At 71.9% G+C, this 87,376-nt stretch carries 96 protein-coding genes (1 of these 96 running past the window's edge); 34 read left to right on the plus strand and 62 right to left on the minus strand.

What is annotated here, in order from left to right; all coding sequences use genetic code 11:
- Positions 1–547, minus strand: partial view of a helix-turn-helix domain-containing protein gene (locus tag ACSIH6_RS09230; RefSeq protein ID WP_435107813.1) — the beginning only. 782 nt of this gene lie to the left of the window's left edge; 547 of the gene's 1,329 nt are visible here — the first part of the coding sequence; its start codon is at positions 545–547; the stop codon falls past the left edge of the window.
- Positions 548–638: 91 nt separating this feature from the next.
- Positions 639–1,115, minus strand: coding sequence for a hypothetical protein (locus ACSIH6_RS09235; RefSeq protein WP_435107814.1), 477 nt, complete (start codon positions 1,113–1,115; stop codon positions 639–641).
- Positions 1,116–1,213: 98 nt separating this feature from the next.
- Between ACSIH6_RS09235 and ACSIH6_RS09240 the strand changes: the two genes are divergently transcribed.
- Positions 1,214–1,453 (plus strand): hypothetical protein, encoded by a 240-nt coding sequence (locus ACSIH6_RS09240; protein ID WP_435107815.1) that lies wholly within the window; start codon positions 1,214–1,216, stop codon positions 1,451–1,453.
- A gap of 61 nt (positions 1,454–1,514) precedes the next feature.
- On the opposite strand, the gene ACSIH6_RS09245 is transcribed toward ACSIH6_RS09240, so the two are convergent.
- The 12 genes from ACSIH6_RS09245 to ACSIH6_RS09300 form a co-directional block, all read right to left on the minus strand.
- Positions 1,515–1,865 (minus strand): hypothetical protein, encoded by a 351-nt coding sequence (locus tag ACSIH6_RS09245; RefSeq protein ID WP_435107816.1) that lies wholly within the window; start codon positions 1,863–1,865, stop codon positions 1,515–1,517.
- Positions 1,862–2,158: a hypothetical protein gene (locus ACSIH6_RS09250; RefSeq protein WP_435107817.1), complete on the minus strand. Its 297-nt coding sequence runs from the start codon at positions 2,156–2,158 to the stop codon at positions 1,862–1,864. Before ACSIH6_RS09250 ends, ACSIH6_RS09245 begins: the two co-directional genes overlap by 4 nt.
- Positions 2,155–2,571, minus strand: coding sequence for a hypothetical protein (locus ACSIH6_RS09255; RefSeq protein ID WP_435107818.1), 417 nt, complete (start codon positions 2,569–2,571; stop codon positions 2,155–2,157). The genes ACSIH6_RS09250 and ACSIH6_RS09255 overlap by 4 nt, the downstream gene beginning before the upstream one ends.
- Positions 2,568–2,918, minus strand: a complete 351-nt coding sequence (locus ACSIH6_RS09260; RefSeq protein ID WP_435107819.1) for a hypothetical protein — start codon at positions 2,916–2,918, stop codon at positions 2,568–2,570. Before ACSIH6_RS09260 ends, ACSIH6_RS09255 begins: the two co-directional genes overlap by 4 nt.
- A 2-nt stretch (positions 2,919–2,920) precedes the next feature.
- Positions 2,921–3,268, minus strand: coding sequence for a hypothetical protein (locus ACSIH6_RS09265; protein WP_435107820.1), 348 nt, complete (start codon positions 3,266–3,268; stop codon positions 2,921–2,923).
- Positions 3,268–3,468, minus strand: a complete 201-nt coding sequence (locus ACSIH6_RS09270; RefSeq protein ID WP_435107821.1) for a hypothetical protein — start codon at positions 3,466–3,468, stop codon at positions 3,268–3,270. Before ACSIH6_RS09270 ends, ACSIH6_RS09265 begins: the two co-directional genes overlap by 1 nt.
- Positions 3,465–4,226 (minus strand): phage antirepressor KilAC domain-containing protein, encoded by a 762-nt coding sequence (locus tag ACSIH6_RS09275; RefSeq protein ID WP_435107822.1) that lies wholly within the window; start codon positions 4,224–4,226, stop codon positions 3,465–3,467. The genes ACSIH6_RS09270 and ACSIH6_RS09275 overlap by 4 nt, the downstream gene beginning before the upstream one ends.
- A gap of 59 nt (positions 4,227–4,285) precedes the next feature.
- Positions 4,286–4,657 (minus strand): hypothetical protein, encoded by a 372-nt coding sequence (locus ACSIH6_RS09280; RefSeq protein ID WP_435107823.1) that lies wholly within the window; start codon positions 4,655–4,657, stop codon positions 4,286–4,288.
- Positions 4,650–5,060, minus strand: coding sequence for a hypothetical protein (locus tag ACSIH6_RS09285; protein ID WP_435107824.1), 411 nt, complete (start codon positions 5,058–5,060; stop codon positions 4,650–4,652). Before ACSIH6_RS09285 ends, ACSIH6_RS09280 begins: the two co-directional genes overlap by 8 nt.
- Positions 5,057–5,365: a hypothetical protein gene (locus tag ACSIH6_RS09290; RefSeq protein WP_435107825.1), complete on the minus strand. Its 309-nt coding sequence runs from the start codon at positions 5,363–5,365 to the stop codon at positions 5,057–5,059. Before ACSIH6_RS09290 ends, ACSIH6_RS09285 begins: the two co-directional genes overlap by 4 nt.
- Before the next feature lie 77 nt (positions 5,366–5,442).
- Entirely contained in the window at positions 5,443–5,706 is a 264-nt protein-coding gene (locus ACSIH6_RS09295) for a hypothetical protein (protein WP_435107826.1), read from the minus strand.
- Complete coding sequence (locus ACSIH6_RS09300) at positions 5,706–5,945, minus strand: hypothetical protein (RefSeq protein ID WP_435107827.1); 240 nt, start codon at positions 5,943–5,945, stop codon at positions 5,706–5,708. Before ACSIH6_RS09300 ends, ACSIH6_RS09295 begins: the two co-directional genes overlap by 1 nt.
- 172 nt (positions 5,946–6,117) lie before the next feature.
- Between ACSIH6_RS09300 and ACSIH6_RS09305 the strand changes: the two genes are divergently transcribed.
- A complete protein-coding gene (locus ACSIH6_RS09305) occupies positions 6,118–6,615 on the plus strand; it encodes a helix-turn-helix domain-containing protein (protein WP_435107828.1) in 498 nt (165 codons plus the stop codon).
- A 177-nt stretch (positions 6,616–6,792) separates the two neighbouring features.
- Positions 6,793–7,194 carry a hypothetical protein gene (locus tag ACSIH6_RS09310; RefSeq protein ID WP_435107829.1) on the plus strand — a complete coding sequence of 134 codons (402 nt, stop codon included), beginning with the start codon at positions 6,793–6,795 and terminating at the stop codon, positions 7,192–7,194.
- Between the two features lie 67 nt (positions 7,195–7,261).
- Here ACSIH6_RS09310 and ACSIH6_RS09315 read toward each other — a convergent pair whose 3' ends face one another.
- Positions 7,262–8,248 (minus strand): tyrosine-type recombinase/integrase, encoded by a 987-nt coding sequence (locus ACSIH6_RS09315; RefSeq protein WP_435107830.1) that lies wholly within the window; start codon positions 8,246–8,248, stop codon positions 7,262–7,264.
- A 191-nt stretch (positions 8,249–8,439) separates the two neighbouring features.
- Positions 8,440–8,670 carry a deoxyribodipyrimidine photo-lyase gene (locus ACSIH6_RS09320; RefSeq protein ID WP_435107831.1) on the minus strand — a complete coding sequence of 77 codons (231 nt, stop codon included), beginning with the start codon at positions 8,668–8,670 and terminating at the stop codon, positions 8,440–8,442.
- A 93-nt stretch (positions 8,671–8,763) separates the two neighbouring features.
- On the opposite strand from ACSIH6_RS09320, the gene ACSIH6_RS09325 reads away from it, so the two are divergent.
- From ACSIH6_RS09325 to ACSIH6_RS09345, 5 genes are all read left to right on the plus strand, one after another.
- Positions 8,764–9,747 (plus strand): YbgA family protein, encoded by a 984-nt coding sequence (locus ACSIH6_RS09325; RefSeq protein WP_435107832.1) that lies wholly within the window; start codon positions 8,764–8,766, stop codon positions 9,745–9,747.
- A 118-nt stretch (positions 9,748–9,865) separates the two neighbouring features.
- Positions 9,866–10,858, plus strand: a complete 993-nt coding sequence (locus ACSIH6_RS09330) for an alpha/beta hydrolase (RefSeq protein ID WP_435107833.1) — start codon at positions 9,866–9,868, stop codon at positions 10,856–10,858.
- Between the two features lie 732 nt (positions 10,859–11,590).
- Positions 11,591–12,889: a D-inositol-3-phosphate glycosyltransferase gene (mshA, locus tag ACSIH6_RS09335; RefSeq protein ID WP_435107834.1), complete on the plus strand. Its 1,299-nt coding sequence runs from the start codon at positions 11,591–11,593 to the stop codon at positions 12,887–12,889.
- Positions 12,890–12,912: 23 nt separating this feature from the next.
- Complete coding sequence (locus ACSIH6_RS09340) at positions 12,913–13,440, plus strand: type III secretion system chaperone family protein (protein ID WP_435107835.1); 528 nt, start codon at positions 12,913–12,915, stop codon at positions 13,438–13,440.
- Between the two features lie 82 nt (positions 13,441–13,522).
- The gene (locus ACSIH6_RS09345) at positions 13,523–14,269 is read left to right on the plus strand and encodes a phosphoglyceromutase (RefSeq protein WP_435107836.1); all 747 of its coding nucleotides are present in this window, start codon (positions 13,523–13,525) and stop codon (positions 14,267–14,269) included.
- Between the two features lie 216 nt (positions 14,270–14,485).
- Here ACSIH6_RS09345 and ACSIH6_RS09350 read toward each other — a convergent pair whose 3' ends face one another.
- Together ACSIH6_RS09350 and ACSIH6_RS09355 are read right to left on the minus strand one after the other, a co-directional pair.
- On the minus strand, positions 14,486–14,848 hold the full coding sequence (locus tag ACSIH6_RS09350; protein ID WP_435107837.1) for a DsrE family protein: 363 nt from the start codon (positions 14,846–14,848) through the stop codon (positions 14,486–14,488).
- A 14-nt stretch (positions 14,849–14,862) separates the two neighbouring features.
- Entirely contained in the window at positions 14,863–15,636 is a 774-nt protein-coding gene (locus tag ACSIH6_RS09355; protein WP_435107838.1) for a GIDE domain-containing protein, read from the minus strand.
- Positions 15,637–15,845: 209 nt separating this feature from the next.
- On the opposite strand from ACSIH6_RS09355, the gene ACSIH6_RS09360 reads away from it, so the two are divergent.
- Entirely contained in the window at positions 15,846–16,382 is a 537-nt protein-coding gene (locus ACSIH6_RS09360; RefSeq protein WP_435107839.1) for a nitrobindin family protein, read from the plus strand.
- A gap of 535 nt (positions 16,383–16,917) precedes the next feature.
- Positions 16,918–17,940, plus strand: a complete 1,023-nt coding sequence (gene ygfZ, locus ACSIH6_RS09365; RefSeq protein ID WP_435107840.1) for a CAF17-like 4Fe-4S cluster assembly/insertion protein YgfZ — start codon at positions 16,918–16,920, stop codon at positions 17,938–17,940.
- Here the strand turns inward: ygfZ and ACSIH6_RS09370 are convergent.
- The gene (locus ACSIH6_RS09370) at positions 17,937–18,671 is read right to left on the minus strand and encodes a DUF4352 domain-containing protein (RefSeq protein WP_435107841.1); all 735 of its coding nucleotides are present in this window, start codon (positions 18,669–18,671) and stop codon (positions 17,937–17,939) included. The two genes, ygfZ and ACSIH6_RS09370, sit on opposite strands and share 4 nt — an antisense overlap.
- Positions 18,672–18,853: 182 nt before the next feature.
- Between ACSIH6_RS09370 and ACSIH6_RS09375 the strand changes: the two genes are divergently transcribed.
- Both ACSIH6_RS09375 and ACSIH6_RS09380 read left to right on the plus strand, forming a co-directional pair.
- Positions 18,854–19,165 carry a type II toxin-antitoxin system RelE/ParE family toxin gene (locus ACSIH6_RS09375; RefSeq protein WP_435107842.1) on the plus strand — a complete coding sequence of 104 codons (312 nt, stop codon included), beginning with the start codon at positions 18,854–18,856 and terminating at the stop codon, positions 19,163–19,165.
- Entirely contained in the window at positions 19,162–19,569 is a 408-nt protein-coding gene (locus ACSIH6_RS09380; RefSeq protein ID WP_435107843.1) for a helix-turn-helix domain-containing protein, read from the plus strand. Before ACSIH6_RS09375 ends, ACSIH6_RS09380 begins: the two co-directional genes overlap by 4 nt.
- Positions 19,570–19,621: 52 nt before the next feature.
- Here ACSIH6_RS09380 and ACSIH6_RS09385 read toward each other — a convergent pair whose 3' ends face one another.
- The 4 genes from ACSIH6_RS09385 to ACSIH6_RS09400 form a co-directional block, all read right to left on the minus strand.
- Positions 19,622–20,542 (minus strand): NADP-dependent oxidoreductase, encoded by a 921-nt coding sequence (locus ACSIH6_RS09385; protein ID WP_435107844.1) that lies wholly within the window; start codon positions 20,540–20,542, stop codon positions 19,622–19,624.
- A 95-nt stretch (positions 20,543–20,637) separates the two neighbouring features.
- A complete protein-coding gene (locus ACSIH6_RS09390) occupies positions 20,638–21,348 on the minus strand; it encodes a type 1 glutamine amidotransferase (protein ID WP_435107845.1) in 711 nt (236 codons plus the stop codon).
- 11 nt (positions 21,349–21,359) lie between these two features.
- The gene (locus tag ACSIH6_RS09395) at positions 21,360–22,616 is read right to left on the minus strand and encodes a MurT ligase domain-containing protein (RefSeq protein WP_435107846.1); all 1,257 of its coding nucleotides are present in this window, start codon (positions 22,614–22,616) and stop codon (positions 21,360–21,362) included.
- A 91-nt stretch (positions 22,617–22,707) separates the two neighbouring features.
- Positions 22,708–24,855 (minus strand): hypothetical protein, encoded by a 2,148-nt coding sequence (locus ACSIH6_RS09400; RefSeq protein ID WP_435107847.1) that lies wholly within the window; start codon positions 24,853–24,855, stop codon positions 22,708–22,710.
- Between the two features lie 592 nt (positions 24,856–25,447).
- Between ACSIH6_RS09400 and ACSIH6_RS09405 the strand changes: the two genes are divergently transcribed.
- Positions 25,448–25,798, plus strand: coding sequence for a hypothetical protein (locus ACSIH6_RS09405; protein WP_435107848.1), 351 nt, complete (start codon positions 25,448–25,450; stop codon positions 25,796–25,798).
- A gap of 170 nt (positions 25,799–25,968) precedes the next feature.
- On the opposite strand, the gene ACSIH6_RS09410 is transcribed toward ACSIH6_RS09405, so the two are convergent.
- The 6 genes from ACSIH6_RS09410 to ACSIH6_RS09435 form a co-directional block, all read right to left on the minus strand.
- On the minus strand, positions 25,969–26,274 hold the full coding sequence (locus ACSIH6_RS09410; RefSeq protein WP_130395465.1) for a DUF1416 domain-containing protein: 306 nt from the start codon (positions 26,272–26,274) through the stop codon (positions 25,969–25,971).
- A complete protein-coding gene (locus ACSIH6_RS09415; protein ID WP_435107849.1) occupies positions 26,271–27,116 on the minus strand; it encodes a sulfurtransferase in 846 nt (281 codons plus the stop codon). The genes ACSIH6_RS09410 and ACSIH6_RS09415 overlap by 4 nt, the downstream gene beginning before the upstream one ends.
- Before the next feature lie 434 nt (positions 27,117–27,550).
- Positions 27,551–27,637, minus strand: coding sequence for a putative leader peptide (locus ACSIH6_RS09420; protein WP_352983320.1), 87 nt, complete (start codon positions 27,635–27,637; stop codon positions 27,551–27,553).
- Between the two features lie 98 nt (positions 27,638–27,735).
- On the minus strand, positions 27,736–28,074 hold the full coding sequence (locus tag ACSIH6_RS09425; RefSeq protein WP_435107850.1) for a TlpA family protein disulfide reductase: 339 nt from the start codon (positions 28,072–28,074) through the stop codon (positions 27,736–27,738).
- 208 nt (positions 28,075–28,282) lie between these two features.
- Entirely contained in the window at positions 28,283–28,981 is a 699-nt protein-coding gene (locus ACSIH6_RS09430) for an LmeA family phospholipid-binding protein (protein ID WP_435107851.1), read from the minus strand.
- A gap of 250 nt (positions 28,982–29,231) precedes the next feature.
- Complete coding sequence (locus ACSIH6_RS09435; RefSeq protein ID WP_435107852.1) at positions 29,232–30,383, minus strand: putative quinol monooxygenase; 1,152 nt, start codon at positions 30,381–30,383, stop codon at positions 29,232–29,234.
- Between the two features lie 247 nt (positions 30,384–30,630).
- Here ACSIH6_RS09435 and ACSIH6_RS09440 point away from each other — a divergent pair, with 247 nt between their 5' ends.
- Positions 30,631–31,419, plus strand: coding sequence for an HAD family hydrolase (locus ACSIH6_RS09440; RefSeq protein ID WP_150254023.1), 789 nt, complete (start codon positions 30,631–30,633; stop codon positions 31,417–31,419).
- A 348-nt stretch (positions 31,420–31,767) separates the two neighbouring features.
- On the opposite strand, the gene ACSIH6_RS09445 is transcribed toward ACSIH6_RS09440, so the two are convergent.
- From ACSIH6_RS09445 to ACSIH6_RS09475, 7 genes are all read right to left on the minus strand, one after another.
- The gene (locus ACSIH6_RS09445; RefSeq protein WP_435107853.1) at positions 31,768–32,706 is read right to left on the minus strand and encodes an NAD-dependent epimerase/dehydratase family protein; all 939 of its coding nucleotides are present in this window, start codon (positions 32,704–32,706) and stop codon (positions 31,768–31,770) included.
- A 224-nt stretch (positions 32,707–32,930) separates the two neighbouring features.
- Positions 32,931–33,029: a 30S ribosomal protein bS22 gene (locus tag ACSIH6_RS09450; protein ID WP_013155353.1), complete on the minus strand. Its 99-nt coding sequence runs from the start codon at positions 33,027–33,029 to the stop codon at positions 32,931–32,933.
- A gap of 223 nt (positions 33,030–33,252) precedes the next feature.
- Positions 33,253–33,888: a histidine phosphatase family protein gene (locus ACSIH6_RS09455; protein ID WP_435107854.1), complete on the minus strand. Its 636-nt coding sequence runs from the start codon at positions 33,886–33,888 to the stop codon at positions 33,253–33,255.
- A 55-nt stretch (positions 33,889–33,943) separates the two neighbouring features.
- Positions 33,944–35,239 (minus strand): glutamate-1-semialdehyde 2,1-aminomutase, encoded by a 1,296-nt coding sequence (gene hemL / locus ACSIH6_RS09460; protein WP_435107855.1) that lies wholly within the window; start codon positions 35,237–35,239, stop codon positions 33,944–33,946.
- Positions 35,240–35,355: 116 nt separating this feature from the next.
- Positions 35,356–35,682 (minus strand): hypothetical protein, encoded by a 327-nt coding sequence (locus ACSIH6_RS09465; protein WP_435107856.1) that lies wholly within the window; start codon positions 35,680–35,682, stop codon positions 35,356–35,358.
- On the minus strand, positions 35,679–37,076 hold the full coding sequence (locus ACSIH6_RS09470) for an AAA family ATPase (protein WP_435107857.1): 1,398 nt from the start codon (positions 37,074–37,076) through the stop codon (positions 35,679–35,681). The genes ACSIH6_RS09465 and ACSIH6_RS09470 overlap by 4 nt, the downstream gene beginning before the upstream one ends.
- 204 nt (positions 37,077–37,280) lie before the next feature.
- On the minus strand, positions 37,281–37,976 hold the full coding sequence (locus ACSIH6_RS09475; protein ID WP_435107858.1) for a phosphatase PAP2 family protein: 696 nt from the start codon (positions 37,974–37,976) through the stop codon (positions 37,281–37,283).
- A gap of 288 nt (positions 37,977–38,264) precedes the next feature.
- Here ACSIH6_RS09475 and rraA point away from each other — a divergent pair, with 288 nt between their 5' ends.
- The gene (gene rraA, locus ACSIH6_RS09480) at positions 38,265–38,753 is read left to right on the plus strand and encodes a ribonuclease E activity regulator RraA (RefSeq protein ID WP_435107859.1); all 489 of its coding nucleotides are present in this window, start codon (positions 38,265–38,267) and stop codon (positions 38,751–38,753) included.
- A gap of 82 nt (positions 38,754–38,835) precedes the next feature.
- On the opposite strand, the gene ACSIH6_RS09485 is transcribed toward rraA, so the two are convergent.
- Complete coding sequence (locus ACSIH6_RS09485) at positions 38,836–39,444, minus strand: hypothetical protein (protein ID WP_435107860.1); 609 nt, start codon at positions 39,442–39,444, stop codon at positions 38,836–38,838.
- Positions 39,445–39,681: 237 nt separating this feature from the next.
- Here ACSIH6_RS09485 and map point away from each other — a divergent pair, with 237 nt between their 5' ends.
- Positions 39,682–40,452 carry a type I methionyl aminopeptidase gene (gene map / locus ACSIH6_RS09490; protein ID WP_435107861.1) on the plus strand — a complete coding sequence of 257 codons (771 nt, stop codon included), beginning with the start codon at positions 39,682–39,684 and terminating at the stop codon, positions 40,450–40,452.
- Positions 40,453–40,533: 81 nt separating this feature from the next.
- Here the strand turns inward: map and ACSIH6_RS09495 are convergent, their stop codons facing one another.
- From ACSIH6_RS09495 to ACSIH6_RS09530, 8 genes are all read right to left on the minus strand, one after another.
- Positions 40,534–41,187 (minus strand): bifunctional DNA primase/polymerase, encoded by a 654-nt coding sequence (locus ACSIH6_RS09495; protein WP_435107862.1) that lies wholly within the window; start codon positions 41,185–41,187, stop codon positions 40,534–40,536.
- A gap of 99 nt (positions 41,188–41,286) precedes the next feature.
- Entirely contained in the window at positions 41,287–42,285 is a 999-nt protein-coding gene (hemB, locus tag ACSIH6_RS09500) for a porphobilinogen synthase (RefSeq protein WP_435107863.1), read from the minus strand.
- 47 nt (positions 42,286–42,332) lie between these two features.
- Positions 42,333–44,021: a bifunctional uroporphyrinogen-III C-methyltransferase/uroporphyrinogen-III synthase gene (locus tag ACSIH6_RS09505; RefSeq protein ID WP_435107864.1), complete on the minus strand. Its 1,689-nt coding sequence runs from the start codon at positions 44,019–44,021 to the stop codon at positions 42,333–42,335.
- A gap of 99 nt (positions 44,022–44,120) precedes the next feature.
- Complete coding sequence (gene hemC, locus ACSIH6_RS09510) at positions 44,121–45,128, minus strand: hydroxymethylbilane synthase (RefSeq protein ID WP_435107865.1); 1,008 nt, start codon at positions 45,126–45,128, stop codon at positions 44,121–44,123.
- Complete coding sequence (locus ACSIH6_RS09515; RefSeq protein WP_435107866.1) at positions 45,125–46,630, minus strand: glutamyl-tRNA reductase; 1,506 nt, start codon at positions 46,628–46,630, stop codon at positions 45,125–45,127. Before ACSIH6_RS09515 ends, hemC begins: the two co-directional genes overlap by 4 nt.
- Positions 46,631–46,768: 138 nt before the next feature.
- Positions 46,769–47,464, minus strand: coding sequence for a redox-sensing transcriptional repressor Rex (locus tag ACSIH6_RS09520; RefSeq protein WP_435107867.1), 696 nt, complete (start codon positions 47,462–47,464; stop codon positions 46,769–46,771).
- 540 nt (positions 47,465–48,004) lie between these two features.
- Positions 48,005–48,271 (minus strand): glutaredoxin family protein, encoded by a 267-nt coding sequence (locus tag ACSIH6_RS09525; protein WP_013155370.1) that lies wholly within the window; start codon positions 48,269–48,271, stop codon positions 48,005–48,007.
- 33 nt (positions 48,272–48,304) lie between these two features.
- Positions 48,305–48,562 (minus strand): MoaD/ThiS family protein, encoded by a 258-nt coding sequence (locus ACSIH6_RS09530; RefSeq protein WP_013155371.1) that lies wholly within the window; start codon positions 48,560–48,562, stop codon positions 48,305–48,307.
- A gap of 107 nt (positions 48,563–48,669) precedes the next feature.
- Here ACSIH6_RS09530 and ACSIH6_RS09535 point away from each other — a divergent pair, with 107 nt between their 5' ends.
- From ACSIH6_RS09535 to ACSIH6_RS09575, 9 genes are all read left to right on the plus strand, one after another.
- Entirely contained in the window at positions 48,670–49,437 is a 768-nt protein-coding gene (locus ACSIH6_RS09535) for a winged helix-turn-helix transcriptional regulator (protein WP_435107868.1), read from the plus strand.
- 439 nt (positions 49,438–49,876) lie between these two features.
- Positions 49,877–50,947 carry a hypothetical protein gene (locus tag ACSIH6_RS09540; protein WP_435107869.1) on the plus strand — a complete coding sequence of 357 codons (1,071 nt, stop codon included), beginning with the start codon at positions 49,877–49,879 and terminating at the stop codon, positions 50,945–50,947.
- A gap of 144 nt (positions 50,948–51,091) precedes the next feature.
- Positions 51,092–52,084 (plus strand): mycothiol synthase, encoded by a 993-nt coding sequence (gene mshD, locus ACSIH6_RS09545; protein ID WP_435107870.1) that lies wholly within the window; start codon positions 51,092–51,094, stop codon positions 52,082–52,084.
- Between the two features lie 327 nt (positions 52,085–52,411).
- Positions 52,412–53,374, plus strand: coding sequence for a phosphate ABC transporter permease subunit PstC (pstC, locus tag ACSIH6_RS09550; RefSeq protein ID WP_435107871.1), 963 nt, complete (start codon positions 52,412–52,414; stop codon positions 53,372–53,374).
- Positions 53,374–54,453, plus strand: a complete 1,080-nt coding sequence (gene pstA / locus ACSIH6_RS09555) for a phosphate ABC transporter permease PstA (RefSeq protein ID WP_435107872.1) — start codon at positions 53,374–53,376, stop codon at positions 54,451–54,453. Before pstC ends, pstA begins: the two co-directional genes overlap by 1 nt.
- Before the next feature lie 56 nt (positions 54,454–54,509).
- Entirely contained in the window at positions 54,510–55,289 is a 780-nt protein-coding gene (pstB, locus tag ACSIH6_RS09560; protein WP_435107873.1) for a phosphate ABC transporter ATP-binding protein PstB, read from the plus strand.
- A 171-nt stretch (positions 55,290–55,460) separates the two neighbouring features.
- Positions 55,461–56,426, plus strand: a complete 966-nt coding sequence (locus tag ACSIH6_RS09565; RefSeq protein ID WP_435107874.1) for a nucleoside hydrolase — start codon at positions 55,461–55,463, stop codon at positions 56,424–56,426.
- A 119-nt stretch (positions 56,427–56,545) separates the two neighbouring features.
- Entirely contained in the window at positions 56,546–56,896 is a 351-nt protein-coding gene (locus tag ACSIH6_RS09570; RefSeq protein WP_435107875.1) for a type II toxin-antitoxin system RelE/ParE family toxin, read from the plus strand.
- Entirely contained in the window at positions 56,896–57,222 is a 327-nt protein-coding gene (locus tag ACSIH6_RS09575) for a helix-turn-helix domain-containing protein (protein WP_435107876.1), read from the plus strand. Before ACSIH6_RS09570 ends, ACSIH6_RS09575 begins: the two co-directional genes overlap by 1 nt.
- Before the next feature lie 229 nt (positions 57,223–57,451).
- On the opposite strand, the gene ACSIH6_RS09580 is transcribed toward ACSIH6_RS09575, so the two are convergent.
- On the minus strand, positions 57,452–58,069 hold the full coding sequence (locus ACSIH6_RS09580; RefSeq protein ID WP_013155381.1) for a DUF47 domain-containing protein: 618 nt from the start codon (positions 58,067–58,069) through the stop codon (positions 57,452–57,454).
- A gap of 425 nt (positions 58,070–58,494) precedes the next feature.
- Between ACSIH6_RS09580 and ACSIH6_RS09585 the strand changes: the two genes are divergently transcribed.
- The 3 genes from ACSIH6_RS09585 to purM all read left to right on the plus strand — a co-directional run bounded on the left by ACSIH6_RS09585 (position 58,495) and on the right by purM (position 61,645).
- Complete coding sequence (locus tag ACSIH6_RS09585; protein WP_435107877.1) at positions 58,495–58,971, plus strand: sterol carrier family protein; 477 nt, start codon at positions 58,495–58,497, stop codon at positions 58,969–58,971.
- A 9-nt stretch (positions 58,972–58,980) separates the two neighbouring features.
- The gene (gene purF / locus ACSIH6_RS09590) at positions 58,981–60,477 is read left to right on the plus strand and encodes an amidophosphoribosyltransferase (RefSeq protein ID WP_017563785.1); all 1,497 of its coding nucleotides are present in this window, start codon (positions 58,981–58,983) and stop codon (positions 60,475–60,477) included.
- Positions 60,478–60,580: 103 nt separating this feature from the next.
- Positions 60,581–61,645, plus strand: coding sequence for a phosphoribosylformylglycinamidine cyclo-ligase (gene purM / locus ACSIH6_RS09595; RefSeq protein WP_435107878.1), 1,065 nt, complete (start codon positions 60,581–60,583; stop codon positions 61,643–61,645).
- Positions 61,646–61,880: 235 nt separating this feature from the next.
- On the opposite strand, the gene ACSIH6_RS09600 is transcribed toward purM, so the two are convergent.
- A complete protein-coding gene (locus tag ACSIH6_RS09600) occupies positions 61,881–62,108 on the minus strand; it encodes a DUF3073 domain-containing protein (RefSeq protein ID WP_013155385.1) in 228 nt (75 codons plus the stop codon).
- Between the two features lie 233 nt (positions 62,109–62,341).
- Here ACSIH6_RS09600 and ACSIH6_RS09605 point away from each other — a divergent pair, with 233 nt between their 5' ends.
- Together ACSIH6_RS09605 and bldC are read left to right on the plus strand one after the other, a co-directional pair.
- Positions 62,342–63,193 carry a DUF8083 family protein gene (locus tag ACSIH6_RS09605; protein ID WP_435107899.1) on the plus strand — a complete coding sequence of 284 codons (852 nt, stop codon included), beginning with the start codon at positions 62,342–62,344 and terminating at the stop codon, positions 63,191–63,193.
- A 704-nt stretch (positions 63,194–63,897) separates the two neighbouring features.
- Positions 63,898–64,101, plus strand: coding sequence for a developmental transcriptional regulator BldC (bldC, locus tag ACSIH6_RS09610; RefSeq protein WP_013155387.1), 204 nt, complete (start codon positions 63,898–63,900; stop codon positions 64,099–64,101).
- Positions 64,102–64,340: 239 nt separating this feature from the next.
- On the opposite strand, the gene ACSIH6_RS09615 is transcribed toward bldC, so the two are convergent.
- Both ACSIH6_RS09615 and ACSIH6_RS09620 read right to left on the minus strand, forming a co-directional pair.
- Positions 64,341–65,711, minus strand: coding sequence for a hypothetical protein (locus ACSIH6_RS09615; protein WP_435107879.1), 1,371 nt, complete (start codon positions 65,709–65,711; stop codon positions 64,341–64,343).
- Positions 65,712–66,227: 516 nt separating this feature from the next.
- Positions 66,228–67,484, minus strand: a complete 1,257-nt coding sequence (locus tag ACSIH6_RS09620) for an LPXTG cell wall anchor domain-containing protein (protein ID WP_435107880.1) — start codon at positions 67,482–67,484, stop codon at positions 66,228–66,230.
- Positions 67,485–68,041: 557 nt separating this feature from the next.
- Between ACSIH6_RS09620 and ACSIH6_RS09625 the strand changes: the two genes are divergently transcribed.
- The 4 genes from ACSIH6_RS09625 (at position 68,042) to ACSIH6_RS09640 (ending at position 71,266) form a co-directional block, all read left to right on the plus strand.
- Positions 68,042–68,941 carry an N-acetylmuramoyl-L-alanine amidase gene (locus ACSIH6_RS09625; RefSeq protein ID WP_435107881.1) on the plus strand — a complete coding sequence of 300 codons (900 nt, stop codon included), beginning with the start codon at positions 68,042–68,044 and terminating at the stop codon, positions 68,939–68,941.
- Positions 68,942–69,046: 105 nt separating this feature from the next.
- Positions 69,047–69,373, plus strand: coding sequence for a hypothetical protein (locus ACSIH6_RS09630; protein ID WP_435107882.1), 327 nt, complete (start codon positions 69,047–69,049; stop codon positions 69,371–69,373).
- Positions 69,374–69,402: 29 nt separating this feature from the next.
- The gene (locus ACSIH6_RS09635; protein ID WP_435107883.1) at positions 69,403–70,119 is read left to right on the plus strand and encodes a DivIVA domain-containing protein; all 717 of its coding nucleotides are present in this window, start codon (positions 69,403–69,405) and stop codon (positions 70,117–70,119) included.
- Positions 70,120–70,348: 229 nt separating this feature from the next.
- The gene (locus ACSIH6_RS09640) at positions 70,349–71,266 is read left to right on the plus strand and encodes a M48 family metallopeptidase (protein ID WP_435107884.1); all 918 of its coding nucleotides are present in this window, start codon (positions 70,349–70,351) and stop codon (positions 71,264–71,266) included.
- Positions 71,267–71,315: 49 nt separating this feature from the next.
- On the opposite strand, the gene ACSIH6_RS09645 is transcribed toward ACSIH6_RS09640, so the two are convergent.
- From ACSIH6_RS09645 to ACSIH6_RS09705, 13 genes are all read right to left on the minus strand, one after another.
- Complete coding sequence (locus ACSIH6_RS09645; protein ID WP_435107885.1) at positions 71,316–71,576, minus strand: DUF6504 family protein; 261 nt, start codon at positions 71,574–71,576, stop codon at positions 71,316–71,318.
- A gap of 80 nt (positions 71,577–71,656) precedes the next feature.
- Positions 71,657–71,986, minus strand: a complete 330-nt coding sequence (locus ACSIH6_RS09650) for a DUF6221 family protein (protein ID WP_435107886.1) — start codon at positions 71,984–71,986, stop codon at positions 71,657–71,659.
- Between the two features lie 196 nt (positions 71,987–72,182).
- Positions 72,183–73,028: a glutamate ABC transporter substrate-binding protein gene (locus tag ACSIH6_RS09655; RefSeq protein ID WP_435107887.1), complete on the minus strand. Its 846-nt coding sequence runs from the start codon at positions 73,026–73,028 to the stop codon at positions 72,183–72,185.
- 55 nt (positions 73,029–73,083) lie between these two features.
- On the minus strand, positions 73,084–74,697 hold the full coding sequence (locus ACSIH6_RS09660; RefSeq protein ID WP_435107888.1) for a GlnX family signal transduction membrane protein: 1,614 nt from the start codon (positions 74,695–74,697) through the stop codon (positions 73,084–73,086).
- Positions 74,698–74,703: 6 nt separating this feature from the next.
- Positions 74,704–75,330, minus strand: coding sequence for an FHA domain-containing protein (locus ACSIH6_RS09665; RefSeq protein ID WP_435107889.1), 627 nt, complete (start codon positions 75,328–75,330; stop codon positions 74,704–74,706).
- Positions 75,331–75,339: 9 nt separating this feature from the next.
- Positions 75,340–76,692, minus strand: a complete 1,353-nt coding sequence (locus ACSIH6_RS09670) for a vWA domain-containing protein (protein WP_435107890.1) — start codon at positions 76,690–76,692, stop codon at positions 75,340–75,342.
- The gene (locus ACSIH6_RS09675; RefSeq protein ID WP_435107891.1) at positions 76,676–78,088 is read right to left on the minus strand and encodes a PP2C family protein-serine/threonine phosphatase; all 1,413 of its coding nucleotides are present in this window, start codon (positions 78,086–78,088) and stop codon (positions 76,676–76,678) included. Before ACSIH6_RS09675 ends, ACSIH6_RS09670 begins: the two co-directional genes overlap by 17 nt.
- A gap of 17 nt (positions 78,089–78,105) precedes the next feature.
- Entirely contained in the window at positions 78,106–80,457 is a 2,352-nt protein-coding gene (locus ACSIH6_RS09680) for a serine/threonine-protein kinase (protein ID WP_435107892.1), read from the minus strand.
- Positions 80,454–81,722 (minus strand): hypothetical protein, encoded by a 1,269-nt coding sequence (locus tag ACSIH6_RS09685; RefSeq protein ID WP_435107900.1) that lies wholly within the window; start codon positions 81,720–81,722, stop codon positions 80,454–80,456. The genes ACSIH6_RS09680 and ACSIH6_RS09685 overlap by 4 nt, the downstream gene beginning before the upstream one ends.
- A 251-nt stretch (positions 81,723–81,973) precedes the next feature.
- Complete coding sequence (locus ACSIH6_RS09690) at positions 81,974–82,528, minus strand: AAA family ATPase (protein ID WP_435107893.1); 555 nt, start codon at positions 82,526–82,528, stop codon at positions 81,974–81,976.
- A 201-nt stretch (positions 82,529–82,729) separates the two neighbouring features.
- Complete coding sequence (locus ACSIH6_RS09695; RefSeq protein ID WP_435107894.1) at positions 82,730–83,899, minus strand: macrolide family glycosyltransferase; 1,170 nt, start codon at positions 83,897–83,899, stop codon at positions 82,730–82,732.
- 279 nt (positions 83,900–84,178) lie between these two features.
- Entirely contained in the window at positions 84,179–85,045 is an 867-nt protein-coding gene (locus ACSIH6_RS09700) for an HdeD family acid-resistance protein (RefSeq protein WP_435107895.1), read from the minus strand.
- A gap of 227 nt (positions 85,046–85,272) precedes the next feature.
- Positions 85,273–86,562 (minus strand): citrate synthase, encoded by a 1,290-nt coding sequence (locus ACSIH6_RS09705; protein ID WP_435107896.1) that lies wholly within the window; start codon positions 86,560–86,562, stop codon positions 85,273–85,275.
- Positions 86,563–87,376: the final 814 nt, after the last annotated feature.

Genomic DNA, 87,376 nt, shown 5'->3' on the forward strand with positions numbered 1-87,376 from the left:
TATCCACAGGGGGCTCGCTCGCGCGCGGCTGCGCGCCCTCCTCCCCCTTCCCCTTCTTCTTAGTACTGGTGTTCTTGGTGTTGGTGTTCTTAGGTGTGCGATCAGCCTCCGTAGGCTCACCCACCGTTGGATCAGCCAAGTTAGGGAAATCGCATTTAGGCTCTGACCTCAGCATTTGCAGCGGAACGAGGTCGTTGCCGTCGAGGTCCTGGGCGAGGTCGGCAACCCGGGCGTCGAGGCTCGTCGGGTCGTCGGTGATGACCCAGTGGGCTCCGCCCAGGTGCCCCAACTCGTTGCGGACGCGGTACCGGCGGAGGTACCCGGCCTTCTCCAGCTCCTTCAGGCCGGACCGGACAGCGGAGATGCCGTCCGGGCTCTTCTCGGCCAGCTGCGTCTCGGTGACGCCCCACCCTTCGCGGTGCGAGGCGATGAGGGCCAGGAGGCCGCGCGCCTTGTACGACAGGCGCTCGTCTCGGATCGCGGCGTTGGCCACGATGGTGAAGCGGTCGCCGCCGAAGCTGCCCCGGTTGATGCTGGCGTAGCTCACGGCGTCCTCCTCCACTGCATGCGGTGCTCATCTCTGGTCGTGCTGGGGGTGGCCGCCCCATGCCCCTCGCGATGGGGCGGCCGGGGGTGGGTCAGGAGTAGTCGTCGAAGTCGGGTTCGGTTGGCTCCGGCATGTCGACGTCGTTGGGCGGGTCGCAGGCCAGGCACGCCATCCCGGTGCGGGCGCACTCGACGCAGTGGCCCTGCTCGGCGGCGATCCGGACCACGGCCTTCTCCCACGCGGCCAGGTACTTCTCGGTGCCGAGCACGATGTAGATGTCGCTGCCGTCGTCCATCGCGCCCAGGCCAACTTCGAGGTGCTGGGCGGCCCAGGCCCGGATACCCGCGAAGCAGTCGGCCTCCAGACGGTGGCGGGTGCCGTGGGTGATGCAGTGCCGGTAGGGGGTCGTGGCGAAGGAGGTAGAGGGGCGGAAAGAAGTCGTCCGGTCCTCAGCGATGTCGAGGTGGGCGGCCAGGCGGCCGAGGGCGAATCCGGCGTTGTCGATCCGGTCCGGCCCGACGCCGAGGCGTCCGCGAACGTAGGCGATCAGGCGCTGCTCGGGGGTCATGAAGTGCTCTCCGATCCTTGGAATGCATCCCTTGAATGCATCATGAGATTACGCCTACGTCTGGCCGGAATGCAACCTGATGATGCATACTCGGATGCATGCCTATGCCTCCCTTGACCCCAGAGCAGGCCGCGGCCCTGGACGCCCTGGACGCGGCCACCGCCCGGTTCCGTGAGACCGAGGCGGCGCACGAGAAGTCCCGGCAGGACGTGCACCAGCACCTGATCGCGGCCCTCTCCACCGGCGTCGGACCCTCCCAGGCGGCGCGGCACTCGCCGTACCAGCGCAACCACGTCGAGAAGATCCGGGACTCGGCGGGTATCGCGAAGCGGCGCTGAGTGGTGCCCGCCGCGACCGGGGCAACCCCAGCAGCCGCGGCGGGACGTGAGCAGCGACCCATCAGAACGGCGCATCCCCGGGCCGGTCGGTGCCAGCGCGGGCGGACGGGTCGAACAGCGTGCCCGCCGTCTCCCGCTGCTCGCGCAACATGTCGAGGATCGTCTGCAACGCCTCCTGGTCCTCCGTGCGCGCGGCGATCTCCAGCGACGACAGACGCACCTCCACCGACCGGGCGATGAAGTCCATGTCGTCGTTCGTGACGACTTCCTCGGTGCGCTTGGCATGGGACACCTCCACCACGGCCAGCCAGGTGCCGGTAGGGCGGGCGAACATGTCGGCGGCGTGCGGCTCCAGGGCCTCGCGGATGCGCCGGTTGGGCTTGCCGCCCTTGACCTTGACCTCGGCACTCATCGGGACGCTCCTGCCTGCTTCGGGGTGGGGATCCACTGGACGTACACGACGTGCTCGCCGTCGCCGTTGGTGAAGAACTTCGGGTGGTAGTAGCCGCCGGTCCGGGCCTCCCAGGCCGGGGAGCCGCCCCGGCGGATCCGAGATGCGGCATCGCGGGCAGCCTCCCGGTGCGCGTACTCGCCCACCAGACGCCAGCGGCGTGGACGCGCACGGGCGGCAGCGGCGACGTCGGCGTGGCGATGCAGCTTTCCGTGGTCGGCGGGCAGCTTGTCCAGCCAGGCCGGGGCGCTCACTGCCCCACCACCAGCGGCGCGCCGAGCCCGGCCGACCGGAGCAGTACGACGGCGGTGGACAGGTGCATCCGCACCGGCGCCTCCTGCACCACATCGGGCACGTCCATCCCGGCCGCTACCACCCGGGCCAGCGCCTGCACGTCCAGGTGCGCCCACCAGGACGCGACCCGGGCGGGACCGTAGTCCTCGCGGGGAGTGACCAGCACGCCCAGGGCGGCCCCGGCGAGGTCGGCAGCGTCCTGGACCTCGTCCAGCCAGTCGCCGATCAGCCCGTCGCCGGAGCGCTCGGCGGTAGCGGAACCGGGGCAGCGCCACAACACGCGGCCGGTCCCGCGAATGCCGACCATGGTGGCCTCGGCGTCCGGCCAGCCGTGAGTGATCAGGTACTGGGTGACGGCGTCTTCGGGGATCATCGGCGGGCCCTTCCGGTCAAGGCCCTGCGCGCGGCGGCCAGCTCCTCCAGGGCGGTGTCGATCTGGTGAAGGGCGGCCAAGTGGTGCACCTCGGCCTCGGACCCGCGGTCCGGGTCGTAGCGGACGTCCGCCCAGGCGTTGACGGCGCGCAGAGCACCGAGGCCGTGGTGGACTCCGGTCCAGGCGTGGCGGCGGGCAGCGGCCTCGCCCGGCAGGCGCCGGGGCAGGATCTGCACGCCCTCCTCGATGAGGGGTGTGGGGCCGGCATGGGCGAACTGGGCGGGGGTCGCGTCGTCGGCAGCGCGGCGGGGCGGCAGGCCGAGCGCGGTCATGAGGGTGCGGAACATGGTCAGGCCTCCATGCGGGCGAGGGCTTCGTCCAGGGCGCGACCGCGCAGACCCTGGGAACGGAGGTAGTCGACAGCGGCATCGCGGCGGCGGCGGTCGGCAGCAGCGCGGGAGGCCACCACCTCGCGGGACGTCGGCGCGGACGCGGGGACGAGGGTCGGCTGTTCCTCCGCGAGCGGAGGCAGGGGCGGGGGCCCGTCGGCGAGACCGAGGATCTCCAGGACTTCCCGGGCGGCGCGCGGGTCGGCCAGGTGCCGGGCCACCAGGGCGCGGGCGCGGGTCTCCTCGCTGAGGGAGATCGGCGGCACCGGCCGGTAGTCGGTGCGGGGTGAGTGGTCGCGGCTGGCCATCAGCGCTCGCCTGCCTCGGGCCGGTAGTGGGCGCCCCGCGGGGTGACCAGGTCGCGCAGCAGGACCTCGGTCGGGTCGGCAGCGCGGGCCAGAGCCAGGTGGCCCTCGGCGGTCCGGCGGCGGCGGCGCTCGGCGAGCAGGACGGGCAGCATCGCGGCGGCGCCCGTGATGAGGCCGACGAGGGTGAAGACGAGGATCACGGGGTGCCTCCGTCGAGGGTGAGCTGGGCGTCCGCGGCGAGCAGGGACCGAAGCTTCGCCACGCCCTTCGGGGTGACCCGCACCTGGGCCGAGAGCATCGGCTCCTCGGTGTGCGGGTGGGTGTACGTGGTGGTGCGGCGCACGAGGCGCCCGGCGTCCACCTGGGACTGGTAGGGCTGGCCGGTCCGGTCGATCCAGTTGAGCCCGCGCAGGTGGGCGAACAGGCGGCGCTGGCCGACGGTGATCCCGGGGGTCCGGCTGAGAATCTGAGCGGCCTGCCGAACCGAGTAGTCACCCGAGGCGTCCGCCAGGTCTCCCCATGCCTCGGCGGCCGGGGCGAGCGCAGCCGCGCGCTGCTCGGCGACGTCGGCGCGGTCGGCCTCGGCGATGACCATCTCGGCCAGGGCTCGGCGGTCCAGCTCGCGGGGCGCCACCTCGTACCGGCCGGTGCGGTGAATGGTGGGCAGTACCTCGCGGGTGACCCACCGCTTGAAGGCGCGCGCCTGAGGGATCTTGCTACCGAGGATCGCGGAGTACAGGCCGGACTCGGTGATGACGGTCATGGGCTGGTCCCCGCCGAGGGTACGCACTGAACGCGTACCCCTTTCGTCGTCGTCCAGGCGGCGGGTCAGGTCCGAGGCCATCCGGTATCCGAGGACGGCGGCCACGTCGGCGGCGACGAACCAGGGGCCATCGTCAGCTTGGAGCGAGCGAACGGTCTGGCCGGTGTCGGGGAAGGTGAAGGGCTGTAGGGACATGGGATCTCCCCTCTGGGGTGGGCCGCCCCCGGCGGGGCAGGGGCGGCCGGGGTGGTGGATCAGGTGTCGGTGGCCTCGGTGAACCGGCCGGGGCGCTCGCGGGCGGCGGGCTCCAGGTCCCGGGAGTGCTTCTCCAACAGGTCGGCCTGGTCGCGGGTCAACTCCTCCAGAGCGGCCAGGCGACCACCCAGGGAGTGAGTCCGGCACGGCTCCGACTCGACCGGCAGACCACAGATCCCGCCCGGCCCGGTGCTGCTGGCAGCGGCGCACACATCGATACCGGTGTCGGGGTCATACACGGCCGGGCCGAGGTCGTACTCGGCGCGGGTGAGGCGGGCGCGGGCGTCCTCCAGCTCGCGCTCCAGTCGGGCGACACGGTCGGCCGAGGCGGGTGCGTCGTCGGCCCAGGTGTACGGCAGTTCGTCAGGCACGGGGGTCCTCCAGGGGGCGGTCGCCGTACACATCGGCGAGCAGGTCAGCAGTGGGTTTCGCGAGGTACGCGGACACGGCGCGTTCGGCGAGCAGGTCGGCCTCGGCCGTGTCGAGCCGGGTAGTCAGGGCCTCCACCGAGCGGCACAGGCGGCGGACCGTGCGGCGGCGGTGCTCGCGTCCGGCGATGACGCCCAGGCCGAACGCGGCCAGCAGCCCGATCACGGTCGCGATGGCGGTGACCACCTCGAAGTCGCTCGCGGCCGGGGCGGCTTCGGGGCCGATGTGCAGGACGGGGGTGTAGAAGAACCCGGCCCAGATGAGGGCGGCAGCCGCGGCGCCGACCCAGAGGCCCAGGCGTATCCCGCCCCACGCGCCGACCGTGTCGAACACGTCGCGGATCATCTGCTGCCTCCGGCGGTGAGGGCGTCGGCGAGCTGGCGGCGCAGGAGTGCGTTCTGGGCACGCTCGGCGTTGACGGTCGCGGTCAGGGTCCCGACCCGGTTAGCGGCGTCGGTGGTGACCTCGGTGAGGGCGTCCAGCTCGCGGATGAGCCGGTCCATCTCGGCGGTCAGGGCGGGCAGGGCGGCGCGGAGAGCGCGGGTCGCCTCGCGGGTGTGCGGGTCGCACGGGGTGGCGGTGCCGCACAGGACCTCGGCAGCCGCGCGGACAGCGGGGGCGGGGAGGGCAGAAGGGGTAGGCTTGGGCACGAGAGGTTGACCTTTCTTCAGGCCCCCACGGCTGTCTTGGCGGATGACGTGGGGGCTTCGTCGTGTCTGGGGTGGGGTCAGGCGGCGTCGCGCTTACCCCAGCGGGCGGCGTGCCCGGCACGGGAAGCCCGCTGGTAGTGCGCTTTGCGTGCGGACTCGGCGGCCAGGCGGCGCTGGTCGGGGTCCATGAGCCCGTCCGGGTCGACCTGGCGGAGCCACTTCTCCTCCAGGGCGGCGCGCGCCTTCGCGGTCCTCTTGGACCGGTCCGGGGTCTTCGCCCAGGACTCGTGCGCGGCCAGGCGGGCGTTCGCGGAGCGGCGTTGCGGGTCGGGGTGAGCCATCAGGCCGCGGCCTCCTCAACGTCGAACAACTCCTCGAACCGGGCGCCGAGGAACAGCAAGCTGCGGGCCACGAACACGCTCGACGGTTGGACCTCTCCGGCGCACAGGCGACCGATGGTGGAGGCGTGCACCCCCAGTTCCTCGGCCTGGGCGGTGGCGGTGGTGCATCCGCGGGCGCTCATCATGCGGCGCCAGGCGGTGACGCGAAGGGTGATCCGAGGATCGTTCTTGCCTTGCATGCACGCAAGATTAGGTGTCCGATTGCTCCCGCGCAAGCCGGAAAAGGCGCTGCCAGGCCGGTGGTAGCTACATGTTGCGCGCGTGCAACCGCACACCTGTACGCAAGAACCCCGGTCTAGTAAGGGTTTTGTTGCCTAGATGAAAGACTTAGGGGGTGCTAATTTTGCATGCATGCAAGCCAAGACTTCCCCAGCCCAGTGGCACCCGAAGCGCTTCCGCGACGCCCTGAAGCAACTCCGCGAGCACCTGAAGGTCAAGCAAGTGACGTTCGCCAGGTGGGCCGACGTCGGCGAACCCCAGGTAAGCCGGTGGAGCGCCGGAAAATCGCGGCCCGGCTACGACTCCCTACGGCGCATGCTGATGGAGGCGATCGCCCAGCGCCCCGACGACGAAGTCGTGCACCGCCTGGCGGCCGCCGTCAGCGACGCAGCGGGCTACCCGCAGATGCCACTCGCGCCGGAGTACGAGACCGAAGAGTCGGCCAGCCCGTACAGCGATCAGGCGTGGAAGATCGTGACCTCACTGGAGGCCAAGGCCAAGAAGGCCGGGCTGCCTCCAGAGCTGGAGCGCGCCCTCATCGAGCAGGCCATGGAGAACGCGGAACGTCAGGCCGAAATGATGTTCGACGCGGGGCTACGGCGCTACGAGCAGGGCGAGGCCGGGGAGTAGGCGCACCATCATGACCGAATGCGGCCATTTTTTATGTAAACCAATTACTCTACGTATCTTTACCTTTCGGAAAACTGAAGTGCTGCATAACCTCTAGCAAAGCCAGAACCGGACATTTAGCATGATCATCCCCGCTTCCACCACGGGACCCAAGCAGCACAGGGAGGGGATACACCCATGCCGCTGCACCCCCACATCCAGGCACAACGCAGTGCCACCATCTACGACCTTCGCCCCCGGTTCAGTGTCACCCTCGACACCCTGCCCCCCGACAAGGCCCTCATCTGCCGAGAGATCGCCCCCGGGCACTGGCTGGCCGTCGTCCGAGACGGAGCCGAGTACGGCGAGATCGCCATGGCCTACGCCTTCGCCGAAGAGATCCCGCCGTGGATCAGCCCGCGGATCTACGGCATCCTCGGCATCGTCAACCCCGCCGTGGACCTGGCCGCCTACCACCGGACCCGCTGGTGGGGCCTGGACTGGCCCATCAGCCCCACGGCCGTGCACCTGCTGGAGGAGGCCGGGGCCGGGCTGGTCACCCGCTGGAACCACTCCTGGCTGGCGACGGCGGCAGCCTGACACGTCAGCACACAACAGCGCCCCCGCACCGAGGGAAACGGTACGGGGGCGCCGTGCTGTGCGGGGGTCAGAACCGGTCGCCGGGGGAGAACTCCGCGTGGGCGGCCTGGGCGCGCTGGTCGGCCGCGTACCCGGCGTACAGCTGGACCATCTGCATGGAGGACCACCCGGCGATACGCATCAGGTCCGACTCGGTACCACCCGAGGACATCCACAGGTGCGCGAACGTCCTGCGGAACCGGTGCGGATGGACACCGGTCTCCAACCCGGCCTGCTCCGCCCGGCGGTCCAGAGCCCGCTGGACGCCCTTCACGCCCAGGGCGCCGCGGATACCCAGCAGCAGCGCGCCGTCGCCAGCCTGGGGGCGTTGTGCGCGCGCACGCAGGTACCGGTCCATGTCCCGGGCGGCCGCCTTGCCGATGGGCACCATGATGACCTTGCCGCCCTTGAGGCGGATGCGCAGCAACTTCCTCGCCAGGAACACGTCGTTGTGGCCTGGGTTGTCGACCTCGGCGTGCTCCGGTGCTGGGTCGTAGCGCAGCCCGCACAGGCCGGACACGCGCATGCCGGTGTCGAGCAGCAGCCGGATGATGAGCCGGTCGCGCCGCTCCATGAAGTCACGCGACCGTTCCGGGCAGGTCGCCAGCAGGGCACGAATGTGCTCGTCCTCCAGCTGCGGACGCGGGACCGCGGCAACTTTCGGCCGGGGCACCTTCGCCATGGGGTTGCCCTTGCCGCTCAGCTCGCCTTCCTCCTCCAGCCAGGTGAAGAGCGGCCCCAAGTTGCGCCAGTGGAACGCGGCGTTGCCGGGGCTGGTGGTCTCCCGCGCGTGCGCGAGGAACATCTCCAGGTGCTTACGGAGGATCTTCTTCGGGGCGGTGGGGAGGTCGTTCTCCTCCAGGAAGCACCCGAGCCTGCCCATGGTGAAGAAGTAGTTCCGCTTGGTGCCGCTCGCTCGTCCGGCGGCGTCCAGGGAGTACTCCCAGGAGGGGCGCAGGCGCCACAGGACGCAGTCCGGGGAGGGGGAGGGGTAGCGGTGGCCGGGGCCTGCCATGGGGGTCTCCGAGGGGTGTGTGAGGGTGTGTTTCCTGGGGGCATGATCGCACCCCCAGATGCCGCTGTGCGACGCTCCTGTTTCGGGCAGCGCCGGAGAATCCCCAGGTCAGGATCACATTTCGGCCACGAAGTTGGCGGGGGGCTGGTCGTACTACCCGTTGTCGTACCCCCAGGTTAAATCCTCATCACCTACGGGACAAGGGATAACGGCCCCGGGGCGAGGTGGGCGTGGAAGTGGTCGGCGCCCTCGCACCAGTGCACGCGCGGGGCCCGGGTGAGGAACGCCGCGGTGATCATGCGCGCACGGTTGTGCACGAACACCGGCAGGGTCGGGCCGGGGCGCTCGACCGCGGCGGCCAGGGCGGGATGGTCGTGGACGCGGAGGTCCTGTGTGAACAGGACGATGGCGGCGGGCGCCAAGCGGCACTCCTTCGCTGGACGTATTCGTGTGGACACTCCAGAACCTTCGGGGAAAAGCCGGTGCTCAGGCCGCTGACCGGGTAGGAAGGGCGCATGAGCACACGGCTTCCTCCTGCGCCCGACGCGCGGGTCCGCCCCAGGGTCGGGGTGTCCAGCTGTCTGCTCGGCGCTCCGGTCCGCTACAACGGCGGGCACTCACGTTCGCGCTTCCTCACCGACGAGCTCGACCGCCACGTGGACTGGCTGCCGGTCTGCCCGGAGGCGGAGATCGGCCTGGGCGTCCCGCGCCCCACCCTGCGCCTGCAACGCCGGGAGGGGCTGGACCGGGTGGTCTCCAGCGCGGACGGCGCCGACCGCACCGAGGAACTGGCCGAGGTCGCCGACCACCACCTGGCCCAGCTGCGCCGTCTGGACGGGTACGTGCTCAAGAACAAGTCGCCCAGCTGCGGCCTGTTCGCCCTGCCCGTGTTCGACCGGGGCGGCGGCCGGGTGGACGGCAGGGGCCGGGGCGCCTTCGCCCAGCGGCTCACCGATCTGCTCCCCTCCCTTCCCGTGGAGGAGCAGGGCCGCCTGATGGACCCCGTGCTGCGCGAGCTGTTCGCCCAGCGCGTCTTCGCGCACGCGCGGCTGCGTCACCTGTGGGAGTCCGACTGGCGTCCGCGCGACCTGGTGGCCTTCCACACCCGCCAGAAGCTCCAGCTGATGTCGCACTCCCCGGAGGGCTACCGGGAGACGGGCAGGATCGTGGCGCGTGCCGGCACCGACGCCCCCGAGGAGATCCGGGCGGTCTACACCGAGGCCTTCCACCGGGCGATGGCCGTGCGGCCGAGCCGGGGCAAGCACGTCAACGCCCTCCAGCACGCCTTCGGGATGCTGAGCCCGCTGCTGGACGACGCCCGCAGGCACGACCTGCTGGGGGCGATCGAGGACTACCGGCACGAACAGGTGCCGCTGAGCGTCCCGGTGGCGCTGCTGCGCCACCACTGCGCGGCGGAGGAGGTCGGGTGGGCCCGCGACCAGACCTACCTGCGCCCCTACCCGGACGACCTGCGACTGCGGCACGCGGTCACGGTCTGACCACGAAGAGGGGAGATCTCCCCCTGTTCCGAGACCCAACACACATGGCCCATTACACTCAGTAACGTTCCTTCGGTCCCCCGACAGGGTGCCGCTGACCCGACCCTGAGGTTTCGGTGTGTTCGCGTCCTTCTCCAGGCGGGCCTTCGTGCTCGCCTCCTCCTGCGTGGTCGCCACGGCAGCCGCGACGCTGGCCACGGTCCCGCCCGAGGAGCTGACGGAGCGACTCGAATCCGGCCTGGGCCCCGAGCCCCGGCTGGCCGACAGCCAGACGCGCTTCTCCCCGCTCCAGGAGTCCTCCGCCTCCGCGCTCCTGCCCCGCCCCGGACAGGTCGCGGCCTGCGCCGCGCCCGGCAGGGACGAGGTCGTCACCCTGCCCGACACCGGCGCGCCCGAGGGCGGCCGCCCCCTGTGGATCCGGCGCCCCTCGGGCCCCGACAGCGCGGACCTGCCCGTGCTCTACCTGCTGCACGGATCGGCCTCCACCCACGAGACGCTCATGGACGAGGACATCGGTGCGCTCCTGGACCGGCAGATGTGCCGTTCGGGGGTCGAGTTCGTCATCGCCGCCCCCTACGGCCAGGAGAGCGGTAACTCCACCACCGAGTGGGGCGACGCCGCCGACGGGGGGTTCGCGCTGGAGAGCTTCGTCACCGGCGCGGCCGTGGAGGCCGTCGAGGGCGAGCACACGCGCCCCCGCGAGCTGCGCGCCGTCGGCGGGTTCTCCATGGGCGGGTACGGGGCGACGGCGCTGGCGCTGCGCAACCCCGACCTCTACACCCAGGTGGTGTCCTGGGCCGGGTACTTCCGGGTGGACGACCCGCACGGTGTCTTCGGCGGCGACACCGAGCCGCACTCCCCCGACCGGCTGCTCGGCTCCGAGGAGGTGCGCGACCTCAGGTTCATGCTGGTGGAGGGCACCGAGGACCACACCCCGCTCCAGGAGGGCAGCATCCACGGTGAGGCCGAACGCTTCTCCGGCCTGCTCACCGAACGCGGTATGACGGTCGCCACGCTCCACCCGCACGGAGGCCACGACTTCACGACCTGGAAGCGCTCCTTCGCCGACGCCGTCGACTTCCTGGTCTCGGGCTGGACCTCCGCACCTTGACATCCTCTCCCGCCTGAAGACCGGGAGAATCCAGCTAACGGAACCCGTCCGCCGCTGGTGGTCTACGCCTCAAAGCCCGCCTGACGGCGAGGGCTCCACGTCCTGGCACCCACCATGTCCTGGGGCCCTTGCTGCCTCACCGCGTGCTCGACGTTGCGCGCGGCGTTGGTGTCGGCGTGCGCGACACGCCCGCACCCGGGTGCCTTGCACACGAACCGGTCCGTACGACGCAACCGGTTCGAGGTCGCCTGTCCGGGTGTGCGGTGACGCCTCTGCCGGGCGGCTTTCTTCTCCAGAGAGCCACGGCCCGTGTTCGCGGAACGTGCCGTCGGACAGGGCGAGCGGCTGGGCGATGCCCCGGTCGATCCCCACCCCGGGGCCGGTGTGCAGGGTCGATTCCTTGACCTGGGTACGCACACGCAGCACCACGTGCCAGCCGTTGGCCTCCCGCACCAACCGCGCCCCGGTGACCCTGTTCGCCGCGTCGGCGTGCTTACCCACGGGCAGGTCCCTGGTCCATCGGAACCGGACCACACCGACCTTGGGGATCCTCACACTCCCCCAGGTGCGGGTGATGCACCCACCGATTGAAGCCGGTGGCGCTCTCACACAAGAGAGGTAGGTCACGCGGTGTGCACACCCTGCCCCCCTCGCACTGACCAGTGGGGAACAGTGTGTACCTTCGTCGCTGTTGACGACAGCGGCTGCGCACACGACCTGAAGGGACCTCCGGTGTCTGGAATCGTTCCCGTGGGAGAGCAGACGGCGGTCCCGTCCCGGGTCGCGACCGTCAGTCTGCACACCTCCCCGCTCGACCAGCCCGGCACCGGAGACGCCGGAGGCCTGAACGTGTACGTGGTCGAGGTGGCCCGGCGCATGGCCGAACGCGGCGTGGCCGTGGACGTGTTCACCCGCGCGACCCGTGCCGACCTTCCCCCGGTGGTGGAGCTCGCCCCGGGTGTGAACGTGCGGCACGTGCCCGCCGGGCCCTACGGCCGCCTGGACAAGAACGCCCTCGCCGAGCACCTGTGTCCGTTCATCTTCGGGATGCTGCGGGCCGAGGCGCAGAACGAACCCGACCACTACGACCTCGTGCACGGGCACTACTGGCTGTCCGGCCAGGCAGGTGTGGTGGCCGCCCGCCGCTGGGGCGTGCCCCTGGTGCAGTCCATGCACACCATGGCCCGGGTGAAGAACGCCTCCCTGGCCGACGGTGACGCCCCCGAGCCCGAGGCGCGGTTGCGCGGGGAGGACCAGCTGGTCCGCCAGGCCGACCGGCTCATCGCCAACACCGACGACGAGGCCCGCCAGCTCCGGGAGCACTACGGCGCCCGCGACGGCCAGATCAGCGTCATCCCCCCGGGCGTGGACCTGGAGGTGTTCAGCCCCGGTTCGCGCCGGGACGCGCTGGCGCGGATCGGGCTGCCCGCGGGCACCGAACTCCTGCTGTTCGTGGGGCGCGTGCAGCGGTTGAAGGCCCCCGACGTGCTCATCCGGGCCGCCGCCGCGCTGCTGGAGCGCGACCCCTCACTGCGTTCGCGCCTGGTGGTGGGCGTGGTCGGCGGCCTGTCGGGCGGTGGGATGCGCGAGCCCGGGCTGCTCACCGACCTGGCCCGCTCCCTGGGCGTGGCGGACGTGGTGCGGATCGAGCCGCCGCAGAGCCGCGAGCGGCTGGCCGACTACTACCGCGCGGCCGCGGTGACCGTGGTGCCGTCCTACTCGGAGTCCTTCGGCCTGGTGGCGGTGGAGTCGCAGGCGTGCGGCACCCCGGTCCTGGCAGCGCGCGTGGGTGGCCTGACCACGGCCGTGGCGGACGGGACCTCCGGGATCCTGGTGCGGGGGCACAACCCGGACGACTACGCGGCCGAGCTGCACCGGATGATCGCCGAACCGGCGTGGCGTGCCAAGCTGGCGATCGCGGCACCCGCGCACGCCGCCACCCTGGGCTGGTCGCGGACCGTCGACGAACTGCTGGACGTGTACCGGGCGATCACCGCCCCCCGCGAGCTGCCCCTGGCGGCGTGCCGGTGACAGAGGAGGAGGGGACGTACGAGGTGGACAGGAACGCTGTGGACAGGGACGCCGCCCGCGACGCCGCGGCCAAGGCGATCTCCTCGGCCGTGGCGGAGGCCGAGCTGGAGGTGGAGCGCCCCCGCGAGGGGTCGTTCCTGGTCACTCTGCCGGGGAAGGCCAAGCTCAAGACCCTGGTGTGGCTGGAGGTGGGTCCGCACAGTCTCACCCTGACGTCGTTCTTCTGCCGTCAGCCCGACGAGAACCACGCCGACTTCTACCTGTGGCTGATGCGCCGCAGCGCCGACATGTACGGGATGGCCTTCGTCGCGGACGAGGTCGGCGACGTCTACGTCCGCGGCCGCCTGCCGCTGGAGGGCGTCACCCCGGAGGAGGTCGACCGGCTGCTGGGGTGCGTGCTCACCTACTCGGACGAGAACTTCAACGGCGCACTGGAGCGCGGGTTCGCCTCGGCCATCCGCAAGGAGTGGCGCTGGCGCGCCGAACGCGGCCACGACATGCGCAACCTTCGGGCCTTCGCGCACCTGGTCGAGCCCCGGAACGAGGGGTAGGCCGCCTCGGTCCCGTCCGCGCCCTCCGCAAGCGGGCGGGCGGACGCCCGAGCGCGGCGCCCGGGTGGCTAGGCTTGCCCCCATGGGAACTCTGGTACTGCTGCGACACGGTGAGAGCGTCTGGAACGCGAAGGGCCTGTTCACCGGATGGGTGGACGTGGACCTCTCCGCGACGGGTGAGGAGGAGGCCCGCAGGGGCGGCGAGCTGCTCAAGGAGGCCGGCGTACGGCCGGACGTGGTCTACACCTCCCTGCTCAAGCGCGCGATCCGCACCGCGAACCTCGCCCTGGACGCCGCCGACCTGCACTGGCTGCCGGTCGAGCGCACCTGGCGCCTCAACGAGCGCCACTACGGCGCCCTGCAGGGCAAGGACAAGGCGCAGACGCGCGAGGAGTACGGCGAAGAGCAGTTCATGATCTGGCGCCGCTCCTACGACACCCCGCCGCCGCCCATCGCGGACGGCGACACCTACTCGCAGGCCGGTGACGCCCGCTACGGCGAACTGCCGCCGGAGCTGCTGCCGCGCACCGAGTGCCTCAAGGACGTGCTGGAGCGGGCCCTGCCGTACTGGTACGACTCGATCGTGCCGGACCTGGCCGCGGGCAAGACGGTGCTGGTCGCCGCGCACGGCAACTCGCTGCGCGCGCTGGTCAAGCACCTGGACGGCGTCAGCGACGCCGACATCGCCGGGCTGAACATCCCGACGGGCATCCCGCTGCGCTACGACCTGGACGACCAGTTCAAGCCGACCAACCCCGGCGGCACCTACCTCGACCCGGAGGCGGCCAAGTCCGCCATCGAGGCCGTCGCCAACCAGGGCAAGAAGTAGGACTCTGAGGGTCCCCTCCGCTCCCGTGCCCGCGCCACCGCCGGTGGTGCGGGCACACCGCTGTCCGGGGTCGGGCGGGAATGCCGGGGTCCGGGGCCTGGCAGCGCGGGGGCATGCCGAAACGGGCGGAGGCCGGGCCTCCCCCTTTACCAAGCTAGGGCCGTGCGCGGGGTCCGCGCCAGAGCCGGTCGCGGCCTGTGGACGACGCCGGACGCCTCAGTAGACGAGGGCCTGCGCGCCGTCCTGGACGGCCTCCTCGACGAAGGACGGCGCCCCGGCGATGCGCACGCCCTCGATCAGGTCGTCCCCGGTCAGGTCGCGTCGGGCGGCGCACTGGGTGCACACCGTCACCCGGCCCGCGGCGAGCACCGCGTCGAGCAGGTCCTTGAGGGGGGCGGCGTGCGGGAGGGAGAACCGCTCGGCACGGCCGGGGACCGCGAACCACGCCGACTCACCGGTCAGCCAGAGGGAGACCCCGACGCCGCTGGCCAGGGCGGCCGCGGCCACCGTGAACGCCTGGTTGCACCGCTCGGGATCGTCCTCCCCGGCGGTGACCTTGATCACCAAGGAACGAGACATGCCCGCCAGCCTACTCAGAGCGCGGCGGCGGTCAGCACGGCGCCCGCGATCGAGCAGACCGCGAGGGCGACGGTGAGTACCAGGGCCTCGGTGCGGCGCGGGGAGATCCGCACCGGCTGGTCGTCCACACCGTGCTCGATGCTGAGCGCCCCGTCCTCGGGGGCGGCCAGGACCACGCGCCCCTCACGCACCTGGACCCGGCCCGTGACGCGGATGCGGGCGCCCGGCCGGATCACCCACTCGCGGTACTCGAACTCGATGGTCTCGCCCCGGAAGACGCCCGAGATGCGGCCGCGCACGCGGGGCAGCAGGTCGTCCGCGGGTGAGGCCACACCCGGCTGCGGGCGGCCCACCACGCGCTTGAGGCACAGCTCGGCGCCCCGCGGCTCGGCGTCGCCCGGGTCGACGAAGATCCGGTTGCCGTCGCCGGGGCGGCCCTCGGCGACGATGCCGAACAGGTCCTCGGAGCCGTAGTCGGCGATGGAGTCGCAGGCCCGTTCGCGGACCGCGCCCCCGGCCGGGTCGCGGTTGAGCGGCCAGTAGTGGCGCAGCACCTCGTGGCCGTGCCAGACGCACTCGGCACCGGCCAGACCGGAGGAGATGGGACCGTCGGGACCGGGAGCGGCGACACCGGTGAGCGTGACGCGCTGCCCCTCATTGGCCGCCAGCACACCCGGGCGCAGCTGGGCCAGTCCCCGCTGGCGCAGCCAGCGCCGCAGGGCGATCACGGTCAGGGGAAGGAGGACCACCGCGGCCACGAGCAGCGCCGAACCGATCACCAGTAACACAGGCCGCCCCTTTGGAAAACGCGTCGGAGGTCTAGGCGCGGTCGGCAGAACACGCCCCGTGGCCGCACCGCGCTGCTGACAATCTTTACCAGTTCTCCGGGAAAGCGGGGCCAATTGGGCATGTCCAGACCGGGGCTGGGGGGTGGCGGTCGCCACGGTGCGCCGTAGGCGGTCACCGCCACCTCCAGCCGCCGCTACGCTCTGGGGATATGGACGCTGAGGTACACCCCGATCTGGCGAAACTGTCCTTCCTGCTCGGCCGTTGGGAGGGCGTGGGCGTCGCCGGCTACGCCGACGTGGAGGAGTTCCAGTTCGGCCAGGAGATCGAGTTCGCGCACAACGCGGGCCTGCCCTACCTGACCTTCACGAGCAGGGCCTGGCGGATGACTCCGGAGGGCACCCGCGGTGAGCTGGTCACCGAGGAGTCGGGGTACTGGCGTGTGCGGCCCGAGACGGGCGCGGAGCCCAAGGAGGGTGAGCCCGTCGTGCACCTGGAGGTGCTGATCGCGCACCCCGAGGGCTTCAACGAGGTGTACCTGGGCAACGTGTTCGCGAACCGGGTGGAGATGTCCACCGACGCGGTGGTGCACACCGAGACCGGGATCGACGCGACCGCCTCGCACCGGCTGTACGGCCTGTTCGGCGACAACCGGGAGACGCTGGGATACGCCTGGGACCTGGCCGCGCGCGGCCACAGTCTGCGCTCGTACATGTCGGCGCAGCTCAAGAGGGTCGACACGAAGTAGTCGAGCCGGGGTCGGGCATGGGCAGACCCCGGGCTGTTCCCGCCGCTGGGGCGGGGCCGGTCGGACGAGTTCCGGCGGCCCGGGGTCCGGGTGTCCGTCTGGGATTCGCTGCGAACGACGTCGCGCGAACGCGAGCGTCGTCCTAGCGGACGGCCACCTCGCCAGTCCTAAGATCAACCATCTCTTGGACCACCTCCTTTCTTGCGTGCCTCCGACACTACGTCCCGTGCCGGAGGTGGGGCAAATGTTTTTTCTGTGCGCGAAACCGCAGGTGGGGACGGCGTTTCCGACCCCTTGGCGGGGCGACCAGGACGTGCTCCGTGGGCGCTGCCCGTCGCGAGCAGCGCATCCAGTGGTGCTATCGCAAGGCCGAGGAGGGAGTTCCCCTACTGTGCCTGCCTCGCAAGCTCGGCAGTGTCGCACAGCGGGGGCCCGCCCGGGGTTGGCTGTCGACTGACGAGAACGCAGCGAGAGTGCTGCTGGGGCGATGCGCAGCAGGGTATGTGCCCGCGGAACATGTCCTAGGCTCGGCGGTATGACTTCGCCGCTGCTGAGCACACCGGGCGCCGTGAGCGCCGAGTCCCCCGACTCCGGAGTCGCCGCGCACTACGGCGACCCCGCGCACGAGGGACGCGCCATCGAACGTTCGAGCGCGTGGGTCGACCGGAGCAACCGGGGTGTGGTGCGGGTGACCGGCCCCGACCGCCTGGGCTGGCTCAACGACCTCACCAGCCAGTTGACCCGGGGCCTGACCCCGGGGACCGCCACCGAGACACTGGTCCTGGACACCAAGGGGCACCTGCGGCACCACCTGTCGCTGGTGGACGACGGCGAGGCCACGTGGGTCCACACCGAGCCGGAGGGCGGCGCGGAGCTGGCGGGGTTCCTCGGCTCGATGCGGTTCATGCTGCGTGTCGAGGTGGAGGACCTGAGCGGTTCCCACGCGGTGCTGAGCGTGCTCGGCCCAGGCCGTGCCGAGGCCGTGGAGGCAGCGTCGCTCGGTGACGTGCCCGTGCGCGCGGCCGAGGGCGAGACCGACCTGTTCCTACCCGCCGAACGGCTCGTCGGGGCCGCCGAGGCGCTCACGGCGGCCGGGGCACGCCCGGCGGGCATGTGGGCCTACGAGGCGAACCGGATCGCGGAGCACCGGGTGCGCGCGGGTCTGGACACCGACGAGCGCACCATCCCGCACGAGGTGGACTGGGTGGGCCGCGCGGTGCACCTGGAGAAGGGCTGCTACCCGGGCCAGGAGACGGTGGCGCGGGTGCACAACCTGGGCCGTCCGCCGCGCCGACTGATCATGCTGCACCTGGACGGCACCGCCGAGCGCCTGCCGGAGGTGGGTGCCCCCATCGAACTGGACGGGCGCTCCGTGGGACGGGTGGGCACGTCGGCCCGCCACCACGAGCTGGGGCCGATCGCCCTGGGCGTGGTCAAGCGCGCGGCTCCCACCGACGCCGACCTGGTGGTGGACGGCATCGCCGCCGGGCAGGAGGTCGTGGTGGACCCCGACACGGGCGCCAACGCCAAGATCGAGCTGCGCCGCCGTCCGCGTTAGGCGGGTTCGAGGAGGCCGCGGCCTCCGATGTGGACCTCGGCGAACTCGGTCCCGGTCGGCGCCAGGAACAGGATGTGGGTGGTGACGCTCTCCCCGGGGTTGATCTCGTCCCAGAAGTAGTCCCACGCCACGATGATCTCGGCGTCGACGTCGTTGGCGTACTCCAGGCCCTTGGTGGTCACGCCGATGGTCCCGTAGCTGTCGAAGACCGCGGGCGCGGAGCCCTGGTTGGTGACGTCGAGCCGGTAGACGTGGAACTCGGAGTCCGGGGGCGCGACGGCGGACGCCCCCATCCCGTCGGTGACGGTGGTGTCGGTGTAGGCCGCCTCCACCTCCACCAGGAAGGTGTCGAAGACGGCGGAGGCCCCGTTGTAGGACTCCGGCGGTACCGACTGCGGGTCGGGCTCCGCCTCACCCGCGGACGGTTCCTCCTGCTCGGGTCCGGGGTCCGGAGCTGTGGGGTCAGGTGCGGAAGGGTCCGGTGGGGCCGGGTCCGGCGCCGACGGGTCCGGTGTGGCGGGCTCCTGGTCGCTGCCGGGCCCTGGTTCCGGCTGCTCCACGACCAGCCGGGCCTCGGGGAGCGGGGCGCTCTCCAGCGAGACCACGGTGGCGACGCACCCGGCTCCGGCCAGGAGGACGGCGACGGGTACGGCCAGGGCCCGGACGACGGAACCGGGCCCTCCGTGCGGTGGTGGGTGACGGCCGCTGGTGCTCATGTTGGTGTGACGCACGGCACGCGCGGTTCATTCCGTCCCGGGGTGCCTTCTGCCTGGTGAGCCACCAGATGACCCTGCCCAGCCAGCGCTTTCCTCGTTCAGCCCCACTGGACATAAGAACATCGTTATTTTCTCCTGTATGTGGGAAATTTTGATGCTGGAGCCCGTCGAGGAGTGGTACCTCAAGCTCCGGGCTGATGATCCGGTCACCGCGACGCGGTTTGACGCTGCTCTTCAGCCAGTTGGAAAGCCACGGTCCTGATCTGACACGTCCGCTAGCCGACAGGATCAAAGGCAGTCGGATACACAACCTCAAGGAGCTTCGGCCTGGGTCCTCAGGAAGGAGCGAGATCCGCGTACTTTTCGTGTTCGATCCCGAGCGGCAAGCAGTGCTCCTGGTGGCCGGTGACAAGTCCGGGCAGTGGAACAAGTGGTACCAGAAGAACATCCCGGTGGCAGAGCAGCGCTATCTGGAACACCTGGGGCAGCGAGAGGATGAGCAGGCATGAAGGCGCGTAGTTGGCGAGAGATCCAAGCGGAGTCCGAAAAGCTCGATCCCTGGTTCGCTTCTGAGGAGGCCCAGGCTGTCTTCGATGCGGAAACCGCCCGCATCGAGGCCGAACGTCAGGGTTACGCGCTCTCCTCCCTGCGCAAGGAGAGCGGGAGGACCCAGAAGGAGGTCGCCCAGGTCATGGGGGTGAGCCAGGCCCGGATCTCCCAGATCGAGCACGGGCGGATCGACAGCCTGGAACTCCTGCGGTCCTACATCAGCGCCATCGGCGGCGAACTGCACCTGAGGGTCGACCAGGGACCGCTGAGCGTCACGCTCGACATCCCCGGAAACGACGCCGCTGCCGCGACCGGAACCGCGGAGGAGTCCGACGCCCCCACGGGTGAGCGCGACGCCGCGTGAGAACGACGGGCTCGGCCGTACGGCCGAGCCCGTCGGGTGGGTCGGAGGTGGATCAGACGGTGAGGACGATCTTTCCCCGGGTGCGTCCGGCCTGGCTCAGGCGCCAGGCCTCGGCCGCCTCGGACAGCGGGAACTCACGGTCCACGTGCACGGTGAGCCTGCCGGCGTCGGCCAGGCGGGCCAGCTCGGCGAGACCCTCGGAGTCCGGGCGCACCCACAGCCAGTGCCCGCCCAACTCCTGGACGTTCGGGTCGGCGATGGACACGATCCGCGCGGGGCCGCCCACCAGCGGCAGCGACTCCTGGGCCACTCCCCCGCCGACGAAGTCGAGCACCGCGTCAACGCCCTCCGGGGCCAGGGCGCGGACCCGGTCGACGAGGCCGTCCCCGTAGACCACGGGCTCGGCGCCCAGGGAGCGCAGGAAGTCGTGGTTGCGCTCGCTGGCGGTACCGATGACGCGTGCGCCGCGGGCGACGGCGATCTGGACTCCGAACGCTCCGACACCGCCCGCCGCGGCGTGGACGAGCACCGTGTCACCGGAGCTGACCCCCGCCCGTTCGAGGGACTGGAGGGCGGTGAGGCCCGCCAGCGGGACGCCGGCGGTCTCCTGCCAGCTCAGCGACTCCGGCTTGGGCGCGAGCATGCGCACGCTGGCCGACACCAGCTCGGCGTAGGTGCCGTTCTTGGCCCAGTCCTTGCGGGCGTAGCCGTAGACCTCGTCACCGACCTCGTACTCGTGCGCGTCGGGTCCGACCGCCTCGACGACACCAGCGACGTCCCAGCCGGGGACGAGCGGGAAGTCCGCCTCGATGAGGGCGTCCAGGCCGCCCGCCGCGAGCTTCCAGTCCACGGGGTTGACCCCCGCGGCCCGCACCCGGATGAGGACCTCGCTCGGGGCGACCTTCGGATCGGGAAGGTCCACCAGGGCGAGGTCGTCGGCCGATCCGTACTGCTGTAGTGCGATTGCCTTCATGCACACAACAGCGGTCACGTCCCGGAGTTCATTCCCTACGGGCGGACACGAGGGGCCCGACGGGACGTACCCGTCGGGCCCTTCGGGACGCGGTGTCAGCGCATGGCGGCGGCGAGGCGCTCGTCGTGCAGGCGCTCGCCCCAGGAGGGGGCGAGCGGGGCCACCTGGCCCACGCGCCAGCGCAGCAGGAGGTCGGCCAGCTGCGGGTTGCGCGGCAGGGCCGGGCCGTGCAGGTAGGTGCCCAGCACCTGACCCTGGTAGGCGCCCTCGGTGCGGTCGTCGTTGCCGATACCGCGCACCGTGGTGGACAGCGGCCGGGCCGAGGGGCCGATGGCCGTGCGGCCCTGGTGGTTCTCGAAGCCGGTGATCCGGCCCACGCCCAGGGCCGGGTCCACGTCCGCGACGATCTCGCCGACCGCGCGTGTCTGGCCGCGGCCGCTGCGGATGTCGATGATGCCCACGCCGGGGAGCGGGTTGGCCTCGTCGTCGCCGTAGGTCTCGCCGATGATCTGGTACCCGGCGCACACCGCGAAGACGCAGGCGCCACGGGCGGCGGCGCGGGCCAGGCCGCCGTCGGCGCGCAGGCGTTCGGCGGCCAGGATCTGCGGCCGGTCCTCGCCGCCGCCGAGCAGGTAGATGTCGCCCTGCTCGGGAACGGAGTCGCTGGAGTGGACGTGCACGATCTCGGTGGGGATGCCGCGCAGTTCGGCGCGGCGCTTGAGGATCAGGACGTTGCCCTGGTCCCCGTAGGTGCTCAGCAGGTCGGGGTAGATCCACACGATCCGCAGGGCGCTGGTGTTCGTCATGGGTGGTCTCCCTACTGGACGCGGCCGTACGCCGTGCGGATCTGCTGGAAGGCGGTGTAGTTGGCGATGAGGTCGACCTTGGTGATGTCGGGCTGGTCGGCCTTGATGCGGCCCAGGACCTCGTCGACCCGGTCGGCCACCTCGAACCGCACGCCGTCGGTCTCCAGGCGCAGTGCGAGGTCGGTGCGGCGCTCGCCCATGACGAACACGCGGCGGCCGCGCAGGACGGTGTAGTCCACGTCCCACAGCCAGGAGGTGTCCTTGCCGTCGGGGATCTGCGCGTTGACCGAGAGGATCACCGGGGTGCGGGGCGGGTCCAGGACGGCGAAGGACTCCAGCCATCCGGCGGGGTTCTTGGAGAGCAGCAGCCGCACCTCGACGCCCATGGTCACCACGGAGGTGTAGCGGCCCGCGACGGAGGTGATCTCGCGCAGCCGCTCCACGGTGCGCTCGGGGTGGATGCCGTACCCGGCGGCGGTGGCGGCGGCGATCGCGGCGTTGGAGCGGTTGGCGTCACCGGGCAGGTTCAGCCGCAGCTTGATGCTCTGTCCCTCCGGGGTGACGAGGGAGTCGGAGGCGTTGTCCACCGCCCAGGTGGTCGAGGGTCGGGCCAGTCCGCACTCGGGGCAGGCCCAGTACGGGTCCACGTCGCGCTTGAGGTGGCCGCCGCACTCGGGGCAGCACCAGGAGTCCTCCTTCCAGCGCTGTCCCGCGGACACCCAGGTGGCGTTGGGCGCGCCCAGGCCCGCCCAGGCCACGAGCGGGTCGTCGGCGTTGGCGATGACGTGGGCGTTGCTCTTGCCCAGCGCGAGGCGCCACTTCTTGGCGAGCAGGTTGATCTCGGAGGCGCGGTCCATCTGGTCACGGCTGAGGTTCATCAGCACCACGAACGCGGGCTGCGTGGCGAGCAGCACCTGCGGGAGGTACTTCTCGTCCACCTCCAACACGCCGTTGACGGCGGACTGGTTGTCCGACAGCGCCGTGATGTGCCCGGTGGGCATGTTCGCGCCGTGCTCGTTGGTGGCCACGTCGCCGAACTCGCGCAGGGCGTGTGAGATGAGCCTGGTGGTGGTGGTCTTGCCGTTGGTGGCGCTGACCAGGGTGAGCCTGCGGCCCCGGGCGAGCTTGGCGAGCAGGTCGGGTTCGACCTTGAGCGCCACCCGGCCGCCGATGACGGAGCCGTCTCCGCGTCCGGTGGCACGGGACAGGCTGGCCGCGCTCCTTCCCAGAACCGATGCCAGTTGGGCGCGCAGGGGAAGCTCGCTCATCTACTCTCCAGTAAGTGCTGGACCGCCCGCGCCGTTCGCTCCTGGGAGGCGGCGGGCGGTGTGTCGGGCCAAGCCTAGTGTCCACCCGGGGTCAGACCCGCCAGTCCAACCTCTCGGGCGGCGGTCCCAGGTTGGGCGGCACCCCTTCGTCGACGGCCCCCGGCGGCGCGGGAGACCCGTCCGCGGCGGCGGTGCCGTCGGGTGTGTCGGTCAGGGCGGCGGGATCCGCGCTCGGGACGCGGGGGCGGCCGCCTGCGGTACCGCGCCCCCTCGCGGCTCCGGCCGCGGCGCCACCGTCTCCAACGCCCGGTGTGTTACCGGTGTTCCGGGAGTCGTCCACCGTGGCGAGTGTGGCTGTGGACAGCGTGAGGATACCCGGGTTGGTGTCGGCCAGCACGGGACCGTCGGCGGTCAGGACCACGGCGGCCGTGGCGGGGAGCCGGCGCAGCGACTCGGCGTCCAGACCGCAGGGGCGGCCGGGGGCCGTGCCGTCGTCCTCGGCGGCGGACCCAGCGGTGCCGGTCTCCTGGACGGTGGCCCGCCCCCAGGCGGTGGCGGATCTCACATGGCGGACGAGGTCGAGGGGCGCGATCGCCGCCGCGGCGTTGCGGATCACCGCGCCGGACTCGGTGTGCGGGGAGGGGAAGAACCGGTCGTCGGCCTCCACCTCGGCGTCGGGGTCCTCCGGCTCACCCGTGGCCGCGCCGCCCGCGGCCTCGCCGACCGCCTCGGTGAGGCGGTGCGCCCACAGCCCGCCGGGACCGTGCCCGGTAACACCGGGCACGGCGGCCACGGCGCGCCCGACGGCCTCCGCCGAACCCCCGTCCTGGCGCATCACCACCGGCAGGCAGGCGGGGTCGGAGAGCCGGGCGAGCGCGGCGGGGGCGGCGGTGCGGAACATCAGGACGACCTCAACCCCTCCGTCGGCGGCCGCGGAGAGGACCTGGTCGATCTCCCCCTCGGGGAGGGACTCGGCGCCGCAGACCACGACGGTGCGGGTCCGGTCCGGGCGCACGCGGGGGCGCACGCCGTCCGCGTTCCTGGGTTCGGGCGCCTCCAGCAGCTCGCTGAGCGCGGACACGGCGTAGGTGCCGTAGACGCGCGCGGCGGTCTCACCGGAAGCCCGGTCGGTGGAGATGATCTTGACCTGCGCGTAGTCGTTGTCGTCCGCCCGTGTACCGACGGCCTCGAAGGGGCTGAGGCGGCGCTCCAGTTCCCAGGCCCGCGCCCCGATGTGCGGTCCGCCGGCGCAGCGCTCGCGCACCCGGGTCCGCTGCCCCGGCGTGAGCAGGGCGAGCGCGGGGTCGTCCTCGGCGGCGTCCTCCTCAGGGGTGAGCAGGGCGCGCAGGCCGCCGATGAGTTCGGCGATCCCGGCGTGCGGTCCCAGGACCTCCAGCAGGCGGAGCAGGAGCGTCTCGTCGGCGTCGGCCTCCGCGGTGCCACCGGAGGCGGACGCGACCGCGGAGAGGATGCGCGCGCGCTGGCCCGCGTCCAGGTTGGTGCCCAGGGTCATCCGGGGCAGGTCGGCGGGGAGCACCCACCGGCGCGGGGCGACGGCACAGCGGCGGGCCAGTCGGACGAGTTCGCGGGCCACGGAGTGCCCGGTGAGGTCGACCACGGTGAGGTCGCCGCCCTCGCGCAGCCGGGAGACGCCGACGGTGGCGAGCAGCGCCGACCATCCTGCGTCGTCCCCGCCCACCACGACGACGGCGTTCCTGTCCGCGGGGACGGTCACCCCGTACCAGAGCGGCTGCGCCTCGTAGGCCCGGGAGGCCGCCTGCCACTCGGTGTACCTGCGGGCGTGCTCGTGCTGTTGTTCGCGCAGGACCCGGTCGCGTTCCTCGCGTTCGGCGGCCAGGCGTTCCCTGGCCCTCTCCAGCCGGTCGGCGACGACCTGGCGGCTCTGGACGAGGGCGAAGGCGATGGGCGCGGCGATGGCGGCGCAGGCGAACACGCCGCCGAGGGCGAAGCTGCCGGGAAGGATGCGCAGGGTCCACAGCAGCGGCAGCAGCAGGGTGAGGAGGGCGAGCCCGGCCAGGGCGAAGTAGAGGGGCCGGTTGGTCTGGGCCTCGCTGTCGCGCTGGGCGGCGATCCACTCCTCACTGACGGTCTCGGCGTCGACCGGGGTCGGCCGCCGCGGGGCCGGTCCGGGAGGCGGCAGGAGCACGGCGTGCCGCCAGCCGACGTAGGTACGTCCGGCCTCTCCTCGGGACGCTCCTCCCGAACGGGGGTTGGGCACCGTCCGAACACCTCCTGACCAGCCGTCGCGGGGGCGGCCGGGGACTCGTTCACGCGGGGCTCCGGCCCGGGCCGGAGCGTGGGCGAAATGCCGTCACCCGCCCGCCGCGCTTGTCACGGCCCCGCCGGAACCGGTCGCGGGCACGAAGGGTGCCGGTGAGCGCGGGTGGAGTGGCCGTCGATCTCAGTCAAGCAGCAGCGCGCACCGCTTTCCAGCCCCGCCCCGGACCTGTGGAAAACCCGTCGCGAACCCCACGGAGGTGGAGGGGATCCGCGTTCCGCCCCTGTCCCCAGGGGTGCCGAGCCGCACCGGTCGCACGGGCAGCGCGTGCCCGCACCCGGCGCCGGTGGCGAGGGGCCGCCGTGTCAGCGCCTCCCCAGGGGGCAGGGGAAGGGGAACAGAAGAAGAGAGGACGCCCCCTTCCGAGGAGTGACCCCCCATTCCTGAACCGCTGCTGTCCACACTCCTGCTCGTCGCCGTTCTGGTCCTCCTGGTCTGCGCATGTACCTGTCTGTATCTGGGGACCAGATGGAACCGTCGCCACGGTCGCCCCCGCTGGCCCGGCCTCACCATCGACGATGAGGCCGCGCGGATGCGGTCGCTGCCCCAGGAGATCCGCCGCGCTGCGGACCGTGCCATACGCCGGGGCGAGGCGGTGGACGACCCGGAGCTCGCCGCGGTCGTGTGCCGACGGGCCCGCATCCGCCGCCGGACGGAGGAGAACCCCTGGACGGCGGCGTCCCAGGTCTTCAACATCCTGATGCTGGCCTGTGTCATGTGCGGACAGGTCGTGCTCGGGACGTTCACCTACCGCTTCCTCTGGGTTCCCGCCGCCTTCGTGGCGCTGACCGCCCTCCTCCAGCTCCACCGCTGGCGGAAGCTGCGGCGCACCGCCACCGCCATCGAGCTCAACCTTCCCCTGGCGGAACGGGGTGGGGAGTAGACCCCGGGGCTGGGGTCGGGCATCCTCTCCCGTACCGCACGGGACGGGTCAGCGCCCCTGCGCAGGGGCCGGGACCAGGAGTGCGCGGGGCCCGGGACGGCGCGGGGCGCCGGTGCCGGACGGTCTCCCGTCGGCACCGGCGCCCCGTACGCCTGAGGTCGCTCGGCCGTCTAGGCCTGCACCTGGAGGTCGATGACCTTGCCCACCTCGGCCCGCACCGTGTACTCGCCGGTGAAGCCCTTCGAGGCGAGCACGCGCACCTTCCAGGAGCCGTCGGCAGCGAAGAAGCGGAACGTGCCCTCCTCGCCGGTGGCCACCTCCCCGACGAAGTCGTCGGAGTCGTTCAGCAGGCGGGCGTAGGCCCCGCTCAGCGGCTGTCCGTCACGAGTGACCGTGCCCTGGATGACCGCCTGGTTCCCGGCGTCGACGTCGGCGAGGGCGACCCCGCCGACCGGCGCTCCGCAGCTGTCGCTCACTTGGCCTCGGCCTCCCCCAGCTCGACCGGGACGCCCACGAGGGAGCCGTACTCGGTCCACGAGCCGTCGTAGTTCTTGACGTTCTCCAGGCCCAGGATCTCGTGCAGGGCGAACCAGGTGTGCGAGGAGCGCTCGCCGATCCGGCAGTAGGCGATGATGTCCTTGTCCAGGTCAACGCCCGCGCCGGTGTAGAGCTCGCGCAGCTCGTCGGCGGTCTTGAAGGTGCCGTCCTCGTTGGCCGTCTTGGCCCACGGGATGTTGCGCGCGGTCGGGATGTGGCCCGGGCGCTGCGAGGTCTCCTGCGGCAGGTGCGCGGGAGCGAGCAGCTTGCCGGTGAACTCGTCGGGCGAGCGCACGTCGACCAGGTCCTTGGCGCCGATGGCCTGCACGACCTCGTCGCGGAAGGCGCGGATGGAGGCGTCCTGCTCCTGGGCGGTGTACTGGGTGGCGGCCCGCTCGGGGACCTCCTTGACGAGCTCGCGGGAGTCGAGCTCCCACTTCTTGCGGCCGCCGTCCAGCAGGCGGACGTTGGTGTGGCCGTAGAGCTTGAAGTACCAGTACGCGTAGGCGGCGAACCAGTTGTTGTTGCCGCCGTACAGGATGACCTGGTCGTCGTTGCCGATGCCCTTGGCGGACAGCAGCTTCTCGAAACCGGTGCGGTCCACGAAGTCGCGGCGGACCGGGTCCTGGAGGTCCGTCTTCCAGTCGATCTTGACGGCACCGGGGATGTGGCCCTTGTCGTAGGCGGACGTGTCCTCGTCGACCTCGACCAGGACCACGTCGGCGTCGTCCAGGTGAGCCTCCACCCAGTCGGCGTCCACGAGGACGTCGGAGCGGCTCATGGGGAACCTCCTGTGTTTCTTGTGCGGTGTCGTGTGTGCCGGTCGGTGCTCCCGGGGGCTGCCGTCCCGGGAGCGGGGGATGTCGAAAGTCTGCGGGGCGGTGCGGGGTTCCCGGTTCCGGCGCGGGCCGGGGTCGCCGGACGTGCTCCGAGGGGTCGGGGCACGCCGGATCCCGGGCGTACGGGGACAGCGGACAGCGGGCTGCGGAGCGGGTGTCGGACCGTCCGGACCACCGTGCCGGCGCAGGACGGAGAACGGCGGCCGAGGACGCGCAGGTCAACGGCTGCCGGGGCTCCGGCTGGTACGGAAGTGGTCAGGGCGGGCGCGAGGCGCTGCCCGTGAGGGTCGACCCGCATGTGTGCTGTCCCCAGATGCGTACACGGAAAACGAGAACCAGTCGCACGGAGGGGGCGTGGGCTCCTGGCCCGTCCGCCCTAGGGACACAGACAGAGCGCGGCGGCGACGCGGCAGAAGTCCACTGCCCGTCGCTTCGTCAGATACGCGCTCGTCAAGGAGGTCACACCGAAGACGCTACAGGCCCCGTTACGCGTTTGTCACTGGTGGGCTGGATCACAAAGAAGTTGTCCGCGCCGGTGGGGCGTCCCCGCGGGGAGGCGGTTCAGGAGACCGCCGCGCCGAGCGCGGCGATCACGTCCGCCTTGCGTGGCTGGCCCGCCGCCCGGCGCGCCACGCGGCCGGAGGCGTCCAGGACCAGGACGGTGGGGGTGGCCGTGACGTCCAGGCGCCGGACGAGGTCGAGGCGGGACTCGGCGTCCACCTCCACGTGCGCGACGCCGTCGACCATGGCCGCGACCTCGTCGAGGACGCGCCGGGTGGCCCGGCAGGGCTGACAGAAGGCGGTGGAGAACTGCACGAGGGTGGCCCGTTCCCCCAGCGGGGCGCCGACCTCCTCAGCGGTGAGCACGTCACCCGCCGCGTCCGCGTCCTGTCTCGCCATGGCGCTTCCCCTCCTCTGCGTGGCCTCTTCTCCGGTTCCCCGGCTGTCGCTCCCGGTGCGCCGACCGCCATCGATCGACGCGGTCCGCGCGCCCCGAGGCGCGTCAGCGCGGACCGCGCCCGGTGGCTCGCGGACGTTCCCGGCCCCCGCGGCCGTACCGTCCGGCACAGACCGGGACGGCACCGCCGCGGGACGGCCGGGGTGGGTGTCAGACCGCGTCGGCGCCCATCAGCGGAACGTCCGAGCCGGTACCGGTGACCCGCAGGCCGCTGGAGGTGGTCTCCATCTCGGTGACGGTCAGGCCGAACGGCAGCTGCGGGGCCTGGGCGCTGAAGGTGAGCATGGTCGCGGCCATGCCGCTGAGGTCGACGGGGGCGTCGCCCACCTGGACGTCGACGGGGGTGACGGTCACGGTGTCGCCCTCGACGGTGAACTCCCCGCCCGCGTTGACGGAGGTGCTGATGCCGAACTCGGGGAACGCCAGCTCACCGGTGATGCGGGGCTCGCCGCCCTCGGTCGTGATGGTGATGCCCTCGGGGAGGTAGGTGTTGAAGAAGGAGTAGGGGACGATGAAGGAGCCGTCCAGCTGCCCCGCCACCACGGTCGGCTGGTTGAGCAGGTCGGCGGGGGGCGCGTCGACCTCGGTGGCGGTGACGTCGATCTGCTCGACGGTGATGCTGTCCATGGTGGCCGAGGCCGCGGTGATGTTGACCTCGGAGTAGGTGCCGCCGAGGGCCTGCGGCAGGAAGGCCCAGCCCTCGATGGACACCTCCGGTTCCTCGGCCATCTGGAGCCGCTGGGCCAGCTGGCTCGCGACCATGTTCTGCGCGAAGCCGCGTGCCCCGATGTCGGCCGCAACCACGGCGACCGCCAGGAGGATCAGGAGAACGACGAGAAACTTACGCATCGGAGATCCCAGCACACTTTCTTTCGTTCCGGCGCGCTCTCGGCTGGGTCATCCCGCCGGTCGTGGTCACACGCCATCGGCGCCCGACGGGCGCCGGTCATGGAAACCTGTCGGAAGGTTACTTCACCACAGGTTGGACGCCCGGGGCCTTCCACCGGTTTGTCCCACTTGGACAAATAAACCGGTTCGAGACATCCCGCGGGGCGGAACGGGGCTCGACAGCCCCGTCGGCGGGCCTCACAGGCCCTGCTCAGTGGGGCATCAGCATGGCTGCGAGTCCGTCGCTGGCCGCCGCGCCCGCGAGGGAGAGTTCAATCACGTTGGTGGCGACCACGTGCTGGGGGCTGAGACGGGCGAACTCCAGGACGTGCGGCTGCTGCTCGTGCTCCTCCTGCGCCAGTTCGTCGCGGTACATCGCGTAGACGATGCGCTGGAGCGGCGCGCTGGGCACCGTGTGGCAGGCGAACAGCAGGGTGTCCGGCTCGCTGTGGGAGACCTGGGCGACGAGGGCGTCGGCGATGCGGTCGAAGCCCGGGCCCTGGCGGTCGGCGAGCGTGTAGATGGTGATGACGCCGCGGAGCTTGCTGGGCGGCGCCTGGCGGACCGGCGGGCCGTCGTAGTAGTCGTCGTAGGGGTCGGCTTGGCGACGCTTGCGGCGCACGGGCTCCTCCGGGAGTTCGTCGTCGGGGTCCGCGCCCCCGTCGTCGTCGTAGTCGTCGTAGTAGTAGTCGTCATCGTCGTCGTAGGGGTCGCGGCGCGGGCGCGCGGCCATGGCGACGGCCCCCCACAGCGCGGCGACGGCGCCGAGCATCAGCAGCGGCCCCCCGAAGCCGAGGCCGAAGCGGCCGACCACGACGGAGAGCAGCGCGGCCAGGCTGACCAGCCCCAGCACCGACAGGTCGGTGCGTCGGTGGTCGGAGGCGCGCCTGGCGACCGCGACGAGCGCCGTGACGAGGAGAACCGCGACGAGGACCTGCGCGATGTTGACGAGCGAGCGCGGGATGAGGTCGTAGTGGTCGCCCATGGCGGGGTAGGAGGCGTCGAAACGGGTGCTCACCCGGTCGACGGACAGCACCACCAGGGGGACGATGGTGAACGCGCTGAGGAACAGCCGCGAGGTGAACCGGCCGCGGGGCGAGCGGACGCCGTACTCCAGTGCGCCCCAGGCCATGTAGAGCGGGCCCAGGAGGCTGATGCCGATATGTAGCAGCCGGAAGGTGAGCCCGCCGAAGTCGAACATCGCGCCGATCACGGCCGCGCTGAGGCCGACCGTCGTGCCCAGTGCGGCGACGAGCCATCCGACCGTGGCCACACTGGGACGGCGCTGGGCGTACGCGGCGAGCGCGGCGGTGGCGCTCCAGCCCACCAACGCGCTTATGAATGCCAGTCCTACCGTCACCATCCCGACAATGATGCTGCACGTTAGCGGGTGGATGTGCACTCGGTGCAGATTTGGGGGGCCAGTGTGGGCGACGATCCCGCAGAGTGGAGGCCACAACGGGGATTTACACTGTGACCTTCATCACCAGGTTTGCCGTCGCATCCCAGGGGCCCCACCCTGCCCGCGGGTGGCCGTAGGCTCGCACTACGCGGGGAGCGCCGCCCCGACACCGGAAGGGCCGTTTCCCCACCCAAGCCAGGAGAGAACCGTGTCACACGACGCCGTGTCCCCGAACGCGCGCGGGGCCGCCTTCTTCGACGTGGACAACACCCTGATGCGGGGTGCGTCGATCTACCACTTCGCACGGGGCCTGGCCTCCCGGGACCTGTTCACCACCCGCGACCTGATGCGGTTCGCGTGGGGGCAGACGGTGTTCCGGGTGACCGGCAGCGAGCAGCCCGAGCACATCAACGCCGCGCGTGAGGCCGCGCTGGCGTTCGTGGCCGGGCACGACGTGAACGACCTGGTCGCGCTCTGCGAGGAGATCTACGACGACACCATGGCCGACCGGATCTGGGAGGGCACCCGGGCGCTCGTCCAGGGGCACCTGGACGCGGGGCGGCCGGTGTGGCTGGTGACCGCGACGCCGGTGGAACTGGCCCAGATCATCCGGCGGCGGCTGGGGCTGACCGGCGCGCTGGGCACCGAGGCCGAGTGCGTCGACGGGGTGTACACGGGGCGGTTGAACGGGGACCTGCTGCACGGTCCGGCCAAGGCCGTGGCGGTGCGCGCCCTCGCCCACAGGGAGGGGTGGGACCTGGCGTCCTGCTCCGCCTACAGCGACTCCTCCAACGACCTGCCGCTGCTATCCCTGGTGGGGCGCCCGCACGCGGTCAACCCGGACACCGACCTGCGCAGGTACGCCCGCACGCACGGGTGGCCGGTGCACGACTTCCGGCGGCACCGGAACGCGCTGCGCGTGGCCGTCCCGGCAGCCGTGGGCGCCGTCGCCGGTGCCGTGGCGCTGCACGCGGTCAGACAGAGACGGACCGGCTGAGCCGGGCGGGAAGAGCTGGACGCCGGGCATGAGCGGCCTGGGACGGGCGGGGGACCGGAAGAACCAGGGACCGGGACCGGCCGGGCTGGGCCGGTCGGCCCGAAGCCCGGAGGCGGGCGGCCCCGTACGGGCGGGGACCGGCCACCGGAAGGACCGCCACACGACGGCGGGCGAGGCCGGGGTTGTCCACAGGTCACACGGGGGCGTGGCGCTGACGGGCGGCCGCCTGGTGGAATGGATCAAGGGGGCCCAGGGGCCCGAAACACTTCATGCTGTCCACAACGCCCTCAGACGCGCTTTCCGGGCGTTTCGTGCCGTCGGCCGCACAAGGGGCCGTCCGGAGGACCCTCAGCGCCCCAGCGTGGCCCTGGCGAGGGCGAGCACGTGGATGGGCCGAAGACCGCCTCCGCGCGAGGACGTACCACGGCGGCTGCCCGCGTAGGTCTCGAAGGCCTCCACCGAGCTGTAGGCGGGCGACCAGTCCAGCACCCGCTCCAGGGAGTCGGTGTGCATGCCGGAGGTGTTCAGGCCCGCGCTCACGGCGCGAGCGGTGCTGGAGCTCGCGTAGTCGATCCGACCGTGCCTGGCCAGGCCGCGCAGTACCCGCAGGCCGCGCGCCGGGACGGGGAGCCGCTGGCCGCCGACGCGGCGCAGGCAGTGCGAGAGGCGGACCGAGTCCTCGCCCGCCACGTCGAAGAACCCGGTGCCGTCGCTGAGCGCCATGCGCACCAGCGCCTCGGCGCCGTCGTCCTCGTGCAGGAACTGCACGTCGGGGTCACTGCCGAGCACGGTGGGCACGAACCGCGAGTCCAGGTAACGCGTGAGCGGAGTGCTCACGGAGGGACCGATGAGGTTGGCGAACCGCAGGACGGCCACCGACAGGTCGGGGCGGCGGCGCTGGAGGCCGCGGGTGTGCCGCTCGACCTCGGCCGCGTCGTCGGCGCCCAGGGTGGCGCTGGACCGCACCACCAGGCGCCGGACGGTGGTGGAGCGCTGGGCCGCGCCGAGCACCCGCATGGTGCCCAGGACGTTGTCCTCGCGGTTGGGACGGCCCACGGTGTCCAGGCCCAGGTGCAGGACGAGCTCGGCGCCGGAGTCGGCGACGATCCTGTCCAGGCTTCCGTCGTGCAGGTCGACATGGGCGTACTCGACCCCCGGCGCGTCCGCGGGCGGCGGCGAGGAGTCCGCACCGATCACCCGGTGGACACCGGGCTCCTCGCTCAGGGTCTGCGCGACCCTGGCGGCCAGGGGTGTGGAAACCCCGGTGACGAGTACGACACGAACCATGGCGACACGTTCCTTGGGAGGAGACGGGAGCTGTTCCAGCAGGCCCGCGGACCGTTCACCTCGAGGGTGAACCGGCGACCGCGACCCGTGAGACACAACAGCGCCTCACCCAGAAAATTCCATTGCCGCGGCAAAGGCCGAGCAAGGACGGCGGTGTCTCCGCGTCCGGGCGTGCCTGGAGCGCGCCCGCGCCCGCGGAGAGACGACGTTCGCCGCTACCGGTCCTACTTCTTGTTGCGACGCGCGACACGCGTGCGCTTGAGCAGCTTGCGGTGCTTCTTCTTCGCCATCCGCTTGCGGCGCTTCTTGATGACGGAACCCATGGGATCACCTTCTCGCTGACGGAGATTACGGACATGCCGCACCGCTGGGCGGTGGAAACCGGCAAGGGGTTCGGATGCGGTCACCGGAGCCGTTCGGACACCGGCGTGCCCGGGGCCCGGAGCGGCCGGCGCGACCGGGGTGGTGTCCCCCGGGTCCGGCGCTGAGAGCGCGCACCTACCGCACCCGAAGGCCCAGCTTACCGTTACGGGTACGCGCTCCGGGTCACGCCCCGGGAAGTGCGGGCTCGTCCTTGTACAGGGCGGCGGCGGGCTCCGCGTAGCTGACGCTGGTCAACCGCTGGTCGCTGAAGGTCAGCGACGTCACGCTCGCCAGGTTGCACTCGCGCAGGTCGGGACGGTGCCAGAGGCGTTTACCCTCGGCCGCGCGGCGGGTCATCCAGATCGGCAGCTGGTGGCTGACGCACACGGCCTCGCGGCCCCACGCCGCCCGGCGGGCGATCTTGACGGCCTCCACCATGCGGGTGACGATCTCGGAGTAGGGCTCGCCCCAGGACGGCAGGAACGGGTTGTACACCCGGCTGAACACGCGGGGGTCGCGCACCGACCGCCGCGAAAGGCTCATGCCCTCGAACTTGTTGGCCGCCTCGACGAGCCGGTCGTCCAGGGTGACGGACAGGTCCGTCGCCTTCTGGAGGGGCACGGCGGTCTCCTGGGTGCGGTCCAGCGGCGAGGAGAACAGCGCCGCGATGTCGTGGCCCTCGAACCACTCCGCGGCCATCTCCGCCATCTGCTGGCCCCGGTCGCTGAGGTGGAAGCCGGGAAGCCTTCCGTAGAGCACCTTGCCTGGGTTGTACACCTCTCCGTGTCGCAGCAGGTGCACGACGGTGGTCGTCGTCATCGTGTGTGTCTTTCGTTCGGGGTCGTGGGCGTCGGGGCTGTACCGGCCCTGGGCGTCAGCCCTGGGCCTCGGCCGCGGCGCGGGCCGCCCTGGGCAGCGCCGAGACCACCCGGTCCACGGCGGCGGCGTCGTGCGCGGCGGAGAAGAACCAGGCCTCGAAGGCTGCGGGCGGCAGGTACACGCCCTGGTCGAGCATGGCGTGGAAGAACGCGGAGAAGACCGCGGTGTCGGTGGTGCGCGCGGTGTCGAAGTCGACGGCCTCCTGGTCGGTGAAGAACACCGTGAAGAGGTTGCCGCCGTTCTGGATCCGGTGGACGACCCCGGCCGCGCCGAGCGCGTTGGAGACCTCGGCCGAAACCTGGGCGGAGACCTCGTCGATGCGGGCGTAGACCTCGGGGGTGGCACCCCGCAGGGTGGCCAGTCCGGCGGCGGTGGCCAGCGGGTTCCCGGACAGGGTGCCCGCCTGGTAGACGGGGCCGTCGGGAGCGAGGCGGTCCATGATCTCGGCACGGCCGCCGAACGCGGCGGCGGGCAGGCCGCCGCCCATGACCTTGCCGAAGGTCATGAGGTCGGGGGCGACCCCCTCCAGGCCGAACCAGCCCGAGGCGCTGACGCGGAAGCCGGTGAGGACCTCGTCGAGGATGAGGAGGGCGCCGTTGGCGTGCGCGATCTCCTTGATCCGGGCGTTGAACCCGTCCCGGGGCGCGACGACGCCCATGTTGGCGGGGCAGGCCTCGGCGATCACGCAGGCGATCTCGTCGCCGTGCTCGGCGAAGGCGCGCTCGACCGCCCCGGGGTCGTTGTAGGGCAGCACGAGGGTGTCGGCGGCGCTGGCCCCGGTCACGCCCGGGGAGTCGGGCAGGGCGAAGGTGGCCAGGCCCGAACCGGCGGAGGCCAGGAGGGCGTCGACGTGGCCGTGGTAGTTGCCCGCGAACTTGACGACCTTGCTGCGTCCGGTGAAGCCGCGCGCGAGGCGGATCGCGGACATCGTGGCCTCGGTGCCGGAGTTGACGAGGCGGACCTTCTCCACGGGGGTGCGTCCGACGATCAGCTCGGCCAGCTCGACCTCGCCGGGGGTCGGCGCGCCGTAGGAGGTCCCGGCGTCGACCGCGCCGTGGAGGGCCTCGACGACGGCGGGGGCCGCGTGGCCGAGGACCAGCGGTCCCCACGAGCACACCAGGTCGACGTACTGGCGGCCGTCGGCGTCGGTGAGGTAGGGGCCCTCGCCCTTGACGAAGAAGGGCGGGGTGCCGCCGACGGCGCCGAAGGCACGGACGGGGGAGTTCACGCCGCCGGGCACGACGGCGGAGGCACGCTGGAAAAGCTCTGCTGAAGTCTGTTGAGTACCCACCTCACCAGTGTGTCAGCTGTGTCCGGTACCGGGACCATGACCCGCCTCGCGTCGCCCGAGGTCCCGGCGTCGGCGCCTGGGTCAGTGTCGGGGCCGGGGGCGGATCAGAGCGCGGATCAGCTGGTGAATCCGTGTGCTGGGGTCGCCCGTCGGCGGCAGGCGCTCGGCGCGTTCGCGGCGGCCTCAAGACCATGGGCGAAGTCCTCGAAGCGGGTCGCGCCCTTGCTCCATCGGGGCAGGAGCGCCCTGAGTTCTCTCTCGGCCCTGGCCGCGGTGACGAGTGCGGATCGGTGGTCCCTGAGGTGAAGGATGAGCCAGGTCTCGAAGGTGGGGGTGGAGGGAGCGGTCTCGCAGACAACGAGGTAGACGCGCCTCTCCTCGCGGTGCGGCCTGCGACGGTCGAGGCTCGTCTCCCTCTGTTCCCTCTTGCGCCGCTTGCTCACGAGGTGGCTTCCTCCGACTTCCGTGCCTGCTCGCGCCTGTGCAGGGCGTCCCGGAAAAGTTCGTCGTCCACGTCCGGAACCGCACCGTAGCGGCCCGTGAGGTAGCGCCGGGCGCGGTTGTCGTCTCCCCGGGGCTTGAAGTCGCTGAGCGGGTAGAGCGAGGTCCGTCCCCGGTCGTCCTTGTCCACGAACCAGATGTGGTCGCGCTTGAGGACCTCCTCGCCGCGTACGCGTCCGAGGAGTGCCGCGTCGTGGCTGGTGAAGACCAGTTGGGCGCCCTTGGGGTTGTGTTCTTCGTCCTGAAAGAGGGAGATGACCTTGGCGGAGAGGTAGGGGTGGAGGCTGGCGTCGATCTCGTCGACCACGAGGACGCCCCCTGCTTCCAGGGCACGTTGGGCGTCGAAGCCGATCGTGGTGAACGCTCGGGTGCCCAGTGACTCCTCCTCCCACAGGAGCGGGGTCGCGGACTCGTCTCCTCGGTGGTGGAAGAGGAGCGTGGTGCGTTCGCGGATCAGGCTTTCGAGGAGCGCCACATAGGACGACTTACCACTGCCCGTCGCGAGGTGGACGGTCTGGGACTTTCGATCATCACGCTGCTCCTGCGAGACCCTTTGCGGCGGCCACTGAAGGAACCGATTATGCGCGGGCAGGGATGTTTCGGCGGTCGCTGTCTCCGACTCGGAGCCGGAACGCTGATCATGCGGTTCCACGGACTCGATGCCGGTGTCAGCGGACTTCAGGAGACGCCCGAGGTCAGCCATGTGCTCCTTGGAGGCCGCTCCTCCGCGTAGCCAGGCCGGGTGGTCCGGGCTGCGTTCCGTGGCGGACACCAGACTCTCGGAGAACCAGCGGTAGACCGGTTCCACCTCTGTGTTCGAGGCGCGAGCGGCGACGGTGAGGAAGAGGACGTTCCGGCCGGTGATCTCCTTGACCTGCCGCAGTTTGCCCGAGGCCTGGTCACCGAAGACGAACTCCTCCCCATCTCGCTCGAACACGACGCGTCTGCGCTGTCTGGGGTAGCTGTACAGCCACTCCTCCACGACCTGCTCGTCATTGACCCCGAAGCCGTAGGTGTGCCGGACTCCGTCGATCACGAGGTCGACCACGAACGTGGAGGGTTCCTCCCGGGCGTCCGCACTCAGCTTGAAGGGGTGGCGCTGGACGCCGCCTCCCGGCTCGTTGTGGCTCATCGACCACCGAACGGTGTCCCGCATGAAGGAGAGGGCGTCCAGGAGGTTCGACTTGCCCGAGGCGTTGGCCCCGAAGACCCCCGCGACCGTGGTGGCCTCCCAGTCGGCCTCCTGCGGGCGGGCGTCGTCGTAGACGGGAGTGAGCAGGAGTTGCTGCTCCTCGCGGATGGACTTGTGGTTCTCGACGCGGAAACTCAGCAGCATCGCGGCACTCTCCTCGTAAGTCGAGCGGCTTCACCGATTTTTGCGCGGAAGAACCACACACGACAAGCATGCCATGAGGCCTTGTCCCACACACGTGTGTGCCCCGTCCTTGTGCCCGAACCGGAAGGGGAGAGGGGCGAGGCCCTGCCCCACACGCGTGTGCCCCGTCCCCTGGGGACAGGGACGGGGCACACGGGAGTCCGCTCAGTGTCGGGGGGCGTAGCCGTCCCGGGCGGAGGCACTGGTGTCGGGCAGGGGCGGCGCGATCGTGCCGGGGGCGTCCGGAGCGTCCGGCCGTTCGGCGCGTACCAGCGGGCGCAGGCGGTCGTTGCGGGCGAGCAGCTCCACGAGGGCGGTCATCGGGCGGGACGCGACGAGGGAGACCAGGGCCGCGACGGTGGCGCCGACAAGGAGTCCGACGGTGACGTCGTGGGGGTAGTGGACGCCGACGAAGACCCGGGAGAAGGCCTCCAGGACGGCGATCAGCACGGCGAGGACGGCGATGCGGCGCCAGGCGAGGATGAGCGCCGCGGCGGCGGCGCCCGCGATCGCGGCGTGGTTGCTCGGGAAGGACCAGTCGCCGAGCGGGTCGCAGGTGGCGATCGTGGTCAGGTCGGTCATCGCCTGGCAGGGGCGCATCTGCTCGAAGAACGACTTCACCGTGCGGCTGACCGCGTAGGCGACGACGGTGGCGACGGGAGCGAACAGGGCCAGGCCGACCAGGCGGGAGTCCACGGAGCGGGCTCGCCACCAGGCGGCGAGGAAGAGGACGGCGAACACGCCGAGGAAGAGGTCGGTGCCCACGTAGGCGACGCTCCGCACCCAGGGGTCCAGGTCCGCCGTGAACCCGATCAGGGCCCGGGACCAGGCGGCGCTGACGGCGAGGATCTCAGAGACCATCTCTCTCCATTGGGTCGGTCAGGGGGGAGGGTCGCGCGCAGGGGGGATGGACTGGGCGACGTCCCGTCCAAAGGTGACGGGAATCCCACGCTTCGGTGACAGGAAAGGCTTCATCCTGTCATCAACCGGGACCTCTCGGACCCGCGAAGCGGCCGTACCGACGAAAGAGACGGACGGCACCGACGAAGGAGTCGCCGTGCCGCCCGGAAGGCCCGGCGTACCGATGAGTAGTTTGGGGGTGACCACCCTCCCGGCGGTGCCCATCCGCCTTTCCGAGAAGGAGCCCTGATGACCTCGAACTTCTCCACGGCGGACCTCGTCGACGACCACGGAGACACCCTGCGCAGCTGCTCCACGCAGTTTCGTCGGTTCGGGGGGCGCGCGGTGTTCTCGGGCCGGATCCGCACGGTTCGGTGCCACGAGGACAACGGCCTGGTCAGGCAGGTCCTCAACACCCCGGGCGACGGCGCGGTCCTGGTGGTGGACGGCGGCGGCTCGCTGCGGTCGGCCCTGATGGGAGACATGATCGCCGAGGCCGCCGTGGCCAACGGCTGGGCCGGAACCGTGATCTTCGGCGCGGTCCGCGACACCCGCGCCCTGGGCGGGCTGGACCTGGGCGTGAAGGCGCTGGGCTCCAACCCCCGCAAGTCCCTCAAGGACGCCGCCGGTCGCCTGGACGTGCCCGTGACCTTCGGCGACGTCACGTTCGTGCCGGGCGAGTGGCTCTACAGCGACGAGGACGGCGTGGTGGTGAACGCCGAGGAGATCGCGGTCTGACACGCGGCGGAGCGCACGTGAACAACAGGACACACGTGGACGGCGGTACGCCCCGGGAAGCGGGAGCGTCCGGTGGAGGAGCTCACTCCCGCCCTTCCCCGGTCTCGGTGGCCAGGCGGTGCAGGCGCTCGATCTCCGCCAGGGGGTCCTCACCGCGGATCGACCGGAGCGCCTCGGTCTCGATCCGGACGCGCCCCACGGTGTCGGCCAACTCGGCGTTGGAGCGGTTCGCCTCCTCCTGCGCGAGGTAGGAGCGGATGTGGACGAGGGCCTCGGAGATGACGTCGGCGCGCCGGCGCAGCTGGCCCAGGAGTTCGTGCTCCTCCTCGGCACGGGTCCGGTCGAAGGCCCCCAGCTGCTCGTCGACCTGGGCGGAGTGGCGGTCCAGGTCCGCCAACTGCTGACGCAGTTCACCGATGGGAGCGCCCACGGCGTCCGCGCGTTCCAGGAGGTCCTGGGTGATGCGGACCTGTCGGCGCAGGTCCACTGCGAAGGGACCCGCGGTTCCCTCCACGGCCGCCTGCGGGGGCGCGGGCCGCTCGGGGAGCGACTCGCGCCGCTCCTCCAGGATCCTGCGCGCCCCGCGCCGTGAGGTCTCGACCGCCAGGACGACGACCCCTCCGAGCAGGAGCACTCCGAGCAGGGAGAGCAGGACGAGGATGCCGATGAGTAGCGGAGTGATGGCGGTCACCTCACTTTCAGATGGCCCACGCTAGCGCAACGCTCCCAGAAGCCCGTGACTCCTGGGAGCCCTGTGGCCAAAGGGCTTGATGACGCGCGTGGCTACTCCAGTCCGAAGATCGCCGAAGCCTCCGGAGAGACGCGGCGCGGCTGCCTCAGCCCTCCCGCTTTCCGCGCCTCCGTCCCGCTCACTCAGGACCGGTATAGTATGGCCGGTATAGTTATTGGTTACTGGGAAGGGCTCCGCATGATCGAGATCCTCAAACCCGCCGAGCTGGCCCGAGCCAAGGACACGGGCGCCCTGGTCGCCCACATCCTCCAGACGGTGCGGAGCCGCAGCACGGTCGGCACGAACCTCCTGGACATCGACCGGTGGGCCCGGGAGATGATCACCGAGGCCGGAGCGCAGTCCTGCTACGTCGACTACGCGCCGTCCTTCGGACGCGGGCCGTTCGGCCACTACATCTGCACGGCCGTCAACGACGCCGTGCTCCACGGGCTGCCCCACGACTACGCGCTCGCCGAAGGCGACCTGCTCACGCTCGACCTCGCCGTCTCCAAGGCCGGGGTCGCCGCGGACTCCGCCATCAGCTTCGTCGTGGGCGAGTCGAGGCCCCCGGAGAGCGTCGCGATGATCCGTGCGACCGAACGCGCCCTGAGCGCGGGGATCGCCGCCGCCCGGCCCGGGGCCCGTGTCGGCGACGTCTCCCACGCCATCGGATCGGTCCTCAGCGCGGCGGGGTACCCGATCAACACCGAGTTCGGCGGTCACGGCATCGGGTCGACGATGCACCAGGACCCGCACGTCCCCAACACCGGACAGCCCGGCCGCGGATACAAGCTGCGTCCCGGACTGCTGCTCGCACTGGAGCCGTGGGTCATGGCGGACACCGCCGAGCTCGTCACCGACGCCGACGGGTGGACGCTGCGCAGCGCGACGGGTTGCCGGACGGCGCACAGCGAGCACACGATCGCCATCACCGACGGCAAAGCCGAGATCCTCACCCTGCCGAAGTGACCGTCCCGCCGCCGCTCACGCGACTGGCCCGCGCCGCCGACCAGTACGCCCGGCTGGGCTCCGGGGAAGCTCCCACAGACCTCAGGCGGAGAACTCCTCGCTCGCGTCGGCGAGGATGTCGAGCACCACGATCGGGTCGGGCAGCACCACGGCCCCGTCCGCGGCGCGCGGGGGGCGGATCCAGGTGACGCGGTCGCCGGAGGGCAGCAGCGAGGGGGCGCCGAGCACGAAGCTGTCCCGACAGTGCCAGCGCAACCCCGGCATCTCCTCCACGGCCTCGGGCACGCAGTCCAGGTGGCAGGACCACCACTCGTCCTCGTCCACCGGCGAGCGGGTCGCCACGAAGAACAGGTAGCGCGAGGACTCCACCGCCGCGACCGGGCCCGCGGGGACGCCCGAGCGGCCCATGCGCGCCAGCGCCATCACACCCGCCTCGCGGGGGACGTCGAACACGTCGAAGACCCGGCCGGTGGGCAGGATGATGTTCGCGTCGGGGGTGGCCGTCCACCACCGCCGGATGGTGTCGGTGTCGGTGCTGGCCTCCACGCCCCAGGCCATCGTCACGGGGTGCGCCGCCGGGTCCGGACAGCCCATCCGGTCGCAGCTGCACGCGCGGTCCTGCCCCGGCGAGGTGCCGCGCGCCACCGGCCAGCCCAGCTCGGCGTAGCCCAGAGCGGCGTCCAGCATGCTGTCCGCCGCATGGCGGCGCTTACGTCGGTACAGAACCTCGGCCATGGAGCCTCCCCGGTGTTCGCTCGTCTTCCAGGCGCGGCCTCGCCGTCGTGGGAGGCCCGGCGCCCGGAGACCGCGACCGGGGCGAGGGGCCTGGTCGCGCTACCGCAGCAGGCGGGCGGCCTCGGTCGCCCAGTAGGTGAGGATCTGCTCGGCCCCCGCCCTCCGGTAGGAGGTCAGTGTCTCCGTGATGGCCCGCTCGCGGTCGATCCAGCCCCGCTCCGCGGCCGCCTCGATCATCGCGTACTCGCCGCTGACCTGGTAGGCCGACACCGGTACCGGAGAGGCCTCGGCGACCTTGGCCACGATGTCGAGGTAGGCCAGGCCGGGCTTGACCATCACCATGTCCGCGCCCTCGGCGACGTCCAGGGCCACCTCGCGCAGCGCCTCGCGCGCGTTGGCGGGGTCCTGCTGGTAGCCGGAGCGGTCGCCGAACTGCGGCGCGCCCTCCGCGGCCTCGCGGAAGGGGCCGTAGAACGCCGACGCGTACTTGGCGGCGTAGGCCAGGATCGGCACCTGGCCGTGTCCGGTGCGGTCCAGCCCGGCGCGGATCGCCGCGACCTGGCCGTCCATCATGCCGCTGGGCGCCACCACGGCGGCGCCCGCCTCGGCCTGGGCGGCGGCGACGGACGCGTACCGCTCCAGGGTGAGGTCGTTGTCGACGTGCCCGTCGACCTCCAGCGGGCCGCAGTGGCCGTGGTCGGTGTACTCGCACAGGCACAGGTCGGCCATCACCACGAGGGCGTCGCCGACCTCGGCGGACAGGTCGCGCAGGGCGGCCTGGACGATCCCCTCGGGGTCGTCGGCGGCCGAGCCGTGCGCGTCCTTGTGCGCGGGGATGCCGAACAGCATCACCCCGCCGACCCCGGCGGCGGCCGCCTCATGGGCCGCCTTGCGCAGGCTGTCACGCGTGTGCTGCACCTGGCCGGGCATCGAGGAGATGGCCACCGGCTCGGTGATGCCCTCCTTGACGAACATCGGCAGGACGAGGTTCTCGGGGCGGACCCGGGTCTCGGCGACCAGACGGCGCAGCGCCGGTCCGCGGCGCAGGCGGCGCGGCCGGACCACGGGGAAGGCGGCGTCGTTGCTGGAGGCGTTCATCACGGGGCTCCCGGGGAAGGTTCGTGCGTCGGTGGCGGTGTGGTCTCTCAGAGCTTGCGGCGGCGACCGCGCCTCTTCTGGCTGGGTTTGAGGACGGGTTTGCCCGCCTCGACCGCCTCGCGCCTCTTTTCGGCACCGTACTCCGAAAGGGCCTGCGCGAGGGCGGAAACCGAGGCTTTGGGCGCCACGACGTCGACACGCAGGCCGAACTCGATCGCGGTCCTCTCCGTCTCGGGGCCGATGACGGCGATGGCGGTGGTGTTGTGCGGCTTGCCCGCGATCCCCACCAGGTTGCGCACCGTGGAGGAGGACGTGAACAGCACCGCGTCGAAGCCGCCGCCCTTGATCGCCTCCCGGACGGGCGCGGGCGGGGGTGCGGCGCGCACGGTGCGGTAGGCGGTGACGTCGTCGACCTCCCAGCCGAGCTTGTCCAGCCCGGCGGAGAGGGTCTCGGTGGCGATGTCGGCGCGCGGCAGCAGGACCCGCTCGATCGGGTCGATCTCGGCGTCGTAGGGCGGCCACACCGAGACCAGGCCCGAGCTGGACTGCTCCTCCTCGGGCGGGGCCAGGTCGGGCTGGATGCCGAACTCGCGCACGGCACGTGCGGTGGCATCGCCGACGACGGCGACCTTGACCCCGGCGAACGCGCGCGCGTCCAGGCCGTAGGACTCCAGGCGCTCGCGGATGGCCCGGACCGCGTTGACGGAGGTGAAGGCCACCCACTGGTAGCGGCCGGTGACCAGGCCGCGGACGGCGCGCTCCATCTGCTGCGGGGTGCGCGGCGGCTCCACGGAGATGGTGGGCACCTCCTCGGGCACCGCGCCGTAACCGCGCAGCTGGTCGGACAGGGCGGCGGCCTGTTCCTTGGTGCGGGGCACCAGGACGCGCCAGCCGAACAGTGGACGGCTCTCGTACCAGGACAGCTCGGCCTGGCGGCCCGCGGCGGGGCCGACGACCATCAGCGCGGGCGCGGTGACGTGGTGGCCCTTGGCGTCCTTGGCCTTGAGCTCGGCGACGAGCCGCCCCAGGGTGGAGGAGACCGTGGTCTGGCGGGTGGTGCCGCCCGCGCGCACGACCGCGACGGGGGTCGTGGCGGGTCGTCCTCCGGCGATGAGGGTCTTGCACAGCACGTCGAAGCCGGGTCCCTGGTGCTCGACCGGCTCCCCCGCGGGCGCGTCGCCGCCCATGACGACCAGGGTGGCGCCGCTGGCGGCGGCCTCGTGCCAGTCGACCCCTCCGCCGCCGTGCGCGCGGGCGTTGAGCACGCGCACCTCGGGGCTGTCCGCGTCCAGCAGCGGCACGCCCGCGAAGGTCGGCACGGAGGTGATCGCGGAGACGCCGGGGGCGACCTCGACCTCGACCCCGGCCTCGTGGCAGGCGGAGACCAGTTCGGCGCCGCGGCAGCCGAAGAACGGGTCGCCGGAGTAGAGGCGGACCACCCTCTGCCCGTCGCGGGCGCGGGCCACCGCCAGGGCGTTGACGTCGCCTCCGCACTCGCCCGCCTCGATCACGGAGACGTCCTCGGAGCAGTGCGAGAGGAGTTCGGCGCGAAAGCCCGAGAGCTCCTCGGCTGCGGGCTCGCGCAGGGCGATGACCACGTCGGCGTGGCTCAGCAGCTCGGCGCCGCGCAGGGTGAGCAGGTCGGCGCCGCCCGGACCGGAACCGACCAGGGCGACGTGCCCGGCCCGCGCTGCGGCGCGCGGCTCCTCCGGCTGGGGGTTGGCGTTGGCGTTCACGTACTGGCTCCTCTGTGTGGGTCGCCGCGCCCCGGTGTGCGGCGCCGGGGGCGGCGGTACGGCGGGCCCAGGCCGAGGAGGCCCGCCGGCTGCTCCTGCTTAGGGCGTGTCCCTCTCCGCGAAGGCCTCGGCCACGATGCGGTCGGCTCCCTCGGCGATCATCTGGCGGGCCAGGTCCCGGCCGAGCGCGGTGGCGGCGGCCAGGTCCCCGGGCGAGGCGAGGTCGGCGGCGCGCTCGCGGCGCACGGCCTCGGCCCCGTCGGTGGCGACCACGGCGGCGCGCAGGCGCAGGCGGCCCGCCTCGGCGTCGTACTGGGCGTAGGCGCCGACCGGGGCGGCGCAACCGGCCTCCAGCTCGGCGAGCACGGTGCGCTCGGCGACGACCTCGGCGCGGGTGGCGGGGTGGTCGACCGAGGCCAGGTAGGCGAGGTCGCCGTCGAGGCGCTCGGCGGAGCACTCGACGGCGAGGGCGCCCTGGCCGGGCGCGGGCAGCATCTGCTCGGGCTCGAAGACCTCGGTGACGTCGTCGGTCCGGCCGACGCGGCCGAGTCCGGCGTAGGCCAGGACGACGGCGTCGAGCTCTCCGGAGGCGACCTTGCCCAGACGGGTCTCGGCGTTGCCGCGGATCGGGACGTAGACCAGGTCCGGGCGCAGCGCGGCGAGCTGGGCGACCCGGCGCGGGGAGCCGGTGCCGATCCTGGCCCCCGCGGGCAGGTCGGCGAACTTCAGCCCGTCGCGCGCGCACAGGGCGTCGCGCGGGTCGTCGCGCTCGGGGATGGCGGCCAGCACGAGCCCCTCGGCGGGCGTGGTGGGCAGGTCCTTGAGCGAGTGGACGGCGAAGTCGACGCCGCCCGCGTGGAGCTCGTCGCGCAGCGCGTTGACGAACACGCCGGTGCCGCCGAGCTGGGTCAGGTGCGCCTTGGTGACGTCGCCGAAGCTGGTGATCAGCTCCAGCTCGATCACCCTGCCGGTGCGTTCGGTGATGGCGTCGGCGACCATCCGCGACTGGCTGGTGGCCATGGTGCTGCGGCGGGTGCCGAGCCGGGCCGGGGCGCCGTCGGCGGACGTGCCGTGGTCGGATGCGCCGTGGGAGGGCGTGCCGGTCATGAATTCTCCTGTGCGGTCCGTGCCGCGGCGGCGGTGCCCTCGGGGGCGGTGAGCGCCTCGGGGCTTGCGGGGTCGAGTGCGAAGAGTTCCCTCAGTGCCGCCTCGTAGGACTCCCCGTCCGGTGCGGCGGCCAGCTCCTTGACGCGCACGGTCGGTCTGTGCAGGAGCTTGTCGGCGACGCGGCGCATGGCGCGGCTGATCTCCTCGCGCGTGCGGTCGTCGAGGTCGGCGGGCAGGCGGCCGTGCAGGCGCGACAGCTCGGCGTCCACCACGTCCCTGGCCTGGGCGCGCAGGGCGACGACGGTGGGGGTCACCTGGTGGGCGCGGCGAACCGCGCGGAACTCGCTGACCTCCTCGTCGACGATGCCGCGCACGAGGGTGAGCGCGCTGTCGCGGCCGGTGTCGGCGCCGGGCGCGGTGGCGGCGGCCTGGCGCAGGTCCTCGATGTCGACCAGGCGCACGCCGGGCAGCTCGCGCACGGCCGGGTCGATGTCGCGGGGCAGCGCGAGGTCGAGGAAGACCAGGGGCCGCGTGCGCCCGGCGGTGGCGGCGGCCACGGCGTCGGCGTTCAGGACCAGGCCCTGGGCTCCGGTGCAGGAGATGACGAGGTCGACCTCGGCCAGGACGCCGACGGCGTCGGCGAAGGGGACGGCGCGGGCGTCGACGGTGTCGTAGGCCTCGGTGAGGCACTCGGCCAGGCGCGCGGCCCGGTCGAAGGTGCGGTTGGCCACGACGACCGCCTCCGCGCCCTGGCGGGAGACGGTGTTGGCGGACAGGGCGCTCATGGACCCGGCGCCGAGGACGAGGACGCGCACGCCCGTGAGGGGGCCGTGCGCGGGCCGGGCGAGTCCGGGCGCGTCGGCGGTGTCGCCCGGGGCCGCGGACATGGGGCAGCCCGCGGGGGGCAGTGAGCCCACGGTCTGGGCGGTCTGGACGGCGGTGGTCTGCGGCGCGCCGGTCGGGCCGAGCCCGAGGCCGCCGGAGGCGACGGTGAGGCCGAAGCTGACCATGTCGGCGCCCGCGTGGTCGAGATGGGTCTCGGTGTGGGCGCGCTTGCCCACGCGCAGGGCGCGCTGGCCCAGGTCGTTGAGGACGCGGCCGACGGAGCCCGTCTCCTGGCCCTCCTTGAGGGCGTCGCGCACCTGGCCGAGGATCTGGCCCTCGCCAAGAACCATGGAGTCGAGCCCGCAGGTGACGGAGAACAGGTGCTGGACCGCGCGGTCCTCGTAGTGGACGTAGAGGTGTTCGGAGAGCTCTCCGAGGGGGACCCCCGTGTGCCAGGAGAGCAGCTCGGTGATGGCCGAGACGCCGCCATGGAAGGCGGAGACGTCGGCGTAGACCTCGGTGCGGTTGCAGGTGGAGACCACCATGACCTCGTTGACGGGCTCGGAGCCGACCATCTCCGCGACCGCGTTGCCGCGGGTCTCCCCGTTCAGCGCGACACGTTCGAGGAGCGCCACCGGCGAACTCCGATGGCTCAACCCCACGGCCAGGACACTCATCCGCACTACTCCTATGCAGGCACCACACAGCGTCTTCGTATGCCCCGGCGGCGGCCAGGCCGCCGGAGGCGCGGCGCACGCTCGCTCATCGCCCACCGCTCACGCGGGCCTCACGGCCCGGATCGTCCATTCCTCACGTCACGTCAGCTCCAGTCCCGCGCGTTCCGCGCCGCGGCCGTCGCCATCGGCCCTGCGCTGCGCGTGGAAGGCGAGGATCTGGAGTTCGATGGACAAGTCGACCTTACGCACATCGACCCCGTCCGGCACATTGAGTACGACCGGCGCGAAGTTGAGGATGCTGGCCACCCCCGCCTCGACGAAACGCGTCGCCACGCCCTGCGCGGAGGCCGCCGGTGTCGTGATGACACCGATGGAAACTCTCTCGGAACGGACAACCTCCTCCAGGTTGTCAATATGCCTCACGTCCAGGGACGCGACACTCTGCCCCACCATCGCCGGGTCCGCGTCGAGCAGCGCCGCGATACGGAACCCGCGGGTCCCGAACCCCCCGTAGTTGGCCAGTGCGCGGCCCAGGTTGCCGATCCCGACGATGGCCACGGCCCAGTCCTGGGTGAGACCAAGCTCACGCGAGATCTGGTAGACGAGGTACTCCACCTCGTAACCCACGCCACGCGTCCCGTAGGACCCGAGGTGGGACAGGTCCTTGCGCAGCTTGGCGGAGTTCACACCGGCCGCGGAGGCGAGGTCCTCGGAGGAGACGGTGAGGGTGCCGCGGTCCTGGAGGCTCTGGAGGGCGCGCAGGTAGACGGGGAGCCGGGCCACGGTGGCCTCCGGAATGCCCCTCTCCCGGGGCCTTGGTGGACGACTGGTCACAGGCGGGCGCTCCTGGGCAGCGGTCGGCGGGCGGGCGCGGAGGCGGTCCGGGCGGGAGGCGGGCCGCCAGGACCGGCGCGGGGAGCGGACGGGCTGCTGCCGCCGCACTCCCCCGGCATGTCTTGGGGTACCTAGATTACGTGCTTGTGAAAGCACGCACAAAGTGGGGTCCGCTGTGACGGCGGGCTCATAAGTTCCCACCGGCAAGGGCCCCGGCGCCCCCGCGCAAACCTCCGGTGCGCACGTCGGCAATTCGGGACAACCAAAGAACGTCAAATGTGCATATTTGTGGGCACAGTCGTAGTTTTCGGGCTCACTCAGCTCTCTGGCGGAGCCATCCTCCGAGGGTGACGGAAACGTTTTCGGGCTCACTCTCTCCTGAGGGAGCCCGTCCCCCTGAGAGCCGTCGGAAACGCCTCCGGCCGTCTCCTGACCCTCCGGCGACGCCTCCTGAGGTCCACCGGGACTCCTGCTCCCCGCTCGACTGCTCCCCGCCCGGCCCTCCGGTGCGGCGTCCCCTGAGAGCGACCGCGCGTCCGCTCAGCCGCCCAGGGCGGAGCGCAGGCGGTCCTCGCCCACCCTCCAGAAGTCGTGGCGGCGCCCGTCCACGAACGTCACCGGGATCTTGTCCCAGTACTCCTCGCGTTCGTCCGCGCCGACCTCGTCGAGCTGGCGCACCGCCCGGCTGGCGCCGAGTTCGTCCGTGACCCGCTCGATGACCCCCCAGGCGTCCTCGCACAGATGGCATCCCGGTTTGCCGAGCATCACCACGCGGGCCTGGCCCGCCCACTGGGGCGTTTCCGCCATGTTCCCCTCCTGTTTCCGGAGCCGTACGGCCCCTCAGCCGCCCGCGAAGGGCGGTAGGACCTCGATCACAGTGCCGTCCGCGACCGGCACGTCACCGTGCGCTCTGCGCCCGACCGGGCGCTCGTCGACCAGCAGTGAGGAGGATCCGAGTACGCGCTGGAAGCGGTCGTCCGGATGCAGCCGACACGCCGCCTCCAGGGCCTCCGCGAGCGTGGCGGCCCCGACCGTTTCCTCGGCGGTTCCGGCGGCCTCCTTGGCCGCTGCCCAGTACCTGATAGTGCACTTCGCCATCCGTTGATTATCCTTGGTGTTGCTCGGAGGCGACGAATTGGACATCTTCACCGGGGGCAATGGCGCCTTCGATCGCCCGCGCAGAGCGGGGTGACGAGAAGAGACGCATGAGCCATCTGCTGCTGTTGACGAACTCGAACGAACCGTCCGACCACGTACTTCCCGCCCTCGGTCTCCTTCTGCACTCGGTGCGGGTGGCACCGGCGGAGGCGGGGGCCCTGCTGGCGTCGAACGCGGGCGGCGGCTCCGGCGCTCCGGTCGACGCCATCCTGGTCGACGCGCGGACCGACCTCGCCGCGGCCCGCAACTTCTGCCGCCTGCTCGACACCACGGGCCTGGACTGCCCCCTGATGGTGATCCTGACCGAGGGCGGCGTCGCGGCGCTGACCCCCGACTGGCAGGTGAACGACTTCATCCTGTCCACCGCCGGTCCCGCGGAGGTCGAGGCGCGCCTGCGGCTGGCCGTGGGATCGGCCGAGGCCGGGACGGACGACCCCGACGAGATCCGCAGGGGCGATCTCGTCATCGACGAGGCCACCTACATCGCGCGGCTGCGCGGCCGCATCCTCGACCTCACCTTCAAGGAGTTCGAACTGCTCAAGTTCCTGGCGCAGCACCCCGGCCGGGTGTTCACCCGGGCGCAGCTGCTCCAGGAGGTGTGGGGCTACGACTACTTCGGCGGCACCCGCACCATCGACGTCCACGTGCGGCGCCTGCGCGCCAAGCTGGGCTCGGAGTACGAGTCGCTGATCGGCACCGTGCGCAACGTGGGCTACCGCTTCGTGCCCGACCCGGTCGCCAAGGCGCCCGCGGCCGTGCCGGAGGGGGTCGACGTCCCGCCCACCGCGCGCTCCGCCGAGCCCAGCGCGACGTAGCGGCCGGGCTGACGCAGCCCGCGGGGAGCCGCCTCCTCCCGCCCGCGGACGACTCCGGGGCGCCCGTGCGGGCGCCCCGGAGTCGTTTCCGGCCGCCCCGGGACCCGGCGCTCGCGCGTTCACCGCTCCGTGCCTCACCGACAGCGGAGGCCGACGACCGCCGGGCCGACGGGGCCGCGGGGGCTGTCGCCCCCGGGTCCACCGACCGTCGGCGCTGTGGGGCCTGCCGCCTCCGGGTCCACCGACCGCGCTCCCGGGCTCAGCCGTCCCGCGGACGAACGGCGTGAGAACGGACATCCGAACGCTCGTGTTCGACGGCCCCAGGTCCTAAGATCGTGTGGGCACCCCCACGCCGGGACGTCAGGCGCGGCGAAACTCCCCGCGGCCGGGTGCTCAGAAGCTGCCTTGGCGCGCCATCCGCGAGGAGGAGAACGCCCCGATGCCCACAAACGCCGCGAGACCCCCGCTCACCCCCGGACGCCGCCGCACGGCCGTCGCCCTGGGAGCCGTCTTCGTCGGTTCCAGTCTGGTCGCCGTCATGTCCCCGGCCCACGCGGAGCCGAGCCCCTCAGCGTCCGCCTCCCCGTCGGTCCCGCCCTCGACGCCGCCGTCCGCCTCCCCGGAGCCCGTCGCATCGGCCGTCATCTCCTTCGGGCGGGCCTCCGACGAGGTGGAGCTGGGCACTTCCGTCCCGGCCAACCCCCTCACCGCGACCAACACCGGCGACGCCAGCGTCTGCCTGCTCGCGATGGGCGTGAACACCGACGGGTTCCGCGTCGAGGGGTTCACGCCCCAGGAGGTCGCCCCGGGCGACGCGGCGCCCGCCGGAGAGGTCACCGGCGCGACCCGCGTGTCCGCCGAGGTCGTGGCCACCCTCACCTACGCGCTCGCCCAGGAGGGCGTCGAGTGCGCGGCCCTGGACCCGGCGAACGAGCACACCGTCTCCACCGGCACGTGGACGGTCTCGATCGCCAAGCCGGAGCCCACCACTCCCCCGGAGCAGACCGAGGAGCCCACGGACAAGCCCACCGAGGACCCGGACGAGACCAAGGAACCCCCCGACCCGCCCGACCCGCCCGCGTCGGACGACGACCGCGAGGAGAACTCCGGCGGCGGTTCTGGCGGTTCTGGCGGTTCGGGCAACGGCGGCCGGTCCGGCGGCTCAGGCGACACGCCCCGCTCCTCCGGAGGCGTGGAGGACGTGCCCACCAGCGACGTGCCCACCACCCGCGACAGCTTCCCGGACCTGCCGAGCGACGAGGCCGCCCTGCCCGGGGTCGTGCCCGGCGCGGAGAACCTCGCCGAGCTGCCGACGGTGACCCCCGGCGCGCAGGACGACGACCTCGACGGCACCGAGGTGGCCGCCGATCACAGCGACCTGGGACCGAACATGGCCCCGGCGGTGCTGCTCGCCGCGTTCCTCCTCGCGCTGCTGCTCGCGGCCCCGCTCGCACCGGTGCGGCGCGTCCGTGTCGGCGGCGGCTACCAGGGCAGGCGCCGCAGGAAGTAGGACGTCCCGGAGCCGCTCCCCGGCGGCCGCGCCGCCGGGGAGCGGCTCCGGCGACGCGCGGGGCGGGGCAGCTACCAGGACAAACACCCCGCCAGCCGTGGCTGACGGAAGTCCTACGGTCGCCCCGTCGTAGGCTTTCGGTCCATGGACACCCCGCTAGTCACCGATGACCTGGACCGGACCCTGGCCGAACAGGTGCTGACTCTCGCCGAGACCGCACGCGCGGCCGACGGGGTCGCACCGCTGTCGGAGCACACCCTGCTCCGCGTCAGACACGGCGCTCCCTCGGGGAGCAGCCGCTTCCACCTGGCCCTGGAGGACGGGCGCGCGGTCGGCTTCGCGTTCGTGGAGCGCGTCGCGGGCGAGCCCGACTCCGGAGAGGTCGTCGTCCACCCCGCCCACCGCGGCCGCGGGCACGGCACCGCCCTGCTGCACTCGGTGGACCGGGACGCCGGACCGGACGGGGTCCGCGTGTGGGCGCACGGGCGCACCCCGCAGGCGGTGTCGGTGGCGCGTGAGGACGGGTGGACCGCCGTCCGCGAACTCCACAAGATGCGGATGCCGCTGCGCGACATCGCCGGGGACGAGGCGGGCGGCCCCTGGGAGGCGCCCGAGCTGCCCGAGCCCGAACTGCGGCCCGAGGTGGCCGAGCGGGTCCGGCTGCGCGCCTTCGTCGTCGGCCAGGACGAGCAGGCGTGGCTGGCGGCCAACGCGCGGGCGTTCGCCGACCATCCCGAGCAGGGCCAGCTCACCCTGGACGACCTGCTCCAGCGCGAGGTGGAGGACTGGTTCGACCCGCACGGCTTCTTCCTTGCCACCGCCAAGGACGGCGGGGTGGCCGCGTTCCACTGGACCAAGACCCACGCCGACGGCGCCGGGCTCACCGACGGCGATCCGGTGGGCGAGGTCTACGCGGTGGGTGTGGACCCCGAGTGGCAGGGCAGCGGCCTCGGCCGGGCCCTGACCCTGGCGGGTCTGCGGCACCTGCGCGACGCCGGTCTGCCGTGGGTCCACCTGTACGTGGACGGCGACAACGAGGCCGCGGTGCGGCTGTACGAGTCGCTCGGATTCGCCATGTGGGACACCGACGTGATGTACGCGCCGCCAAGGGACGACGCCCCCCGCCCGAACGTGTGACCTGTCACATTCACCGGGCAATCCCCGGGCCGCCACGGGAGTGCGACGCCTCGTTCATCTTTCGTTCACCTTGTTTGGGACAACTCGTCACCTCTTGCACCTACCTTCACATTCGGTGCGGCACGACCACCCTCCACCACGGACCGTGGCGCGGTGACCGGCGATCGCCCCAGCACGGGACGCGAAGGGCCCCCGGCGGGGAGACATCCCCCGACCGGTGGGAGAACCGCGCGTCGCAGGGAACAGACCAGGCACGCAGAAGGTGCACGGAACGCACCGCACCATCCGGGCGACCCGCCCCGAAACCTTCCGAACCGGAGCCAATCCATGACGACCACGGACGCCCCCGAGGCGGCACCGCCGCCCACGGGCAAGCGCCGGATCGGCGACGTCGCCTTCGCCGGGCTCGCCCGAGGCTCGGGCACCCTGATCCTGCTAATCCTCGCCGGTGTCGCCGCCTTCCTGCTGGTGCAGGCCTGGCCGTCCCTGACCGCGAACACGGCGAACTTCCTCACCAGCACGGAGTGGGAGCCCAACGTCCGCGAGGACCCCGCGTTCGGTGTCGCCGCCCTGGCGTTCGGCACCGTCCTGGCCGCGGCCATCGCGCTGCTGCTGGCCACGCCGGTGGCGATCGGGATCGCGCTGTTCATCGTCTTCTACGCGCCGCGCAGACTCGCCTCGCTACTCGGCTACCTGGTGGACCTGCTGGCCGCCATCCCCAGCGTCGTCTACGGCCTGTGGGGCATCGGCTTCCTCGCGCCGGAACTGGTCCCCGTGTACCAGGCGCTGACGCGCTACCTGGGCTGGATCCCGCTGTTCGAGGGCCCCGCCTCCACCTCGGCCCGCACCACCCTGACCGCGGGCGTGGTGCTGGCCGTCATGATCCTGCCGATCATCACCGCGATGGCGCGCGACGTGTTCCGCCAGACCCCGCAGGGGCACCGCGAGGCCGCCCTGGCCATGGGCGCCACTCGCTGGGAGATGATCCGCCTGGCCGTGCTGCCCTTCGGCAAGTCCGGCGTGGTGGGCGGCGCCATGCTCGGCCTGGGCCGCGCCCTGGGCGAGACCATGGCCGTCGCGATGATCCTGTCCCCCTCCCTCATCGTCTCCTGGAACCTGTTGCAGAGCGGCAACCAGACCATCGCCGCGCACATCGCCCTCCAGTACCCCGAGGCCACCGGGTACGGCGTCTCCGCGCTGATCGCCGCCGGGCTGGTCCTGTTCGCGATCACCCTCATCGTCAACATGGGCGCGCGCTACGTCGTGACCCGGGGGAGCAAGGAGTCTTGATGGACACGACGACCACCCAGCCTCCCGGCCCCGAGGCGGGCTCCACCGCGACCGACCTGCGCCGCGGCTCCCTGCCGCACCGGTTCCCCGCCGCCCTGCTGGCCTCCTCCGCCGCCGTGGTGGCCGGGGTCCTGCTGGCCTTCTCCTCCTTCGGGTTCCTGCTGTGGGGCCTGCTCACCGCCGCCGCGTACGTGGTGATCATCGTGACGGCCTCCGCCCGTGTCGAGGGCGGCCGCAAGGCCAAGGACCGCCTGGTCACCTCACTGGTCTACCTGTGCTTCCTGCTGGCGATGCTGCCGCTGGTGTCGGTGCTGTGGACGGTACTGCGCAACGGCATCGTCCGGTTCGACGGCTACTTCCTCACGGTGTCCATGAACGGCGTCCTGCCGAGCATGGACGCGGGCGGCGTCTACCACGCGATCGTGGGCACCCTGGCGATCACCGGCATGGCCACGCTCATCTCGGTGCCCATCGGCGTGATGACCGCCGTGTACCTCGTGGAGTACGCCGAGGGCCGCATGAAGCGGACCATCGTGTTCTTCGTCGACGTCATGACGGGCATCCCGTCGATCGTCGCCGGGCTGTTCGTGGTGGCGCTGTGGATGATCCTGTTCGGCCCGGGCCGGACCAACGGCGCGTCGGGCGCGATCGCGCTGGCGGTGCTGATGATCCCGGTCGTGGTGCGCTCCAGCGAGGAGATGCTGCGGCTGGTGCCGCAGGACCTGCGTGAGGCCTCCTACGCCCTGGGGGTGCCCAAGTGGCGGACGATCACCAAGGTGGTGCTGCCCACCTCCGCGGCCGGTCTGACCACAGGAATCATGCTCGCCATCGCCCGCGTTATCGGGGAGACGGCTCCGCTGATCCTCACCACGGGGTCGTCCGCGGTGTCGATCAACTGGAACCTGTTCGACGGACAGATGATGAACCTGCCGGTGTTCATCTACTCGCAGGTCCGCATGGGCGGCGCTGTCAACTACGAGAGGGCCTGGGCGGCGGCGCTGACCCTGATCCTGGTGGTGATGCTGCTGTTCTTCCTGGCCCGCATGATCGGCCGCCTGTTCGCGCCGAAGGCCCGTTGACCCCTATACCCACCGCCCACGCCCCGCGCGCGGAGCAGATTCACGAGGAACTTCCAGTGGCGAAACGTATCGACGTCTCCGGTCTCCACGTCTACTACGGCGACTTCAAGGCCGTGGAGGACGTGTCGATGACCATCGAGCCGCGGTCGGTGACGGCGTTCATCGGATCGTCGGGCTGCGGCAAGTCCACCTTCCTGCGGACCCTCAACCGGATGCACGAGGTGACCCAGGGAGCCCGCGTCCAGGGCAAGGTGCTCCTGGACGACCTGGACATCTACGGGCCCGACGTGGACCCGGTCATGGTGCGCGGCGAGGTCGGGATGGTCTTCCAGAAGGCCAACCCGTTCCCGACGATGTCGATCTACGACAACGTCATCGCCGGCGCCCGCCTCAACAACCGTCGGATGAGCAAGTCCGAGGCGGACGAGCTGGTGGAGGGTTCGCTACGCGGCGCCAACCTGTGGGAGGAGGTCAAGGACCGGCTGAGCAAGCCCGGTTCGGGCCTCTCGGGCGGCCAGCAGCAGCGGCTGTGCATCGCCCGCGCCACCGCGGTCAAGCCGTCGGTGCTGCTGATGGACGAGCCGTGCTCGGCGCTGGACCCGATCTCGACCCTGGCGATCGAGGACCTCATCCACCAGCTCAAGGAGAACTACACGATCGTCATCGTGACGCACAACATGCAGCAGGCCGCGCGTGTGTCCGACCGGACGGCGTTCTTCAACCTGTCGGCTCCGGGCAAGCCGGGCAAGCTCATCGAGATGGGCGAGACGAACCAGATGTTCACCCGGCCGGAGAAGAAGGAGACCGAGAACTATATCACCGGTCGGTTCGGCTAAACCGCTCCCTCTTACCCCTCCGACCAGGGACGACCGGTGATCGGGAGGCCGGTTCGGCTCAACCGCTCCCTCTTACCCCTCCGACCAGGGACGACCGGCGATCGGGAGGCCGGTTCGGACCCGCCAGCAACGCTCGGAAACCCGCGCGGACGAGAGAACACGAGGACAGGCGTGACCACACCCCTGGTGATCGACACCGACACCGCGCAGGACGACTGCGTGGCCCTCCTCATCGGGCTGCTGGACCCCGAGGCGGACCTGCGGGCCATCACCATGGTCGCGGGGAACGTCGGCTTCGACCAGCAGGTGCGCAACGCCTTCCTCACCCTCAGCGTGGCCGGTCGCCTGGGCGAGGTACCCGTGCACCTGGGCTGCCGCCGTCCGCTCGTGCGCCCGTGGGTGAGCGCGGAGAACGTGCACGGTGACGGGTCGGGAGGCCTGTCCATGGACGTCTCGGGGCTGGAGACCGAGCGCGAGCACGCGGCGGACGCCCTGATCCGGCTGGCCGCGGAGAACCCCGGCGAACTGTCGGTCGTGGCGATCGGGCCGCTGACCAACATCGCGATGGCGGCCGCCAAGGACCCCGACTTCGCCCGCAACGTCGGCGCCCTCTACGTCATGGGCGGGTCCAACAACGGCCGCGGCAACATCACCGCCGCCGCGGAGTTCAACTTCTACGTGGACCCGGAGTCGGCCAAGGCCGTGTTCGCGGCGGGCTTCGAGATCACCGTGGTCCCCTGGGACCCGCTGACGCTGCGCCAGGCGGTGTTCGGCCAGGAGCGGCTGGACGCCCTCGCCGCCCTCGGCACCCCGCTGGCGGACTTCTTCGGGCGCGTGTGCGCGGCGACGCTGGAGTTCGACCGCAGGGTGGGCATCGACGGCACCACCCACCCCGACTCCCTGACCGCCGCGGTGCTGCTCCACCCGGAGCTGGTGCGCCGCTCCGCGCGGTACCACGTGGACGTGGAGACCGCCGGGGATCTCACCCGCGGCTACTCGGCCATGTCCTGGGGCGTGCACGGACTGGAGGCGAACGCGACGGTGGTCGAGGAGATCGACGCCGACGGGTTCTTCGACCTCCTCGCCGGTGTGCTGTCCCGGCGCACCGTCCCGAACCGGGTCATCACCGGCCTGTAGACACCCCGCTCCCCGGTCCCGGCACCTAAACAGTGGTCCTCTCCGCGTCACGTGCCACGGATCCATAACATCCACAAGAACACGAAACATGGCGATGCCACGCTCATAGCATCGATGCTATGAGCTGGGGTAGCATCGAACTGGAACCGGAAGTCGAACTATGGCTGGAGGCGCTGCCTGACGAGGAATGGGCGCAGGCCGTGTTCCACCTGGACCTCCTTGAGTCCCGCGGAATCGGCCTGGGGTTCCCCTACACGAGCCAACTGGACGGCAAGCTACGGGAACTGCGCTTCTACTGCGGTGGACAGCGGGTACGCGTCACCTACTACATCGCGGGCGGGCGACGCATCATCATGCTGACCGTGTTCCGCAAGACTCGAGCTCGCGAGTCAACCGAGGTCAGACGGGCGACGAGGGCCATGAACGAGTGTGTCCGCGCCGGCCACACCGTCGACGGCGAGGAGGAATGATGAGTACCTCACCGAGAAGGACCCTGTCCGATCTGAAGTCGTCCGAGCGCTTTGACCGGCCCGGAGTCCGGGAGGCCTACGAACTCACCCGTTTGCGTTTCGAACTGGCTGAGACCGTCCGGCTGCGGCGGGAGCAGCTCGGCTGGTCCCAGGCCGAACTCGGGCGCCGGGCGGGGATGCCCCAGTCCAGCATCGCCCGTTTCGAGCACGGTGGCACGGAGCCGACGCTGCCCACGCTGGAGCGCATCGCCGAAGCCCTCGGGCTGATTCTCCGGGTACGCATGGAAATCCCCACAGGGCAGGAACCCGACTCCAGCGCCGCGTAGGCCGTTGACACCAACCAACGGCCGCCCGGCGCACCGTCCCGAACCGGGTCATCACCGGCCTGTAGACCCCCCGCTCCCCGGTCCCGGCCGGAGCACGGGCCGGGTACGAGGGGCACCCGGCTGGGAGGCGGCGGGACTCCCCAGGGGACTCCGGAGTTCCCCGGCGGGCGGGAAGCGCACGCCTCCGCCCGCCGTTGGTCCCCACCGGGCGGGTTCAGGGGCCGGGGCCTCAGCCGTTCTTGACGACGATGGTCTCCACCGTGTTCGCGACGTGCTCGAACGCGTCCGCGGCGGTCTCCAGCTCCTCGATGACGTCCTTGAGCTTGAGGACGGTCAGGGCGTCGTACTCCCCGCTGAACAGGCGGGCGAGGAGCTTGCGGTAGATGCGGTCGGCCTGGTTCTCCAGCTGGTTGATCTCGATCCAGTACCGGGTCAGGTCCTCCAGCGTGCGCAGGCGGGGCATCGCCTCGGCGGTCAGCTCGGCGGCGCGCTCCAGCACCTCGATCTGGTCGATGATCCCCTTGGGGAGGCGCTCCAGACCGTACAGGCCGATGAGGTCGACGGCGGCCTCCATGGAATCCATCACATCGTCCAGGTTCGAGGCCAGACGGTAGATGTCCTCCCGGTGGATGGGTGTCCCCGAGCTCTTGTTGAGGCGTCGCATGATCGCGTGGGTGGCGTCGTCACCCGCGTGTTCACAGGCACGCATCTTCTCGGTGATGGCCTCGCGGTCGGCTCCGTCACTCATCAGCTCCACCAGCAGGCGGGCCGCGATGACCAGGTTGTTCGCCGAGTCGGTGAACATCTCGTAGTAACTGTCATCACGCGGGCGCAAGCGCAGGCGCACGTCGTTCTCCCGATGGTGCGGTGGTGTTCCTTGGTGGATGTTAAGCGCGTCGGCCAGTTGGTCCGGCGCGGCCGGGCTGGGCGGCGCCGGACCGGCGCCGAGGGGTTGGGCTGGCACGGACTTAGTCACCGCTTATTCATCTGACGGTGCCACCGCGTGGAACACCCTGGGGGTGCGGGGTCCATCGCAATCCTCCCAATCTCGACAACACCGGGACGGTTCGGGACGCTACCGTGTCCCGCTCCCGCTGGCCAGCGTCACGCTGAGACAGGAATCACCCAATTGAGCGGAGACCGGTGGACAGTTCCACCGGCATTCTTCGATGTCCACCTTCGGTCTATTTGCCCGCAATAACAAGTACCCCCTCCGTTCACCCATCCGATCACCCGGCCGCGCCGCAGGTCGGGGCCCGTAGGCTCACCTCCATGCCTTCCGCCCTGAGCGCGAGCGCCGTGCGGCGCCTCCGCGCGTCCCTGGACGAACAGCTCTCCGAACTGGGAGAGGCCCCCTTCGAGGGGGACGACGAGGCCGCCGTCGCCGCCTGCGCCGAGGCCGTGCTGCGCGCCGAGGAGCCCGTGCGCGCGGCCCTCAAGGCCGCCGTGCGAGGCACCCTGGCGGTGCTCGCGGACCGTGCTCCCGGTCACAGCCTGGAGGTACGTGTACCGCCGTACGGCGCCGTGCAGGCCGTCGAGGGCCCCCGCCACACCCGCGGCACCCCGCCGGGCGTCGTCGAGACCGACCCTCTCACCTGGCTGCGCGTGGCCACCGGCCGCACCCCCTGGGAACGTGCGGTGTCCGAGCACCTGGTGCGGGCCAGCGGCGTGCGCTCCGACCTGTCCGGGCACCTGCCCCTGTGGCCGGTACCTCCCCCGGGTGGTGCCCGGCCGACAGCCAGGCACTAAGCTGTGGGTGTGTCGTACTCCGACGGCCGGCTCACCATGGATCTCGATCCGCTCGAACGCGGCCCGCAGGACGCCTGCGGTGTCTTCGGGGTCTGGGCGCCCGGCGAAGAAGTCAGCAAGCTCACCTACTTCGGCCTCTACGCTCTGCAACACCGCGGACAGGAGTCCGCGGGCATCGCGTTGAGCGACGGGGAACGGATCGTCGTCTACAAGGACATGGGACTCGTCTCCCAGGTCTTCAACGAGGCGACCCTGGACTCCCTGCGCGGCCACCTCGCGATCGGTCACTGCCGCTACTCCACCACCGGGTCGCCGGTGTGGGAGAACGCACAGCCGACCTTCTACACGGCGCGCGAGGGGGGTCTGGCGCTCGGCCACAACGGCAACCTGATCAACACCCCCGAACTGGCGGCGATGCTGCCCGACACGCGCCGGGGGGCCACCACCGACACCGAGGTCCTCACCAACCTGCTGGCCGAGCGGGCCAGGAGCGGCAGCTCCGTGGAGGATGCCGCCCTCGAACTGCTCCCGCAGGTCAGAGGAGCCTTCTCGCTGGTGTTCATGGACGAGGACACCCTGTACGCGGCGCGCGATCCCCAGGGAATCCGCCCGTTCGTGCTGGGCCGCCTGGGCGAGACCTCCGGCGCGGGCGGCTGGGTGGTCGCCAGCGAGACCGCCGCCCTGGACATCGTGGGCGCCAAGGTCGTGCGCGAGATCGAGCCCGGTGAGCTCCTCACCATCGACGAGCGCGGGGTCCGCTCCCGGCGCTTCGCGCCCGCCCGGCCCAAGGGCTGCCTGTTCGAGTACGTCTACCTGGCCCGCCCCGACACCACCATCGCGGGCCGCAACGTCAACTCCACCCGCGTGGAGGTGGGCCGCCGCCTGGCCCGGGAGCACCCGGTGGACGCCGACCTGGTCATCCCGGTGCCCGAGTCCGGCACGCCCGCCGCGGTCGGCTACGCCGAGGCCAGCGGCATCCCCTTCGCCCAGGGTCTGGTGAAGAACTCCTACGTGGGGCGCACCTTCATCCAGCCCAGCCAGACCCTGCGCCAGCTGGGCATCCGGCTCAAGCTCAACCCGCTGCGCGACGTCATCGAGGGCCGCCGTCTGGTGGTCGTGGACGACTCCATCGTGCGCGGCAACACCCAGCGTGCCCTGGTGCGGATGCTGCGCGACGCGGGCGCCGCCGAGGTGCACGTGCGCATCTCCAGCCCGCCCGTGCTGTGGCCCTGCTACTACGGCATCGACTTCGCCACGCGCGCCGAGCTCATCGCGGCGAACATGTCCGTGGACGAGATCGCCGCCTCGGTCAACGCTGACTCCCTGGCCTACGTGGACCTCGACGAGCTCATCGCAGCGTCGGAGGTGCCCAAGGACAACCTGTGCCGGGCCTGTTTCGACGGCGTGTACCCGATCGAGGTGCGCGACGACGCCCGGGGCAAGTACCTGCTGGAGAAGTCCTGCGGCACGCCCGAGGGATCGACGCTGGCCACCAGCGACAAGTAACCCGCCGCCGGGTCCGCACGGGCCCGTGCGGCGGCTCCGCCGTGCCCTGGGAGGGGAGGCGGGGACCGCACCACCACAGCGACACAGCACGAGGAGAACTGGCGTGGCAGCCGAAAGCACGGGGACGTCGGGCGCGTACGCGGCCGCCGGGGTGGACATCGCCGCCGGCGAGCGCGCCGTCGACCTGATGAAGCGCCACGTGGCGCGCACCCGCAGGCCCGAGCAGGTGACCGACGCCAGCGGCTTCGCGGGCCTGTTCCGGCTCGACACGAACAAGTACAGGGACCCGGTCCTGGCGACCTCCACCGACGGTGTGGGCACCAAGGTGATGCTCGCCCAGCAGATGGACCGGCACGACACGATCGGCATCGACCTGGTGGCGATGGTCGTCGACGACCTCGTGGTCAGCGGGGCCGAGCCCCTGTTCATGACCGACTACGTCGCCTGCGGCGCGGTGGTGCCCGAGCGCATCGCGGAGATCGTCGGCGGCATCGCCGAGGGCTGCCACCAGGCGGGCTGCGCGCTGGTCGGCGGGGAGACCGCCGAGCACCCGGGCGCCATGGAGCCGGACGAGTACGACCTGGCCGGTGCGGGCACCGGCGTGGTGGAGGGTGACGCGATCCTCGGCCAGGACCGGGTTCGCGAGGGCGACGCCGTCATCGCGATGGGCTCCTCGGGTCCGCACTCCAACGGCTACTCGCTCATCCGCAGCGTCGTGGACCGGGCGGACCTGGACCTGTTCGCGCACGTCCCGGAGCTGGACGGGGTGCTGGGCGAGGTACTGCTCACCCCGACCCGGGTGTACGCCAAGGACTGCGTGGCGCTGACCGGGGCCGTGGAGGTGCACGCCTACGCGCACATCACCGGCGGCGGTCTGGCGGCCAACCTGTCGCGCTCCCTGCCCGGCCACCTGAACGCGGAGCTGGACCGCTCCACCTGGGCGCCCGCCCCCGTGTTCGGCTACCTGGCCGACAAGGGAGGCGTGGGCCGGGAGGACATGGAGGCCACGTTCAACATGGGCGTGGGCATGGCGGCGATCGTCGCGGCGGAGGACGCCGAACGCGCCCTGCGGGTACTGTCCGACCGCGGCGTCCCGGCCTGGCGGCTGGGCACGGTGACGGCCGGTTCGGGACAGGCTGTCCTGACCGGGGAGTACCGCGGCGCGTGAGGAACGGACGCGAACATAGCCGGTGCGAACCACCACAGTGGTTCGCACCGGCTATATCCACCTGTCCGCTACGGCTCCCGGGTGCGGGAGCCGCGACCGCCACAGGTCAGCGGTTGTTGTCCGAGCGACCTGAAGGTCTCGGTCTGCCAGGTACCGGTTCTACCGAGTACCAGCTCTGCCGCAGGTACCGGTCCTACTGGGTACCAGTCCTACTAGGTACCAGACCTACTGGGTACTACTTGTCCGAGTCCGAGTACTTGTCGGCAAGATCCGCGTAACGGTCGACCAGGTCGTCGTGAGAATCCGCGTAGGAATCATCCGGACCCGACGGCCCGGAGGGAGACCCCTCGTCCTCAGCGACACCCAGCTCTGACCGCAGCCGCTCAAGGTCGGTCCCGCCGGAGCTGTACTTGAGCTTCCGGGCGACCTTCTGCTGCTTGGCCTTGGCTCGGCCGCGCCCCATTGGCTCGACCCCCTCAACGATTGGGTTCCGACGAACCCCAGATCACTTACAAACCCGCACTATCGGGCTGACGGCCGTCAAACGCGACTGACGACAGGCGCCAGCTTACGTACACATACAACCGTACCTGGTCGGCCCCCGTCGTGCCTACGCCACCCGGGTGTGACGGATGTGGTGAGCGCACGTAACGGCGGCCGCACAGGCTACCCGTGGTGAGTGCCACAGACAACGATATGTGCCACGATGCGTTCGTGCTGCCCTACACCGCCTATCTCCGCGTCTACCAGCCGATCAACGCCTTCTCTCCGTACGATCGCGGTTACTGGGAGGAGTACGCGGCCTCGCCCGACCGGCCCCGGCGGATCAACGCGCTGGCGGCGGAGCACGCCGAGAGCCTGAGCCGCCTGGTGGCCACGCCCCCGGTGGTGGCGCCGACGGAGGAGAGCCGCAACGCCTACCTGCGGCGGGTGAACGAGCGGCTGTACGTCTGCCCCTGGCAGACCCGGCTGCGCTCGTGGCGGGCCTTCACCGAGTTCACCGGCACGATGCCGGTGGGGCTGAGCACGGCGTTCGTGCCCCTGACCGAGGCGGAGCGGGCCGAGGAGGGCTACCGCGAGTGGCGGGACTCGGGCGCGCTGGTGCGGCCGGGCATCCTGTCGAGCAACTGGACCGTGCCGATCCCGTGGTTCGTGCCCTTCGAGGCCCAGGAGCGGTGCCTGGTGCTGTCGGCGAACTCCACCCGGACCCTGCTGTACCTGACACGGACATCACTGGCACTGAGGCGGCTGGAGCAGACGGCGGCGGTGCTGCGGGAGCACATCGGCGAGCACGCGGTGTCGGCCGCCACCGAGCAGCTGACGGACTGGCTGTCGCTGACCGCGCACCCCGACTCGCTGCTGGAACTGGACTACGGCGGGCTGCCGCACCTCCTCAGCGACGACCACCTCGGCGAGGACCACTCGGTGGCGGAGGTGGCGGGGGCGATCGAGGCCCTGGCGACGGGGGACGGCCGACGCGTGGTGGAGCTGCGCGAGAGGCTCACCCGGCGCTGGAGGTCGGTACGCGCACTGGAGCACGCCAACTGAGGGTTACGGTGTCGCCAGGTTTTCGTGGGCACCCGCTGCCTTCTGTCGTTATCCGGGAGGGCGGACACGTGCGCGCCACGCCGGTTACCAACCTGGTACACCAGGTTTCTCTCCCTTCCTTCGCGATCTTTTCGCATGTGACAAGGGTGCGAGCCCGGACGTCGTCCGCGCACGACATCAAGAGTCGTGAAACTGGGCATAACGCCCGATAGGGATCGGCATAGACTGTAGCCAACCGATCACAGAGCGCACTGACAGTAATCAGGAAACCCTTGCCACGCGGGGAATCCGCGCGGCCCGACCGTCAGCCGAAGCACGCGGCGCCCCTCCCCCGCCGGTCCGCCTCCTCCCCCGCACGCGAACCACGCACCGAGGGCCCGGGACTCCACCACGCTCCACGGAGCCGGGTTTCGGTCAGGCAGCCGTAGCACTTCGGGTACTCCGCATCGAGAAAAACGAGGCCGGAGAACGAAGTTTTGACCGAATACGCCACATGCCACTAAACGTGTCGCTAGAATCACTTAGCGTGACGCGGCCACGGGCGGCTTTCTTTGGCCTCCCACGTGCAAAGTTGCTTGGAGTGGTCGTACAATCACCTCGGGTGATGCCAATATAGACCTAGAGGGAATATTGGACATCCGGGCCAAGTGCCAGGATTAAGGCTCAAGGATCGGCACACAGATCCAGGAGGAGAGGCCGTACACATGTCAACTCGCACGCCCGAGGCGGAGCCCCTGTTGACCCCCGCCGAGGTTGCCACCATGTTCCGTGTGGACCCCAAGACCGTGACACGCTGGGCGAAGGCGGGCAAGCTGACCTCGATCCGCACCTTGGGCGGACACCGCCGCTACCGCGAGACCGAAGTCCGCGCCCTGCTGGCCGGAATCCCCAGCCAGCGTACGGAGTGATCTCCCCTGTCTGTGCCGGTTCCGGGGGGAACGGCCGGACGGGCTCCGGCCGCTGACAGCGGCTGACGAGGGTCGAGGGCGGGTCTTCCCACAGGAGGCCCGCCTTCCGCGTGCCCGGGCACCGAGTGGCGCCGAGCCCGGGTGTCCCCGCCGGGCGGGACCTCCGCGCGGGGACCGGGGACCGTGTCCGAGCACCCGGGCACGCGGCGAAGCCGGGCGGCGGGCCCCGGAGGCACCGGCTAGAAGTCCTCGATCCGGTCGTCCATGGCGGTGGTGCGGTTTCGGGCCAGGAAGGTCGCGGCCGCGCCGCCGCCGACCGCCACCACCGCGGCGGTGATCAGCGCGGCGAGCGAGCTGCCCGTGGTCGCCAGGCGGTTGTCATCCCCGGCGGCCTCCTCCGGCCGCGGCGACTCCTCCTCGGGGTCGCCCTTGTCGCCCGGGGAGGGCGGGGTGGTGGCGGCGTAGGTGGATCCGAGCGCCCACGCGTCGGCGAAGTCCACCGCGAAGCCCCTCTCCTGGCCGACCTCGCCCACCTGCACCCACACGGTCATCCAGCTGCGGATCCCCTGTCCGTCCCAGTCCTCGTCCTGGTCCCGGAAGGTGGTCTCGTTGGCCTCGAAGCGGATGCGGACGGGCACCTCCAGGGCCACGTCCCCGTCCTCGTCGAACACCTCCAGGACCTCCTCCACGACGGCCCCGTCCGCGTTCTTGCCCAGCGGCCCGGCGGAGACGCCGAACGCGGTCAGGTCACCGTGCGCGAAGGTCGTCTCGGTCACGCCGTCGTACCCGGATGTGGCCGTGGCGGTCACGTCCGCGAGGGTGAACTCCACGGCGTTGCCGTCGGCGGACACCGTCTCGGCGGAAGCCCCGTCGAGGAGGAGCACGTCCTCGGCCGCGCTCGGGGAGGGGCTGGGAGAGCTGGAGGGGCTGGGGGACGCGCCCTCCTGCGGTTCGCGCCGGGGGGCGTCGGAGGGTTCCTCGCTCGCCTGGGCGGCGTCCTGGTCGCCGGTGTCCGCGGTGGTGTCCCCGCCGCCCGCGGAGCCCTCGTCCGCGGAGTCCCCGCCCGAGGGTGCCCCGTCGTCCGCGCCGGAGCCCGTGCCACCGCCCGTGCCGTCCTTGCCGTCGCCGCCGGTGCCGTCCGGGGAGGGCTGGTCCCGGAAGGGGGTGTCCTCCGAGGACGGTTCGGCCTCCGGGGAGGGGGACGGCGGCGCGGAGGGCTCGGGCAGGTCCACCTCCGGCGGCACGTCGATCAGTCCGTGGGCGGCGAGGTCGGCGACCTCCATCCGGAAGGACGCGGTCCGCACGGTGGAGGCGGCGCGCGCGCTGTCGGCGTCGACCACGGTGTGGCTCTCGCCGTCGATCTCCAGGTAGGCGGCCATCGGCCCGAAGAGGTCCTCAGCCGCGGCGCTCCCCTCGGTCTCGCCGCCGAAGCCGGTGGCGGTGGAGTAACCGGTGACCACGTCGCCGTCGGCCACCCAGGCCTGCGCGTTGCCCCAGACGAGCTGGTCGGCGGAGGCGGGGAGCGCGGGCACGGCGCCGAACACTCCGAGAGCGACGAACAGGACGCCGCCGCGGACGAGGCGGCGCGCGGTCAGCTTGGCGGGAGACACCACAACACTCCTGTTGTATGCGGGGGATGTCCGACTCTGAGGTCGGCCCGTGCCCGCCGCGGACGGCGGACAGGGTTGCCCGGCCGGCCTGAGACGGCCGGTCGCGGTGTGCGGGGCGGATCGTGTCGGGACCTTCCCACCCCGGGAAGGTGACTCTGTGTCGGGCGGTGTGTGCGGGCGCCCTACCGCGAGCCTAACCTCTGGATCACAAAACGGAAACCGTCCACCGTAGGCCGACCGGCCGGTGCGCGGGCGCCGACCACCGGTCAACGGAGGCCGCCGCCGCGAAGTTCCGAGCACGACGGGAGGGCCGGGAGGGCGCGGGAACCGGGCCGGGAGGAGTGAGGACCGGACCGGGAGGGGGCGGAGCGACGCTGGAAGAGAACCGAGCGGTTCCGGGGGCGGAGGACCACCAGGCGGGGGAGCGTGCGCGCGGGGGAGGGTGCCGGACAACAGGACGGCCCCGGGGAACGTGTCCCCGGGGCCGGGTCGGCTCAGCCGACGCCAAGCGCGTACTTAGCCCTCGCTGGTCTCCGCGGCGGAGTCAGCGGTGTTCTTCTTGCGGCGCGCGAAGTACGCGGCCAGGCCGCCACCGGCGGCGATCGCGGCACCGGCCGCGATCAGACCGGCGATCGGGCTACCGGTCTGGGCGAGGGACTCGGCGTTCTCCAGCTTGTCCGGCTGCGGCTTCTTCTCGGTCTCGTCCTCCGGGTGGGTCGGCGCGGGCTTGTCGTCGCCGTCGTCACCGCCGTTGTCGCCACCGCCGTCGCCGACCTCGGCGGCGCCGACGCTGGCGAGGCTCTCGGCCAGGTCAACGTAGTAGAACGGGGCCTCGGCGCCGTCGACGGTGAAGGTCACCGCGAAGCCGGTGTGGGCGTCGTTCCAGGTGACGCCGTTCTCCTCGTCGGCGTACTCCTCGACGTACTCGTACGACTCCAGGTCGATCACGACGGCGACCTGCTCGCCGCTGTCGAGGGTGACGACGTCCGGGTAGGAGATGTCGGCGACGTCGGCGCTGTGGGAGACCTCGCCGTCCCAGCTCTGGGTGGTCGTGGTGGTCACACCGGACAGGGTGGCGTCGAGGACGACCTCGTCCGAGCCGCTGACCAGCTCGGTGCTCTCCTCGTCCAGGACCAGGGTCTCGGGCTCGGAGGCGGTGGCGGGGTCGGTCTCGGGGGACGGGTCGGTCTCCGGCACCTCCGGGGTGTCGGTCTCGCCACCACCGGTACCCTCGTCGCCGCCGGTCTCGCCGCCACCGGTGTTCTCGTCGCCGCCGGTCTCGCCACCGTCGGCACCCTCGCCGCCGGTGTTCTCGTCACCGCCGGTACCGCCGTCCTCGGGCTGGCCTTCCTCGCCTCCGGGCTCGGTCTCCTCGCCCTCGGGGGCCGGGGACTCCTCGGCTTCGGTCTCCTCCGTGACCTCGGGCTCCTCGTCGAGGTTCTCCTCGACGATCTCCTCCACGTCGGAGACGGTGATCTGGAGGCGGGCGGTGTCCACAGTGGCCATGGCGGTGACGCCTTCATCGCCGACCGTGGCGCTACTGGTGCCGGAGAAGGTCAGCCAGTTGCCGACGGAACCGGAGTAGCTGTTGGTGGTCGTGCCGTCGTAACTGACGGCGACGCCCTCCCAGTTGCCGACGGAGGCGTAGGCCCAGCCGTAGTATTCGGTCTCGGCCGCGGCGGGGAGAGCCGTGGCGATGCTGAGCGCGCCGAGAGCAGCGAAAGCCGCTCCGCCCTGGAGAATGCGGCGCGCAGTAACACGAGTGTTCTTCAAGTCAATCCTCTTCGGATCGGCCGCAGTCCGCACTGGTCGGACTGGTCTGGATACGCGCACCACCGGCTGACTGTGGGGAAGTCGCGGGAACACAGGGCGCGAACCAGGATCGGATGGGGGATGGCGGGAGCACACAGAAAGCTCACTGCCAGCGGAAACAGGAGGGCGCGGCCGCGACCACCGGACGGAGGGGGCGCGGGAACCGGGCCGTGGGGTACTTCCGATTTCCTAACCCAGACCTTACATCGCCACAAAGCCGAAATTGCCCCGGAACCCATCACGAAAAGATCACAGAGAAAGACATGCTCACGCTGAGCGACACCCCAATTCCCTCTGGAAGTTTTTCTCGAAACCGGTAAACCGAACGCCGTATGTCGCGTCTTACAAAGGAAGCGCGTCCCCCCGAAATGCCTTTCGCGCGCCCGTGGACGCGCGCCCCGCGTGGGGGGCGGCGCACTCCCGACCAGCCCCGCCCCGTAGGCCGCGGTCCCCCTCCCCGCGCCCCTGCCGGACATCCGGGGTGACGTCCGAGTCCCCGGAGCGGCTAGGTTGTGGGCATGCCCGTCTCCGCACCGTCAGGGCCCCGGAGCCGCGCCACCCGCGCCCTGTCACTCGCCTCCTTCCTCCTCCTCACCGCCGTCGCCTGCTCGGCGACGCCCGGGACGCCCCCCGGCAGCGACCCCACCGCCGCTCTCCCCCTCCCCGGGCCGCAGGACGGCACCGACGCCCCCGACGGCGACGACCGCGAGGCCCCCGAGGAGGGAACGCAGGAGGGCCCGCCCGCGGGCCAGGGCCCCCTCGGCGACAGCGTCGTGGTCATCGACCCCGGTCACAACGGCGGCAACGCCGCCGCCCCCGACGAGATCAACACGATGGTCCCCGCTGGGCCGAACGAGAAGGCCTGCGACACCGTCGGCACCGAGACCGCGAGCGGCTACGCCGAGCACGAGTTCAACTGGGAACTGTCCGTGCTGGTCAAGGAGAGGCTGGAGGCCGACGGCGCCACGGTCGTCCTCACCCGCGAGGACAACGACGGCGTCGGGCCGTGCATCGACGAGCGCGCGGGCATCGGCAACGAGGAGGAGGCCGACGCGGCCGTGTCCCTGCACGCCGACGGCGGCCCCGAGACCGGTCGCGGGTTCCACGTGATCATGCCGGGCGAGGTCGAGGGCTTCACCGACGACATCACCGAGTCCTCCCAGCTGCTCGGTGAGGACATCCACCGCGCGTACCTGGAGGGGAGCGGCGTCCCCACCGCCGACTACCTCGCCGACGACGGCCTGGACGTGCGCACCGACCTGGGCGGGTTGAACATGTCCGACGTGCCCAAGGTGTTCCTGGAGACGGGCAACATGCGCAACCCCGAGGACGCGGCGCTCATGGAGGACCCCGCGTGGCGGGAGCGGGCCGCCGACGCCATCGCGCAGGGGCTGGCCCTCTACCTCATGCGGGGGTGAGGGGAGGACGGCGCGACCGCCTGGCCGTCCCCACCGCCCGGCCATACCCGGCCACAGCGCCCGCCGCTATGGCGGAGGCCACTCCCCCATGGGCATAATGCGTCCATGACATCCCCTGTCCCGCGCCCCTTCCCCTTCCCCGGCTTCGACGTGGTCCTGCGCGGCTTCGACCGCCACCAGGTGGACGACCTCGTCCACCGCGCCTCCTTCACCCTGGCCACCCTCACCGGCGGCCCCGTCCTCACCGACGAGGACGGGCGGTCCGTCGACCCGCCCTCCACACCGGCGCCCGACCCCATCACCTCCGCGGAACTGGCCGACGCCCCGGTGGACCTGGTCCTGCGCGGGTACGACCGCCACCAGGTGAAGGACGTCCTGTCCCGCCTCGTGGAGCTGCTGGCCGAGGCCGAATCACACACGACCCGGGGATAAACAGCCCTGCGAACCTCGTCAACTGCACAATGGGGACCATGCCTCTGACACCGGCGGACATCCGCGAAAAGAAGTTCCACACGGTGCGTCTGCGCCCGGGGTACAACGAGGAGGACGTCGACGCGCTCCTCGACCGGATCGAGGCGACGCTCGTCGCCCTGGAGGGCGGCCCGCGCACGGGTGCGCTCATCACGGCCGAAGAGGTGCGCAACTCGCGGTTCCGCACCACGAGGCTCAGTCCGGGATACCGGGAGGACGAGGTCGACGACTTCCTCGACGTCGTGGTCGCCGACCTGGCCGGGCGCGGCCTCGGCCGCGCCCAGGACCAGTCGCCGCCGCTGCCGCCACGCCCCGGTGCGGCGGGCGCCTCCGCGCGGCCGCGGCACCAGCGGCCCGGCGCGGACGGCCAGCAGCGCCCGTCCGAGCCGGGACCGCGGGAGGGCCGGCCCCGGCCGCCGCGGCGTTCCGGGATGACCCCGAGGGACGTCCGGGAGAAGCAGTTCGCCACCACCCGGCTGACCACGGGCTACAACGAGCAGGAGGTCGACGACTTCCTGGACCGGGCCGAGTTCACGCTGGACGTCCTCCAGCAGGGGCGGCCGGACCGGGCCACGCTCACCGCCGCCGAGGTGGAGCGGATCCAGTTCAGCACCACGCGCGCGCGGCCAGGGTACGACCCGGCGCAGGTGGACCACTTCCTGGACGTGCTCGCCGAGGAGCTGCGCGGGTACGAGCAGCCGCACTGACGGTGACTCCGGGTGAGGGGCGCGGGTGGGACGGGCGGACCGCGTGGGAACCGGGCCGCGGCGACGGCCTCCGACGCGGTCGCGCCTGGTGGGCGGGGCGTAGGGGTCGGCGGTCGCGGACACGCCGTAGCGCACATTCCCCATCTTCAGGACAGCGGAAAGTAATATTTGGACACAGGTAGTAGTCATCCCCCGCTGTCCCGCAGACCGCGCCCCGAGGGGAGGCAGGATGTCCCACGCGATGCCGCCGGAGGGGCGCGCCACCGCATGTCCGGTGCACGGTGCGCCCGACCGCTGCTCCGCCGTCGACGGGGGCACCAGAACCCGCTCCCGGGAGGGGCTGCGGGTGCTCGGCGCCGACGAGGAGGTCGTCCCGGCCTCCGCCCACCCGTGGGAGGTCCCGCTCCTGACCGCGTGCGTGGGCGCGACCCTGCTGACGGCGGTGGGGCTGGTCCACGTGGTGTGGTCGGTGTCGGGGTCGTGGCTGTGGGCGGCCGCCGCCCTGGCGGCGGTGCCCGCCGTGTGCTGGAAGGCGCGGGGGCTGCTGTACGCCCGGCGGCGGGCGGAGTCGGTGAAGATCTCGCCCACGCAGTTCCCCGAGGCCCACCGGATGGTGGTGGCGCTGGCCGCCGAGACGGGTCTGCCGCGGACGCCGGAGGCCTACGTTCGGGTGGGGCCGCGCCGATGGGGGACGGACGCCGCCGGGCACGGGCTGCGCCGGTACCTGGTGCTGTCGGACGACCTGTTCGACCCGTGCGGCCGGATCCGCGATCCCGAGGCGCTGGCCTTCCTGGTCGCGCACCAGATGGGGCACGTGGCCGCCGGACACACCGGTTTCTGGCGGCGGACGGCGACGCTGGGCGGGGAACTGGTCCCGGGCCTGGGGGCGGCGCTGTCGCGGGCCATGGAGTACACGGCCGACAACCACGCCTACGCGCACGTGCCCGAGGGCGCCCACTCGGTGCGCATCCTCGCCGGGGGCGGCAACCTGTACACGAGGGTCAACATGGGTGAGATGGCGGACCGCGCGCGCACCGACCGGGGCTGTTCGCTGCTGCTCTACCACCTGTTGACCCGACGACCGGGCAACACCCGCCGCATGGCCGCCCTGCGCGACCGCACCCGGCGCGGCCGGATCTTCCTCTAGCGAACCGGCCGGAACCGTTGCTGGTGCGACACGAGGTTCGGGCTCCGGATCAGCTCCAGTGGCGGCGCATGGTCCAGCGGTCGGAGGCGAGGTCGCGGGTGATGTCGATGATGCTCGGCTCCCCCGCGTCGGACTCGGCCGAGACGCGGAGCAGGTGGATCTGCGTGGCCGGAACGCCGGGCGTGCCCGGGCGGGCGGGCCAGTCCCCGATGATCCTGCGCACACGGTAGGCACGACCGCGCCAGGTGAACTGGGCGGGGGTCCCGCCCTCGGTGGAACGGACGTCGATCTGCTCGTTCAGAAGACTCACACCGCCAGCTTATCGAACACCAGTTCGAACAAGTCAAGCGTTCCCGGCCCGTGTCGGGGACCGCGCCCGGACCCGGCGGATCAGTCCGCCCAGGACCGGTCGTACTCGGGGTGGGCCCGGTACACCCCGGCGAGGTACTTGACCGCCAGCCGCCAGGCCAGCAGCTCCGACCAGGGATCCCCGACGGCGCCCGACCGGGCCTCGGGAAGGGGGCCCGCGGCGGCGGGGGCCGCGGCCGGTTCGAGGCTGCGCATGCTCACGCGGTGGGCGTCGGCGTACCCGCGGACGATCTTGCGCTTGGCCGCGACCTCCGCCAGCGCCCGGTCACGGCCGCGGGTTCCCGCGGGGACGGCCTCCGACGCGCGCTCGTCCTCGTCAAGACGCGCGTTGAGGAACTCGACGATGGTCAACGGACGACTCCCCTCCTGTCCACCACTGCCCCAGGGCCCGGTGTCGGACCTGTACCCGCTCCGGACCGCTTCCGCGGCGTCCCGGAGCGGAGCGGGGCGCCTTCGTCCGGTTCCGGCCACGGCCCCCCGCCCCGGCCGTTCGCCCCACGCGCCCCCGCACACGCCCGCGGGCTCACACGCACCATGTCCCCGGGCCTCACGCCGGGTCGCAGCCCTCGAACTGGGGCACGCTCTTCACGAGCTGGAGGTCGGTCTCGCCGAACCAGGTCTCCAGCAGCTCCGCGGCGGTGCCGTCCTGGTACATCTGGTTGATGGCCCTGTTGACCTCCTCGCAGGCGCGCACGTCGCCGTGGGGCAGGCCGACGCCGTACTTCTCGTCGGTGAAGGGGTTGTTGAGGAGCCGGAAGGCGTCGGGCTCCTCGGCGAGGAACCCGGCCAGGATCAGGTTGTCGGTGGAGACGGCGTCCACCTCGCCCTCGCGCAGGGCGTCGATGCAGGCGCTGTAGCTGGGCGCCTCCCTCTGCTCGACGTCGATGCCCAGACCCTCGCGGATGCGGGCGGAGGAGTTGGATCCCTCCTCATGGCAGACGCTGCGACCCTCCAGGTGGTCCACCTCCTGGACATGGGTGTCCTCGGCACGCACCAGCACGTCCTGCTTGGCCACGTAGTAGGGGCCGCCGAAGGTGACCTCGGTCTTACGGGCGGGGGTGATGGAGTAGGTGGCCACGACCATGTCCACCTCGCCGCTTCCCAGCTTCCTCTCGCGGTCGGCGGAGGTGATGCCGGTCACCTCCACGTCCTCTTCGGCGAAGCCGAGCCTGCCCGCGATGTAGAGGGCCACCTTCACGTCGAAGCCCCTGATGTCGCCGCTGCCGTCCTCCAGCCCCAGCCCGGGCTGGTCGGTCTTGACTCCGATGGTCAGCGAGTCGGCGTCGAGAATCGACTCTTCCTCGCCCAGCGCCGCGGAGCAGGCGGGCAGCCCGATCACCGCCGCGGCGGCCAGGGCGGCCGCGGCGGCGGTGCGCCGGTGTCGAAACCTCATCGGCCTGTTCCTCGTCTCTCGGGGGGGTGCGTCTGGAATGGGTGCCGGCTCGGGCTCAGCGGTACTCGGCCAATCGGGGGCGGATGCCGAGCACGACCAGGGCCAGCAGGAGGCCCGTCGCGGCGGGCAGCAGCCACGTCCAGGGAGCGAGCGCCGCCTCACCGCGCGCGATGCCCTGGTCGAACGCGTCCTCGTGCAGGTCGGTCAGCTCCGCCAGCGCGTCCTCGTAGGCCTGGAAGGCGCCGTCCCCGGACCGCGCGACACCCATGCGGATGTCGACGGCCCCCGCCAGGTCGCCTTCCCCGACGGCCGAGCGCAGCGCCCGGTCCTCGGCCTGGAGGGCGTTGTAGGACTCCAGCACCTCGGCGAGCTCGTCCTCCCGGTCGGGGAGCAGCGCGTCCTTGGCCCGCTGTCCCAGGTAGCCGAGTGTGCCCGGGTCGTCCTCGGGATCGACCCCCTCCGCTCCCGGCAGATCCGGGTAGGCGGCGACCACACCGTCGATCGCCGTGTAGTACTCCTCCAGGTTGTCAGCCGGGCGGTACAGCACCTGCTGCGCCCGTTCGAAGTAGACCTGTTGGTAGTTGTCGGCTTGGTAGTCGTCGTCCATGTCCTGTTCGAGCAGGTAGCGGCTCTGGTCCGCCTGCATGTCGGTGGAGATGGCCCCGGCCCGGGACAGCGCCATGGCCGCGTCCAGCCCCTCCTCCTTGGCCTCGCGCTGCTGCCCGCCGCTGATGGTCAGGACGAGGACCACCCCGCCGGTGAGCAGGACGGCGACCGCCGTGGCGGCCAGCAGCGGCGCGCTGAACCGGCGCCGGAACCGCACGCGCAGGTACAGCTGGAGGCCGAGCAGCGCGGCGACGGCGACCGCGCCAGCCGCGCTCACCCAGAGCATGCCGAGCACGACGGAGGACTGCCCCTCCCCGTGGTTGACGCGCACGTCCGCCGACGCTTCCAGCCCCAGGTTGAACGCCTTGGGCAGCAGTTCGGTGTGCATCAGCCACGTGGCCTCGCGGTAGGTCTCCAGAGCCGCCCCATCCACCTGACCGGACGGGGCCCGCGCCTCGTCGTTGAGCACCTGCGCCCGGCTGGCGAGCTGCTCGTAGGCGCCCATCCCGTCCTGGACCGCCTTGACGTTGGGCCTTTCCGCGCTGTCTTCGTCTTCGTCTTCGTCTTCCTCAGTCAGCGAGGCGGCCTGGAGCAGGGCCTCGTTGGCCCGCGCCCGGCTGGCCTCGTACCCCTCCAGGGCGTCCTCGCGGTCCGCTCTCAGATCGTGGTCGGTGCCCATGAGCAGCACGTCGGCCACGCGGGCGTCCATGTCCGCGAGCGCCAGGTACAGGTCGGTGGTCGCCAGTGCCTGGGGCCCGGCCTCGACCCCGAGCACATGCAGGTCCTCACGGGTCTGGCCGAGGGTGGCGGCCGCCGAGCCGAAGAGCCCGAGGACGGCCAGCACGCACACCGAGGACAGCAGCCACACCCGGGCCGGGGTGGTGCCCGCCCAGCGGCGGAGCCCGGAGGCCCGTTCACGCGCGCCGGACCCGTCCCGCCCCCGTCGGGGCGTGCGGGAGCCCTTCCGCGCGGGCTGGCCGCCCGGTACCGCCGGGAGCGCGCCGTGCGGGGCGTCCGGCGGCCTGGTTCCGTGCGGGGCCCGGTCGGGGGTGGGGGAGGTCAACGGGGCTCACCCCTTCTGGAGGATGATGACGGTCCATGCGCCGACGTAGATCCGGTCGCTGTCATGCAGGGGAACCTCCACGTTGGGGGCGATGGGGTTGGCGGTCCCGTTGACCATGGTGCCGTTGGTCGAGCCCGGGTCGAGAAGGGCCCAGGTGCCGCTGGGTTTGGCGACGAGGATCGCGTGGACGTGGGAGATCGCCGGGTCGCCGCCGGGGCCGCCCAGGTCGATCTCGGGGGTGAAGCCGCGCGTGGCGCTGCGCCGTCCGATGTGCACCCTGTCCCCGCTGAGCGACACCCGGCGCTGCGCGCTGCCCTTGGGAAAGGAGATCTGGTCGGGGTCGAGCATGCCCTGGTGGACCATGTACTGGTAGTAGGCGGGGTCGGCGACGACGACCGCGCGCCAGCGCGCGCCCGTGTTCACGCGCCGGTGGCCGTCGGAGCGCGAGGCGAAGTCGTATCCGCACTCCTCGCAGAACCGGCCCGCGCGGGAGGTGCCGCACTCGGGGCAGGGGCCTCCCCGGGGCAGGGTCACCGGGCGCGGCGGCGCGGGGGGATGGGCCTGGAGGCGCAGCCCGCAGACGTCGCAGAAGTCGGTCGCGGTGGAGCGGTGCCCGGAAGGGCAACTCGGCATGGGTCCCTCCTACCCGGGTACGGGGGCGCCGCCGGTGTCCGGCCCGCTCTGCCGCGGCCGGGTCCGTACGGTCCGGGTCGAGTTGGTGTCCAGGGTCATCTCGTCGACCTTGCTGACACCGGGCTTGAGCCGGACGGTTCCGATGACGGGGTCGACCACGTCGACGACCCTGCCGAGGAGCCTCGCGGTCTCCTCGTTGCCCGACTCGTGGGCGAGTGCGACGGCGCGGCCGAGCCGCGCGGTGGCGGTGTCGTCGTCGCCGTCGCGACGGGCCGCGAGCCCGTCCTGGATGGCCTGGGCCAGTTCGGCCTGACCCGTGTAGTGGGCCACGCGGGGGTTGATCTCGGTGGCCCGGTCCTCGTCCGTGGTCCACTCGGCGAGGATGTTGCCCGAGGCGAGGACCTGGTCCTCGGCCCCCGCGGCCCCGGGGAGCACCACGCGTACCCACCCGGCGCGCAGCTGACGGCCGGGGGCGCCGGGCGGCACCCGGACGCACACGTGGTAGTCGCGGCTCTCGGTCCCCCAGGACCCCGTGGGGTAGTCGCCTGACTGGGGCACGCGCTCCACGCCGCGGCCGGTGAGGTCGCTGACGGTGGGGGCGACCTGCTTGACGTGGCGCACGACGGCGTTCCGGGGCGTCCACAGCCGCAGCACCACGTCGGCGACGGCCTTGCCCATGGAGGCCTGCGCCATCGCCCGGAAGTCGGCCACCATGTCGGCGGGGTCGGCGATGATGCCGGGGCCGCCGCCGAGCAGGGCGGAGTCGATCCGGCGCAGCTCCTCGACCTTCCAGTCGGTGCCCACGCCCCGGCAGTCGCAGACGAAGGAGCCCGCGACGCGGTCGAGCGCCTGCCCGAAGACTGCGGCGGACTCGTTGTTCTGGCCGTCGGTGAGCAGGATGGCGTGCTTGATGCCGCCGTCGACGGTGGCGAACAGCTCGGCGGTCCGGGTGAGCCAGGAGCCCATGCGGGTGCCGCCGTCGGCGCGCAGCCCGCCGATCGCCTCCGCGGCCTCGGCGCGGGTGACGGCGTCGGCCCGCACCATCCGCCCGCCGCCCTCGGGGTAGAGCACGGAGGCCCCGCTGTGCCCGGCGACCACCGCGAAGAGGACGCCCTCACGCAGGGCGCCCACGGCGGCGCGGGCGGCCTGCTTGGCCGCGTTGATCTTCGCGCCGTACATCGAGCCGGAGGTGTCGACGACGATCACCTCGGCGGCGCGCACCGACGCCCCCACCACCACGGAGCTGGTGGAGGTGACGCTGACGATCGCGTGCACCTCGCGTCCGCCCATCGGCAGGAAGGCGTTCTGGTCGACCTCGATCCGAAAGCCCGGTTCGGCCGCGCGCTCAGTCGTGTTCGGCACGGGGATCCCTAGCGGGCACGGGAACGATCACGACGGTGATGTTGTCCTTGCCGCCCGCCTCCAGGGCGAGGTCGACGTAGGAGCGGGCGGCCTCGTGGGGTCTGGCCCCCGCCCCGGGGACGGCGTCCGTCAGGGCCTGCGCCTCGGGAAAGTAGTTCCACAGGCCGTCGCTGCACAGCACGACGGCACCGGGGCCGGTCGGGGTCACGGTGGAGATGTGGGCGTCGATCTCACCGGAGTCGGCGCCCATCCACGCGACGAGGGCGTGGGCGTTGGACGAGCGCATCGCCTCCTCGCGGGAGAGCGCTCCCATCTGCACCATCGCCTCGCTCCAGGAGTCGTCCCTGGTCAGCAGGGCCGAAGCACTGGAGGCGGGGCCTCCGGAGAGCCAGTAGGCGCGGCTGTCGCCGACCCAGCCGACGGTGACGGTGCCCGCGGCGGGGTCGTACACCGCCGACACGAAGGTGCACGCGGGCGCGGAGCTGGGCGAGTCGGCGATCCCGGCGACCGCCTCGGCGGCCCGGATCATCGCCGCGCCGGTGGCCTCGCGGGGATCGGCGCCCTGGCTGACGCGCTCGGCGAGGACGGCCACGCCGGTCTCCGCGGTGACGCGGGAGGCCTCGTCCGAGCGCGGGGAGCTGGACACCCCGTCGCAGACCACGGCGCAGACCACGCCGGGCGCGCGGGGGGCGTCGGCGTCGATCACGCGGATCGCCATGGCGTCCTCGTTGCGCTTGTGCCGCAGCCCCCGGTCGCTGACGCCGACGGCGGCGCGCGTGCGCACCTCGACGTGGTCGCGCCCGGTGGGCTGGAGGAGGCCGCACCGCTCGCAGTAGCCGTCGATGACCGCTCCGGGACACCACGCGCACAGGCCGGGGTTGGCGGGCCGCACCGGGTTGCTCCCGGTGGCGGGCGGCGCCCAGTCGGGGACGGCCTCCGATTGGTCGGCCCGGGGCGCGGAGGACGCGAACGAGGGCAGGCTGTCGCGCCGTATCGGCTGGGTGACCATGGAGTCGGCCGCGTGCGGGGCGGAGTCGGGCAGCGCCTCCGGAGGGGGCGCGTCCCGCCCGCCCGTGTCGACGGCCCGCAGACTCACCTGCGGAGCCGTCGGGGCACCGTCGTCGGGCACCAGGCCGGGACGCGCGTCGGCGTCAGGTGGCACGGAACCGGACGGGCCGGGGGTCCCCCCGGTCCGCGCGCCGCCACCGGCCCCGTCCCGGGTCCACCCGCCGGGCGGCACGGCACCGGCCAGGCTCGTCTGCGGGGCGGTGGGCATCCGGTCGGGGTGCCCGGCGGTCTCCGCGCCCTCGGGAAGGGGGCGTCCGCACCCCTCGCAGAAGGCGTCCTCCGTGGACACCCTGTCCGAGCAGGCGGGGCAGGTCCGCACCTTGGTCATCGCCGTTCCCTCGTTCCTCACAGCAGCGTCACGGGGCGTAGGGAGTTGGCCCTGTCGACGAGCTCATAGCGTTCTGACGGCGCGACGACGCGCTGAGCCAGCGCGCGGTAGCGGCGCTCCAGGTTGCCCCGCACGCCGTTCTCGGTGAACGGGGCGCCGAGCAGCCCCTCTTCCGCCGGTGCCCCCGCACCCGCGCCGAGCCAGCCCAGGGCCGACTCCAGGACCCGGACCGCCAGGCGGTCGGCGGACTCGCTGTCCAGACCGATCTGTTCCAGGCGCCGTCCTGCCTGCACGAAGTCGGCGGCCGCGGTGCCCTGGTGGTGCGCCGCGAGCACCGCGATCAGCGCGGTCTGGGCGTGGACGTGCAGCCGGGACAGCTCCGGGACCGTGTCCAGGACGGCGGTGGCCGCGGCCCGGTCCCCCTGGGCCAGGCGGATGCGGGCCAGGCCGAACGCGGCGCTGACGAAGGAGTGGTCGGTGTTCCAGACCGTCCTGAACTGGCGGGCGGCGGTCTCGTACTCGCCGGTCCGCTCGCAGGCCAGGGCCAGGGCGAGCTTGGGCGCGAGCTCCCCGGGCAGGTGGTCGTACAGCTCGTCGAAGTGGTCGCGGGCCTCGCGGAACTGGCCGGTGCTCAGCTCGGCGACCGCCGTGTACCACATGGTGCGCCAGTCGCCCGGGGCCGCCTCCTCGAACCGCTGGATGACGTCCTTGGCCTCGCTCTGGCGGCCGACGGTGACGAGCGCGCGGGCCAGCATCAGCAGGGTCTCGGGGGTGGGCTCGGGCATGGCGCGCAGCGCGGGGACGAGTTCCTCGGGCGGCAGGGCCTGGAAGCCGCGCAGGTGCTGGGCGGCCGGGTCGGACTGGTCGATGAGGGGCGCGGGGAGCAGCGCCGCCGCGTCGGTGGGCGGGGGCGCGACGAGCATGCGGTCGGCGTTGTGGGTGCCGGGTTCGGGCCCGGCGGCGGGGTTCTCCGCGCCGAACAGGGTCGAGGGGCCGGGGTGGGGCGTGCCCTCCAGGTCGGAGAGCACCTCGCGCAGGACGCCGGTGAGCTGGTCGGCCATGTCCTCGGCGTCGTGGAAGCGCAGATCGGGATCGCTGTGCGTGGCACGGCGCAGCAGCCGGTCGAAGGACGCGTGGCGCTGGAGCAGCGGCACCGTCTCCCGCGGCGGGATGCTGTGCGGGTGGTCGCGCATGTAACTGAAGCGGAAGCTGAGCACGGCCAGGGCGCGGCCGACCGAGTACAGGTCGGCGCTGACCGTGGGACCGGGGTCGCGCAGCTCGTCCTCGGGCACCCGGTACCCGGGCGTGGTGTAGACGGAGCTGACGGTGTCGTCTACGCGCCGCACGCCGCCCAGGTCGATGAGCTTGATCTGCTCCTCGCTCTGGATGACGTTGTCGGGTTTGAAGTCGCAGTAGAGCAGGCCTTTGGAGTGCAGGTAGCCCAGGGCCCGCAGGACCTCCAGGCCGTAGGCGATGACCTGGTCCGGGGGCAGGACGGCGTCGGGGTCGTTCTGGCGGCGCTCGGTGAGCAGCTCGCGCAGGGACTTGCCGCCCACGTACTCCATGACGATGTGGCCGCCGGGGATGCCGGTGCGCGGGTCGGGGTGCTGGGAGAAGTTGATGATCTTGACGATGTTGGGGTGCTCGACCTCGGAGAGGAACGCGCGCTCGGCGGCGGCCGTCTTGTGCGCCTCGGCGTCACCGGCGTTGAGCAGGCCCTTGAGGGCCACCCAGCGGTCGTTGACGTTGCGGTCGCGGGCCAGGTAGATCCAGCCGAGGCCGCCGTGGGCCAGGCAGCCGAGCACCTCGTACTGGCCGCCGACCATGTCCCCGGGGGAGAGTTTGGGCGTGAAGGAGAACTGGGTCCCGCACCTGCGGCAGAAGCCCTCGGTGCGTCCGGGCTGGTCGCCCTGGGAACGGCCGACCCGCTCGGCGCAGTTCCCGCAGAAGCGGTTCTTCTCCGAGACGACGGGGTTGTCCATGACGGCGTCGGAGGGGTTCCGGTAGGGGACGAGGGGCACCTGGACCATGCCCATGCCGAGCATGCCGCGGGAGGAGCGGCGGCTGCCGCGTCCGGGGCCGCTGATGCTGGTGCCCGAGGTCGCGGGGGCGCTGCGGGGGCCAGAGCGCCCCGAGAGCCTGATGTTGCCGGAGGAGGGGCGGGAGTGGGCGGGGTCGCCGCTGAGGGGGTCCGCGGAGGAGTTCGGGCCGGGGGAACGCCGCGGGCCGGAGGTCGGCGGCACGGGCCGCTGCCGGGTGGCGGGGACGGGGTCCCCCGGGGGCCGTACGTGCGCGGGAGCCAAGCCGCACACACCGCAGAAACCGTCCTCGATCCGGCCGGGGCAGCCGGGGGCCGTGCATTTCGTCATCTGTTCACACCACCATCGCTCTCGCCGTCTGACGCGTCCGGTCCCGGTGTGGTTCTGTTCACAGCGAAATCGGTTCCGCCGAGTTCCTGGAGCGCCCGCTGGTACGCGGAGAGGGCGACCGTGGCCGCGCGCAGATCGCAGGGCGCGGTCCACAGCTCCCAGTGCGCCGTGCTGTGGAGCCGGGCCAGGCGCGCGTCCTCGGCGACGCCGAGCCGGACCGCGCGGGAGCGGTAGGCGTCCAGGCGACCGCGCAGCTCGGCGCGGCGTTCCAGGAGGCCGGTGAGGTTGGCCTCGCGCTCTCGGGCGTCGTCGGCGGCCTCGTGGACGGCGCGCTGCACCTCGCCCAGGCGGGCGCCGAGTTCGCGCCAACGGCTCCGGGCGCGCAGGGCGTCCATGGCGTCGATGTGCGCCCACAGCGCGGGGACGGGGTCGGGCACGCCGACCGCGGCGGGCGAGGAGATCTTGGCGACCACCTGTTCACGCAGCACGCGGGTGCGTTCCACGGCCTTGCCGACGTCGTCGATGGCGAAGCCGAGCCGTTCGACGCTCTCGCCGTAGGAGTCGCGCATGCGCAGGGCGTCGCGGAGTTCGCCGCGTACGCGCTCCAGCCGCAGGCGCAGCCGTTCGAGGGAGGACGTGTCCACGCGGCCGTCCTCGACGAGCGCGAGGGGGTCGCGGCGGACGGTGGCGCCGACCGCGTCCAGGTCCACGCGCAGGGACTCGTACTCGTCCTCGTCGAGTTCCACCATGTCGGAGAGGGTGCCGATCTCGTGCCACATGGCGTCGAGCTCGCCCAGGCGCGGGTGGAGGGCGTCCCAGGCCGTCTCGGCGGCCGAGATGACCTCGGTGGCCTCCTCGTAGTCGGCGGACATGCGGGCGACGGCGGCGGCGAGGGTGATGGACTCCCGCCCGGTGTGGAGCAGCCCGCGCTCGTGCAGCGGGACCTCCCGGGCGGGCAGCGGCACGGAGGCGTCGTTGAGCAGGGAGGTCAGGGTGATCTGGTCCTCGGGGCCGCACGCGCGGGCCCGGATGCGGCCCGCCCTGTCGACAACGCGGCGGAAGGCCTCGTAGACCGTCCACAGGCTGCGGACGTGCCCGCTGGCGTGCTCCCAGCGCCGTCGGGTGCACCCGACGAGGTCGGCTCCCTGGAGCATGCGGTGGCTGACGTGTCCGTCCAGGTCAGCGAGGTTGAGGGAGATCCGGTCGGCCTCACCGCGCACACGGTTGAGCGCGTGGTCGATGCCCTCCCAGCTCATGGGCGGCATGCTCGCCCCGGACTCCCTGGCCACCTGCCGCCTTCCTCCCCGGCGTCCACACACGCTCCCCGCAGCCGTCTGGGGCGTGGACGGTCAATGGTCCTTTACCTAGACAAGAGTCTGGCCCCCGGCTTCGCGAACTACAAGAGAAAGCCCGGTTTACGGCCATGAACGGCCACTGGCGCCCCGTTTGCGGTCCAGAGGGCACATCACGTGACAGAGGTTTTCTCTCGTCACTCCCGTCGCTCCGGGCGCTCCCGTCACGGTTTCGGGGGCCGAGTTCGGCCCAGGACCTCCAGAACGAAGCGGGCCCGCTCGGCGACCGGCACGCGCGGCAGTTCCACCAGCTCGTAACCGCACGCCGGGTAGGCCTCGGTCATCGCCCGGTGGGTGCGCTCGGCCTCCTCCTGGGACTGGTGGCGCTCGGTGTCGCCGGTGAAGATCTCCGGCCACGGCGGGGCCACGAAGACCCGGCGGTGGTAGCGGAACCGGCGGGCCGCCTCGGTGACGTGCCCGGGGACCGGAAGGCCGCGCAGGCGGAGGTAGCCCACCAGGTCGGGGACGCCCCGGTCACAGAAGACGGGGCCGGGCAGGGACGAGGCCTCGCGGTGCGAGCGCATCTCCCACGAGAGCATGAGTTCGGCGAACAGGGCGTCGTCGCGCCAGGCCAGGCCCCGGCCGCCGATCTCGCGCTGGTCGCGGATGACGGCGCGTCCGGCCTCCGGGGTGCGCGCGTACCCGAGCGAGGCCAGGTGGTCGATCAGGGTGGTCTTGCCCGACCCGGGCCCTCCGGTGACGACGACGAGGCGGTCCATGGTGCTCCGTTCGGGGACGGGGCCGGATCGGGCCCGCGGGGAGGCTGCGCCTCCCCGCGTCGGTCCCGTCCGGCCGGGTGGGCTCGGCGCGTCGTCGCGGGCGAGGGGGCACCGGGGCCTTTCTCCGACAGCGCGGTGGGGCGCCCGGCCGGGAACACCAAGGCCGGGTGCCCTCCGGGAGCGGCGTTGGCCGGACCCGGCTCAGGCGGGCAGTTCCGCCTCGACCAGGTCGGCCGCGTAGGAGGTGCCGCTGGCCTGGAGCCGGGCGCTGACCTCGGCGAGGCGGCGGGCGACCTCGGGGTCGGCGGTCAGCTCCAGCAGGGCCGCGCGCAGCCGCTCCGCGCTGGCGTCCTCGGTGTCGATCCGCCGGGCGACGCCGAGTTCCACCAGGCGGTCGGCGTTGTCGAACTGGTCGACGGCCTGCGGGACGGCGATCATCGGCACCCCGGTGTAGAGGCCCTCGCTGGAGCCGCCCATACCGGCGTGGGTGACGAAGGCGTCGGCCTGGCGCAGGACGGCAAGCTGCGGCACCCACGCGTGCACCTCGACGTTGTCCGGCACCTCCCCCAGCTCGGCGGGGTCCACGTGTTTGCCGATCTGGAGCACCACGTGCCAGCCGGGCAGGCCGCCGAAGGCCTCCAGGCAGGCGCGGTAGAACCCCGGCTGATTGGTGAAGGCCGATCCCAGGGACACCAGCAGGACGTTGTCGGCGTCCTCCGGACGGGTCCACTCCCCCTGGTCGGCCCGGTCGCCCAGGCACGGCCCCACGAAGGTCACCGTGTCGGCCACGGTGTCGGCGAAGGGCTGCATCTCGCGCGGGATCAGCGCCAGCGCACGTTCCGGCGACCCGGCGAAGGAGGAGTGGTCGAGTCCGGTGACGCCGTTGTCGGCGAGCCAGGCGTCGAGCTTGGCGTAGTGCTCCTCGGCCCCGGGCTGGGCACGCAGCCACTTCAGGACGGTGTCACCGTAGTCGGCCCAGGCCACGTAGGTGGGCGAGAGCTGCACGGAGGGGATGTCCCAGTTGACGGCGAGGACCCGGGCGGCGAACCCCGAGATGTCGTACAGGAACAGGTCGGGGCGGTCTCCGTCGTAGGCGGCGCGCAGGGCGGGCAGCTGGTTGATCGCCTCGTCCAGGAAGATGTCCATGCCCTTGACCGGGTCGTCCGGCCAGGTGTCGTCGCCGGTGGGCAGGACGGTGGCGTAGGGGACGAGTTCGGCCCCGGCCCCGGTGATGGTGTCGGCCAGCAGGGGGTCGTTGGCGTAGGTGACGCGGTGGCCACGGTCCACCAGCTCGCGGATGACCTCCAGGCTGGGCAGGACGTGGCTCACGGTGGGGGTGCCGATCATGGCGATATGGGCACGGCGGTTCATGGTGCTTCTCCAGACACGGGTGTTCACGGGTAGGGCTGAGGGGCACCGGGCCCCGTGGCGGGGCGGGTGCGTCGCGGCGTCGGTGACGCCTGTCTCTAGCCGTAGATCTGGAGGTGCACGCGCGCCATGCTAGCCACACGGCAGGCCGGTGCGCACCTGCTTTTGGGCGCGGCCCCGTGGGCTCGAAAGCCCCATGCCCCTTGCGGAGGTGCCCGTGCCCGTTTCCGGTACCCGAGCGGACCGCCGCGGCGCGCTCCCCGTCAGCGGGGACCGGCCTTCTCAGCGGGGCTCGTCGGGACGGCCCTCGTCGCCCGGAGCCCGGTGTCTGCCACCCGGCTGGTCGTCCCAGCCGCCGCGGTCCTCCCGGTCGTCCCCCCGGTCCGGGTCGTCCCACCGGCCCCCGTCGCCCCCGGCGCCGCGCTCACCCCACCGGTCCAGGTCGTCGTGATCGGCGCGGTCGGCTCGGTCAGCGCGGTCTTCGAGGAGGTCGCCGGGGCGGGTCCCGCGGTCGTACGGCTCCTCGGGCTCCTCGGGCTCCTCGGGCTCACCGAGACCGGCGAAGGCGGGCGCGTCCTCCGGGGGCAGGAAGGCCTCGGCCGCGCCGCGGAGCCGGAACCCGGCCACGGCCATGACCGCGCCGAAGATGACGGCGTACATCGCGATCACGAACATGATGGCCTGCGCGCCCTCCAGCGGCCAGAACCACAGCAGGAGTCCGAAGACGACCGAGAGCGCCCCGACGAAGACCAGCAGCCACTCGGAGCTGATGTGCGCGCGCAGGCGGACGGCGGTGACGATCTCGGCCACGCCGGTGACCACGGCCCAGACACCGATGACGAACACCAGCGCGACGATCGCCGCGACCGGCCAGACCAGGGCGACCAGTCCCATGACGGCGCTGAGGACCGCCTGGACGACCAGGGGGACCCGGGCGCCGGACGACGAGCGGTAGGCCGCGTACCCGAGGGCGGCCGCGTCGACCAGCGCGTAGACGCCGAAGACGACCGCCAGGACCACCAGGGTCTTGCCCGGCCAGATCAGCGCGACCAGACCGAAGAGGACCGCGGCGACCCCCCGCAGGACCACCAGCCACCAGTTCCGGCTCAGCTCACCGAGCAGGTCGCCGGCCCACGCGTACCTGACCATCGTCTCCCCCTCCTTCGCACGGCCCCGTGCGGTAACCGCACTTTGCCCCTTCCCCCAACGTCGCACACGGACGACAGCGGTCCGCAAAATGCGGGGAAAGGCAGCCCGTACGGGTGATACCCGGGCGCGCGGGGGGCCGAACAGCTCGGACGCGGCTGTGGACAACGCGCGGGAGCGCCCGCCCCGTCTGACGCGGGCGGGCGCTCCTGTGTGCCTCGGGGGTGTGCCTACCCCCGGCCGGGGAGCCGGCGCTCGGAGGAGCCGACGTAGTGCTGGCGCGGGCGCGCGATCCGGAAGGCCGGGTCACGCAGCTGCTCGCGGTAGTGGGCGATCCAACCGGGCAGACGGCCGATGGCGAACAACACGGTGAACATGTTGGTCGGGAAGCCCATGGTGCGGTAGATGACGCCGGTGTAGAAGTCGACGTTCGGGTAGAGCTTGCGCTCGGTGAAGTAGGAGTCGGAGAGCGCGGCGGCCTCAAGCTTGAGGGCGAGCGCGAACAGCTCGTCCGGGTTCTCGTCGCGGTCGAGGATCTGGCTGGCCAGAACCTTGATCTCCTTGCTGCGCGGGTCGAAGTTCTTGTAGACCCGGTGGCCGAAGCCCATGAGGCGCATCTCGCGGGCCTTGACCTTCTCCAGGAAGTCCTCGATGGAGATACCCGAGTCGCGGATCTCCTCCAGCATCTCCAGGACGGCCTGGTTGGCGCCGCCGTGGGACGGACCGGAGAGGGCGTTGATGCCCGAGGCCACGCTGGCGTAGATGTCGGCCTTGGAGGAGCCGACGACGCGCACGGTGGCGGTGGAGCAGTTGAGCTCGTGGTCGGCGTGCAGCACGAGCAGCATGCCGACGGCCTGGTTGAACAGGTCGCCGAGCTCGCTGTCGGCGTGGACGTCGCCGAAGGTCATCCGGATGAAGTTGTCGACGTAGTCGAGCGAGCTGTCCGGGCCGATCGGCTTCTCGCCGATGGAGTTGCGGTAGATGCGGGCCGCGATCGTCGGCAGCTTGGCCAACAGCCGGATCGTGGCGAGCTCCACCTGGTCCTCGTCGCCGGGGTCGACGCTGTCGTCGTAGTAGGCGGCGAGGGTGTTCACGGCACTGGCCATGAGGGACATGGGGTGGCCGTTGCGGGGCATCGCGTCGATGAGCGCGCCCATGTCGGCCGGGATGTCGGCGTTGTCGCGCAGCTTGTCGGCGAACTCCTTGCGCTGGCCCGCGTCGGGCAGCTCTCCGTAGATCACCAGGTAGGCGACCTCCAGGAAGGTCGCGCCCACGGCGAGGTCCTCGATCGGGTACCCGCGGTAGCGCAGGATCCCGGCGGCCCCGTCGATGTAGGTGATCTCCGAGCTACACGAAGCGGTGTTGCCGAACCCCGGGTCCAGGGTCGTCATCCCCGTCGACCCCAGCAGGGTCTTCAGCTCGATGGTGCGCTCACCCTCGGTACCGGTGAACACCGGCAGCTTCAGCACGCCGCCCTCGTAGTGGAGCTCCACCGTGCGCTCTTTGTCGTCTTCGCTCATGCCCGAGGTCAACCTTTCCAGGCGGGGGATACGTGAGGTGCGTCATACGCGGGGCGGTCCGCCGCCACGTCAACTCTGCTTCACTCGTTATTGTTCTGTTTTGTTAAACGACGGTTAAGCAAAATCATATAAGTTTCACCGATTCACGAACAGGTGACATGCAACACATACCCACACGTGCACCGAATTACCGCCAGGTGAAGATTTACAAACTTTGCCAGCCGTCGATTACTTCGTGATCGCCCTGAGACGTCGCAGACGGAACCGGGAGGTCCTCCCGGCGCCCCGCTGCCTCCTGTACCGGTCCCCTGGACGGTCCGACATCCGCCCGAACCCTCCCCCTTCGGCCTGTCCTTCACAGAAGTGGACAGAGCCGAACGAAGCTCGGTGCGGCCGGGTGTCCGAACACGCCCTAGCGGCCTTCTCTCAGGGTACCTTCGCGCTGTTCACGGGGCCTGACGCGGGGTCCCCGCCAGCTGGTGATCTTGGCCTCTGCCTGGGACTCGGGAGCCACAAGGGTCCCACTGGTCACAGCGAACCGGGCCTGTCATGGCAACGGACTGTGCGTGCGCCCCGGGAGTTCACACCCGGTGCACAGCCGCTTCGCCACACCACCGGGGCGCCCGCCGGGAGGCGTCCCACAGGCCGCCCAATTTCCGCGGGACCGGACCCCGACCTCGACAGCGGGTCACCGCCATTCACCCGGGGTAAACGGTGCGGGCGCGCTTTGCCGTAAAGGACGGCGGTCCGGACGGAAGGGAGTGGTCAGGGCCGCGGCGCACCCGGGGGCGTTCCCGCTCGGGGCCTCACTCGC

This window comes from Nocardiopsis synnemataformans, from assembly GCF_965343085.1.
Taxonomy (GTDB): Bacteria; Actinomycetota; Actinomycetes; order Streptosporangiales; family Streptosporangiaceae; genus Nocardiopsis; species Nocardiopsis alborubida.

Excerpts from the sequence above, each read along its gene's own strand:
- ACSIH6_RS09235 (WP_435107814.1), bottom strand. The coding sequence starts at position 1,115 with ATGACCCCCGAGCAGCGCCTGATCGCCTACGTTCGCGGACGCCTCGGC.
- ACSIH6_RS09240 (WP_435107815.1), top strand. The coding sequence starts at position 1,214 with ATGCCTATGCCTCCCTTGACCCCAGAGCAGGCCGCGGCCCTGGACGCC.
- ACSIH6_RS09245 (WP_435107816.1), bottom strand. The coding sequence starts at position 1,865 with ATGAGTGCCGAGGTCAAGGTCAAGGGCGGCAAGCCCAACCGGCGCATC.
- ACSIH6_RS09255 (WP_435107818.1), bottom strand. The coding sequence starts at position 2,571 with ATGATCCCCGAAGACGCCGTCACCCAGTACCTGATCACTCACGGCTGG.
- ACSIH6_RS09260 (WP_435107819.1), bottom strand. The coding sequence starts at position 2,918 with ATGTTCCGCACCCTCATGACCGCGCTCGGCCTGCCGCCCCGCCGCGCT.
- ACSIH6_RS09265 (WP_435107820.1), bottom strand. The coding sequence starts at position 3,268 with ATGGCCAGCCGCGACCACTCACCCCGCACCGACTACCGGCCGGTGCCG.
- ACSIH6_RS09275 (WP_435107822.1), bottom strand. The coding sequence starts at position 4,226 with ATGTCCCTACAGCCCTTCACCTTCCCCGACACCGGCCAGACCGTTCGC.
- ACSIH6_RS09285 (WP_435107824.1), bottom strand. The coding sequence starts at position 5,060 with ATGATCCGCGACGTGTTCGACACGGTCGGCGCGTGGGGCGGGATACGC.
- ACSIH6_RS09295 (WP_435107826.1), bottom strand. The coding sequence starts at position 5,706 with ATGGCTCACCCCGACCCGCAACGCCGCTCCGCGAACGCCCGCCTGGCC.
- ACSIH6_RS09300 (WP_435107827.1), bottom strand. The coding sequence starts at position 5,945 with ATGCAAGGCAAGAACGATCCTCGGATCACCCTTCGCGTCACCGCCTGG.
- ACSIH6_RS09305 (WP_435107828.1), top strand. The coding sequence starts at position 6,118 with ATGCAAGCCAAGACTTCCCCAGCCCAGTGGCACCCGAAGCGCTTCCGC.
- ACSIH6_RS09310 (WP_435107829.1), top strand. The coding sequence starts at position 6,793 with ATGCCGCTGCACCCCCACATCCAGGCACAACGCAGTGCCACCATCTAC.
- ACSIH6_RS09315 (WP_435107830.1), bottom strand. The coding sequence starts at position 8,248 with ATGGCAGGCCCCGGCCACCGCTACCCCTCCCCCTCCCCGGACTGCGTC.
- ACSIH6_RS09325 (WP_435107832.1), top strand. The coding sequence starts at position 8,764 with ATGAGCACACGGCTTCCTCCTGCGCCCGACGCGCGGGTCCGCCCCAGG.
- ACSIH6_RS09345 (WP_435107836.1), top strand. The coding sequence starts at position 13,523 with ATGGGAACTCTGGTACTGCTGCGACACGGTGAGAGCGTCTGGAACGCG.
- ACSIH6_RS09350 (WP_435107837.1), bottom strand. The coding sequence starts at position 14,848 with ATGTCTCGTTCCTTGGTGATCAAGGTCACCGCCGGGGAGGACGATCCC.
- ACSIH6_RS09360 (WP_435107839.1), top strand. The coding sequence starts at position 15,846 with ATGGACGCTGAGGTACACCCCGATCTGGCGAAACTGTCCTTCCTGCTC.
- ygfZ (WP_435107840.1), top strand. The coding sequence starts at position 16,918 with ATGACTTCGCCGCTGCTGAGCACACCGGGCGCCGTGAGCGCCGAGTCC.
- ACSIH6_RS09375 (WP_435107842.1), top strand. The coding sequence starts at position 18,854 with ATGATCCGGTCACCGCGACGCGGTTTGACGCTGCTCTTCAGCCAGTTG.
- ACSIH6_RS09380 (WP_435107843.1), top strand. The coding sequence starts at position 19,162 with ATGAAGGCGCGTAGTTGGCGAGAGATCCAAGCGGAGTCCGAAAAGCTC.
- ACSIH6_RS09385 (WP_435107844.1), bottom strand. The coding sequence starts at position 20,542 with ATGAAGGCAATCGCACTACAGCAGTACGGATCGGCCGACGACCTCGCC.
- ACSIH6_RS09390 (WP_435107845.1), bottom strand. The coding sequence starts at position 21,348 with ATGACGAACACCAGCGCCCTGCGGATCGTGTGGATCTACCCCGACCTG.
- ACSIH6_RS09395 (WP_435107846.1), bottom strand. The coding sequence starts at position 22,616 with ATGAGCGAGCTTCCCCTGCGCGCCCAACTGGCATCGGTTCTGGGAAGG.
- ACSIH6_RS09405 (WP_435107848.1), top strand. The coding sequence starts at position 25,448 with ATGCGGTCGCTGCCCCAGGAGATCCGCCGCGCTGCGGACCGTGCCATA.
- ACSIH6_RS09415 (WP_435107849.1), bottom strand. The coding sequence starts at position 27,116 with ATGAGCCGCTCCGACGTCCTCGTGGACGCCGACTGGGTGGAGGCTCAC.
- ACSIH6_RS09425 (WP_435107850.1), bottom strand. The coding sequence starts at position 28,074 with ATGGCGAGACAGGACGCGGACGCGGCGGGTGACGTGCTCACCGCTGAG.
- ACSIH6_RS09430 (WP_435107851.1), bottom strand. The coding sequence starts at position 28,981 with ATGCGTAAGTTTCTCGTCGTTCTCCTGATCCTCCTGGCGGTCGCCGTG.
- ACSIH6_RS09435 (WP_435107852.1), bottom strand. The coding sequence starts at position 30,383 with ATGGTGACGGTAGGACTGGCATTCATAAGCGCGTTGGTGGGCTGGAGC.
- ACSIH6_RS09445 (WP_435107853.1), bottom strand. The coding sequence starts at position 32,706 with ATGGTTCGTGTCGTACTCGTCACCGGGGTTTCCACACCCCTGGCCGCC.
- ACSIH6_RS09450 (WP_013155353.1), bottom strand. The coding sequence starts at position 33,029 with ATGGGTTCCGTCATCAAGAAGCGCCGCAAGCGGATGGCGAAGAAGAAG.
- ACSIH6_RS09455 (WP_435107854.1), bottom strand. The coding sequence starts at position 33,888 with ATGACGACGACCACCGTCGTGCACCTGCTGCGACACGGAGAGGTGTAC.
- ACSIH6_RS09470 (WP_435107857.1), bottom strand. The coding sequence starts at position 37,076 with ATGCTGCTGAGTTTCCGCGTCGAGAACCACAAGTCCATCCGCGAGGAG.
- ACSIH6_RS09475 (WP_435107858.1), bottom strand. The coding sequence starts at position 37,976 with ATGGTCTCTGAGATCCTCGCCGTCAGCGCCGCCTGGTCCCGGGCCCTG.
- rraA (WP_435107859.1), top strand. The coding sequence starts at position 38,265 with ATGACCTCGAACTTCTCCACGGCGGACCTCGTCGACGACCACGGAGAC.
- map (WP_435107861.1), top strand. The coding sequence starts at position 39,682 with ATGATCGAGATCCTCAAACCCGCCGAGCTGGCCCGAGCCAAGGACACG.
- ACSIH6_RS09495 (WP_435107862.1), bottom strand. The coding sequence starts at position 41,187 with ATGGCCGAGGTTCTGTACCGACGTAAGCGCCGCCATGCGGCGGACAGC.
- hemB (WP_435107863.1), bottom strand. The coding sequence starts at position 42,285 with ATGAACGCCTCCAGCAACGACGCCGCCTTCCCCGTGGTCCGGCCGCGC.
- hemC (WP_435107865.1), bottom strand. The coding sequence starts at position 45,128 with ATGACCGGCACGCCCTCCCACGGCGCATCCGACCACGGCACGTCCGCC.
- ACSIH6_RS09515 (WP_435107866.1), bottom strand. The coding sequence starts at position 46,630 with ATGAGTGTCCTGGCCGTGGGGTTGAGCCATCGGAGTTCGCCGGTGGCG.
- ACSIH6_RS09525 (WP_013155370.1), bottom strand. The coding sequence starts at position 48,271 with ATGGCGGAAACGCCCCAGTGGGCGGGCCAGGCCCGCGTGGTGATGCTC.
- ACSIH6_RS09530 (WP_013155371.1), bottom strand. The coding sequence starts at position 48,562 with ATGGCGAAGTGCACTATCAGGTACTGGGCAGCGGCCAAGGAGGCCGCC.
- ACSIH6_RS09535 (WP_435107868.1), top strand. The coding sequence starts at position 48,670 with ATGAGCCATCTGCTGCTGTTGACGAACTCGAACGAACCGTCCGACCAC.
- ACSIH6_RS09540 (WP_435107869.1), top strand. The coding sequence starts at position 49,877 with ATGCCCACAAACGCCGCGAGACCCCCGCTCACCCCCGGACGCCGCCGC.
- mshD (WP_435107870.1), top strand. The coding sequence starts at position 51,092 with ATGGACACCCCGCTAGTCACCGATGACCTGGACCGGACCCTGGCCGAA.
- pstC (WP_435107871.1), top strand. The coding sequence starts at position 52,412 with ATGACGACCACGGACGCCCCCGAGGCGGCACCGCCGCCCACGGGCAAG.
- pstA (WP_435107872.1), top strand. The coding sequence starts at position 53,374 with ATGGACACGACGACCACCCAGCCTCCCGGCCCCGAGGCGGGCTCCACC.
- ACSIH6_RS09570 (WP_435107875.1), top strand. The coding sequence starts at position 56,546 with ATGAGCTGGGGTAGCATCGAACTGGAACCGGAAGTCGAACTATGGCTG.
- ACSIH6_RS09575 (WP_435107876.1), top strand. The coding sequence starts at position 56,896 with ATGAGTACCTCACCGAGAAGGACCCTGTCCGATCTGAAGTCGTCCGAG.
- ACSIH6_RS09585 (WP_435107877.1), top strand. The coding sequence starts at position 58,495 with ATGCCTTCCGCCCTGAGCGCGAGCGCCGTGCGGCGCCTCCGCGCGTCC.
- ACSIH6_RS09600 (WP_013155385.1), bottom strand. The coding sequence starts at position 62,108 with ATGGGGCGCGGCCGAGCCAAGGCCAAGCAGCAGAAGGTCGCCCGGAAG.
- ACSIH6_RS09605 (WP_435107899.1), top strand. The coding sequence starts at position 62,342 with ATGTGCCACGATGCGTTCGTGCTGCCCTACACCGCCTATCTCCGCGTC.
- bldC (WP_013155387.1), top strand. The coding sequence starts at position 63,898 with ATGTCAACTCGCACGCCCGAGGCGGAGCCCCTGTTGACCCCCGCCGAG.
- ACSIH6_RS09625 (WP_435107881.1), top strand. The coding sequence starts at position 68,042 with ATGCCCGTCTCCGCACCGTCAGGGCCCCGGAGCCGCGCCACCCGCGCC.
- ACSIH6_RS09630 (WP_435107882.1), top strand. The coding sequence starts at position 69,047 with ATGACATCCCCTGTCCCGCGCCCCTTCCCCTTCCCCGGCTTCGACGTG.
- ACSIH6_RS09635 (WP_435107883.1), top strand. The coding sequence starts at position 69,403 with ATGGGGACCATGCCTCTGACACCGGCGGACATCCGCGAAAAGAAGTTC.
- ACSIH6_RS09640 (WP_435107884.1), top strand. The coding sequence starts at position 70,349 with ATGTCCCACGCGATGCCGCCGGAGGGGCGCGCCACCGCATGTCCGGTG.
- ACSIH6_RS09655 (WP_435107887.1), bottom strand. The coding sequence starts at position 73,028 with ATGAGGTTTCGACACCGGCGCACCGCCGCCGCGGCCGCCCTGGCCGCC.
- ACSIH6_RS09665 (WP_435107889.1), bottom strand. The coding sequence starts at position 75,330 with ATGCCGAGTTGCCCTTCCGGGCACCGCTCCACCGCGACCGACTTCTGC.
- ACSIH6_RS09675 (WP_435107891.1), bottom strand. The coding sequence starts at position 78,088 with ATGACCAAGGTGCGGACCTGCCCCGCCTGCTCGGACAGGGTGTCCACG.
- ACSIH6_RS09680 (WP_435107892.1), bottom strand. The coding sequence starts at position 80,457 with ATGACGAAATGCACGGCCCCCGGCTGCCCCGGCCGGATCGAGGACGGT.
- ACSIH6_RS09685 (WP_435107900.1), bottom strand. The coding sequence starts at position 81,722 with ATGCCGCCCATGAGCTGGGAGGGCATCGACCACGCGCTCAACCGTGTG.
- ACSIH6_RS09690 (WP_435107893.1), bottom strand. The coding sequence starts at position 82,528 with ATGGACCGCCTCGTCGTCGTCACCGGAGGGCCCGGGTCGGGCAAGACC.
- ACSIH6_RS09695 (WP_435107894.1), bottom strand. The coding sequence starts at position 83,899 with ATGAACCGCCGTGCCCATATCGCCATGATCGGCACCCCCACCGTGAGC.
- ACSIH6_RS09700 (WP_435107895.1), bottom strand. The coding sequence starts at position 85,045 with ATGGTCAGGTACGCGTGGGCCGGCGACCTGCTCGGTGAGCTGAGCCGG.
- ACSIH6_RS09705 (WP_435107896.1), bottom strand. The coding sequence starts at position 86,562 with ATGAGCGAAGACGACAAAGAGCGCACGGTGGAGCTCCACTACGAGGGC.